Source organism: Pseudomonas sp. LjRoot71 (assembly GCF_964253255.1).
Taxonomy (GTDB): domain Bacteria; phylum Pseudomonadota; class Gammaproteobacteria; order Pseudomonadales; family Pseudomonadaceae; genus Aquipseudomonas.
Map to the genome: position 1 here is coordinate 3,794,875 of NZ_CAXURA020000001.1, position 112,577 is coordinate 3,907,451.

The 112,577-nt window shown below is 59.5% G+C and carries 104 protein-coding genes, 1 tRNA gene and 2 pseudogenes (2 of these 107 only partly in view); 80 read left to right on the plus strand and 27 right to left on the minus strand.

The genetic code is table 11. The annotated features are described in order from the left end of the window. Positions 1 to 5,816 carry the 3' portion of an LPD38 domain-containing protein gene (locus tag ACSQ17_RS17900; RefSeq protein WP_436069938.1) on the plus strand. The gene continues 3,313 nt to the left of window position 1, outside the view, so the window shows 5,816 of its 9,129 coding nt (coding positions 3,314–9,129); its start codon lies beyond the left edge, outside the window; its stop codon occupies positions 5,814 to 5,816. Here the strand turns inward: ACSQ17_RS17900 and ACSQ17_RS17905 are convergent. The 6 genes from ACSQ17_RS17905 to mobA all read right to left on the minus strand — a co-directional run bounded on the left by ACSQ17_RS17905 (position 5,813) and on the right by mobA (position 8,801). Continuing rightward, positions 5,813 to 6,031, minus strand: coding sequence for a hypothetical protein (locus tag ACSQ17_RS17905; RefSeq protein WP_436069939.1), 219 nt, complete (start codon positions 6,029 to 6,031; stop codon positions 5,813 to 5,815). The two genes, ACSQ17_RS17900 and ACSQ17_RS17905, sit on opposite strands and share 4 nt — an antisense overlap. 3 nt (positions 6,032 to 6,034) lie before the next feature. Continuing rightward, positions 6,035 to 6,235 carry a hypothetical protein gene (locus ACSQ17_RS17910; protein ID WP_436069940.1) on the minus strand — a complete coding sequence of 67 codons (201 nt, stop codon included), beginning with the start codon at positions 6,233 to 6,235 and terminating at the stop codon, positions 6,035 to 6,037. A 62-nt stretch (positions 6,236 to 6,297) separates the two neighbouring features. Beyond that, on the minus strand, positions 6,298 to 7,536 hold the full coding sequence (locus ACSQ17_RS17915) for a tyrosine-type recombinase/integrase (RefSeq protein WP_436069941.1): 1,239 nt from the start codon (positions 7,534 to 7,536) through the stop codon (positions 6,298 to 6,300). Between the two features lie 169 nt (positions 7,537 to 7,705). Then, a tRNA-Pro gene (locus ACSQ17_RS17920) sits at positions 7,706 to 7,782 on the minus strand. A 141-nt stretch (positions 7,783 to 7,923) separates the two neighbouring features. Further along, the gene (locus ACSQ17_RS17925; protein ID WP_233684285.1) at positions 7,924 to 8,145 is read right to left on the minus strand and encodes a YgdI/YgdR family lipoprotein; all 222 of its coding nucleotides are present in this window, start codon (positions 8,143 to 8,145) and stop codon (positions 7,924 to 7,926) included. A 26-nt stretch (positions 8,146 to 8,171) separates the two neighbouring features. After that, positions 8,172 to 8,801, minus strand: coding sequence for a molybdenum cofactor guanylyltransferase MobA (mobA, locus tag ACSQ17_RS17930; protein ID WP_436069942.1), 630 nt, complete (start codon positions 8,799 to 8,801; stop codon positions 8,172 to 8,174). A 68-nt stretch (positions 8,802 to 8,869) separates the two neighbouring features. Here mobA and moaB point away from each other — a divergent pair, with 68 nt between their 5' ends. Beyond that, positions 8,870 to 9,409: a molybdenum cofactor biosynthesis protein B gene (gene moaB / locus ACSQ17_RS17935; protein ID WP_436069943.1), complete on the plus strand. Its 540-nt coding sequence runs from the start codon at positions 8,870 to 8,872 to the stop codon at positions 9,407 to 9,409. Next, positions 9,406 to 10,620: a molybdopterin molybdotransferase MoeA gene (locus ACSQ17_RS17940; protein WP_436069944.1), complete on the plus strand. Its 1,215-nt coding sequence runs from the start codon at positions 9,406 to 9,408 to the stop codon at positions 10,618 to 10,620. Before moaB ends, ACSQ17_RS17940 begins: the two co-directional genes overlap by 4 nt. Positions 10,621 to 10,671: 51 nt before the next feature. Here the strand turns inward: ACSQ17_RS17940 and gliR are convergent, their stop codons facing one another. Next, entirely contained in the window at positions 10,672 to 11,694 is a 1,023-nt protein-coding gene (gene gliR / locus ACSQ17_RS17945; protein WP_436069945.1) for an AraC family transcriptional regulator GliR, read from the minus strand. Positions 11,695 to 11,975: 281 nt separating this feature from the next. Between gliR and ACSQ17_RS17950 the strand changes: the two genes are divergently transcribed. From ACSQ17_RS17950 to ACSQ17_RS17960, 3 genes are all read left to right on the plus strand, one after another. Continuing rightward, positions 11,976 to 13,571, plus strand: coding sequence for an FAD-binding oxidoreductase (locus ACSQ17_RS17950; RefSeq protein WP_436069946.1), 1,596 nt, complete (start codon positions 11,976 to 11,978; stop codon positions 13,569 to 13,571). Continuing rightward, positions 13,571 to 15,154, plus strand: a complete 1,584-nt coding sequence (locus ACSQ17_RS17955) for an FAD-dependent oxidoreductase (RefSeq protein WP_436069947.1) — start codon at positions 13,571 to 13,573, stop codon at positions 15,152 to 15,154. Before ACSQ17_RS17950 ends, ACSQ17_RS17955 begins: the two co-directional genes overlap by 1 nt. Before the next feature lie 78 nt (positions 15,155 to 15,232). Next, complete coding sequence (locus ACSQ17_RS17960) at positions 15,233 to 16,792, plus strand: FGGY-family carbohydrate kinase (protein ID WP_436069948.1); 1,560 nt, start codon at positions 15,233 to 15,235, stop codon at positions 16,790 to 16,792. Between the two features lie 89 nt (positions 16,793 to 16,881). On the opposite strand, the gene ACSQ17_RS17965 is transcribed toward ACSQ17_RS17960, so the two are convergent. Next, positions 16,882 to 17,580 carry a pirin family protein gene (locus tag ACSQ17_RS17965; RefSeq protein ID WP_436069949.1) on the minus strand — a complete coding sequence of 233 codons (699 nt, stop codon included), beginning with the start codon at positions 17,578 to 17,580 and terminating at the stop codon, positions 16,882 to 16,884. A 182-nt stretch (positions 17,581 to 17,762) separates the two neighbouring features. Here ACSQ17_RS17965 and yegS point away from each other — a divergent pair, with 182 nt between their 5' ends. Together yegS and ACSQ17_RS17975 are read left to right on the plus strand one after the other, a co-directional pair. Then, complete coding sequence (gene yegS / locus ACSQ17_RS17970; RefSeq protein ID WP_436069950.1) at positions 17,763 to 18,659, plus strand: lipid kinase YegS; 897 nt, start codon at positions 17,763 to 17,765, stop codon at positions 18,657 to 18,659. A 151-nt stretch (positions 18,660 to 18,810) separates the two neighbouring features. Further along, on the plus strand, positions 18,811 to 19,746 hold the full coding sequence (locus tag ACSQ17_RS17975; RefSeq protein WP_233684294.1) for a chemotaxis protein CheV: 936 nt from the start codon (positions 18,811 to 18,813) through the stop codon (positions 19,744 to 19,746). 30 nt (positions 19,747 to 19,776) lie between these two features. Here the strand turns inward: ACSQ17_RS17975 and ACSQ17_RS17980 are convergent, their stop codons facing one another. Further along, positions 19,777 to 20,256 (minus strand): DUF1499 domain-containing protein, encoded by a 480-nt coding sequence (locus ACSQ17_RS17980; protein WP_436069951.1) that lies wholly within the window; start codon positions 20,254 to 20,256, stop codon positions 19,777 to 19,779. On the opposite strand from ACSQ17_RS17980, the gene ACSQ17_RS17985 reads away from it, so the two are divergent. Next, entirely contained in the window at positions 20,255 to 21,061 is an 807-nt protein-coding gene (locus ACSQ17_RS17985; RefSeq protein ID WP_436069952.1) for an MOSC domain-containing protein, read from the plus strand. The genes ACSQ17_RS17980 and ACSQ17_RS17985 overlap by 2 nt on opposite strands. Positions 21,062 to 21,099: 38 nt before the next feature. Here ACSQ17_RS17985 and ACSQ17_RS17990 read toward each other — a convergent pair whose 3' ends face one another. Continuing rightward, complete coding sequence (locus ACSQ17_RS17990) at positions 21,100 to 23,025, minus strand: transglycosylase SLT domain-containing protein (protein WP_436069953.1); 1,926 nt, start codon at positions 23,023 to 23,025, stop codon at positions 21,100 to 21,102. Positions 23,026 to 23,377: 352 nt separating this feature from the next. Between ACSQ17_RS17990 and ACSQ17_RS17995 the strand changes: the two genes are divergently transcribed. After that, positions 23,378 to 25,294, plus strand: a complete 1,917-nt coding sequence (locus ACSQ17_RS17995; RefSeq protein ID WP_436069954.1) for an ATP-binding cassette domain-containing protein — start codon at positions 23,378 to 23,380, stop codon at positions 25,292 to 25,294. A gap of 51 nt (positions 25,295 to 25,345) precedes the next feature. Beyond that, the gene (locus ACSQ17_RS18000; protein ID WP_257778152.1) at positions 25,346 to 26,032 is read left to right on the plus strand and encodes a DUF6901 family protein; all 687 of its coding nucleotides are present in this window, start codon (positions 25,346 to 25,348) and stop codon (positions 26,030 to 26,032) included. A 27-nt stretch (positions 26,033 to 26,059) separates the two neighbouring features. Here the strand turns inward: ACSQ17_RS18000 and ACSQ17_RS18005 are convergent, their stop codons facing one another. Next, positions 26,060 to 26,500: a universal stress protein gene (locus tag ACSQ17_RS18005; RefSeq protein ID WP_436069955.1), complete on the minus strand. Its 441-nt coding sequence runs from the start codon at positions 26,498 to 26,500 to the stop codon at positions 26,060 to 26,062. An 87-nt stretch (positions 26,501 to 26,587) separates the two neighbouring features. On the opposite strand from ACSQ17_RS18005, the gene ACSQ17_RS18010 reads away from it, so the two are divergent. Continuing rightward, positions 26,588 to 27,025 (plus strand): hypothetical protein, encoded by a 438-nt coding sequence (locus ACSQ17_RS18010; RefSeq protein WP_436069956.1) that lies wholly within the window; start codon positions 26,588 to 26,590, stop codon positions 27,023 to 27,025. Between the two features lie 110 nt (positions 27,026 to 27,135). On the opposite strand, the gene ACSQ17_RS18015 is transcribed toward ACSQ17_RS18010, so the two are convergent. Continuing rightward, a complete protein-coding gene (locus ACSQ17_RS18015; RefSeq protein ID WP_436069957.1) occupies positions 27,136 to 27,954 on the minus strand; it encodes a hypothetical protein in 819 nt (272 codons plus the stop codon). 483 nt (positions 27,955 to 28,437) lie between these two features. On the opposite strand from ACSQ17_RS18015, the gene fadB reads away from it, so the two are divergent. The 6 genes from fadB to ACSQ17_RS18045 all read left to right on the plus strand — a co-directional run bounded on the left by fadB (position 28,438) and on the right by ACSQ17_RS18045 (position 35,812). Further along, on the plus strand, positions 28,438 to 30,585 hold the full coding sequence (gene fadB, locus ACSQ17_RS18020; protein ID WP_436069958.1) for a fatty acid oxidation complex subunit alpha FadB: 2,148 nt from the start codon (positions 28,438 to 28,440) through the stop codon (positions 30,583 to 30,585). Positions 30,586 to 30,615: 30 nt separating this feature from the next. Beyond that, a complete protein-coding gene (fadA, locus tag ACSQ17_RS18025) occupies positions 30,616 to 31,791 on the plus strand; it encodes an acetyl-CoA C-acyltransferase FadA (RefSeq protein ID WP_233684304.1) in 1,176 nt (391 codons plus the stop codon). A 147-nt stretch (positions 31,792 to 31,938) separates the two neighbouring features. Then, the gene (locus tag ACSQ17_RS18030; RefSeq protein WP_436069959.1) at positions 31,939 to 32,175 is read left to right on the plus strand and encodes a DUF1653 domain-containing protein; all 237 of its coding nucleotides are present in this window, start codon (positions 31,939 to 31,941) and stop codon (positions 32,173 to 32,175) included. Between the two features lie 125 nt (positions 32,176 to 32,300). Next, positions 32,301 to 34,910 carry a type I DNA topoisomerase gene (gene topA, locus ACSQ17_RS18035; protein ID WP_436069960.1) on the plus strand — a complete coding sequence of 870 codons (2,610 nt, stop codon included), beginning with the start codon at positions 32,301 to 32,303 and terminating at the stop codon, positions 34,908 to 34,910. Positions 34,911 to 34,981: 71 nt separating this feature from the next. Beyond that, positions 34,982 to 35,500 (plus strand): DUF6586 family protein, encoded by a 519-nt coding sequence (locus ACSQ17_RS18040; RefSeq protein ID WP_436070510.1) that lies wholly within the window; start codon positions 34,982 to 34,984, stop codon positions 35,498 to 35,500. Between the two features lie 78 nt (positions 35,501 to 35,578). Beyond that, a complete protein-coding gene (locus tag ACSQ17_RS18045; protein WP_090248059.1) occupies positions 35,579 to 35,812 on the plus strand; it encodes a hypothetical protein in 234 nt (77 codons plus the stop codon). A 105-nt stretch (positions 35,813 to 35,917) separates the two neighbouring features. Here the strand turns inward: ACSQ17_RS18045 and sulA are convergent, their stop codons facing one another. Both sulA and lexA read right to left on the minus strand, forming a co-directional pair. After that, positions 35,918 to 36,394, minus strand: coding sequence for an SOS-induced cell division inhibitor SulA (sulA, locus tag ACSQ17_RS18050; protein WP_436069961.1), 477 nt, complete (start codon positions 36,392 to 36,394; stop codon positions 35,918 to 35,920). A 255-nt stretch (positions 36,395 to 36,649) separates the two neighbouring features. Then, a complete protein-coding gene (gene lexA, locus ACSQ17_RS18055; RefSeq protein WP_436069962.1) occupies positions 36,650 to 37,261 on the minus strand; it encodes a transcriptional repressor LexA in 612 nt (203 codons plus the stop codon). Between the two features lie 272 nt (positions 37,262 to 37,533). On the opposite strand from lexA, the gene ACSQ17_RS18060 reads away from it, so the two are divergent. From ACSQ17_RS18060 to ACSQ17_RS18075, 4 genes are read left to right on the plus strand one after another with little or no spacing between them, the layout of a single operon-like run. Then, positions 37,534 to 38,241, plus strand: a complete 708-nt coding sequence (locus ACSQ17_RS18060; protein ID WP_257778162.1) for a TetR/AcrR family transcriptional regulator — start codon at positions 37,534 to 37,536, stop codon at positions 38,239 to 38,241. 47 nt (positions 38,242 to 38,288) lie between these two features. Then, complete coding sequence (locus tag ACSQ17_RS18065; RefSeq protein WP_436069963.1) at positions 38,289 to 38,813, plus strand: L,D-transpeptidase family protein; 525 nt, start codon at positions 38,289 to 38,291, stop codon at positions 38,811 to 38,813. 21 nt (positions 38,814 to 38,834) lie between these two features. Then, on the plus strand, positions 38,835 to 39,833 hold the full coding sequence (nagZ, locus tag ACSQ17_RS18070) for a beta-N-acetylhexosaminidase (protein WP_436070511.1): 999 nt from the start codon (positions 38,835 to 38,837) through the stop codon (positions 39,831 to 39,833). A gap of 10 nt (positions 39,834 to 39,843) precedes the next feature. After that, entirely contained in the window at positions 39,844 to 40,581 is a 738-nt protein-coding gene (locus tag ACSQ17_RS18075) for an S-methyl-5'-thioinosine phosphorylase (RefSeq protein ID WP_436069964.1), read from the plus strand. A gap of 497 nt (positions 40,582 to 41,078) precedes the next feature. Here the strand turns inward: ACSQ17_RS18075 and ACSQ17_RS18080 are convergent, their stop codons facing one another. Further along, positions 41,079 to 41,960, minus strand: coding sequence for a LysR substrate-binding domain-containing protein (locus tag ACSQ17_RS18080; RefSeq protein WP_436069965.1), 882 nt, complete (start codon positions 41,958 to 41,960; stop codon positions 41,079 to 41,081). Positions 41,961 to 42,061: 101 nt separating this feature from the next. On the opposite strand from ACSQ17_RS18080, the gene ACSQ17_RS18085 reads away from it, so the two are divergent. The 4 genes from ACSQ17_RS18085 (at position 42,062) to ACSQ17_RS18100 (ending at position 45,913) form a co-directional block, all read left to right on the plus strand. After that, the gene (locus ACSQ17_RS18085; RefSeq protein WP_436069966.1) at positions 42,062 to 43,132 is read left to right on the plus strand and encodes an alkene reductase; all 1,071 of its coding nucleotides are present in this window, start codon (positions 42,062 to 42,064) and stop codon (positions 43,130 to 43,132) included. Positions 43,133 to 43,143: 11 nt separating this feature from the next. Then, positions 43,144 to 43,980 (plus strand): pirin family protein, encoded by an 837-nt coding sequence (locus ACSQ17_RS18090; protein ID WP_436069967.1) that lies wholly within the window; start codon positions 43,144 to 43,146, stop codon positions 43,978 to 43,980. 63 nt (positions 43,981 to 44,043) lie between these two features. Further along, positions 44,044 to 44,628, plus strand: a complete 585-nt coding sequence (locus tag ACSQ17_RS18095) for an isochorismatase family protein (RefSeq protein ID WP_436069968.1) — start codon at positions 44,044 to 44,046, stop codon at positions 44,626 to 44,628. 235 nt (positions 44,629 to 44,863) lie between these two features. Beyond that, the gene (locus tag ACSQ17_RS18100) at positions 44,864 to 45,913 is read left to right on the plus strand and encodes an IS1595 family transposase (protein WP_436069969.1); all 1,050 of its coding nucleotides are present in this window, start codon (positions 44,864 to 44,866) and stop codon (positions 45,911 to 45,913) included. On the opposite strand, the gene ACSQ17_RS18105 is transcribed toward ACSQ17_RS18100, so the two are convergent. The 3 genes from ACSQ17_RS18105 to mfd form a co-directional block, all read right to left on the minus strand. Continuing rightward, positions 45,873 to 46,373 (minus strand): hypothetical protein, encoded by a 501-nt coding sequence (locus tag ACSQ17_RS18105; protein ID WP_436069970.1) that lies wholly within the window; start codon positions 46,371 to 46,373, stop codon positions 45,873 to 45,875. The genes ACSQ17_RS18100 and ACSQ17_RS18105 overlap by 41 nt on opposite strands. A gap of 68 nt (positions 46,374 to 46,441) precedes the next feature. Beyond that, positions 46,442 to 46,981, minus strand: a complete 540-nt coding sequence (locus tag ACSQ17_RS18110; RefSeq protein WP_436069971.1) for a CsiV family protein — start codon at positions 46,979 to 46,981, stop codon at positions 46,442 to 46,444. Between the two features lie 3 nt (positions 46,982 to 46,984). Further along, the gene (mfd, locus tag ACSQ17_RS18115; protein ID WP_436070512.1) at positions 46,985 to 50,440 is read right to left on the minus strand and encodes a transcription-repair coupling factor; all 3,456 of its coding nucleotides are present in this window, start codon (positions 50,438 to 50,440) and stop codon (positions 46,985 to 46,987) included. A gap of 137 nt (positions 50,441 to 50,577) precedes the next feature. Between mfd and ACSQ17_RS18120 the strand changes: the two genes are divergently transcribed. Continuing rightward, positions 50,578 to 52,044, plus strand: a complete 1,467-nt coding sequence (locus ACSQ17_RS18120; RefSeq protein WP_436069972.1) for a glyceraldehyde-3-phosphate dehydrogenase — start codon at positions 50,578 to 50,580, stop codon at positions 52,042 to 52,044. A gap of 63 nt (positions 52,045 to 52,107) precedes the next feature. Here the strand turns inward: ACSQ17_RS18120 and ACSQ17_RS18125 are convergent, their stop codons facing one another. Continuing rightward, on the minus strand, positions 52,108 to 52,668 hold the full coding sequence (locus tag ACSQ17_RS18125; RefSeq protein ID WP_436069973.1) for a chalcone isomerase family protein: 561 nt from the start codon (positions 52,666 to 52,668) through the stop codon (positions 52,108 to 52,110). Between the two features lie 270 nt (positions 52,669 to 52,938). On the opposite strand from ACSQ17_RS18125, the gene ACSQ17_RS18130 reads away from it, so the two are divergent. The 9 genes from ACSQ17_RS18130 to sthA all read left to right on the plus strand — a co-directional run bounded on the left by ACSQ17_RS18130 (position 52,939) and on the right by sthA (position 61,547). Next, a complete protein-coding gene (locus ACSQ17_RS18130) occupies positions 52,939 to 54,276 on the plus strand; it encodes a Na(+)-translocating NADH-quinone reductase subunit A (protein ID WP_436069974.1) in 1,338 nt (445 codons plus the stop codon). Between the two features lie 3 nt (positions 54,277 to 54,279). Beyond that, on the plus strand, positions 54,280 to 55,488 hold the full coding sequence (locus ACSQ17_RS18135) for an NADH:ubiquinone reductase (Na(+)-transporting) subunit B (RefSeq protein ID WP_436069975.1): 1,209 nt from the start codon (positions 54,280 to 54,282) through the stop codon (positions 55,486 to 55,488). Next, on the plus strand, positions 55,481 to 56,266 hold the full coding sequence (locus ACSQ17_RS18140) for a Na(+)-translocating NADH-quinone reductase subunit C (protein ID WP_436069976.1): 786 nt from the start codon (positions 55,481 to 55,483) through the stop codon (positions 56,264 to 56,266). The genes ACSQ17_RS18135 and ACSQ17_RS18140 overlap by 8 nt, the downstream gene beginning before the upstream one ends. Next, positions 56,263 to 56,937, plus strand: a complete 675-nt coding sequence (locus tag ACSQ17_RS18145; protein WP_436070513.1) for an NADH:ubiquinone reductase (Na(+)-transporting) subunit D — start codon at positions 56,263 to 56,265, stop codon at positions 56,935 to 56,937. Before ACSQ17_RS18140 ends, ACSQ17_RS18145 begins: the two co-directional genes overlap by 4 nt. Next, positions 56,937 to 57,545 (plus strand): NADH:ubiquinone reductase (Na(+)-transporting) subunit E, encoded by a 609-nt coding sequence (gene nqrE, locus ACSQ17_RS18150; RefSeq protein WP_436069977.1) that lies wholly within the window; start codon positions 56,937 to 56,939, stop codon positions 57,543 to 57,545. The genes ACSQ17_RS18145 and nqrE overlap by 1 nt, the downstream gene beginning before the upstream one ends. 10 nt (positions 57,546 to 57,555) lie before the next feature. Next, complete coding sequence (nqrF, locus tag ACSQ17_RS18155; RefSeq protein WP_436069978.1) at positions 57,556 to 58,779, plus strand: NADH:ubiquinone reductase (Na(+)-transporting) subunit F; 1,224 nt, start codon at positions 57,556 to 57,558, stop codon at positions 58,777 to 58,779. 2 nt (positions 58,780 to 58,781) lie between these two features. Further along, complete coding sequence (locus ACSQ17_RS18160; protein WP_436069979.1) at positions 58,782 to 59,807, plus strand: FAD:protein FMN transferase; 1,026 nt, start codon at positions 58,782 to 58,784, stop codon at positions 59,805 to 59,807. After that, entirely contained in the window at positions 59,804 to 60,031 is a 228-nt protein-coding gene (gene nqrM / locus ACSQ17_RS18165; RefSeq protein WP_436069980.1) for a (Na+)-NQR maturation NqrM, read from the plus strand. Before ACSQ17_RS18160 ends, nqrM begins: the two co-directional genes overlap by 4 nt. A 121-nt stretch (positions 60,032 to 60,152) precedes the next feature. Further along, complete coding sequence (gene sthA / locus ACSQ17_RS18170) at positions 60,153 to 61,547, plus strand: Si-specific NAD(P)(+) transhydrogenase (RefSeq protein ID WP_436069981.1); 1,395 nt, start codon at positions 60,153 to 60,155, stop codon at positions 61,545 to 61,547. Between the two features lie 335 nt (positions 61,548 to 61,882). Here sthA and ACSQ17_RS18175 read toward each other — a convergent pair whose 3' ends face one another. The 3 genes from ACSQ17_RS18175 to ACSQ17_RS18185 are packed head-to-tail and all read right to left on the minus strand — an operon-like array spanning position 61,883 to position 63,501. Beyond that, complete coding sequence (locus ACSQ17_RS18175) at positions 61,883 to 62,602, minus strand: glycerophosphodiester phosphodiesterase (RefSeq protein ID WP_436069982.1); 720 nt, start codon at positions 62,600 to 62,602, stop codon at positions 61,883 to 61,885. Then, positions 62,599 to 62,901, minus strand: a complete 303-nt coding sequence (locus ACSQ17_RS18180; RefSeq protein WP_436069983.1) for a phosphodiesterase — start codon at positions 62,899 to 62,901, stop codon at positions 62,599 to 62,601. The genes ACSQ17_RS18175 and ACSQ17_RS18180 overlap by 4 nt, the downstream gene beginning before the upstream one ends. 18 nt (positions 62,902 to 62,919) lie before the next feature. After that, a complete protein-coding gene (locus ACSQ17_RS18185) occupies positions 62,920 to 63,501 on the minus strand; it encodes a PilZ domain-containing protein (RefSeq protein ID WP_436069984.1) in 582 nt (193 codons plus the stop codon). A 92-nt stretch (positions 63,502 to 63,593) separates the two neighbouring features. Here ACSQ17_RS18185 and ACSQ17_RS18190 point away from each other — a divergent pair, with 92 nt between their 5' ends. From ACSQ17_RS18190 to murB, 11 genes are all read left to right on the plus strand, one after another. Then, positions 63,594 to 64,844, plus strand: coding sequence for a lipoprotein-releasing ABC transporter permease subunit (locus ACSQ17_RS18190; protein ID WP_436069985.1), 1,251 nt, complete (start codon positions 63,594 to 63,596; stop codon positions 64,842 to 64,844). A gap of 22 nt (positions 64,845 to 64,866) precedes the next feature. Continuing rightward, positions 64,867 to 65,550 carry a lipoprotein-releasing ABC transporter ATP-binding protein LolD gene (lolD, locus tag ACSQ17_RS18195; RefSeq protein WP_436070514.1) on the plus strand — a complete coding sequence of 228 codons (684 nt, stop codon included), beginning with the start codon at positions 64,867 to 64,869 and terminating at the stop codon, positions 65,548 to 65,550. Next, a complete protein-coding gene (locus ACSQ17_RS18200) occupies positions 65,550 to 66,794 on the plus strand; it encodes a lipoprotein-releasing ABC transporter permease subunit (RefSeq protein WP_436069986.1) in 1,245 nt (414 codons plus the stop codon). Before lolD ends, ACSQ17_RS18200 begins: the two co-directional genes overlap by 1 nt. A gap of 121 nt (positions 66,795 to 66,915) precedes the next feature. After that, a complete protein-coding gene (locus ACSQ17_RS18205) occupies positions 66,916 to 69,141 on the plus strand; it encodes a DNA internalization-related competence protein ComEC/Rec2 (protein ID WP_436069987.1) in 2,226 nt (741 codons plus the stop codon). A gap of 72 nt (positions 69,142 to 69,213) precedes the next feature. Next, on the plus strand, positions 69,214 to 69,846 hold the full coding sequence (locus tag ACSQ17_RS18210) for a MotA/TolQ/ExbB proton channel family protein (protein WP_436069988.1): 633 nt from the start codon (positions 69,214 to 69,216) through the stop codon (positions 69,844 to 69,846). Continuing rightward, positions 69,843 to 70,271 (plus strand): ExbD/TolR family protein, encoded by a 429-nt coding sequence (locus ACSQ17_RS18215; RefSeq protein ID WP_436069989.1) that lies wholly within the window; start codon positions 69,843 to 69,845, stop codon positions 70,269 to 70,271. The genes ACSQ17_RS18210 and ACSQ17_RS18215 overlap by 4 nt, the downstream gene beginning before the upstream one ends. Positions 70,272 to 70,284: 13 nt before the next feature. Next, positions 70,285 to 71,286 carry a tetraacyldisaccharide 4'-kinase gene (lpxK, locus tag ACSQ17_RS18220; protein ID WP_436069990.1) on the plus strand — a complete coding sequence of 334 codons (1,002 nt, stop codon included), beginning with the start codon at positions 70,285 to 70,287 and terminating at the stop codon, positions 71,284 to 71,286. Between the two features lie 61 nt (positions 71,287 to 71,347). Further along, positions 71,348 to 71,533, plus strand: coding sequence for a Trm112 family protein (locus tag ACSQ17_RS18225; RefSeq protein ID WP_436069991.1), 186 nt, complete (start codon positions 71,348 to 71,350; stop codon positions 71,531 to 71,533). After that, positions 71,534 to 72,298, plus strand: coding sequence for a 3-deoxy-manno-octulosonate cytidylyltransferase (gene kdsB / locus ACSQ17_RS18230; protein ID WP_436069992.1), 765 nt, complete (start codon positions 71,534 to 71,536; stop codon positions 72,296 to 72,298). Further along, on the plus strand, positions 72,298 to 72,762 hold the full coding sequence (locus ACSQ17_RS18235; protein ID WP_436069993.1) for a low molecular weight protein-tyrosine-phosphatase: 465 nt from the start codon (positions 72,298 to 72,300) through the stop codon (positions 72,760 to 72,762). The genes kdsB and ACSQ17_RS18235 overlap by 1 nt, the downstream gene beginning before the upstream one ends. Beyond that, positions 72,759 to 73,793, plus strand: a complete 1,035-nt coding sequence (murB, locus tag ACSQ17_RS18240; RefSeq protein WP_436069994.1) for a UDP-N-acetylmuramate dehydrogenase — start codon at positions 72,759 to 72,761, stop codon at positions 73,791 to 73,793. Before ACSQ17_RS18235 ends, murB begins: the two co-directional genes overlap by 4 nt. Before the next feature lie 105 nt (positions 73,794 to 73,898). Here murB and rne read toward each other — a convergent pair whose 3' ends face one another. Next, entirely contained in the window at positions 73,899 to 76,943 is a 3,045-nt protein-coding gene (gene rne, locus ACSQ17_RS18245) for a ribonuclease E (protein WP_436069995.1), read from the minus strand. A 580-nt stretch (positions 76,944 to 77,523) separates the two neighbouring features. On the opposite strand from rne, the gene rluC reads away from it, so the two are divergent. Genes rluC through sppA form a run of 3 tightly spaced genes read left to right on the plus strand, consistent with a single transcriptional unit; the run spans position 77,524 to position 80,162 of the window. Beyond that, positions 77,524 to 78,477, plus strand: a complete 954-nt coding sequence (gene rluC / locus ACSQ17_RS18250) for a 23S rRNA pseudouridine(955/2504/2580) synthase RluC (protein ID WP_436069996.1) — start codon at positions 77,524 to 77,526, stop codon at positions 78,475 to 78,477. Between the two features lie 7 nt (positions 78,478 to 78,484). Continuing rightward, positions 78,485 to 79,195 (plus strand): HAD-IA family hydrolase, encoded by a 711-nt coding sequence (locus ACSQ17_RS18255; protein ID WP_436070515.1) that lies wholly within the window; start codon positions 78,485 to 78,487, stop codon positions 79,193 to 79,195. Further along, positions 79,185 to 80,162 carry a signal peptide peptidase SppA gene (gene sppA, locus ACSQ17_RS18260; RefSeq protein ID WP_436069997.1) on the plus strand — a complete coding sequence of 326 codons (978 nt, stop codon included), beginning with the start codon at positions 79,185 to 79,187 and terminating at the stop codon, positions 80,160 to 80,162. The genes ACSQ17_RS18255 and sppA overlap by 11 nt, the downstream gene beginning before the upstream one ends. A gap of 49 nt (positions 80,163 to 80,211) precedes the next feature. Here the strand turns inward: sppA and ACSQ17_RS18265 are convergent, their stop codons facing one another. Continuing rightward, positions 80,212 to 80,790, minus strand: a complete 579-nt coding sequence (locus ACSQ17_RS18265) for a Maf family protein (RefSeq protein ID WP_436069998.1) — start codon at positions 80,788 to 80,790, stop codon at positions 80,212 to 80,214. Between the two features lie 121 nt (positions 80,791 to 80,911). Between ACSQ17_RS18265 and ACSQ17_RS18270 the strand changes: the two genes are divergently transcribed. From ACSQ17_RS18270 to ACSQ17_RS18330, 13 genes are all read left to right on the plus strand, one after another. Further along, positions 80,912 to 81,439 carry a YceD family protein gene (locus ACSQ17_RS18270; protein WP_108486330.1) on the plus strand — a complete coding sequence of 176 codons (528 nt, stop codon included), beginning with the start codon at positions 80,912 to 80,914 and terminating at the stop codon, positions 81,437 to 81,439. A 13-nt stretch (positions 81,440 to 81,452) separates the two neighbouring features. After that, positions 81,453 to 81,635, plus strand: coding sequence for a 50S ribosomal protein L32 (gene rpmF, locus ACSQ17_RS18275; protein ID WP_003245185.1), 183 nt, complete (start codon positions 81,453 to 81,455; stop codon positions 81,633 to 81,635). Between the two features lie 3 nt (positions 81,636 to 81,638). Continuing rightward, on the plus strand, positions 81,639 to 82,649 hold the full coding sequence (gene plsX, locus ACSQ17_RS18280) for a phosphate acyltransferase PlsX (protein ID WP_436069999.1): 1,011 nt from the start codon (positions 81,639 to 81,641) through the stop codon (positions 82,647 to 82,649). Between the two features lie 104 nt (positions 82,650 to 82,753). Beyond that, positions 82,754 to 83,692, plus strand: a complete 939-nt coding sequence (fabD, locus tag ACSQ17_RS18285; RefSeq protein ID WP_436070000.1) for an ACP S-malonyltransferase — start codon at positions 82,754 to 82,756, stop codon at positions 83,690 to 83,692. A gap of 15 nt (positions 83,693 to 83,707) precedes the next feature. Beyond that, the gene (gene fabG / locus ACSQ17_RS18290) at positions 83,708 to 84,451 is read left to right on the plus strand and encodes a 3-oxoacyl-ACP reductase FabG (RefSeq protein ID WP_257778192.1); all 744 of its coding nucleotides are present in this window, start codon (positions 83,708 to 83,710) and stop codon (positions 84,449 to 84,451) included. Positions 84,452 to 84,645: 194 nt separating this feature from the next. Further along, positions 84,646 to 84,879: an acyl carrier protein gene (acpP, locus tag ACSQ17_RS18295; RefSeq protein WP_058066290.1), complete on the plus strand. Its 234-nt coding sequence runs from the start codon at positions 84,646 to 84,648 to the stop codon at positions 84,877 to 84,879. Between the two features lie 106 nt (positions 84,880 to 84,985). Then, positions 84,986 to 86,230 (plus strand): beta-ketoacyl-ACP synthase II, encoded by a 1,245-nt coding sequence (gene fabF / locus ACSQ17_RS18300; RefSeq protein ID WP_436070001.1) that lies wholly within the window; start codon positions 84,986 to 84,988, stop codon positions 86,228 to 86,230. After that, entirely contained in the window at positions 86,230 to 87,045 is an 816-nt protein-coding gene (pabC, locus tag ACSQ17_RS18305) for an aminodeoxychorismate lyase (RefSeq protein WP_436070002.1), read from the plus strand. The genes fabF and pabC overlap by 1 nt, the downstream gene beginning before the upstream one ends. A 3-nt stretch (positions 87,046 to 87,048) precedes the next feature. Next, complete coding sequence (gene mltG, locus ACSQ17_RS18310; protein WP_436070003.1) at positions 87,049 to 88,101, plus strand: endolytic transglycosylase MltG; 1,053 nt, start codon at positions 87,049 to 87,051, stop codon at positions 88,099 to 88,101. Between the two features lie 9 nt (positions 88,102 to 88,110). Further along, positions 88,111 to 88,752 carry a dTMP kinase gene (tmk, locus tag ACSQ17_RS18315; protein ID WP_436070004.1) on the plus strand — a complete coding sequence of 214 codons (642 nt, stop codon included), beginning with the start codon at positions 88,111 to 88,113 and terminating at the stop codon, positions 88,750 to 88,752. Beyond that, positions 88,745 to 89,731, plus strand: a complete 987-nt coding sequence (locus tag ACSQ17_RS18320; protein WP_436070005.1) for a DNA polymerase III subunit delta' — start codon at positions 88,745 to 88,747, stop codon at positions 89,729 to 89,731. Before tmk ends, ACSQ17_RS18320 begins: the two co-directional genes overlap by 8 nt. Positions 89,732 to 89,767: 36 nt before the next feature. Continuing rightward, positions 89,768 to 90,124, plus strand: coding sequence for a PilZ domain-containing protein (locus ACSQ17_RS18325; RefSeq protein ID WP_090238100.1), 357 nt, complete (start codon positions 89,768 to 89,770; stop codon positions 90,122 to 90,124). 63 nt (positions 90,125 to 90,187) lie between these two features. Then, complete coding sequence (locus ACSQ17_RS18330) at positions 90,188 to 90,970, plus strand: TatD family hydrolase (RefSeq protein ID WP_436070006.1); 783 nt, start codon at positions 90,188 to 90,190, stop codon at positions 90,968 to 90,970. 235 nt (positions 90,971 to 91,205) lie between these two features. Here ACSQ17_RS18330 and ACSQ17_RS18335 read toward each other — a convergent pair whose 3' ends face one another. Continuing rightward, entirely contained in the window at positions 91,206 to 92,339 is a 1,134-nt protein-coding gene (locus tag ACSQ17_RS18335; protein WP_436070007.1) for an aminotransferase class V-fold PLP-dependent enzyme, read from the minus strand. 76 nt (positions 92,340 to 92,415) lie between these two features. Here ACSQ17_RS18335 and ACSQ17_RS18340 point away from each other — a divergent pair, with 76 nt between their 5' ends. The 11 genes and pseudogenes from ACSQ17_RS18340 to ACSQ17_RS18390 all read left to right on the plus strand — a co-directional run bounded on the left by ACSQ17_RS18340 (position 92,416) and on the right by ACSQ17_RS18390 (position 104,217). Continuing rightward, positions 92,416 to 93,054: a TetR/AcrR family transcriptional regulator gene (locus tag ACSQ17_RS18340; RefSeq protein WP_436070008.1), complete on the plus strand. Its 639-nt coding sequence runs from the start codon at positions 92,416 to 92,418 to the stop codon at positions 93,052 to 93,054. A gap of 79 nt (positions 93,055 to 93,133) precedes the next feature. Next, a complete protein-coding gene (locus tag ACSQ17_RS18345) occupies positions 93,134 to 94,102 on the plus strand; it encodes a GTP 3',8-cyclase MoaA (RefSeq protein WP_436070009.1) in 969 nt (322 codons plus the stop codon). A 26-nt stretch (positions 94,103 to 94,128) separates the two neighbouring features. After that, positions 94,129 to 94,245 (plus strand): annotated as a pseudogene (locus ACSQ17_RS18350) (radical SAM protein); the annotation flags it as partial. A 156-nt stretch (positions 94,246 to 94,401) separates the two neighbouring features. Then, a complete protein-coding gene (gene gmtY / locus ACSQ17_RS18355) occupies positions 94,402 to 95,778 on the plus strand; it encodes a gamma-mobile-trio recombinase GmtY (protein WP_436070010.1) in 1,377 nt (458 codons plus the stop codon). 5 nt (positions 95,779 to 95,783) lie between these two features. Next, positions 95,784 to 98,591, plus strand: coding sequence for a gamma-mobile-trio integrase GmtZ (gene gmtZ, locus ACSQ17_RS18360; protein ID WP_436070011.1), 2,808 nt, complete (start codon positions 95,784 to 95,786; stop codon positions 98,589 to 98,591). Next, positions 98,584 to 99,219, plus strand: coding sequence for a gamma-mobile-trio protein GmtX (gmtX, locus tag ACSQ17_RS18365; protein WP_436070012.1), 636 nt, complete (start codon positions 98,584 to 98,586; stop codon positions 99,217 to 99,219). The genes gmtZ and gmtX overlap by 8 nt, the downstream gene beginning before the upstream one ends. 2 nt (positions 99,220 to 99,221) lie before the next feature. After that, entirely contained in the window at positions 99,222 to 99,659 is a 438-nt protein-coding gene (locus ACSQ17_RS18370) for a VPA1267 family protein (protein WP_436070013.1), read from the plus strand. After that, positions 99,656 to 101,929 (plus strand): ATP-dependent DNA helicase, encoded by a 2,274-nt coding sequence (locus tag ACSQ17_RS18375; RefSeq protein WP_436070014.1) that lies wholly within the window; start codon positions 99,656 to 99,658, stop codon positions 101,927 to 101,929. Before ACSQ17_RS18370 ends, ACSQ17_RS18375 begins: the two co-directional genes overlap by 4 nt. 259 nt (positions 101,930 to 102,188) lie before the next feature. Further along, a pseudogene (locus ACSQ17_RS18380) lies at positions 102,189 to 102,965 on the plus strand (radical SAM protein); the annotation flags it as partial. Positions 102,966 to 103,041: 76 nt separating this feature from the next. Then, positions 103,042 to 103,644: a DUF4823 domain-containing protein gene (locus ACSQ17_RS18385; protein ID WP_257778202.1), complete on the plus strand. Its 603-nt coding sequence runs from the start codon at positions 103,042 to 103,044 to the stop codon at positions 103,642 to 103,644. 3 nt (positions 103,645 to 103,647) lie between these two features. Then, entirely contained in the window at positions 103,648 to 104,217 is a 570-nt protein-coding gene (locus ACSQ17_RS18390) for a DUF1285 domain-containing protein (protein WP_436070015.1), read from the plus strand. Positions 104,218 to 104,412: 195 nt separating this feature from the next. Here ACSQ17_RS18390 and ACSQ17_RS18395 read toward each other — a convergent pair whose 3' ends face one another. Beyond that, positions 104,413 to 106,077, minus strand: coding sequence for an electron transfer flavoprotein-ubiquinone oxidoreductase (locus ACSQ17_RS18395; RefSeq protein ID WP_436070016.1), 1,665 nt, complete (start codon positions 106,075 to 106,077; stop codon positions 104,413 to 104,415). Between the two features lie 320 nt (positions 106,078 to 106,397). On the opposite strand from ACSQ17_RS18395, the gene ACSQ17_RS18400 reads away from it, so the two are divergent. Together ACSQ17_RS18400 and ACSQ17_RS18405 are read left to right on the plus strand one after the other, a co-directional pair. Beyond that, complete coding sequence (locus ACSQ17_RS18400) at positions 106,398 to 107,147, plus strand: electron transfer flavoprotein subunit beta/FixA family protein (protein WP_108486317.1); 750 nt, start codon at positions 106,398 to 106,400, stop codon at positions 107,145 to 107,147. Next, positions 107,148 to 108,077: an electron transfer flavoprotein subunit alpha/FixB family protein gene (locus ACSQ17_RS18405; RefSeq protein WP_090384611.1), complete on the plus strand. Its 930-nt coding sequence runs from the start codon at positions 107,148 to 107,150 to the stop codon at positions 108,075 to 108,077. 47 nt (positions 108,078 to 108,124) lie between these two features. Here ACSQ17_RS18405 and ACSQ17_RS18410 read toward each other — a convergent pair whose 3' ends face one another. Further along, positions 108,125 to 109,060, minus strand: coding sequence for an alpha/beta fold hydrolase (locus ACSQ17_RS18410; RefSeq protein ID WP_436070017.1), 936 nt, complete (start codon positions 109,058 to 109,060; stop codon positions 108,125 to 108,127). A 112-nt stretch (positions 109,061 to 109,172) separates the two neighbouring features. Here ACSQ17_RS18410 and ACSQ17_RS18415 point away from each other — a divergent pair, with 112 nt between their 5' ends. The 4 genes from ACSQ17_RS18415 to ACSQ17_RS18430 form a co-directional block, all read left to right on the plus strand. Continuing rightward, complete coding sequence (locus ACSQ17_RS18415) at positions 109,173 to 109,988, plus strand: substrate-binding periplasmic protein (protein WP_436070018.1); 816 nt, start codon at positions 109,173 to 109,175, stop codon at positions 109,986 to 109,988. Positions 109,989 to 109,997: 9 nt separating this feature from the next. Continuing rightward, a complete protein-coding gene (locus ACSQ17_RS18420; RefSeq protein ID WP_233684363.1) occupies positions 109,998 to 110,354 on the plus strand; it encodes a DUF4398 domain-containing protein in 357 nt (118 codons plus the stop codon). Continuing rightward, positions 110,351 to 111,163, plus strand: coding sequence for an OmpA family protein (locus ACSQ17_RS18425; RefSeq protein ID WP_436070019.1), 813 nt, complete (start codon positions 110,351 to 110,353; stop codon positions 111,161 to 111,163). Before ACSQ17_RS18420 ends, ACSQ17_RS18425 begins: the two co-directional genes overlap by 4 nt. A gap of 210 nt (positions 111,164 to 111,373) precedes the next feature. Then, on the plus strand, positions 111,374 to 112,577 hold the 5' portion of the coding sequence (locus tag ACSQ17_RS18430; RefSeq protein WP_436070020.1) for a PLP-dependent aminotransferase family protein. 236 nt of this gene lie beyond the right edge of the window; 1,204 of the gene's 1,440 nt are visible here — the first part of the coding sequence; the start codon lies at positions 111,374 to 111,376; the stop codon falls past the right edge of the window.

The following is a 112,577-nucleotide window of genomic DNA, read 5'->3' on the forward strand; positions in this document are numbered from 1 at the left end:
TGGATAAGGACGGCACACGGTCGCTGAAGATTGCGAGCAACTTCGAGAACGATGCAGCCAGTTCCGGCTTCTTGCGCAACAACTCTGGTGTGCGCGAGGAGCTGCGCGATGCGTACACCGACCTGATGAAAACCATGTTCAGCAAGGGCGAAACCTATGTTGAGGACACGGCTCGCGTTGACGAGTTCGTGGGTCGCTCACGTAAGGAAGTGACCGACCGTCTTGATGAAATTCGCCGTGACCTGGCCGAACAGAAAGACCCAAGGTATTGGAAGCGGAACAACAAACCGGCCAGCGCTGAGCAGCTTGCTGAGTTCGACACTGTTGCCCAGCTTGTGCGGGATGGCACTGCGCTAAGTACCGAGCTGCGCCCAACCCCAGGCAAATCACGCTCTGTTCTGACCAGCATGCGTTGGACCAATGACGCCCTGGAGAAGATGAGCGAAATCTACAAGGCGGTGCGTGGCCGAACCGGGTTTAACGCAGAAAATAACGGCGTATTCGATCGACTGCGCCAAACCATGGGTGCCTATTCCTCTCGCCTCAAGATGCTTGCTGATGCGCAGAACGGCCAGGAAAAGGTCAAGAAGGTGCCTACCCAGTTTGCCATGGACGCCAAAGAGCTGGATCAGGGGCGAGGCACCGACTACTGGACCACGCCGCATGAAATGGCAGCGCGGGCTTTCCAGGGGTATGTCGAAGACAAGATCGCTGAGCGTGGTGGTCAGAGCCCATTCCTGAACTTCGGCCCTGAGAATGTGGGCATCCTTACTCCGTGGGGTTGGAAACGCCCATTCCCGGCAGGTGAAGAGCGTCAGTCGATCAATCGCGCCTTCGACAAACTGATAGGTGTGATCCAGACCCGTGAGACTGAGGGCGGCAATATCGCTATGTACCGGCTTAGCCCGGAGCAGGCATCTGGTATCCCGCTGTTCAGTGCTCGCGCCATTGCCGCCAAGGTCAGCAAGGCTACCGGTCTGCAGATTGAGACGGTAGCCAATGAGGCAGGGTTGCCGGCGGCGGTGCAGGCGCAGATCAAGCGCGACGGTGTGAGTGGTCGTGTGGCTGGGGTTTACCACAATGGCACCTCCTACCTGATCGCCAGCAATCTGCGCGACACGAAGCACGCCGTCAGTACCGTGCTGCATGAGGCCGTTGGCCATGGTGGCGTGAAGGCCGTGCTGGGCAATCGGATTAACCCGGTGATGCGCGGGATCTACCGCGATATGCCAGCGGCGATGAAGCGCGAACTTGAGCGCCGGTACGCTGGGCAGACTGCAAACCTGAGCGCTGCCGATGCTCAGGTGCTGATCGCTGAAGAGTATGTTGCGCACCTGGCCGAGACTGACCCGAAGAACGGGATCATCGAGCGGCTGGTGGCCATGTTGCGCCAGTTCATCCGCGCGACCTTCGGTGATTCGGCCGCAATGAAGTGGACCCGCAACGACCTGGTGCAACTTTTGGCCGAGGCGCGGCAGGCCGCTGGTGCTGGTGGTACAGATGCACGGTACCGCCAATCTGCTGCTGCAGAAGCTCTGGCTGCATTGCCTGATGTATCAGAGGTCAGCGAGGCCGAGTTTGTTGAAAGCCTGAGTGATCAGCAAGCCAACTCCTTTGCGCGGGCGATCTACAAGGCTCGCGGCACTGATTCGCCATTCTTCCAGCGCTGGTTTGGTAAGAGTCGAATGGTCGACAAGCAGGGTCAGCCGATTGCCTTTGTGCACCGCAGCTACGGAGAGCGCGATACTTTCGACGATGCAGACCTTGGCAAAAATACCGGCACGCCGACTGCCGCGCTCGGGCACTTCCTGGCACGCAAGGATGTGGGCAATGTCGATCGCTATGGTCCGGTGGTGGAGCAGTTCTATATCCGCATGGCCAAGCCGAAGGTCGTTACCCAGGACCAGTTCGAGGCGATGGGCGATTGGTCGCTGGTAAAGGTGAAAGCCTACCGCAAGACCCTGATGGGGCAGGGCTATGACGGGCTGTATATCCAGGGCCTGGCCTGGCCGGTGGTGTTCGAAGGTAAGAACATCAAGGCAAAACGTAATGCCGGCACCTTCAATGAAAGCGCCAGTGCTCGATACAACGTCAACGATCAGACCAAAACGCCAGCCTTTGTGCGTTGGTTTGGTGACTGGCAGGCCGCCCGTGCCGAAGCCAGGCTGGATGCTATGCAGCCAATCACCATCCGCACGCCTGCAGAGTGGCGCGGATTGTCTGTGGTGGATCTGCGCAGCCGGGTTGCAGCTTCTCTGGAAGCACTGGGCGACTCCGGTAAGCCGCTGCAGCACCCTGAGATTGGTGACGTCAAAATTGTGAAGCGCGGTATCGGGAAAGCACTTTCTGCCAGTGCTGACCCGGCAAAGCTGCTGGTGCTGGGCGATCTGCGTAAGGCTTTCGAGGGCAGTATCTACGCATCGTCAAAACCGGCAGAGGGCAAGCCCAACGTGATGGGCTACGACAAGCTGCTGGCGCGGGTGAATATCGATGGCCAGGATCTGGTGGCAGTGCTGACCGTTGAGACGCTGCGCAACGGACAACAGTTCTATAACGCAGTGACCCTGAATGACGGGCAAAAAAAAGCCCCAGTAGCATCTCCGCGGGATACCCCCATTGCTGGGGAACGCGCCACATCGGCCAATACTGGGACCTCAGGCTTTGTACGCCGAGAGCTTGACCGAGTCAATCCCGATACCGTCTCCAAGGTGGTAGATGCCGATGGGCGGCCACTGATCGTGTACCGAGGGAGTAGTAAAGAGTTCACCGGTATTGACGGCGGTGAGGCGTTTTTCACTGACTCGCAGGCTGCTGCGCGGACTTATGGTCGAAAGGTGAAAGCCGTATATCTGAACTTCAAAAACCCGATGGTGATCGATTACTACGGCCGGGAAGATAGCGACATTGTTTTTGATATCGAGGATGCACGCGAGGCTGGGCACGACGGGCTGATCGTTAAGAATGCGTTCGATGGTCGCAGTAAGTTTGACCAGTACGTGGCTTTCGAGTCCGGGCAAATCAAATCTGCTACTGATAATAACGGCGACTTCGACCCAGCCAGCCCCGATATCCGCTACAGCCTGAACGATGAAGCGGCCACCACTGATGCGCTGCGTAAGCTGGGCTTGGGCGGCAAGGATGCTGACGGCGTAGTCGAGCAGATCCGCAACATGACGCTGGGAGGCCTCAAAGCGAAGCTGTCCGAGTGGACTACCCGCTCAGAGGAAGGGCTATTCGATGGGCTGGTCGGCATTCGCCGGGCGGAAGAGGCTGTTGGCGTTACTGATGCCGAGAAGCAGGGCTATGTATCGGCGCGGATGGCCAGTGGCATCGCTGACGTGATGCACGGCGTGCTGCACTACGCGGCGCCAGAGTGGCGCGATGGCGTGATTGCCGGCAAAGCCGACACCCGTGGCGTGCTGGAAATCCTGGGCGACCTGGGCCAAGACAACCTAACCCCGTGGCTTGCCTGGCTGGGTGGTAAGCGCGCGCAGATGCTCAAGGCGCAGGGTCGCGAGAACAACCTGACCGATACCGAAATCGCCGAGCTGATCGCGATGGGCAAGGGCAAGGAAGCGCTGTTCGAGAAGGTGTACCAGGACTATGCCAAGGTCAACGAGGCGGTGCTGGACCTGGCTGAGCAGGCAGGGCTGATTGATCAAAGCGCCCGGGCGAAGTGGGCGACCGAGTACTACGTGCCGTTTTACCGCGTCGACGAGAGCGAAGGCCTGTTCAGTGGCCCGCGCTCGAAGAAAGGACTTTCCCACCAGTCGGCCGCGATCAAAGCGCTGAAGGGCGGCACCCTGCCAACCAATGATCTGTTGACCAACATGCTGGCGGGCTGGACCAAGCGCATCGATGCCTCGATGAAGAATAAGGCACTGCTGGAAGTGGTGGACAACCTGCAGGGCAGCCAGTACCTGACGGACGAAAGCCCGCGCTACCAGCAGGTGCTGATTTCCCGCAGCCAGATCGCCGACCAGATCCGCAAGGACCGTAAAGCGCTGGCCATGGCGGCAGAAATGCTGGGGCTGCCGGCCGAGAGCAAGTTCCTCAAGGTGGCAAACCAGCTGATGAAGCCAGAAAACGAGGGCTTTGAGCAGCTGTGGACGCGGGTTGCACCGACTGATCCGGACATTATCCGGGTGCAGCGCGACGGGAAGAATGAGTACTACCGCGTCAACGACGAGAGCCTGCTGCGCGGCCTGAAGTTTATGGAAGGCAGCGTGTTCAATGACCCGATCACCCGTATCGGCCGGACGTTCAAGCGCCTGCTGACCACGGGCGTTACGGCCTCGCCTGATTTCATCCTGCGCAACTTCATCCGCGACGCGGCGCATGCCTGGATGATCAACAAGGATGGCTTTGTGCTGGGTAAGGACTCGATCAAGGGCATGCGTGACGCGCTTCGAGAGGATCAGGACTATCGCGACCTGATGTTTGCCGGCGGCAGCTTCCAGGGCGGTTATGTGCACGGTACCGACCCCGAGGCCTCGGCGCAGATCATCCGCCGTGCGTTGGAGAAGAAAGGCTTCACCAGCGAGCAGCAGAGCGCCTACCTGGGTAGTTTGGTGAATACCCCGGCCAAGGTGGCGGGCATGCTGGGTAAAGGCTGGCAGGCCTACCGCACGCTGGGTGACAAGGTGGAAAACGCCAACCGGTTGAGCACTTACAAGGCAGCACTGGCCGCCGGCAAGTCGCCGCGCCAGGCCGCCTATGAGGCGAAGGATCTGATGGACTACAGCCTGCGCGGTAACTTCGCCGCAGCGCAGTGGTTTACCGATGTGGTGCCGTTCCTCAATGCGCGCATGCAGGGCCTGTACAAACTGGGCCGGGCGGTCAAAGGCGACAAAACCCTGATTGCCAAAGAAGTGGCCATGAAGGGCGGCTATATCGCGCTGTTCTCCCTGCTGTTGGCCGGGCTGAACGATGACGACGAGCGCTACCGGGGCCTGAAGGACTGGGACAAGGATATGAACTGGCACATCTTCCTAGGCGACCAGCACTTCCGCATTCCCAAGCCATTCGAGTTGGGGCTGGTGTTTGGCACCGTGCCTGAACGCCTGCTGCACGCGCTGACCGGTACGCAGGATGGCGGCGACCTGGCCAAGGCTGTGTCGCATGGCGTGTTCCAGACCCTGGCATTCAACCCGGTACCGCAGTTCTATCAGCCGATCCGCGAGCTGCAGGCCAACCGCAACTTCTTCCATGACTCGCCGATCGAGGACATGAGCGACGAGGGCAAATTGCCTGAGGCACGCTTTGATGAGCGCACCAGTGCAATCGGTCGGGTACTTGGCCAAGTCACCGGGCCGACCCTTGGGCTTTCGCCCAAGCAGCTGGATCACCTGGTGCAGGGCTACACCGGTACCCTCGGCGGGTATGTGCTGGGTATGTCGAGCCTGATCGCCAGCGCGTTTGATGGCGTAGACAGCCCGACAACCCGCGCCAGTGATCTGCCAGTGCTGAAGGTGCTGTACCAGGGCGACGCGGTGCGTTCGACTCAGTACCAGTCCGAGTTCTACGACATGATGCAGGAAGCTGATCAGCTGCACCGCACGGTCAAGGCTTACCGGGACGAAGGGAAGGTAGAGGCTGCTGCGAAACTGCTGGAAGGCAACAGCGACAAGCTCAAGCACCGCCCGGCGCTGGGCCTGGCACGGCAGCAACTGGGCGCCGTTCGCCGGCAGATGGATGCTGTGTATCGCGATACCGCCATGGATGGGGACGCAAAACGTCGGCGGCTGGAAGAGTTGCAGACTCGCTCAAATCAGATTGCCGAGCGAGTGGTGCGGCTGGCTGGGAAGGACTTCTAGAAGATCATGCCAAGGATGGCAATGACCGTAACGATGGCACCGCACAGCAGGGCAAGGCCCCAGAAGGTAGATTCGGCCGCAGCACGGGTGGACTTTTTGGTGGTGGCGAATAGGCCGTAACCCACCGCAAGGATGATGCCGCCCAGTACGGGGTTAGCCAGCAGCGAGAACATGCCGAGCACCATAAGGATGCCGCCTATCCAGACTTGCAGCATGGGTTATGCCCCTTTTCTTTGACGTAACCAATAAAACGTAATAACCGGCCAGGCAAGCACCGCTATTTCGTAGCCTCCAGGCACAGGGCAACTTTTGCACCAGTTGAATAGGCTCTTGTTCTCATCGTCAATGAAGGCAAGCACGGCACAGCCGACGATAAACCAGGCAGCGAAAATTATGATGCCGATCAAGAATTGAAACATGAGGTATCTCCTAAAATTCATGTCCAGTTTCAGGGCGCTGCGACTACAGGGCAAGGGCCTGTTCAGGCCCTCTTGCTGAAATCACCTACCACCACGTTGCCTTTTTCCAGGGCATCGAGGTGATCGGCATACCACTGCATCATGGTGCGGCGGTGCTCCAGGTACTTGGCTTTGTTGTAAACGCCGGCCGTGCCTTTTTTCTTGTGGGATAGCTGGGCCTCGATGTGGTTTTCGTCGAAGCCCTTTTCGTTCAACAGGGTGCTGGCAATGTGGCGGAAGCCGTGGCCGGTTTGCTCGCCCTGGTAGCCCATGCGTCGCAGCGCCATGTTGAACACCATATTGCTGAGCGGCTTGGTGCGATCGTTGCGGCCGGGGAAGAGCAGGCCGTAGCCGCCAGACAGCTGTTTAAGCTCCTGCAGGATGGCCAGCGATTGGGTGGACAGCGGCACCAGGTGCTCGCGGCCTTTCTTCATACGCTCGGCTGGTACCGTCCACATGGCGCCTTCCAGATCAAACTCGCTCCAGTGAGCCTCGCGCACTTCGCTTGGGCGCATGCCATTGATGATCAGCAGGCGCAGGCCGAGCTTCACCGCACGCGCGCCACTGTATGCCGTCACGGCGCGCAGCAGCTCGGGCAGACGTTCCTCGCTGACGTGGGCATAGTTCTCGGATTGCTTGGTCTGTAGGAACTTATCCAGCCCGTCGACCGGGTTGTTTACGGCGCGGCCGGTGACCCTGGCTAGGTCGTAAATCTCTTTGCAATACCGGCGCACATTGCCCAGCTGATCGAGGATGCCTTTCTTCTCCATGCCGCGGAACAGATCCATCCACTCCATGGAAGTGATATCGAGATAGGAGCGTTTGCCCAGCTTCGGGAATACATGCAGATCCAGGGCGCCGATCACCCGCTTGGAATACCCATCGCCCCAGCCAGTTTTGCGCGTGGCATACCACTCGCGTGCCAGTAGCTCGAAGGTGTTTTCGATTTTGGCCTTTTCCGAGGCTTCGTCTGCCTTGCGCTGGGTTGATGGATCAACGCCTTGGGCAATGAGCGTCCTGGCCGCTTGCGCTTTCTCGCGTGCGGCGGCAGCACTGACGCTGGGGTAGGGGCCTAAGCCAAGCCAGGATCGGGCTTTCGAGCCTGGTTTCGAGTAGCGAAGTTCCCACAGCTTCTGGCCGGACGGTTTGACCCGAAAGTACAGGCCCTGGCCGTCGTGTTCTCGGTAGGTTTTATCCTCAGGCTCAAGGCCGGCGAGGGTGCTATCGGCCATCGGCCGGCGCTTAATATCCGCTCTTTTCATGGCTAATTGGTATGCCGAGTTCTAATGAATCGGCAGCATACCAATCGGCATACCAAATTGGGAGGGATAAGCTGAAACAAGGTGGTATGAGCTGAAACAACAAAGCCGGCTACAGGGGCCGGCTTTGCTGGGGTTTCGACACATGCTGGTACATGGTGAAACAAGGAAGTGGTCGGAGAGACAGGATTCGAACCTGCGACCTTCTCGTCCCGAACGAGACGCGCTACCAAGCTGCGCTACACTCCGAATGGGTCGAGATTGTACTGAAAAAGTTTTACTGCACAAGGGGTTAGCTTTTAATTTTTTCTATTGGCCAAGCGTTGTAGATGCTATGGCTGAACCCCGGCGGCGTGGCAAAAGCTGTCATGCGCCGCCAGGGCGATCGACTTACAACTCCTTGAGAGTACGCACCTGATCCTTGTTGACCTTGGCGCGTTTGCCATCAAGTTGTTCGAATTCGTAGAAGCCCGAATCCTCATCGAAATGTGGCTCGTCGATGGTCTGGATTTCGCGGCCATCATTGAGGGTGATCACCGTTGGCGATGCGCAACCTGTCAGCGCGACCAGGCCCAAGGTAAGCAGCAATGCCGGAATAATCCGCTGAGTCATGGGGTTCTCCTTGATTGATAGAGTATTTACCCTGCGTGTGACGAATTTTTGCCAGCCAAGTTCCCTGATGGCAGCTGCTGCGCTGCTGCGAGCAGCTCTGGGGTGTTCAGATTGGCCAGGCGCGGATCACCGGGTGGGCAGTTGATTGTCAGCGGTGCCAGGCCGCGCAACCAGCGTTGCGGGCTGCGTTCTCCGGCCTGCCAGGCGCCCTCTAGATCAGTCTGCAGCGCGCAGGGGATGATGCTGAACAGCGGCTCGAGAAATTCTCCCTGGCGGAGTACCACCGCGCGTTCGCCAGCCTGGTTCAGCAGGGCTTGCAGCAGTGCGTTGTCCAGCTGTGGCGCATCGCACGGCAGGATCAGCAGGTTGGCATGCCGGGCCACACGCAAGCCGGCGCGAATGCCTGCCAGCGGGCCTTGATAATCCGCCGCCTCATCACTGACCAGGCGATCAGCAAAGGGCGCATAGCGCTCGGCGTTGCGGTTGCAGGAGATGATCAGGTCATCGGTCAAGGGGCGTACCCGCTCATGCAGCCAGGCAATCAGCGGGCGGCCCTGCCAGTCGAGCAGGCCTTTATCGGCGCCGCCCATACGTCGGCCACGACCACCCGCCAATAGCAACACGGAACAGCCGGGCAGGGTAACGGGAGCGGGCATGGCGAAGCCTCCAGCGGCGGGCCTGTGATATAACGGCGGGCATTATCGCCCATAACTGGAAGCCTGCCATGAACCACAAGGCCGAGGCACATTTTGTGCCCTTGAATATCGCGGTGTTGACCGTCAGTGACACCCGCAGCCTGGAGACTGACACCTCCGGCCAGCTGTTTGTTGATCGCCTGCAGGCCGCCGGCCATCAGCTCGCCGACCGGGTATTGCTCAAGGACGATCTGTACAAGATTCGCGCCCAGGTCGCCACCTGGATTGCCGAGGATCAGGTGCAAGTGGTGCTGATTACCGGCGGAACCGGTTTTACCGGCCGCGACAGTACGCCGGAGGCGGTGCGTTGTTTGCTGGATAAGCAGGTCGATGGTTTTGGTGAGCTGTTCCGGCAGATTTCTGTGCCTGATATCGGCACCTCGACTATTCAGTCCCGCGCCCTGGCCGGCCTGGCCAATGGCACCCTGGTGTGCTGCCTGCCGGGCTCGACCAACGCCTGCCGCACCGCCTGGGACGGCATTCTTGGTGAGCAGCTGGATAACCGTCACCGTCCGTGCAATTTCGTTCCGCACCTCAAGTCGGTGGCCGCCTGCGAGAGCCGTGGATGAGCTGCTGCGACAAACCTGGATTGATGCCCGTCGAGGCGGCGCTGGCGCGTTTGCTGGCGCAGGCCGAGGCTTCGGCAATTGTTGAGACCGAGCAGGTCAGCCTGAATGACGCGGCTGGCCGTGTGCTGGCTGAACCGCTGATTGCCACGTTGGATCTGCCGCCCTGGGACAATAGTGCGATGGATGGCTATGCCTTGCGCCTGGCTGACTGGACGGGCGAGCCGTTGGTTGTCAGCCAACGCATCCAGGCCGGCAGTGCGCCACAGCCGTTACAGCCCGGCACCTGTGCGCGGATCTTTACCGGCGCACCATTGCCCGCCGGTGCTGATAGCGTGGAAATGCAGGAAAACGCCATGCTCGGTGACGACGGCTGCGTTGCCTTTAGTGAGCCGCTTAAGCTCGGGCAAAACGTGCGCGCTCAGGGTCAGGAAACCCGTGTTGGCGATAGCGTTCTACCCGCTGGTACGCGTCTGGGTCCTATCGAACTGGGGCTGGCGGCATCACTGGGTTGCGCCGAATTGACTGTGCGTCGGCGGCCTCGGGTAGCCGTGTTGTCCACCGGCGATGAACTGGTCGAACCAGGTCAGCCGCTTGGGCCAGGACAGATCTACAACAGCAATCGCCGCGTGCTGATCGCCTGGTTGCAGCGCCTGGGCTGCGAGGTGGTGGACGGCGGTATCTTGGTCGATGACCTGGAAAAGACGCGTTCGGCGCTGGCTGCGCTGAGCGATGTTGACCTGATTCTCTCCACTGGCGGGGTGTCGGTGGGCGAAGCGGATTTCCTCGGCATGGCCCTGCGCGAAGAGGGCGAGCTGGCGCTGTGGAAGCTGGCGATCAAACCGGGCAAGCCGCTGACCTGCGGGCAGTTTCGCGGCGTGCCGGTGATCGGCCTGCCGGGTAATCCGGCTTCGACCCTGGTGACCTTTGGCCTGTTGGCACGGCCTTATCTGTTGCGCCGCTTGGGCGTACAGCGAGTCGAGCCGTTGGGCTTTCCGATGCCAGCGGGTTTCACTTGGAGTAAGCCGGGCAATCGCCGTGAATATCTGCGTGCGCGCCTAGAGAATGGCCGGGTGGTGCCTTACCCGAACCAGAGTTCCGGGGTGCTGCGCAGCGCGGCTTGGGCCGAGGGTTTTGCCGAAGTGTTGGAAAACACCACGTTGGCCGAGGGCGATAGCCTGCGGTTTATCCCGCTTAGCGAAATCCTCGGTTAGCGCCGCGTAGGATGGGTTGAGCGCAGCGATACCCATGCGGCCCCACCCATCCTACGAATTGCGCCGGCTCTCGCGGAATTCGCCTGGCGTTTGCCCCGTCCAGGTCTTGAAGCTGCGGTGAAATGAGCGTGATTCGGTAAAACCTAGGTAGCTGGCGATATCCTGAATCGCCAGGTCGCTGCGCAGCAGGTAGTGCTCGGCCAGTTCCTGGCGCAGTTCATCGAGTATCTGCTGGTAGCTGGTGTCCGCCAGTTGCAGGTGACGTTGCAGGGTGCGCACCGTCATGTTGAATTTCTCCGCCACCCGTTCCTTGCGCGGCAAACCGTCCTTGAGCAACAGACGCAGGGCGTTTTTTACCCGTTGCGGCAGTGGCTCGTTATCGTCCAGCCCAGCCATCAGGGTCAGGGCGTGTTCTTCCAGGGTGCGCAGCAGGTTGGCGTCGGCCTGACGCAGCGGCACCGCGAGGTATTCCAGCGGCACGATCAGCGCATTGCAGTTTTGTTCGAAGCGGATCGGGCAGCCGAAAATCGTCTGGTATTCGGCAATTTCGGCGCCCTCAGGCAGGGCGTGTTCGAACCACACCTCCCGCGGCGAACTGTCGGAGTCGGAGATCCAGCGCGCATACAGCAGCCAGGAGGCCAGTACGTTTTCCACCATGTGCCGGCGGATCGGCTCAGCCTGATGGCGGCAGGTCCAGATCAGGCGAACGTGATCGCTGCCGGCCTCGACCCGGCTGACACCCATATCCCCCACCAGCTTCTCGTAAGGCACGATGCGGCTCATGGCCTCACCGAGGGTGGCGCAGTTCATGGTGATATAGCCCAGCACGCTCCACGAACCCGGCTGCACAAAGCGCGCGCAGTGCAGGCCAAACAGCGGGTCATCGGAGACCGCCAGTAAGTGGCCGAGCAGGCGTTCATGGGTTTCACTGGGCATACGCTTGCTGTTGTCGGTCAGCTCCTCGGCGTTGATGCCGGCTGCCGCCAAGGCCTGATCGATATCCAGACCCAGCTGTTCGGCATGGCGCAGGTACTTGAGCAGGGCAGGGACGGAGGTGTAGCCGAGGTTTTCCATGATTTTTTCTTATTCTGAGTTCGTAGAGCCTGTTTCGGATCGCGCGAGCTAGGGCGAGACAAGGCAGAAATGGCCGAGGGCGCGGAGTTTACTGGCTGTAAATGAGCAGCCCGAGGCCATTTCTAACGCAGTATCGCCGACGCGCAGCAGATCCGAGGCAGGTTCTTATTTTGAATGTCTTGATTGGCGATAAGACCTGGCTCGATTCGACAGTGACGCCTGGACGCGGCTCGCTAGTATAGGCAGCCATCGAGGGTGACTGAAATATCCGGGAGAAGCAGATGCGACGTTGGAACGGCTGGGGTGATGACGCAACAGTGGTGGAACTGCCAGCCCATGGCGAGGCTTTTCTGGCGGAATTGGTCGGCCCTGGCCAGGTGCTTGCCGATGCCAGCCTGGAGCAGGTGCTGGCGCAGGTGCCGGCTTCGCGCCTGCAGGCCCATCCGCTGATCTGCCTGAATGCCGAAGACCGAGTGCGTCACGCCCGTGGTCAGAGCCTGCCGGACTGGCTGGCAATGCGCTCCGGTGATTTTGGCGTATTTCCTGATGGCGTGGCTTACCCGGAAAGTGCCGCGCAGATTCGCGAACTGCTGGCCTGGGCCAGCCAGCAGGATCTGATCGTGATTCCCTACGGTGGCGGCACCTCGGTGGCTGGGCATATCAACCCACAGTCCAGCAGCAAGCCGGTGCTGACCCTTTCGCTGGCACGCATGAGCAAGCTGATCGAGATCGACCACGACAGCCTGATCGCTACCTTCGGCCCGGGTGCCAATGGTCCACAAGTGGAAAGCCAGCTGCGCGCGCAGGGTTACACACTCGGCCATTTCCCGCAGTCCTGGGAACTGTCGACCCTCGGTGGTTGGGTCGCCAGCCGTTCCAGTGGCCAGCAGTCGCTGCGCTACGGGCGCATCGAGCAGCTGTTCGCCGGCGGCAAGGTCGAAACCTTTGCCGGCACCCTGGATATTCCGACTTTCCCGGCTTCCGCCGCAGGCCCGGACCTGCGCGAAGTGCTGATGGGTTCCGAAGGGCGCTTCGGCATTATTTCCGAGGTCAAGGTGCGCATCACTCGCCTGGCCGAGCAGGAAAATTTCTACGCGGTGTTCCTGCCTAACTGGCCGCAGGCGTTGAACGCCATTCGCAGCCTGGCGCAGGCCCGGGTGCCGCTGTCGATGCTGCGTCTGTCCAACGCCATCGAAACCAAAACTCAGCTGGCCCTGGCCGGCCATCCGCAGCAGATTGCCTGGCTGGAGAAATACCTGGCCCTGCGTGGCGCGCGCGACGGCAAGTGCATGCTGACTTTCGGCGTGACCGGCAGCCGCACGCAGAACGCCGCCTCGCTAAAGCAGGCGAAGAAGCTGCTGAAAAGCTTTGGCGGGGTGTTTACCGGCACCTTGCTGGGCAAGAAGTGGGCAGAGAACCGCTTCCGTTTCCCCTACCTGCGCCACGGCTTGTGGGCCGCGGGCTACGCGGTGGACACCCTGGAAACCGCCACCGACTGGAGCAATGTCGACAACCTGCTGAACAAGGTCGAAACCAGCCTGCGCAATGGTCTGAGCGAGGAAGGCGAGCAGGTGCATGTGTTTACTCACCTGTCGCACGTCTACAACGAAGGCTCGAGCATTTACACCACCTATGTATTCCGCCCCGGCAACAGCTACGCCGAGGCCATGGCGCGCTGGCAGAAACTCAAGCATGCGGCCAGCCTGACCATCGCCGAAAACCGCGGCACCATCAGCCATCAACATGGCGTTGGTCGTGACCACGCACCCTACCTGCCGGTGGAGAAGGGCGAGCTGGGCATGGCTACGCTCAAGGCATTGGCCGGGCATTTCGACCCTGAGCAGCGCCTGGCACCGGGCGTACTGATTCAGGATTGATGATGAGCAACTGGAACGCCGCCTGGCGTCAACAGGCCTTGCCCGAGCTGGCCGCGCGCGATTGGGACCTGATCGTCGTCGGTGGCGGCATCAGCGGTGCCGGGATTCTGCGTGAAGCAGCGCGGCGTGGCTGGAAATGCCTGCTGCTGGAGCAGCGCGACTTTGCCTGGGGCACGTCCAGTCGCTCGTCGAAGATGGTGCATGGAGGCCTGCGGTATATCGCCAAGGGCCAGTTCGGCCTGACCCGCGATTCGGTGCGCGAGCGCGAGCGTCTGCTGCAGGAAGCACCGGGATTGGTTGATCCCTTGAGTTTTATCATGGCGCATTACCAGGGCGGCTTTCCCGGCCCTCGGGTTTTCGGCGGGCTGTTGGCGGTGTACGACGCCCTGGCCGGCAAGCGCAATCACCTGTTCTACCCGTTGCAGCAATTGCGTTATCTGGCCCCAGGTCTGAAGGAAGACGGCCTGCTTGGCGGCACTCGCTTCTTTGATGCGGTCACCGATGATGCGCGCCTGGTACAGCGCGTGCTGGGTGAGGCCCGTGCCGAGGGCGGCGAAGCGCTCAACGGCATGCGCGTGGTCGAGTTGCTGCGTGAAAACGGGCAGGTCACCGGCCTGCTTGCCGAAGACCGTGAAAGCGGCTTGCGCTATGGCTTCAAGACCCATGCGGTGGCGCAGGCCACCGGTGCTTGGGCCGATCAGCTGCGGCAGAAAACCGGGCTGGAGCATATCCGCCCGCTACGCGGCAGCCATCTGCTGGTGCCGGCTTGGCGCCTTCCCGTGGCGCATGCGTTCAGCTTTATGCATGCGGCGGACAAACGCCCGGTGTTTGTCTTCCCCTGGGAGGGCGCGACGGTCATCGGCACCACCGATCTGGATCACCCGGCGCCATTGGCCGAAGAAGCGCGAATAAGCACGGATGAAGTGGACTACCTGCTGGCCGCCTGTGCCCAACAGTTTCCTGCTGCCGCGATCAAGGCAGCGGATGTGCTGTCGACCTGGGCCGGGGTACGCCCGGTGGTCACAGATGGCAGTGAAGGGCGCAAGCCTTCGGATGAAAAACGCGAGCATGCACTGTGGGTTGAGCCCGGTTGCGTGACCCTGGCCGGCGGCAAGCTGACCACCTTTCGCCTGCTGGCGCTGGAAGTGCTGCAGGCTTGCGCGCCGATGGTTGGCCGCACGCTGGATGATCACGGCGCGGCGACCTTTGCCACCGTAGCGCAGCAGCCGATGCCGCAGTTAAGCCCGGCCCAGCAGAAGCGCCTGATTGGTCGTTATGGCCGGGCGCTGCCGCAGGTAGTGGCGTTGGTCGAGGAACTGGGGGTCGAGCAGGTGGCCGGCACGGACACACTGTGGGCCGAACTGGCCTGGGCGGCCGAGCAGGAGCTGGTGCTGCACCTGGATGATCTGCTGCTGCGCCGTACCCGTTTGGGTTTGCTGCTGGCCAATGGAGCAACTGCCGAGCTACCGCGTATCCGCGCGTTGTGTCAGGTCCGTCTGGGTTGGGATGACGCGCGCTGGCAGCAGGAAGAAGACAGCTATCTGACGTTGTGGCAGCAGTGCTACAGCCTACCCAAACAGTAGGGTGCGCCGTGCGTACCAGAACAAAGGCGGTGCGCACGGCGCACCCTACAGCGTTTGCACAGCGCTAAGGATTGCGTCTTGAGCGAGAAAAGTTACCTGCTGGCCATCGATAACGGCACCCAGAGCATCCGTGCGCTGCTGTTTGACCTTGAAGGCAACCTGCTCGGTAAGGGCAAGGTAGAGTTGGAGGCCTATTACTCCAAGCAACCCGGCTGGGCCGAGCAGGACCCGGAGTATTACTGGACCAGCCTCGGTGAGGCTTGCGCGCAGCTCTGGCAACAGGTGGACATCGACCGTAGTCGGATCAAGGGCGTATCGCTGACCACCCAGCGCGGCAGCCTGATTAATGTCGATCAGCGGGGCCAACCGCTGCGCCCGGCCATGCTCTGGCTTGATCAGCGTCAGGCCGAGGTGCGTGGGCCGATCAAGGGCCCCTGGGGCTGGCTGTTCAAGATCGCCGGGGTACAGGCCACGGTGGATCACTTTCGCGCCCAGGCCGAGGTCAACTGGATCGCCCAGAACCAGCCGGACATCTGGGCCAATACCCACAAGGTGCTGTTGCTCTCGGGGTTTCTCACCCATCGACTGTGCGGCCAGTTTGTCGACTCGCTGACCAGTTGCGTGGCTTATCTGCCATTCGACTACAAGCGCCTACAGTGGGCCAAGCCCGGCGACTGGAAATGGCAGGCCATGCCGGTGCGCCGCGAGCAGTTGTCGGAATTACGCAAGCCGGGTGAGTTGCTTGGCCATATCACGGCGGCGGCCAGCCGGCATACCGGGATTCCCGAAAGCTTGCCGCTGATTGCCGCAGGCGCTGACAAGGCCTGTGAGGTGCTTGGCGCGGGCGGCGTGGAGCCGACCACGGCGTGCTTGTCCTACGGCACCACGGCGACCATCAACACCACGCGTAGCAAATACCTGGAAACCATCCCGCTGATCCCGCCATACCCGTCGGCGATTCCTGATCACTTCAACACCGAGGTGATGATTTATCGCGGTTTCTGGATGGTCAGTTGGTTCAAGCAGGAATTTGGCCTGCGCGAAATGCAGCGGGCCAAGGAACTGGGGGTCGAGCCTGAGGCGCTGTTCGATGAGCTGGTCAACAGCGTGCCGGCTGGCTCCATGGGGCTGATGCTGCAGCCGTACTGGTCGCCGGGGATTCGCGAGCCAGGCCTGGAGGCCAAGGGCTCGATCATCGGCTTTGGCGACGTGCACACCCGCGCGCACATCTACCGGGCGATTCTGGAAGGGCTGGCCTATGCCCTGCGCCAGGGCAAGGAAAAGATCGAGAAGCGCTCGGGCACGCGCATCACTCGCCTGCGCGTTTCCGGCGGCGGCTCGCAGAGCGATGCAGCGATGCAGCTGACGGCCGATATTTTCGGCCTGCCAGCTGAGCGCCCGCATTTGTATGAAACCAGCGGCCTGGGCGCGGCGATCAACTGTGCGGTGGGGCTGGGGCTGTACCCGGACTACCCAACAGCCATTGCTGCGATGACCCGGGTGGGTCAGGTATTTACCCCCAATCCGGAAGCGCAGCGCACCTATCAGCAGCTGTACACGCAGGTTTATCAGCGCATGTACAAGCAGCTTAAACCGCTGTACCAAACTATCCGTAAAATCACCGGCTACCCGGCGTAAAAGGTTCTGCTTTGTAGGATGGGTTGAGCGCAGCGATACCCATCGACATATCGACGGGTATCGCCTTTGCCCAGGTAAGGCAGTGGCGTTTAGGCCACATCAACCAGGATGATTTCGCTGTCCTCGATGGCAGTCACCCGAATCACCTCGACATCGCTGACCGCCACACCATCACGGGCCTGGGCGCTGACGCCGTTGACCTCGATGCTGCCGCTGGCTGCCACCAGATATGCCCGGCGCGCTGCGCCAACCGGGTATTCGGTGCTCTGGCCGGCTTGCAGGGTGGCTGCAGCCATCCGCGCATTGGTGCGGATCGACAGGGCGTCCTGGTCTTCGGCAAAGCCGCTGGCCAGGGTAACGAAGGTGCCGGCACGTTCCCCTTTGGGGAACGGCTTGGCGCCCCAGGACGGTGGCAGGCCCGACTGGTTGGGCTGAATCCATATCTGGAAAATCTTGGTGGTGGTGTCTTCCAGGTTGTATTCGCTGTGGGCAATCCCGGTGCCGGCGCTCATCACTTGCACATCACCGGCTTCGGTGCGGCCATGGTTACCCAGGTTGTCCTTGTGGGTGATGGCCCCTTGGCGTACATAGGTGATGATTTCCATGTCGCGATGCGGATGAGTCGGAAAGCCCGTGTGCGGGGCAATTTCATCATCGTTCCAGACCCGCAGCGGCCCCCAGCTCATGCGCGCCGGGTCATAGTATTCGGCAAAGGAAAAGTGATGACGGGCATTCAGCCAGCCATGATTGGCACCGCCGAGCTCGGCGAAGGGGCGTACTTCGATCATCTGCATATCCTCATTGATAAACACCGGCTTTTGGCTGCAGTGTTTGTTGGCGATGGAGAGATCATCCAATAAATCAATGCGATAAAAAATGCGTAATTTTTGACTTTAATTATCGTTTATATCGATATTTAAGGCCGGGTACTGCACTGTATGTCGACGAGAGCGTGATGAGGATGTCGGGAATGCAAGAACGTAAAGCGCTGCTGATCCTGCACGGCAAGCAGGCCCTCAATACGGAGGTGCGCACTGCCGTAGAAGCGCGTCGCGCACAGGGTTGGCAGTTGGATGTACGAGTCACCTGGGAGGCTGGCGATGCCCAGCGCCTGGTCAACGAAGCCCTGGCTGCTGGCTATCCAACGCTGATAGCCGGTGGCGGCGATGGCACCCTGCGTGATGTGGCCGAAGCCATGGCACTGGCTAAGACCTCTGCCAGCCTGGCGCTGCTGCCGCTGGGCACCGCCAATGATTTTGCCCGTGCCGCCGGTGTTGCGCTTGAACCGCAGGCGGCGTTGGCCTTGCTGGATGAGCCGGCACAACCGATTGATCTGGGCGAAGTCGACGGCCAGGTGTTCCTCAATATGGCCACCGGCGGTTTTGGCTCGAATGTCACTGCCAATACCTCGGAAGAGCTCAAGCGCGTGCTCGGCGGTGCGGCGTACTTCCTCACGGGGCTGACCCGCTTTGCCGAGGTGCGCTCATCCTTTGGCCGCTTTGCGGGGCCGGATTTCCAATGGGAAGGTGAGTTTCTTGCCCTCGGCATCGGCAACGGGCGTCAGGCCGGTGGCGGACACCTGCTTTGTCCGCAGGCGCAGGTCAATGATGGCTTGCTGGATGTCTGCATCGTGCCGGCGGCCACCGATGTGGTGGGCACTCTGGGCACACTATTATCCGGCGGTATCAATGGGCTGCAGAGTGTCGCGGTGAGTGCGCGTGTGCCCTGGCTGGAGGTGGAAGCCCCGGAAGGTTTGGACCTCAACCTCGATGGTGAGCCCATGGAAAGCCGCCAGCTGCGCTTTGTGGCCTTACCGGCTGCCTTGCGTGTGCATTTGCCGGCTCAGTCGCCGTTATTGCAGGAATAACCCGGTGAATACGCCATCTGGCTGGTCTACGTCGCGCGCTTATCGCATGATGGCGCTGCGCCATCTGCCTTCAGATGCGCGGCATATGGCCGATACATCAGGTCATGGCTATTTGAGCTAGGCTAGATCGATAAGTAAACAGGAGCGCATGATGGCCGGCATTCTCGACTCAGTGAACCAACGCACCCAGCTGGTGGGCGAGAACCGCCTGGAAATTCTGATGTTCCGCCTGACCGGTCGGCAGTTGTTTGCGATCAACGTGTTCAAGGTGCAGGAAGTCCTGCAGATGCCCAAGCTGACCCTGATGCCGCAGCGCCATCGCTTTGTCTGTGGGGTGGTCAATCTGCGTGGGCAGACCCTGCCGGTGATCGATCTGTCTCAGGCCATCGGCATGCGTCCGATTGTGCCCGATGAGCGCAGTACCATCATCGTCACCGAATACAACCGCTCGGTGCAGGCCTTTCTGGTCGGTGGGGTTGAGCGCATTCTCAACCTCAACTGGGAGTCCATCCTGCCACCGCCGGGCGGAGCAGGGCGGCAGCATTACCTGACGGCGATCACCAAGGTCGAGGATCAGATCGTCGAAGTCATTGATGTGGAGAAGGTGCTGGCAGAAATCAGCCCGATGAGCACCAAGGTATCCCCGGAAAAACTCGCTGATCCACTGCTTGAGTACGCGCGCGGGCGTGAAGTGCTGCTGGTGGACGACTCCAACGTGGCCATGAGCCAACTCAAGGGCACCATGGCGCAACTGGATGTGCGTTGCCATTCGGCTAGCGACGGCCTGCGGGCGCTTAACTTGCTGAAGAGCTGGGCCGATTCCGGCGTGGATGTGCACGAAAAACTGCTGATGGTGATTACCGATGCGGAAATGCCGGAGATGGACGGCTACCGCCTGACCACGGAAATCCGCAATGACTCGCGTCTCAAGGATTTGTACGTGGTTCTGCACACCTCGCTGTCCGGCAGTTTCAACGAGGCCATGGTGAAGAAGGTGGGTTGCGACAGTTTCCTGTCCAAGTTTCAGCCGGACAAACTGGTGGATGTGGTGCGCGAGCGTCTGGCCCTGCTGCACCCTGACGAATAAGCGCAGATACGAGCGTCAGCGCCCCTGCAGCTATTCGCTCAGGCGCTGGCGCAGGTGTTCGATGCGTTCACGGTTGACCTCGAAATCCTTGTAACCCAGGCGTGACGCCGAGCGTACGTCGACGGCGGTTGCGCCGATCTTGAACTCCACATCGTCGACAAAACGCATCAGCCGGCTGCTGAACTCCGCACGCAGATAACCCGGTGCTTCCTCCACCAGACGCACGCGTGGCTCGTTGCTAAGCACTGTCTTGAGCTGCGCCTGAGTTTGCTCGGGCGAGCCCTTCAACGGCAATGGTGCAATGGCATGGCGTGGGTCACTGGCCTGGCTGTTGACGCAGTTCGGTGAGTCCGGGCAGGCAGTCAGACGGCCATCGTGCAGCCCCAGGTTATCCGGTGGCGTGCCGCTACAGGCGCTCAGTACGACCAACAGCGGCACGCTTAGCACAGGCTTGTGAGCGCGGCGGGTTGCTCGTATAAGTGCTTTTTGCCAAAGGGAAACTGGGCTCATGTTGCATCTCTCCGGGTTGTACCGTTATCCACTGAAATCTGCGGCGGGTGAGGCCCTGCATGAAACGACGCTGGACGCCTTGGGCGTGCAGGGTGACCGTCGCTGGATGGTAGTCGATGCAGAAACAGGACGCTTCCTTACTCAGCGCCTGCTGGCACAGATGACTCAGTTGCAGGCGCGTTGGCTTGATAGTACCCATCTGCAGTTGAGTGCGCCCGGCATGGCCGATTTACCAGTGGCCGTGCCGGACACTGAGGCACCACTGCGTGGAGTGACTATCTGGCGTGACAGCCTGCAGGTGCCTGATGCCGGCGATCAGGCAGCGCAGTGGCTGAGTCAGTTCCTCGGCCGCGCCTGCCGCCTCGTGCAGGTTTCGGAGCCGCGCGCGCGGCAGGTCGACACGGCCTATGCCGAAGTAGGCGACAAGGTGGCGTTCGCCGATGGTTTCCCTCTGCTGCTGATTGGCCAGGCCTCACTGGATGACCTGTCGGCGCGAGTAGGGCGACCTTTGCCGATGCTGCGTTTCCGTCCGAACCTGGTGGTCAGTGGTAGCGAACCCTATGCCGAAGACAGCTGGAAGCGCATCCGTATTGGTGAGTTGGAGTTTCGCGTGGTCAAGGGGTGTTCGCGCTGCATCATGACCACCCTCGACCCTTCGAGTGGCGAGCGCAGCGCCGATCGTGAACCGCTGACCACCCTGAAAACCTACCGTGAGCGTGAAGGCGAGGTGTATTTCGGGCAGAACCTGATCGCCTGTGGCGAGGGCTCGCTGACGCTGGGTATGCCGGTAGAAGTACTGGCGTAGAAAGGGCGGCTCAACCTCAGTGGTTGAGCCGGCTGGGCTTACTGGTCGAAGTAACGTTCGTGCCAGGCCACCAGAGGCTGCGGCGCGTTGAGCTTCTCGCCGTAGATCACGGAGTACGACAGCACGTTCTGTACGTACTGGCGGGTCTCGTCAAACGGAATGTTCTCAATCCACACGTCATACGACAGATGATCCGCGCCCCGTAGCCACTGGCGTACACGGCCTGGCCCGGCATTGTAGGCGGCGGAGGCGAGCACGCGGTTGCCGTTGAACTGGCCATAGATCTGGCTCAGGTAAGCGGCGCCCAGTTGGATATTGATTTCCGGGCGGTACGCCAGTTGCGGCGATGACAGTGGAATGCCGAAACGCTTGGCAGTTTCCTTGGCGGTGGCCGGCATCAGCTGCATCAGGCCCATGGCGCCGACATGGGATTTGGCGTCGGCCATAAAGGCGCTTTCCTGGCGGGTAATGGCGAAGACCCAGCTGGAGTGAATGTCTCGATTGCGCGCCTCACGCACCAGCTGATCGCGGTGGGCCATGGGGAAACGCACATCCAGATCGTCCCAGTACTGCGCCTGGCTGATGGTGCGGATAGCCGGGAAGTACCAGCCCATCTCATAGGCCAGGCGTGCCTGAGCGACCATCTCGTCACGGCTGAACAGGCGGCTGACGTTGTACCACTCGCGACGGCCATCGGCGACTTGGCCGCGGGCGTGGAATTCCAGTGCTCGGCGAATGGCGGCCGAGTTGCGCACCTTCTGAACGGTTTGTGGGCTTAGGGCCAGCGGTTTGTTGTTCAGTTGATAAGGCGCCTGCACCTGGTCGGCTGCCATAAAGCCGTAGAAGTCACGTTCCTTGGCCAACGCCTGATACAGGGTTTTGGATTCCTGGCTGTTGGGTTGTGCCAGTTGCAGGCTGCGTGCCTGCCAGTAGCGCCAGCGGTTGGTGTTGCCCAGTTCGGCCGGCATCTTGCGGGTCAGTTGATTGGCTTCTTCCCAGCGCCCCAGGCGCAGCAGCAGGCGCGCGCGCCATTCGCTGACGGTGTTGTCACGCAGCTCGGGGTCGTACTTGGCCATGACCTGCAAGGCGCGGGCATCGAAACGCTTGGCCAGGGTCAGGCCGATTTCGCGGGCAATCGCAACCTGTTCCTCGCTGGAAAACTTCATGCGCTGGGCGTAGCCATCCAGCAGCTTCAACGCGCTTTCCGGATCCTGGCGAGCCAGGCGACGCAAACCGAGGCCTACGACGTCGGCCATGGCCGGGTCGGTCTGGGTAAAGCGTGCGGTCTGTTTCAGCAGCTCAGGCTTTTGCGCCACTTCCAGCAGGCTTTTGCCGTGGTTGCCCAGGGTGGGCATGGTCTTGATCAGGTGGGTGACCAGGCCATAGTTGCGGGCTTCGGCCGCCAGCTTGGCGCGTTGCCAGCGCTTCTGCTCGGTGAGCTGACCGGCTGCAGCCCAGCGTTCGAATAGCGGGTCGCAGGCATTGGGCTGGGATTTGCCCACCAGCCAGAGTTTCTCTGCGGTCGCGCTGCCTTCTTTATGCATACCGTGGGTGAGCTGGTATTGGCCATACAGGCAATCAAGCTCGGTGAAATTCAGGGCAGGGTCGTAGTAGTTGATAAAGGTCTGCCATTCGCCACGCTCGGCCAGCCAGCGTAACCAGCGCAACTTCATCCAGCTGATCTGCGGCAGGTCGCCGTGTTCAGCGAGGAACTTCTCGATTTCGTCATTGCTCGCCCACTTCAGACGGGCGGTCAGCTCGTCATAGGCCAGGTAGGGCTCTAACGGGTAGTCACGCAGGGCGCTGGCATAGCGCTGATAAGGCCCTTTGTCACCTTTGGCCAGTGCGGCTTTGGCTTGATCGTAATATTGACGTTGTTGCGCCAGGGTTGCGGCATGTGCCGCAGAGAAGCTCAGGGAGGAAACCAGCAGGCAGGACAACAGGCTGAACAAAGGACCGCGCATGACACTTCCAGGCAAATAGTGCGTATGGCCCTAGCTTAGTCGTTTGCCTGTAGGCGGTGAAGGCTCAATACGTCTTGCGCGTTAGTGGCTAATGGCCATATTGTGCGCGGGGTTGTTCGCTGGGCTAACGCGTCGTGCCCCGTAACGTGGCAGAAACAAGCGAATTTATTGGCCTCGAGGCCGAAATTGCCTGCGATGATGCTGTGCTTCTCGGTTAGAATGCGCGCCCTGTTTTGCCGGTGCCATGGCATCTGCAAATGATTTTCGGGGTGTTTCAGCTGTTGCCGGCCTGATATGACGCACCACTGCCCGGCTGTAGCTGCTGACCCTGTTGTTTTAGTTGAGGCGCATCATGACCCTGCTCAAATTCACCGAAATTTCCCTGGCCTATGGCGCGATGCCGCTGCTGGACAAGGTGTCGTGGCAGATTGCCCGGGGCGAGCGGGTATGCATCATCGGCCGCAACGGCACGGGCAAGTCGAGCATGATGAAGCTGGTCAAGGGTGACCAGAAGGCCGACGACGGCACTGTGTGGCGCGCTCCTGGGTTGAAGATTGGCGAGTTGCCGCAGGAACTGCCAGTGGCCGACGATCGCACCGTATTTGATGTGGTCGCCCAAGGCCTGGACGGTGTTGGTGAATTGCTCGCGCAGTACCACCACTTGGCGCAGAACTGTGTCACCGACGCTGACCTGGAAAAATTGATGCATGTGCAGCAAGACCTCGAAGCCCGTGATGGCTGGCGCTTGCAGCAACTGGTCGACAGCACCCTGAGCCGTCTGCAATTGCCGGCCGACAAAACCCTGGCCGAATTGTCGGGTGGCTGGCGCCGTCGCGTGCTATTGGCCCAGGCGCTGGTCTCCGAGCCGGATCTGTTGCTGCTCGACGAGCCCACCAACCACCTGGACATCGGCGCCATTGCCTGGCTGGAAGAGGCGCTGGCGGAGTTTCAGGGCGCTGTACTGTTTATTACCCACGACCGTTCCTTTTTACAGAATCTGGCCACACGCATCCTCGAACTGGATCGCGGCGGCCTGATTGACTGGAACGGCGACTACGCCAGCTTCCTGGTACACAAGGAAGCCATGCTGGCGGCGGAAGAAACCGCCAACGCCCTGTTTGACAAGAAGCTGGCTCAGGAAGAAGTGTGGATTCGCCAAGGCATCAAGGCCCGCCGGACCCGCAACGAAGGCCGTGTACGCGCCCTGAAAGCCCTGCGTGTGGAGCGCAGCGAGCGCCGTGAGCGTACCGGCAAGGCCAATATTCAGCTGGATACTGTAGAGAAATCCGGCAAGCAGGTCATGGTGCTGGAGAACGTCAGTTTTGCCCATCCCGGCGGGCCGTTCCTGGTCAAGGACTTCTCCATGGTGTTACAGCGCGGTGACCGCATTGGTCTGTTGGGCGCCAACGGCACCGGCAAGACCACCTTGCTCAAGCTGATGCTAGGCGGCCTGCAGCCCAGCAGTGGCTCGGTAACCGAAGGCACGCGTATTGAAGTGGCTTATTTTGACCAATTACGTCACCAGCTCGATCTGGAAAAAACCGTGATCGACAACGTTGCCGAAGGCCGTGATTTCATCGAGATTGATGGGCAGAACCGCCATGTGCTGAGCTACCTGGGCGACTTCCTGTTCAGCCCGCAGCGTGCGCGTACGCCGGTCAAGGCGCTGTCCGGTGGTGAGCGGGCACGCCTCTTGCTGGCCAAGCTGTTCAGCAAACCGGCCAACCTGCTGGTGCTGGATGAGCCGACCAACGACCTCGATGTAGAAACGCTGGAGCTGCTGGAAGAAGTGCTGCTGACTTTCCCAGGTACCGTGCTGATGGTCAGCCACGACCGGGCGTTCCTCGACAACGTGGTGACCAGCACCCTGGTGTTCGAGGGCGAAGGGCGTGTGCGTGAATACGTGGGTGGTTATCAGGACTGGCTGCGCCAGGGTGGTTCGCCGCGCTTGCTCGGTGTGGGTGAGAGTAAAGCTGGCAAACCTGAACTGGCTTCGGCTGTGGTCCCGGCACCGGTTGTTGCCGAGCCCGTGGTAGCCACTACCGCAAACAAGAAAAAACTCAGCTACAAACTACAGCGCGAACTGGAAGCCATTCCAGGGCAGATCGATGCTCTGGAACTACGGGTCGCTGAGCTGCAGGAACAAACTGCTGCACCAACTTTTTATCAGCAATCTGCGGAGAAAACGGCTGAGGTGCTGGCCACCTTGCAGTCGGCTCAGCAAGAGCTGGATCAGTTGGTTGAACGCTGGGCGGAGCTGGAAGGCTAAGCCTGAGCAATACCCTCAAACAGGATTTTGAGATTTCTGCCGGAGACCGTTATGGCCATCGAGTACCGCATCACTCTCGACGACAATCATCAGTTCAGCTACAGGATCGAGCTGGACCGCGTCTATGAAGCCGAGGTGGCGCAAAGCGCGCCGGCCTGGACCCGGCTGGAGTATCAGCAGTGCAGTAATTGCCCGTTGAGCAAGGACAACTTCAGCCATTGTCCGGCGGCGGTCGACCTGCACCGGGTGATCGAGGACTTCCAGGGCTTGCCGGCGTTCAAGAAGGTCTCCGTGTGGGTGCGTACGCCGGAGCGCGAGTACACCAAGTTGCTGGGTTTGGAGGAGGGCTTGCGTGCACTGCTCGGGGTGATTATGGCCACCAGTGCCTGTCCGGTACTGGGCAAGCTCAAACCGATGGCGCAGCATCACTTGCCGTTTGCCAATAGCCAGGAGTTCACTCTGCGCACGGTGTCGCTGTACCTGACGCAGCAGTATTTCAATCTGCGCGAAGGACGTCCGGCAGATTGGGAACTCAAAGGTCTGGTGCGCATGTTCCAGCAGTTGCAGTTGGTCAACCAGGCGTTCTGGCAGCGCATTCACGCCACCTGTGAAGGTGACTCTAACCTCAAGGCGTTTCTGACCTTCTTCTCGATGGCCTCGAGCATGACCTATTCGCTGGAAACCCAGCTGCAAAAGATTCGTCCACTGGTCATGAGCGCAGGTGACGCCGGCGATTGAGCCTTGGGCTGTTCGCCGGCAGTGGCTTTAATCCGCTTTTTTCAGGCGTACTGCAAGCACGTCGCAGGGTGCGCCGTGCAGTACGTCGTTGGCGGTAGAGCCCAGCAATAACGCCAGCCCATGGCGGCCATGGCTGCCGACGATGATCAGGTCGCACTGTTGTTCAGTGGCCAGGCGATGGATTTCCTGGCGGGGTTGACCGTAGGCCAGATGGCGTTGGCCGCTGCCCAGGGTTGGATACTTGCCGGCGAACTTGTCCAGACGCTCGCGGGCCTGATCAAACTGTTGCTGTTGCAGCATCGACAGGTCCATCGGCACGTCGCCGCCAAAGGCCATAGCCATCGGTTCGACAATATGCACCACAGATAATCTGGCGCCACTGCTGGCGGCCAGTTTCTGTGCGCGGTGCATAACCGGGTCGCATTCTTCGGTAAGGTCGACGGCGACCAGAATGTGCTGGTAGGGCATGGGGTAACTCTCCGTGCAAGTGGATCAATGGCTTTAGTATGGCCGTCTTGAGCGCTGATGACAGGCTTTTGCCTGCGAGATAACGATATGAGTCCCTGGTTTCTGCTGTTGCTCCTGGCCTTTTTGCTCAGCCCGCTGGCCTGGCTGGTGCCGTCGCGTCATCAGCGTGGGCAGATGAATGTGCGTCTGCAGGCGCGACAAATGGGAGTGGCAATGCAGTTGTCGCGCCAGGAATGGCCGCATTGGTTGCTGCGTCAACCGCCAGGTTCGTGCCCGCAGTACCATCGGGCGCGCCGGCGTGGGCAGGTCGATAGCTGGTGTTATTGGCAGCTGCAGCCGGGGCAGTGGGTCAACAAGTGGCGAGAACCCTGCCCAGATCAGGCCTTGCTGGAGCAGTTGCAGGGTTTGCCCGCGGATGCCTACAAGGCCGAAGCGACTGCGCAGATGCTCTCGGTGTGCTGGGGCGAGCGTGGGGCGCGGGAGGCGCTGGAGAAGGTTGTTGGTTTTCTCAAGGCTAACGCCTGAGCTCAGGGCTGATGCCGCAGCCATGAGGTTTGCGTCCTTATAAAAGAAAGCCCAGTGCGAGCACTGGGCCGGAGTACGGCCAGGCAGGCCGGTCAAGCGGGGTGGGTTGCTCAGAGGTTGGCGGCGGCGTATTGGCCGGCAATCTGTTCAATACCCTGAATAATGGTGTTGGAATACTTGTTGACCAGAAACGGCACGCTGTTCTCGTTGTAGTTGATCAGCGACTTCTCAATATACCGCCACTTGGTGCTCACCCCCTCCCAGGCCTGTTTGAGCTGTGGGGTATTCTTCGGGTCTTTTTCCAAGGCAGCCATCTTGCTGGCGAACTCGCTGACCAGCTCTTCCATCGGCCGTGCATCACCGCCGCCCATAAATGTGGCACCGACCGATGCGCTACGCGAAGCGTAATCCACTGCAATGCCTTGCATCAGCAGGCTCTGCTCGCGGCTCAGTTGAGTCAGTGTCGGCACATTGTAGCTGCTCTCCTGCTGAATCTTGATGTACAGCTCCTGGCTCAGGCTCATCAGCTGCTGATTGCGTGTGGCCAGGTCGGCTACCGGTTGCAGGTCTGTGTAGCCTTGGTTCTTCAGGGCATTGGTCAGGTTGTTCAGATCAATCTGGTAACCCTTCCATTGTTGGTCCAGCTGCGAGCGCAGGGCCTTTGAGCCTTCCCCCGGCATGTCGGTCAGGGCGCTCAGATGGTTGTTGGCCTCGGTCAGCGACTCATTGATCATGCGTGCGTAACGCTGGTCGCCCTCCATGCCGTTGAACATATAGAAGTCGCCCAGGGTTTTTTGTGCAGCCAGGCGTAGCTGGTGCAATTTCAGTAGGCTGGTGGCGGAGTCTGCGGCCTGAGTAGCGGCGCTGAACAGTGGGAGAGTAGCGGCGAGCAGGGTGCTCAATGCAATGGCAAGCATGCGGCTCGACATGGGGAAACTCCGTGCGCCCTTGATTGGGCTCTAATTGTTTTTGTTTTTGGTTACGGCCGGTCTAAAACGGCCGTATTGAGACGACTGTACCTGTAGCCAACTCATTTTGCTAGGTAGGTAAAGTGTCACATTTTATGGGGTTGACTGCGATAAAGACGCGTATATCGCTGTGGATGCGCCCCTGTTCGCGGCAGACTTATTTGGCGGCTGGCTGTCAGCCAGAACGTAATTTTTTGTACGGCAACAGAGTCACTACAGGCCAATTGACAAGTTGTGGCTTTTCCTTGAAGGTGTGCACACCCAAATCAAACGGGCGTATGAATTGAGCGTTTGCCTCTTAAGACAGCGCCTTTACAGTCCGATTATCGCGTCGGTGGGTGTGCCAGGCTGATTGGGGCTACTCTAGACGGCTGTGCCGTGGAGTAGCTTGCTGGTTGGCTCCGATGTGTACTAGTTCAGCTTCCATACCGTGGAGATCAGTTGATGATTTACGAAGGTAAAGCCATCACGGTTAAGGCTCTTGAGAGCGGCATCGTCGAATTGAAATTCGACCTCAAGGGTGAATCCGTCAACAAATTCAACCGTCTTACCCTCAATGAACTGCGTCAATCCGTTGATGCAATCAAGGCTGATGGTTCGATCAAGGGCGTGATTGTCACCAGTGGCAAAGACGTGTTTATCGTCGGCGCCGACATCACCGAGTTCGTCGACAACTTCAAGTTGCCGGACGAAGAGCTGGTGGCTGGCAACCTCGAAGCCAACAAGATCTTCAGTGATTTTGAAGACCTCAATGTTCCGACTGTTGTCGCGATCAATGGCATCGCCCTGGGCGGTGGTTTTGAAATGTGCCTGGCGGCGGATTACCGCGTCATGGCCGATAGCGCCAAAGTAGGCCTGCCGGAAGTCAAACTGGGCATCTACCCAGGCTTCGGCGGCACCGTGCGTCTGCCACGTGTTATCGGTACCGATAACGCTGTTGAGTGGATTGCTGGTGGTAAGGAAAACAAAGCAGCCGACGCTCTGAAAGTAGGTGCTGTTGATGCTGTTGTGGCTCCGGCCAAGCTGCAAGAGGCTGCTCTGGACCTGATCAAGCGCGCCATCTCCGGCGAACTGGACTACAAGGCCAAGCGTCAGCCGAAGCTGGAAAAACTCAAGCTCAACGCTATTGAGCAGATGATGTGCTTCGAAACCGCCAAAGGTTTTGTTGCAGGTCAAGCCGGCCCGAACTATCCGGCTCCGGTTGAAGCGATTAAGACTATCCAGAAAGCCGCCAACATGGCGCGCGACAAGGCTCTGGAAGTTGAAGCGGCTGGCTTCGTCAAACTGGCTAAAACCCCGGTTGCTGCCAGCCTGATCGGCCTGTTCCTGAATGATCAGGATCTGAAGAAGAAAGCCAAGCAGCACGACGAAATTGCCAAAGACGTGAAACTGGCTGCTGTTCTAGGTGCCGGCATCATGGGTGGCGGTATCGCCTATCAGTCCGCGTCCAAGGGCACCCCGATCCTGATGAAGGATATCCGTGAAGAGGGTATCCAGATGGGTCTGAACGAGGCTTCCAAGCTGCTAGGCGGCCGCGTTGCCAAGGGTCGCATGACTCCGGCGAAGATGGCTGAAGCGCTGACTGCCATTCGTCCAACCATGTCCTACGGCGACTTCGGCGCAGTCGACATCGTTGTCGAAGCCGTAGTCGAGAACCCGAAGGTCAAGCAGATCGTGCTGGCTGAAGTGGAAGGCGTAGTTAAAGAAGACGCCATCCTCGCGTCGAACACTTCGACCATTTCCATCAACTTGCTGGCCAAGGCCCTCAAGCGTCCGGAAAACTTCGTCGGCATGCACTTCTTCAACCCTGTGCACATGATGCCGCTGGTTGAGGTTATTCGTGGCGAGAAGTCCAGCGATGTCGCTGTGGCGACCACCGTTGCCTACGCCAAGAAAATGGGCAAGACCCCGGTTGTGGTCAACGACTGCCCGGGCTTCCTGGTCAACCGTGTGCTGTTCCCGTACTTCGGTGGCTTCTCCAAGCTGCTGGGCTTCGGTGTGGACTTCGTGCGTATCGACAAGGTCATGGAGAAGTTCGGCTGGCCGATGGGCCCGGCGTACCTGTCTGACGTGGTTGGTATCGACACCGGTCACCACGGCCGTGACGTAATGGCTGAAGGCTTCCCGGATCGCATGGCGGTTGAAGGCCGTACTGCGGTTGACGTGATGTACGAAGCTGATCGCCTGGGTCAGAAGAACGGCAAGGGTTTCTACGCCTACGAGACCGACAAGCGCGGCAAGCCGAAGAAAGTCTCCGATCCAGTGGCTTACGAGTTGCTGAAGTCCATCGTGACCGAGCAGCGTGAAGTGACTGATGAAGACATCATCAACTTCATGATGATCCCGCTGTGCATGGAAACCGTGCGTTGTCTGGAAGACGGCATCGTTGAGACCGCTGCTGAGGCCGATATGGGCCTGATCTACGGCATCGGCTTCCCGCCCTTCCGCGGTGGTGCGCTGCGTTACATCGATACCGTCGGTGTAGCCGAGTTCGTTGCCCTGGCCGACAAATACGCCGAGCTGGGCGCGCTGTACACCCCGACTGCCAAGCTTCGCGAAATGGCCGCTAAGGGCCAGAAGTTTTTCGGTTAATCGCGGACAGACTAGAGCGAGAGTGAATTTATGAGCCTGAATCCTAGAGATGCAGTCATCGTCGACTTCGGTCGTACCCCGATGGGTCGTTCCAAGGGCGGCATGCATCGCAACACCCGTGCCGAAACCATGTCGGCCAACCTGATCAGCGGCGTGCTGGCACGTAACACCAAGCTGGATCCAGCTGAAGTGGAAGACGTGATCTGGGGCTGCGTTAACCAGACCCTGGAGCAGGGCTGGAACATCGCGCGCATGGCGTCGCTGATGACCCAGATCCCGCACACCAGTGCTGGCCAGACCGTGAGCCGCCTGTGCGGTTCGTCCATGAGCGCCCTGCACACTGCCGTGCAGGCGATCCAGACCGGCAACGGTGACGTGTTCGTCATCGGTGGTGTGGAGCACATGGGCCACGTTGGCATGATGCACGGCGTCGATCCAAACCCGCACCTGTCGCTGTACGCAGCCAAGGCTTCGGGCATGATGGGTCTGACCGCTGAAATGCTGGGCAAGATGCACGGCATCAGCCGTGAGCAGCAGGACGCCTTTGGTGAGCGTTCGCACCGTCTGGCGCACAAAGCCACCGTCGAAGGCAAGTTCAAGGATGAAATCATCCCGATGCAAGGCTACGACGAGAACGGTTTCCTGAAAGTCTTCGACTACGACGAAACCATTCGTCCGGAGACTACTCTGGAAAGCCTGGCTGCCCTGAAGCCTGCGTTCAACCCGAAAGGCGGCACTGTGACTGCGGGTACGTCCTCGCAGATTACCGACGGTGCTTCCTGCATGATCGTCATGAGCGCCCAGCGTGCTCAGGATCTCGGCATTCAGCCAATGGCCGTGGTTCGTGCCATGGCGGTGGCCGGTGTTGATCCAGCGATCATGGGTTACGGTCCGGTACCGTCGACTCAGAAGGCACTGAAGCGTGCTGGCCTGACCATCAACGACATCGACTTCTTCGAGCTCAACGAAGCCTTCGCTGCCCAGGCCCTGCCTGTGCTGAAGGACCTGAAAGTGCTCGACAAGATGGAAGAGAAGGTCAACCTGCACGGTGGCGCGATCGCTCTGGGTCACCCGTTCGGTTGTTCCGGTGCGCGTATCTCCGGTACTCTGCTGAACGTGATGAAGCAGAATGGCGGCACCTTCGGCGTGTCGACCATGTGCGTCGGTCTCGGCCAAGGCATCACCACCGTCTTCGAACGCCTGTAAGCTTCACGCAGCGTTAGAGATGGAAAAACCGGGGCCTAGCCCCGGTTTTTGTTTTTGGTCTGTTTGTTGTAGCGATCACCTTTTGGCTTTTTGCCAGGGGAACGCACTCCCAGTTTTTCTCGGCAGAAAATCTTCAAGGAATTATCCATGCAGTTACAGCCTGGCCTCTATCGTCATTACAAAGGTCCTGAGTACCGCGTGTTTGGCGTGGCTCAGCACTCCGAGACAGAGCAGTCGATGGTGGTCTACCAGGCGCTGTACGGCGAATTCGGCCTGTGGGTCAGGCCGTTGGAGATGTTCTGCGAAAGTGTCGAAGTGGACGGCGAGATGGTTCCACGCTTTGCTTTGATTCAGGCTGAAAGCGCACTTATCAGTCGGCCTTGAGCTGATACCGGGCCATTGCTGCGCTTGACCTCGGCCGGACCACCACTATATATAGCGGTGCCGCGCTAGTAGGCAGTACAGCGCCTCCCGCATTTATTTACCGAATTTCAGGAATTTTCCAATCCATGGGCAAATCGCTGGTCATCGTGGAATCCCCGGCCAAGGCCAAGACCATCAACAAGTACTTGGGCAACGAGTACGTGGTGAAGTCGAGCATCGGCCATATCCGTGACCTACCCACCAGTGGCTCGGCGAGCACCGCCAAGGAGCCCGCCAAGCGTGGTAAAGCCGCTGCAGGTGAAGCACCGGCGCTGTCGCCCAAGGAAAAAGCCAAGCGTCAGCTGTTCGCGCGCATGGGGGTTGATCCCGAGCACGGTTGGAAAGCCAAGTACGAGATCCTCCCCGGCAAGGAGAAGGTGGTTGAGGAATTGCGCCGCTTGGCCAAGGATGCCGACACCATCTACCTCGCAACCGACTTGGACCGCGAGGGGGAAGCCATTGCCTGGCACCTGCGCGAATCCATTGGCGGCGACGACAGCCGCTACAAGCGCGTGGTGTTTAACGAAATCACCAAAAAAGCCATTCAGGAAGCGTTCGCCAAGCCGGGTGAGCTGGATATCAACCGAGTCAATGCTCAGCAAGCGCGGCGCTTTCTCGATCGCGTGGTGGGCTATATGGTCTCGCCGCTGCTGTGGGCCAAGATTGCCCGTGGTCTTTCCGCTGGCCGCGTGCAATCGGTAGCCGTGAAGCTGGTGGTCGAGCGTGAGAAAGAAATCCGCGCCTTTGTGCCTGAAGAGTACTGGGAAGTGCATGCCGACCTCGGCACCGCCAAGGGCGCTAACGTGCGCTTTGAAGTGGCGCGGGAAAACGGCAATGCCTTCAAGCCGCTGAATGAGGCGCAGGCCATGGCCGCCTTGGCCACGCTGAAAGCCTCCAGCTACAGCGTCAGCAAACGTGAGGACAAACCGACCAGCAGCAAGCCGTCGGCGCCGTTCATTACCTCCACCCTGCAGCAGGCCGCCAGTAACCGCCTGGGCTTTGGGGTGAAGAAGACCATGATGATGGCCCAGCGTCTGTATGAGGCGGGCTACATCACTTACATGCGTACTGACTCGACCAACCTCTCGGTCGATGCTGTGAGCATGGTGCGCGGCTTTATTGAAAGCGAGTACGGCAAGAAGTACCTGCCGGCCAACCCGATTGCCTACAGCAGCAAAGAAGGTGCGCAAGAAGCGCACGAAGCGATTCGACCTTCCGACGTCAATCTCAAACCGACTCAACTGTCGGGTATGGAACGTGATGCCGAGCGCCTGTATGAGCTGATCTGGCGTCAATTCGTGGCTTGCCAGATGCCGCCGGCCGAATACCTGTCGACCACCGTTACCGTCACTGCCGCACAGTTCGAGCTGCGCGCCAAAGGTCGTATCCTCAAGTTTGATGGCTATACCCGCGTGCTGCCGCAACTGAGCAAGCCGGGTGATGATGACGTGCTGCCAGAAATGGCTCAGGGCGAAGCGCTCAAGCTGGTCAAACTCGACCCCAGCCAGCACTTCACCAAACCGCCAGCACGTTACTCGGAAGCCAGTCTGGTCAAGGAAATGGAGAAGCGCGGTATCGGTCGCCCGTCGACCTATGCGGCGATCATCGGCACCATTCAGGATCGTGGCTACGTGGCGCTGCACAATCGCCGGTTCTACTCGGAGAAAATGGGCGACATCGTCACCGAGCGTCTGGCTGAAAGCTTCTCCAACCTGATGGACTATGGCTTTACCGCGGGCATGGAAGAGCACCTGGATGATGTGGCTCAGGGCGAGCGTGAGTGGAAGCACGTGCTGGATGAGTTCTACGGCGACTTCAAGAAAAAACTTGAAGTGGCTGAAGCGGGCGAGGGCGGCATGCGAGCCAACCAGCCTACGCTGACCGATATCGCCTGCCGTGACTGCGGCCGGCCGATGACTATTCGTACCGCCTCCACAGGCGTATTCCTCGGTTGTTCCGGCTATGCCCTGCCACCGAAAGAGCGTTGCAAAGCCACCGTTAACTTGGTGCCAGGCGATGAAATCGCCGCCGATGACGAAGGTGAGTCGGAGTCTCGCGTATTGCTTGGCAAACACCGCTGCCCGATCTGCTCAACTGCGATGGATGCCTACTTGCTCGATGAAACCCGCAAGTTGCATATCTGCGGCAATAATCCGGATTGCAGCGGTTACGAAGTGGAGCAGGGTCAGTACCGCATCAAGGGTTATGAAGGCCCAAGCCTGGATTGCGACAAGTGCGGCAGCCAGATGCAATTGAAGACCGGTCGCTTTGGCAAGTTCTTCGGTTGCACCAACAGCGAGTGCAAAAACACCCGCAAACTGCTGAAGAGCGGTGAAGCGGCTCCGCCGAAAATGGACCCGGTGAAGATGCCGGAGCTCAAGTGCGAGAAGGTCAACGATACCTACATCCTGCGTGATGGTGCTTCGGGGCTGTTCCTGGCTGCCAGCCAGTTCCCGAAAAACCGCGAAACCCGCGCGCCGCTGGTGCTTGAGCTGATCCCGCACCGTGATGAGATTGACCCCAAGTACCACTTCCTGCTTGATGCGCCGAAGAAAGACCCGCAAGGTCGGGCTGCGGTGATCCGTTACAGCCGCAAGACCAAGGAGCAATACGTGCAGACCGAAGTTGACGGCAAACCGACCGGCTGGCGCGCGTTCTTTGATGGCAGCAAGTGGAAAGTCGAAGACAAGAGCTGATCTGATTAGGTGCGCGCCTGCCGCTTGCAGGCGCGCGTATGCTTATCCGATCCGCGCTGGAGGGTGCCGCGATGGCCCATGAACTCTATACCCGTACCAACCAGAAAATTTTCTACGCTGGCCTGGCGCTGGAGTCCTGGCGCAAGGCCGAGCAGGCGCAGAGTCTGAATTCGCTGGCATTGATCCAGGCTGAGCGTGAGGCTGCGCTGTTTCACCTGTATGGCGCCTTGCTCGGCTTGTGCCATGAGATTGCCGGCTATTACCGGCTGGCCGATAGCACGGCTCCACGGGCTGAGAGCTTTCTGACCCAGGCCGTGCTGGAGGTTGCGCCGAGCCAAGAGCTGGGCGAGCTGGTTGAGTTGGCGCAAACCCCTGATAGCTGGCTGTCCCAACTGCTCAAGGCTTATACCGAGCTGTTTCAGCCGCCCCAGGCATCCAGAAAAGCCAAGTTGGATCCGGCTACTCCGTTGATTACTGCGGTGAGTCTGGATGAAGAAAGTGAGCCGCTGGCCCATCAGGCCCTGGAAGCCTGGCGCCAGCAGCTGAAGGCGCTGGCACAGCGCTTTCGCGAAACCCTGAGCGAGTGGTAACTCGCCGATTGGATCGGCGGACTAGGGTGCGCCTTGGTGGGCTGTTACACTAGACTCCTTTCGTGGAGAACCAAGCCAATGCCTACATCCTTCCTGGAAATTGTCGAACTGCCTGATGGGCGCATAGCCCTGCGCCGTGCCGAGGATGAAGAGTCGTTGGTGGTGCTGGATTTCTCTGCCGACGCCAAGGCATTCCTGCAGGGTCAGCATGTTGAAGTCGCCAAGGCCATGCTTAATGTCGGCGTGCAGATGGCTGGACGTCTGGCTGAGAACAATTTCCAGCAGGAAGAAGGGCCGCGGGTTCTGCACTGATGGCTGATTGGCTAGGCCCTACCGGGCAGGTGATAAGTGTGGCTGCTGTTTGCATGTATGGCTTCAGGCTGACTCGCACAGTCCTTGTGTGCTGCTTTTTGCCAATTATCCCAGACTGATATTCAGGCTTTGCGCCTTGCCCTGTCGAGCTGCCTGTTCAAGCTGCTGCCGTACCTGACGTTCCAGCGGGTGCAGCCAACTGACTACGGTATGACTGCGCCCCAGCGTCAGGGCTTGTTGCGCCAGTTCCAACGCGCTTTGGGCGCCGCGAGGGTGCAACAGCAGAATGCGTTCGCGGTTCAGGCCAGCCTCACGTAACCAGGTCTGGGTTAGGCTTGAAGGCGGGGCAATCAAGGTTAGCCAGCGCTCATCATGGTTATCGCTAAGCTCACGCAGAATTGGCGCTAGAAGGTTCAGGCAGTGCCCGGCTGCGCCGCGTAGCGACAGCTCACTGAACGCCTCTGTCTCATCATCCTGCCAAGGCAGCTCAGTGCTATCGGCAAGTAATGGTGTCACCGTCGATGCCAGAAATGCATCGAACAAAGGCAGCTGTGTACGGTTCAGTGAATGTGGGAACTGCATAGATCCTCCACTAGCAGGTGGTTGAAAACTACCTGCGTTGTCGATACTGCGTTAAAAATGCCCTCGGCAAACCGGTTGAGGTTAACGCGCTTCAGCGCAGCTCGAAGGGCGAGCGAAGCGAGTAATGCTCATTTACAGCCGTAAACTCTGCTTCCCCGGCTATTTTTTCCTTGTCTCGCCTGCCTCGGCTCGAGCTTCCTACTTCGCTCTACCTCCTGCATCCATGCAGGTGTCGCCTACGTTTTCAGCGGCCTGCTAGCGGCGGATAACGCCGACGCTCAGACCTTCAATAATCAGATCCTGTTCTTCCAAATTTACTTCGATCGGTTCGAATTCCGGGTTTTCCGCAATCAGCCAGACCTTGTTGCCCTCGCGTTTGAAGCGTTTGACGGTGACTTCGTCGTCGATGCGCGCTACCACGACTTGGCCATTGCGGGCTTCACGAGTGGTATGTACGGCCAGCAGATCACCGTCGAAGATACCGATGTCCTTCATGCTCATGCCGCGTACACGCAGCAGGTAGTCGGCTCTGGGATGGAAGAACTCCGGGTTGATCTGGCATGATTCCTCAACATGTTGCTGCGCCAGAATTGGCGCGCCGGCGGCGACTCGGCCGATGACCGGCAAGCCTTCCTCTTCTTCGGCGTTGGGTTCGAAACCGGGGATGCGAATACCACGCGAAGCGCCAGGGGTCATTTCGATTGCGCCCTTGCGGGCGAGGGCCTTGAGATGTTCCTCGGCCGCGTTGGGCGACTTGAAACCTAGAGCCAGAGCGATTTCCGCCCGGGTAGGCGGATAGCCATTGTCTTCAAGGCATTGCTTGATGAAGGCGAGAATTTCAGCTTGGCGCGGCGTCAGTTTTAGCATGGTCGGCTCTGTTTTTTTGTACAGTGACTGGGATTATATACAGTGATCGGCGATTGGCAATCCTTGTGTTCTGATCTCTACTCAATGCACTTCCCACCAGTCTGAGGTGCTGCACTGTTACTCGGGCCGCATGCGGGTCGTCTAGCTTGAGTTGATGCGGCTGTTTGCAGGATGCGTGTGACCACCCGGCCACAAGATGGTTTGCCCGGCTTGACAAGGCGGGCGGCTGAAACGTATGTTTCAAACAAGTGTTTGTTCAGATGAAAAGAGTCATGGCCCAGTCGGAAACCGTTGAACGCATTCTCGATGCGGCAGAGCAGCTTTTTGCGGAGAAGGGTTTCGCAGAAACCTCTCTGCGTTTGATCACCAGCAAGGCCGGCGTCAATCTGGCTGCGGTGAACTATCACTTCGGTTCGAAGAAAGCCCTGATTCAGGCAGTGTTCTCGCGATTTCTCGGACCATTCTGCGTCAGCCTGGAACGCGAGCTGGATCGGCGTCAGGCCAAGCCTGAGGTCAAGGTCAGCCTGGAGGAATTGCTCGAGTTGCTGGTCGAGCAGGCGCTAGCGGTGAAGCCGCGCAGTGGTAACGATCTCTCCATCTTCATGCGTCTGCTCGGTCTGGCCTTCAGCCAGAGTCAGGGCCACCTGCGTAAATATCTGGAAGAAGTCTACGGCAAGGTGTTCCGCCGCTACATGCAGCTTGTTCATGAGGCTGCTCCGCGTATTCCGCCGTTGGAGCTGTTCTGGCGTGTGCACTTCATGCTCGGTGCGGCAGCGTTCAGCATGTCCGGGATCAAGGCTCTGCGTGCGATGTCGGAAACCGATTTCGGTGTGAATACCTCGATTGAACAGGTGATGCGCTTGATGGTGCCGTTCCTGGCTGCCGGCATGCGTTCGGAAACTGGCCTGACTGATGAAGCCCTGGCCAGTGCGCAGCTCAAGCCGCGTACCAAGACCAGCGTCACACCTAGCAAAGTTTGACTGCCGCAGGTGGGCTTGGCGGATGCGATCCGCTAAGCTAGCCGCCCATGGTTACCCTCGATTTTTTGCATATCTCCCTCGCTGATCAGCGTCTGTATGGCTTTGCCAACGGTCAGCTGCAGTTGCGTCTGGATGTCTCCACGGCCCTCAAGGGTGCGGGTGAGCAAAATGGCTCCGGCTGTACGCCGCGTGGCTTGCACGTGGTGCGGGCGAAGATCGGTGATGGTTTGCCGAGCGGGGCCGTATTGCGTGGCCGACGCTGGACGGGCGAGGTCTGGACGCCCGAATTACATGCGCAGTTTCCCGGGCGTGACTGGATTCTCACGCGCATTCTCTGGTTGAGCGGTTGTGAACCTGGGCGTAATCGTTTGGGCGCTGTCGACACCTTTCGTCGTTATATCTATCTGCACGGTACGCCGGACAGCGAGCCTATGGGCGTTGCGCTGTCGCATGGTTGCGTGCGTCTGCGCAACAGCGACCTGCTGGAACTATTTGCGCGTGTCCCGGTTCAATGTTCGGTACAGATTGCTGAGGCGGCCTGCCCCGAGTGGGCTGGCGCGCCTCTATTTTAAGGATGTCTTGTGAGTGCACCCATGCAAGGTTCGTTGATGCTGGATATCGCCGGTACCTGGCTGACGGCCGAGGATCGGCAGATCCTGCGCCAGCCGCAGGTGGCCGGGTTGATTCTGTTTGCCCGCAATATCGAAGACCCGCGCCAGGTGCGCGAATTGTCGGCGGCAATCCGTGCGGTGCGTCCGGATCTGTTGCTGGCGGTGGATCAGGAAGGTGGGCGCGTGCAGCGTTTGCGTCAGGGCTTCGTGCGGTTACCGGCGATGCGTGCGCTGGCCGATAATGCCAATGCCGCGCAGTTGGCTGAAGATTGTGGCTGGGTGATGGCCAGCGAAGTGCTGGCTGCCGGCCTGGACTTGAGTTTTGCCCCGGTGCTGGACCTCGATCACCAGCGCAGTGCGGTGGTGGGCAGTCGCAGCTTTGAGGGCAACGCCGAGCTGGCGACCTGCCTGGCCGGTGCGTTTATCCGCGGGATGAATGCCGCCGGCATGGCCGCGACTGGCAAGCATTTCCCCGGTCATGGTTGGGCTGAGGCGGATTCCCACGTGGCGATTCCAGTGGATGAGCGCAGCCTGGAGCAGATTCGCGCGGTCGACCTGCAACCCTTTGCCCGGTTGAGCCGGCAACTGGCAGCGGTGATGCCGGCGCATGTGATTTACCCGCAAGTGGACAGCCAGCCGGCCGGTTTTTCCCGGCGTTGGTTGCAGGACATTCTGCGTGGTGAGCTGGGCTTTACCGGAGTGATTTTCAGTGATGACCTGAGCATGGCCGGCGCTCACGTGGTGGGTGATGCGGCGTGCCGTATCGAGGCCGCATTAGTCGCCGGCTGTGACATGGGCCTAGTGTGCAATGATCGGGCGGCAGCCGAGCTTGCCCTGAGTGCTCTGCAGCGGCTCAAGGTGCAGGCGCCCCAAGGACTGGCCCGTATGCGTCGGCAGGCGTTCCCCGGTATTGAATACCGTCAAAATCCGCGTTGGCTGGCAGCGCTGAGCAACCTGCGCGCAGCCCAACTGATCGACTGAGGATGGCCCAATGACGGTTCACGCAATTATCGGTGGGACAGGCCTGACCAAACTCGATGGTCTGACCATCAAGGCGGCGTTGCATATCGATACGCCGTATGGCGCGCCGTCTGCTGCCGTGCTCAAGGGCGATTACGCAGGGCGGGAAGTGCTGTTTCTTGCCCGGCATGGCCATCCACACCGCATTCCACCGCACCAGGTCAATTACCGCGCCAACCTGTGGGCGCTGCGTGAGGCAGGGGCTAAGGCGATCATCGCGGTAAACGCTGTCGGCGGTATCCACGCGGCCATGGGCACTGGGCATTTCTGTGTGCCGCATCAGATTATCGATTACACCTATGGCCGTGAGCACAGCTTCTTCGAGGGCGAACTGGAGCACGTGACCCATGTGGATTTCAGCCATCCCTATGATGCCGTGCTGCGCGCTAAGCTGGCCCAGGCATTGACGGCCGAGCATGGTGCATTCAGCAGTCATGGTGTTTATGGTTGTACCCAGGGGCCACGGCTTGAGACCGTGGCTGAGATTGCCCGCATGGAGCGCGACGGTTGTGACATCGTCGGGATGACGGGGATGCCGGAGGCCGCCCTGGCCCGCGAGCTGGCCTTGCCTTATGCCTGCCTGGCGCTGGTGGTGAACCCAGCAGCGGGCAAGTCACGCGCGCTGATCAGCATGGCAGAGATCGAGCGCGCGCTGGATGAGGGCATGGGTACGGTCAAGGCTGTATTGGCGCGGGTGTTGGCCAGCTGAGAAAAGTACGCCGCAATAAAAAGGGCCGCATGATGCGGCCCTTTTTATTAGTTGCGCGCTATTATGCACCAGGAGCACAACTGCTTTTTATTCAATGAGTTATGGATGCTGTCAGCGCTGAATCAGGTCATTCAGAACAGCTTGGCAGCATTGCATACCACTCGCTCGCGCAGCTTAGTGCAGGCATCGCTGCAATGTCTGTCTTTCCAGTCATTATTAGAGATTTTTCAGCTTAATGACTGGAATTGTAGTCACTACAAACTCATCCCAGTTTTGCCGATTTAGACATGAGCTCATAGCCCTCTTGTGGAGCGCCAGTGCTAGTACATACAAAACTTCGGTCAGGGAGTCCTTCTCGTCTCCCTCGTTGACAGCTCATTCGGACAGACCTTCTTGAAGCTGCTTCTGCGTTCGCGCCTGGTGTGCCCCCGGAGCTGACGACGCGTGTTCATGAGTGTTGGCGCAATGTCAGCTTATTTCTGGCTCAAAAAGAGACGTTAAATGTTTGCCAGTCTCTCGCGCAGAAACTCGATAAAGCGCTGTGTTTTAGCCGGTAGCAGCCGGGTCTCGGTAAGGGCATACACAGACACTGGGGCTGCTTGCCACTGCGGCAACACTTGGCGCAACTCGCCCTTGGCCAGGGCCTGAGCGGCGATCCCTTCGGGTAGCAGGGCGATACCTAGATCCAGCGTCGCCATACGCCGAATCATCCCCACGCTGTTGAGTTCAAATCGCCCGCCGACCTCAACTTCCTCTCGCCCTTGCTCGCTCGACAGTGTCCAGCGGTTGCTTTGCGAGCCACGCATACGCAGGCACTCATGGTGCACCAAATCCGAGGGGTGAGCGGGCTCACCGGACAATTCGAGATAGCGCGGCGAGGCGTAAAGGCAACGGCGCAAACTCGTCAGCTTGCGGGCGATCAGGTTCGAGTTCGCCGGCTCGCCCATTCGGATGACAACGTCGACAGGTTCGCTCACCAGATCAACCTGACGTGGCGTCAGGTCGAGCTCGAAGCTGATACCGGGGTAGAGCCGAGCAAACTCGGCAATCAGCGGTGCCAGGTAGATATTGGCGAAATCCACCGGCAGTGATACCCGCAGCAAGCCGCTGGGTCTGGCGAGCATTTCTCCAAGCTGCTCATGGGCCAGACGTGCTTCATCAACAATACGTTTGCAGCGATCAAAGTACAGCTGGCCAGCCTCGGTCAGCTCAATCCTGCGCGTGGTGCGGTGCAGCAGCCGCAAGCCGATTTCCTTCTCCAGGCCACTGATTCGGCGCGACAAGGTCGAGTTCGGCATGCCCAGTGCCTCCGCTGCTTTGCGGAAGCTGCGCACCTTTACGACTTCAACAAACAGCGCCATGTCATTGAGAAACTCCATGCGCATTGCTCCACCAGTGGATCAGTTATTTCAATTTAGCCGGATTTATCCCGCTTTTGCATTAGTGAATCATAGCGACATCACCACTGAGGAACACCCAGATGAATTCGCTTTTTTCGCAAGTCCAGATCGGTCGCTACACCCTTCGTAACCGCATGGTCATGGCACCCATGACCCGTTCGCGCGCCGACGATGCCGGCGTACCGAGCGATCTGGTGCAGACCTACTACGCACAGCGCTCCAGTGCCGGCCTGATCATTTCCGAAGGCGTCTTCCCCAATGCGTTGGGCAAGGGTTATGTCCGTACCCCCGGTATCGAAACCCCCGAGCAAGTGGCGGCCTGGAAACAGGTTACCGACGCGGTTCACGCTCGCGGTGGCCGTATCTTTATGCAGCTGATGCACTGCGGTCGCGTTTCTCATCCGTCGTTGCTGCCCGAAGGTGCACAACCGCAAGCGCCCTCGGCAATTAAGGCTGCCGGTCAGACTTGGACAGCCACCGGCTTGCAGGACTTCGTTACACCTCATGCCATGAGCGTGGCCGAAATCACCTCGGTCATCGGCAGTTACCGGAGTGCTGCACGTCGTGCCATTGAGGCTGGGTTTGATGGTGTGGAGCTGCATACCGCGTCCGGCTACTTGCCCGAGCAGTTCCTCTCGTCTGGCAGTAACCAGCGCGATGACCAATACGGCGGCTCGGTGGCGAATCGTGCGCGCTTCGTACTCGAAGTGCTGCACGCCATGGTGCTGGAAATTGGCGGTGATCGCGTCGGGATCAAGATTTCTCCCGAGATGAACTTCAACGACATCGTCGATGCTAACCCGCAGGAAACCTACACCTACCTGGTCGAGCAACTGCGTGAATTCAATCTCGCCTACCTGCACGTTGCCTTGTTCGGTGCCAGTGTCGATTACCACGCTCTGCTGCGTCCGTTGTTCGCTGGCGCTTATCTGGTCGGTGGCGGGCTGAGTAAAGAGTCTGCCCAAGGCTTGCTCGCCGAAGGCCGCGCCGATGCCGCTGTCTTCGGCAGCACCTTCCTGGCCAACCCGGATCTGCCGGAGCGTTTCCGTACCGATGCGCCACTCAATGTGCCTAACAAGGACAGCTTCTACGCACCGGGCGCTGAGGGCTACATCGATTACCCGTCCATCAGCCCTGTGCAGAGCGCCTGAGGAACTTAGTCATGACCGCCGTCGCACGTTTGCAGCGCATGCACCACGGTAGCCACTTTCGCGCCTTCACCCTGCGCGGCGGGCAGTCCGACCAGAGCATCGACCCGTTTCTCGCGGTCGATCATGCCTGGATCGGTGGGCCTACTTTTCCACCACACCCACACGCTGGCTTTTCAGCGGTTTCCTATCTGTTCCTGGATTCGGAGACCGGCATCGATAACCGCGATGCACTGGGCAACCGCAACCTGATCCAGCCAGGCGGACTACATTGGACAGCCGCAGGGAGTGGCGTGGTGCATGAGGAGGTGCCTGCCGAGCCGGGCAAGACCGTGCACATGCTGCAAATCTTCATCAACCTGCCGCTGGATCGGCAAGCGCAGGCACCGTTTGCCTTCAGCCTGGAAGCACAGGACGTGCCCGTGGTGCAGTTGCCGGGAGCCAAAGTCAGAGTGCCGCTCGGCAGCTTTGCCGGGGTCGCTTCCCCTTTGTCTCCGCCCACCGAGGTGAGCCTGTTGGACATCTCCCTGGCCGAGGGCGCGGAAGTGCAGATCCCGGTGCCGGAGGGTTATGTCGCCTTCGTGATGCCGATTGATGGTGAGGTATTGGTCGATGGCCAGGCCTTCAATCTCGCAGAGCAGGCGCTGCCAGTAAAACTGCCGCAACGTGATGACCGCGTTGTCACGCTGCATGCCAATCAAGGGAACGCCAAGGCTGTCGTGTTTTCTGGCCGTCCCCTGCATCAGCCAGTGTTTTGGCAAGGGCCATTGGCGCTTGCCTCCCAAGAGGCGCTGGACGATGCCATTGAGGCTTACCAGCGTGGTGACTTTGGAATCCTGGATCCCCGCTGAGTGAAACAAGCTGTCCCACACATGGGGCGATAGAGCCCCTCTTATCATGCTAGGAGAATCATCATGGTTTACGAAAAATTCAGTGCTGACAATGCTGCCTTGCTGCTGATCGACCATCAGGTGGGAACCATGGGCTGGGTGAAATCCATCCCTTTTGAAGAGCTGAAGCGCAACGCGCTGATGCTGGCCAAGACCGCCGCCATTCTCAAACTGCCGGTCGTGCTGACCTCCAGTATGGAAGAGCACGCCCAAGGCCCACTGCTTAGCGAGCTGGAACAGATCCTGCCTGCCGAATTCGCTGCCCGCGTTCAGCGCCTAGGCATAGTCAATGCCATGGACGATGAAAACTTTGCCGCCGCCGTCAAAGCCACCGGGCGCAAGAAACTGATCATTGCCGGGGTCACCAATGACGTCTGCACCGTATACCCGGCACTGAGCCTGGTACGCGATGGTTATGAGGTTCAGGTTGTGGCCGATGGCGGCGGTTCCCCGAGCGCCATGGCCGATGACATTGCATTGCGCCGGATGGACAAAGGTGGCGTGACACTGACCACGACCAACCAGTTGATCGCGGAACTGGCTGGTAGCTGGGCTACCCCGGAAGGCGGGCAACTCGTCCAAGTGCTGATGGAAGCACTGCAAAGCTAAGTCTTCAGTGAGCGATTGGCGGAGCCACACAGAGTGGTTCCGCCTGCTTCACCCATTCGACAGCACACGCCTCTAATTTTTGTAGCACAAAAATACCCTGCAAGGCCCGTGATAGAGCGCTTTCAGCAGGCTTGCGCATTTTGCTTTTAGCGGTAGACTCACCACTGTATACATAGACAGTGGTGTTCTGGTGGCAGCATATTTTTGGCTCAAGAAGGAGGCCCTGACGACCTCGATGAGCGACCTAGATGGTCTCTCGGAGGTGCAGGCGCATGCCTTCCTGGCAGGAATGCGCTGGCAATCAGAAGAGCATCAGGTATGTCCGGACTGCGGCGTTCGCGACAAGCATTATTTCCGTTGTTCGCGGCTGCAATGGAGCTGCAAGCACTGCTTCAGCACGTTCTCGGTGACCAGTGGAACCGCCTTCCACGGGCATAAACTCAAGTACCGCGTCCTGCTCAAGGCTCTGTTTTACTTCGCCATCAACCAGAAAGGGCTTTCGGCGCTTGCGCTCAGACGCTACCTGGGGGTTCAGTACCGCACGGCCTATCTGCTGATGCATAAAATCCGTGAAGCCATCATGTTGAGCACTGAGGTCAAACCCCTATCAGGGCATGTGGAGATCGATGGTGGTCACTTTTCAGGCAAAAAGCGCAAACCTAGAAAGGTCGCGGAAAAGGAGCTACCGAAGCTGGCCAAAAAGTACCAGCATCGGGATAAGGTGGGCCCTGCGGAAAACCCTTTCCACGAGAACAGGCGCATCATCATCGTCTTTCGGGAGTGCGATACCCGCCCCCTCGAACAAGGCGGTCGTCCAGGGGCTATCCGTACGATCACGGCTATCTGCAAGGCCGAGGATAGCCAGGTTGTCCCACTCATTGAGAAATACGTGAAGAAGGGCAGCAAAATCTACACAGACGAACTGCCCGCGTACCGGAAGCTTCAGTACATCGGTTTCAGTCACGAAACCGTCAATCACTCACGCGAATTCTCAACCGATGCGGGCGTGAACCAGAACCAGGCCGAGAGCTATTTCTCGCGATTGCGGCGGGCGTTCATTGGCGTTTTCCACCGGATTACGCCGCGCTACATGCTGGACTACAGCTGCGAGATGAACTGGCGAGAGGACATGCGCCGAACAGACTTGCTCGGTCAGGTTACCGACCTCTTTTACAAGGTGACCAACACCCCGCATTCAACGGACTGGCGCAACTATGTCCGGGGTAACAAGCGAGAGGGCGAGCTCAGGACGATTCCCAGTCTTCACCAATCCAAAGCCATGTAGCAGGCTGCCCTGCAACTCCGGAGTCATGTCGAATCACCACCCCATATGAGCTCATTGTGCTGATGTCACGCGTGATTTTATGAAGCGCATCCCGTCTTGATTCAGGCAGGCTTATCCGCGAATCATTTAACGCTCGCAACACGTCCAGCATCTTGGCGGTCGTGATCGGGCCACCGGCCCCCTTCAGGATTTTGACCAGCGTGCCACGGAATGCGCCATGTGCACTGCCTTCTTTTCTTGGCATAGCCCGAATACTTCGAACATCATCAGGATCAAGCCTGAATGCTTCGATCAAAGCGGATAGCTGCTGGATACCTTGCTCTGCATCACCTTTCTTACGTCGCACTTCTTCAAGGGCATGAAGAAGCTCATCCTCGCGTTTTTCCAGCGATTCGAGATCACCTTTTCGGTATGCAAGAGCTTTGGCTAAAGAGGCGAGTTTTGGGTGATGGTTGGCCATCTAGAGAGGAGAGCACATGACAGGCAAGCCGTCATGTGCTTGTGGTGCATAATAGCGTTAGTTGCGCGTTACAGCGGGCTGACGCGAATCAGCAGACCCAGGCTGCCGTTGTCGACAAAGGTCAATTCGCCGCTTTTCAGGCGGGTGCTTTGCTTGATGCGTTCGCTGTCGCTGAGGATGCCGCTGGCGTCGAACTGGTTGACCCAGATGTCGCTCTCCAATTCGAGCAGGCGGCCTTCCTTGAGGCTGATGCGGCCTTCTACAGGGTAGTGGCCGAACTGTTCATTGCCGGTGCTGATGGCCACGCTGCTGCTTGCACTGCCAAGGCTCTGCGACCAGGCCTGGTGCAGGAGCACTTGATAGCCGCTGGACGGGGTGAGTTTGCCGGCTTCGGCATTCAGCGCCGGGCTGCGGCTGTTGCTGCCATCGACGGGCAAGGCATTCTGCGCCCAGTTGTCCGGTGGCAGCTGGCCGGCAGAAATCGGCGTGGCGGCCTGGCGGAAGACGATGACTTCAACTTGGTACAGGCTGTCAGCCAGGGCGGCAGTACTGCTGAGCAGGCCCAGCAGGAGAAGCGGCAGCAGGGTCAGGGTGTGAAGTGCGCGCATGGGTCAGTCCTTTACAGATTGCGAAAGTAAACGCTCGAGCAGGGCCTCGAGGGTGTTGAAGCGTTCTTCTGGGCGCTCCATGGGCACCAGGAAGCGGAACAGCGTAGCGCCTTCGAACTTGTAGCGGGTCGGTTGGCTCTGGATCAGCTTGATCAGGGTGAGCGGGTCGACACAGGTGTCGGCGGCAAACTCCAGACGTCCGCCCTGTGGCCCGGCGTCGATCTTCTTGATTCCGAGTTTTTCGGCCTGCAGCTTGAGCAGGGTGATGCGCACCAGGTTCTTGGTCGGCTCGGGCAGCAGGCCGAAGCGGTCAATCATTTCCACCTGCAGCTCTTTCAGGCCGTCTTCGTCGATGGCGTTGGCGATGCGCTTGTAGAGGATCAGACGGGCGTGCACATCCGGCAGGTAGTCTTCGGGGATCAGCGCCGGTACGCGCAGGTTTATCTCCGGGCCGCCACCCAGTGGCTGGTCGAGGTTGGGCTGCTCGCCCTTGCGGATCGACTTCACTGCGCGCTCGAGCATTTCCATGTAAAGGGTGAAGCCGACGGCCTGAATCTGCCCGCTCTGGCCGTCACCGAGTAACTCGCCAGCACCGCGGATTTCCAGGTCATGGGTGGCCAGCACAAAGCCAGCGCCGAGGTCTTGGGCGTTGCTGATGGCTTCCAGGCGCTTCTGCGCGTCCTCGGTCATCTGTTTGCGTGGCGGGGTGAGCAGGTAGGCGTAGGCCTGGTGGTGGCTACGGCCGACACGGCCGCGTAACTGGTGCAGCTGGGCCAGGCCGAACTTGTCGGCGCGCTCGATGATGATGGTGTTGGCGCTCGGTACGTCGATGCCGGTTTCGATGATGGTCGAGGCGATCAGCACGTTAAAGCGCTTGTGGTAGAAGTCGCTCATCACCTGTTCCAGCTCGCGCTCGCGCATCTGCCCGTGGCCGATACCGATACGCGCTTCGGGCACCAGTTCGGCCAGGTCGGCGGCGCATTTTTCGATGGTCTTCACATCGTTGTGCAGGTAGTACACCTGACCGCCGCGCAGCAGCTCACGCAGCAGGGCTTCCTTGATCGTCGGGTTGTTCTGCTCCATGACGAAGGTGCGCACCGACAGACGGCGCGCCGGCGGGGTGGCGATGATCGACAGGTCGCGCATGCCGGCCACGGCCATGTTCAGCGTGCGTGGAATCGGCGTGGCGGTTAGGGTGAGAATGTCCACTTCGCTGCGCAGCGCCTTGAGCTGCTCCTTCTGGCGCACGCCGAAACGGTGCTCTTCGTCGATGATGCACAGGCCCAGGTCCTTGAAGCGCACATCGTCCTGCAGCAGCTTGTGGGTGCCGATAACAATGTCGATCTTGCCCTCGGCCAGTTTGACCACTGCTTCGTTGACTTCCTTGGCGGATTTGAAACGGCTCATCACCTCAACTGTTACCGGCCAGTCGGCAAAGCGGTCGCGGAAGCTGTTGTAGTGCTGTTGGGCGAGCAGGGTGGTCGGTACCAGCACCGCTACCTGGCGGCCGCTGTGTACGGCGATAAAGGCGGCGCGCATAGCCACTTCGGTCTTGCCGAAACCCACGTCGCCGCAGACCAGGCGATCCATTGGCTTGGGCGCGAGCATGTCGGCCAGCACCGCTTCGATGGCAGTCTGCTGGTCCGGGGTTTCCTCGAAGGGGAAGCCGGCGCTGAAGGTGGCGTAGTCTGCCAGTGGGTCCTTGAACGCATAGCCTTCGCGGGCCGCGCGGCGGGCGTAGATGTCCAGCAACTCGGCGGCGACATCGCGCACCTGTTCGGCGGCCTTGCGCTTGGCTTTCTGCCAGGTCTCCGAGCCTAAACGGTGCAGCGGCGCGAGGGCGTCATCGCTGCCGGTGTAGCGTGCAATCAGGTGCAGGCTGGCCACCGGCACGTAGAGCTTGGCTTCTTCGGCGTACATCAGGGCGAGGAATTCGGCAGCCTGGCCGTCGAACTCCATGGTCACCAGACCCAGGTAGCGGCCCACGCCGTGGTCGATATGCACCACCGGCGCGCCTTCGCGCAGCTCGGTGAGGTTCTTGATCACGTTGTCGCCGCCATCACGCGACTTTTCGCGGCGACGGCGCTGCATCACGCGCTGGCCAAACAGTGGGCTTTCGGCCACCAGTGCCAGCTCATCAAGCAGCAGGCCTTCATCCAGCGGCGCGATGCAGATCCCCAGGCGCTCGCCGCTGGCAACGAAAGCGGGCCAGCCCTCGGCTTCCTTGGGCTTGAGTTTGAGTCGCGCGAGCAGCTCCAGCAGCACTTCACGACGGCCCGCCGATTCGGCGCAGAACAATACCCGTCCTGGGTATTCCTCGATAAACCGACGCAGGGCGGCCAGTGGCTCACCGGCCTTGGCCTGGATGGCTAGGTCGGGCAAGGCGCGTGCGTTGAAGCGGGTGCGGCCGACGCCTTCTTCGATGTCATCCTGGCTGACCACCACACGTGGCCAGTTTTTCAGGCGGGCGAAGCAGTCTTCCACCGGCAGGAAGATATCCGCCGGCGGCAATAGCGGCCGTTCAGGGTCGACGCGGCGGTCTTCATAGCGGCTGCGCGCATCTACCCAGAACTGTTCGGCGGCCTTCTCGATACCCGGCAGGGAGAACACCTGTGTGTCAGCGGGCAGGTAATCGAAGAGGGTGGCAGTTTCTTCGAAGAACAGCGGTAGGTAGTACTCGATGCCGGCCGGCGTGATGCCGGTGCTGAGGTCCTGGTAGATTGGGCAGCGACGGAAGTCCACATCGAAGCGCTCGCGAAAGCGCCCACGGAAATCGGTGACGGCCTTTTTCTCCAGCGGGAACTCGCGCGCCGGGAGCAGCTTGATCGAGTCGACCTTGTCGATGGAACGCTGGGTTTCCGGGTCGAAGGTGCGCAGGGTTTCGATTTCGTCATCGAACAGGTCGATGCGGTACGGCTGGCTGCTTCCCATGGGGAACAGGTCGATCAGCGCGCCCCGTACGGCAAACTCGCCATGTTCATACACCGTATCGACGCAGCGATAACCGGCGGCTTCCAGATTGCCGCGCATCTGGTTGACGTCCAGCTGCTGGCCGACCTGCAGCACCAGGCTGCTACCGAGTAGAAAACGCTTGGGTGCCAGGCGGTGTAGGGCGGTGGTGATCGGCACTACCAGCACGCCGTGTTTCAGCTCGGGCAGGCGATAGAGGGCGGAAATACGCTGGGAAATGATGTCCTGATGCGGCGAGAACAGGTCGTAGGGCAGTGTTTCCCAGTCTGGGAAATGCAGCACGGGCAAATCTGGAGTGAAAAAGCTCAGCTCTTCCTGCAGGCGCTCGGCGCTCTGGCTGTCGGCGGTCAGCAGCAGGGTAAAACGCTTGGCATGGCTGGCGGCTTCGGCAATTGCCAGGCTCAGCGCAGCGCCAGGGAGGTTGCCCCAGTGTTGTTTCCCGGCGGTTGCGGGCAGGGACGGTAGACGCAGTACGGATGCGGTCGGCACAGACACAGGCGGCTCACGGTCAAGGCACAAGGTCGGCGATTGTAACGGGCGAATATATGCGGTGTCAGTTACGACAGTCGTGCATTGCTCATGCTTGCGCGCGCCGTCATAATGTAGCCCCTTTTTTCAGCCCCTACATGTGGAAGGTACTGCCCGTGACTCAGAAGCCCGACCAGTGTCTCGGTGAGTGGATCGATCGAGAAGCCCTTGCGGAAGCGATGATTCCGATGATTGGCCAACTCTACCGTAACAACAACGTGGTCACCTCGATCTACGGCCGCGGTCTGATCAACCGTTCGGTGATCGATATTCTCAAGGCCCACCGCTTCGCCCGTCACCGTCTGGTTGGTGACAGCGAATTGTCGGTACACGATACCTTCCCGGTCCTCAAAGCGATGACCGAACTCAAGCTGGGCGCCGCTTCTGTGGACCTCGGCAAGATGGTCAGCAAGTTCAAGACCGATGGCCAGAACCGCAGCATCGAACAGTTCGTCAAGGATGAACTGGTTGACGTGGTGGGCAAGCAGAACGGCGAAGCCCGCGAAGGCACCGATGTGGTGCTGTACGGCTTCGGTCGTATCGGCCGCCTGCTGGCGCGCATCCTGATCGAGAAAACCGGTGGCGGCGACGGCCTGCGTCTGCGCGCCATTGTCGTGCGTAAAGGCGCGAGCAATGACTTGGTCAAGCGCGCCAGCCTGCTGCGCCGCGACTCGGTACACGGCAAGTTCGATGGCACCATCACCATCGACGAGGAAAACAACACCCTGACCGCCAACGGCAACCTGATCCAGGTGATCTACGCCAAGGATCCGAAGGAAGTCGACTACACCCAGTACGGCATCAAGAATGCGCTGCTGGTCGACAACACCGGTGTATGGCGTGATGCCGATGGCCTGGGTCAACACCTGGCTTGCCCGGGCGTTGGCCGCGTGGTGCTGACCGCGCCTGGCAAGGGTGCGCTGAAGAACATCGTGCACGGCATCAACCACAGCGAAATCACCGCTGATGACAAGATCATCTCGGCGGCTTCCTGCACCACCAACGCCATCGTGCCGGTGCTGAAGGCAGTAAATGACCAGTACGGCATCGTCAACGGTCACGTTGAAACCGTTCACTCGTACACCAACGACCAGAACCTGATCGACAACTTCCACAAGGGCGATCGCCGTGGTCGTAGCGCGCCGCTGAACATGGTAATCACCGAGACCGGTGCTGCCACTGCTGCTGCCAAGGCCCTGCCGGTGCTCAAAGGCAAGCTGACCGGCAACGCCATTCGCGTACCTACGCCGAACGTGTCGATGGCCATTCTCAACCTCAACCTTGAGAAAGCCACCACCCGTGAAGAGATCAACGAGTACCTGCGCCAGATGGCCATGCACTCGGATCTGCAGAAACAGATCGATTTCGTCCAGTCGCAGGAAGTGGTTTCCACTGACTTCGTGGGTTCGCGTCACGCCGGTGTGGTCGATGCCGAAGCTACTATCTGCAATGACAACCGCGTTGTGCTGTACGTCTGGTACGACAACGAGTTCGGTTACAGCTGTCAGGTCGTGCGTGTGATGGAAGATATGGCTGGGGTTAACCCGCCTGCTTTCCCTCGCTAAGCGCGGGTCGCATAAAAAACGGGAGCCACGGCTCCCGTTTTTTTATGCGTGATATTTGCCGGGTTAGTCGGCCAGCAGGCTGGTGCGCAAGCTGTCGGACAGGCCGTTGGGCGACAGCCATATACCCAGGTAGGCCTTGGCCAGTTCCTGGTCCGGGCTGGTGAAGACGGGCTTGCCGTTTACTTCCAGAGTAAGGCCGCTGTCGGTGTTGAAGTTCAGGGCGTAACGGTCACCTGGACGAATGTCGCGGAAGGTGGCGTGCAGGGCATCGAGGCCTGGGCGCAGGCGTTCGAGTGTCTTGGCGTCGTGTTGGCGCTCGAGCGTGACCCAGGCAGCTTTGATCACGTCTTGGCTGTCTATATTGCGAAAGTAGTACAGCTCCAGGCGCTGGTTCAGTGGTTGGGTGAACGCCTGCCGGGCGCTGGCCTGGGCGGGTGCGTAGAAGGCTGCCGCATAGACATCGGCCCACAGGTAGGTGAGCACGCTCTGGTTCTTGCGTTCTAGGCTGTTCTGCGCGAGTTCGCGGGTGGTGGCGAAGTTGGCTTCCTGCAGGCGTTCGCGGGTGTTGGCGAGCAGGTCGCCGCTGAGTAGCAGTAGGGCGGTGAGCACCAGTAATGCGCGCATGGTAGAGCTCCAGTGGGCTAGAAGGGTTTTTTCGCCCGTTATTCAGTTTCCGTCAATTTGCGATCTGTTGCCTTCTGTTACGTAAAAAAGGCCAAAAGCAAGCGCTTGGGTGGCCAGTGGCGGAAGCTGGACTTTATAATCGGGCAAATTTTCCCACGACAGACATCTTGCCCAGTACCTGATCAAGCATCGGTGCTGCGTTTCGGCTTTGCTGTAGTGATGTCTTCCGTGGTTTCAAAAAAGCTTATAAATCAGTGATTAGGCAAACCTATGATCAAAATTAAACATGGGCTTGATTTGCCCATATCCGGCGCGCCGGTGCAGCGTATAGAGGCCGCAAGGCCCGTGCGCAGCGTCGCCGTCATAGGCTTCGATTATCACGGCATGAAACCGACTATGGAGATCCAGGTCGGTGATCGCGTCAAACTTGGTCAAGTGTTGTTCTCCGACAAGAAAACGCCTGGTATCCATTACACCTCTCCGGCGGCCGGTGTAGTCAGCGCTATTCATCGTGGTGAAAAGCGCGTGCTGCAATCGGTGGTGATTGATGTTGAGGGTGATGAGCAAATCACCTTTGAGGCCTTTGCTGCCGCGCAGTTGGCGAGCCTCGGTGCCGCGAAAGTGCGTGATCTTCTGCAACAGTCCGGCCTGTGGACCGCATTGCGCACACGCCCGTTCAGCAAGGTGCCGGCCGCTGATGCTCAGCCTCGCTCGATTTTTGTCACCGCCATGGATACGCATCCGCTGTCTGCTGATCCGGCGGTGGTGATTGCCGATTACGCCGCTGACTTTGAACAGGGGCTGCAGGTGCTGGGTAATCTGGCCAAGCTGTTTCTGTGCAAGGCCGCTGGCAGCACGCTGCCCGGCGAACAACTGAGCCAGGTACAGACACAAGCCTTTGCCGGTCCGCATCCGGCTGGTCTGCCAGGTACTCACATTCATTTCCTCGACCCTGTCAGCGTGAGCAAGAGTGTCTGGCACATCGGCTATCAGGACGTAATCGCCATCGGCAAGCTGTTCACCACTGGGCAACTGTGGGTCGAGCGCGTTGTGGCACTGGCCGGCCCGGTGGTCGAGCAGCCGCGTCTGCTGCGCACCCGCCTGGGGGCAAGTTTGAGTGAGCTGACCGCGGGTCAGTTACAGCCCGGCGCCCATCGGGTCATTTCCGGTTCGGTATTCGGCGGTCGTACCGCGCGTGGGCCGTTCGCCTTCCTGGGGCGTTATCACAACCAGGTGTCCTGCTTGAGCGAAGGACATGATCGCGAAATGCTGCATTACTTGCGTGCCGGGGTGAACAAGCACTCGGTGCTCAATATCTTCGTGTCGAAGATGATGAGCGGCAAACTGTTCGACTTCACCACCACCACCAACGGCAGCCCGCGTGCCATGGTGCCGGTGGGCAACTACGAGGCGGTGATGCCGCTGGATATCCTGCCCACCCAGTTGCTGCGCTACCTGATCGTTGGCGACACCGAGATGGCGCAGAAGCTCGGCTGCCTGGAGCTGGATGAGGAAGACCTTGCGCTGTGCAGCTACGTCTGCGCCGGCAAATACGAATACGGTCCGATCCTGCGGGACAACCTGACCCGCATTGAGAAGGAGGGCTGAGCCATGTCTTTACGTAAGTTCCTCGACAAGATCGAGCACAACTTCGAACAGGGTGGCCGCTTCGAGAAGTGGTATGCACTGTATGAAGCCGTCGACACCTTCTTCTATCGCCCGGGCAGCGTGACCAAGACCACCGCTCACGTGCGTGACGGCATCGACCTTAAACGCATGATGATGACGGTGTGGTTTTGCACCCTGCCGGCGATGTTCTTCGGCATGTGGAACATCGGTTTCCAGGCCAACAGCCTCATGGCCGCCAACCCCGAGCTGCTGGCCGCGCAGGATGGCTGGCGTTTCGGCCTGATCGGCCTGCTCGCCGGCTTTGACCCGAACAGCCTGTGGGATTGCTTTATCCAAGGCGCGGCGTATTTCCTGCCGGTGTACTTGGTCACCTTTATCGTTGGCGGTTTCTGGGAAGTGTTGTTTGCCTCCATCCGCCGTCACGAGGTTAACGAAGGTTTCTTCGTTACTTCCGTACTGTTCGCCCTGACCCTGCCTCCGGATATCCCGCTGTGGCAGGTGGCCCTGGGTATCAGCTTCGGTGTGGTGATCGGCAAGGAAGTGTTCGGCGGCACCGGTAAGAACTTCCTCAACCCGGCCCTGGTCGGCCGCGCTTTCCTGTTCTTTGCCTACCCGGCGGATATCTCCGGTGATGCGGTGTGGACTGCAGTGGACGGCTATGCCGGCGCCACTGCGCTGTCCGTAGCCGCGTCTGGCGGCATCGAGCAGGTGACGGCTAATGGCCTGAACTGGTGGAACGCGTTCGTCGGTCTGGAGCATGGCTCTATGGGCGAAACCAGTGTGCTGGCGATCTTTATTGGCGGTGCTTTCCTGCTGCTAAGCAAGATTGCCTCCTGGCGCATCGTCAGTGGCGTGATGCTGGGCATGATCGCCATGAGCTACCTGTTCAACCTCATCGGCTCGGACAGCAATCCGATGTTCTCGATGCCCTGGCATTGGCACCTGGTGGTCGGCGGTTTCGCCTTTGGCATGATTTTCATGGCCACCGACCCGGTGTCGGCGTCCATGACTAACACCGGCAAGTGGCTGTTCGGCGCGCTGATCGGGGTGATGGTGGTGCTGATCCGTGTGGTCAACCCAGCCTTCCCGGAAGGCATGATGCTGGCGATTCTGTTCGCCAACCTCTGTGCACCGCTGATCGACCACTTCGTCGTGCAGGCCAATATCAAGCGGAGGCTCGCCCGTGGCTAAGCAAGAATCGACCGTCCGCACCCTGGCTGTGGCGGTACTGGTGTGCCTGGTCTGCTCGGTGTTCGTCGCCGGCGCAGCTGTGGCGCTGAAACCGACCCAGGTGGAAAACCGCCAACTGGACAAGCAACGCAGCATTCTGGCGATTGCCGGTTTGGGCGAGGGGGATATGTCGGCCGCAGCGATCAAGGCGCTGTATGCCGAACGCATCAAGGCCCGCGTGGTTGACCTGCAAACCGGCACATTCAGTGAAACCGAGGACGCCGCCAGCTTCGACCCGCTTAAGGCGGCCAAGGATCCAGCGCTGTCCGATGCCCTCGCCGGGCCGCAGGACATCGCTTCGATCAAGCGCCGCGAGCGGCTTTCCACCGTGTATATGGTGGAAACCGACGGCCAGCTCGACACCCTGATCCTGCCTGTGCGCGGCTACGGTCTGTGGTCGACCCTGTACGGCTTTATTGCCATCAAGGGCGACCTCAATACCGTAGTCGGCTTCGGTTTCTACCAGCACGGTGAGACCCCGGGGCTGGGGGGCGAGGTGGACAATCCGAAGTGGAAGGCGCTGTGGGCTGGCAAGACCCTGTTCGACGAGCAGGGGCAGCTGGCCGTGGAAATCATCAAGGGCAGTGTCGATCCGCAGTCGGCCAAGGCCACGCACGAGGTCGATGGCTTGGCTGGTGCCACGCTGACCAGCAAGGGCGTGAACAACCTGCTGCATTTCTGGCTGGGCGAGAGCGGCTTCGGCCCGTTGCTGGCCAACATTAAGAAAGGGGAGGCATAAGCATGTCGCAACCCACTATCAAGAGCGTGTTGCTCGACCCGATCGTCCACAACAACCCCATTGGTTTGCAGATTCTTGGTATCTGCTCGGCGCTGGCGGTGACCTCCAACCTGAAAACCGCCTTGGTGATGTCGATCGCCCTGACGCTGGTGACCGGTTTCTCCAACCTGTTTATCTCGATGATTCGCAGCCAGATCCCCAGTTCGATCCGCATGATCGTGCAGATGGTGATCATCGCCTCGCTGGTGATCGTGGTGGACCAGATCCTCAAGGCGTTCGCCTTCAGCCTGGCCAAGCAGCTGTCGGTGTTTGTCGGCCTGATCATCACCAACTGCATCGTTATGGGCCGCGCCGAAGCCTTCGCCATGGCCAATCCGCCCGTGCTGTCGTTCTTCGATGGCATCGGTAACGGCCTGGGCTACAGCGCCATGCTGATCGTCCTCGGCGTGTTCCGCGAGCTGTTCGGGGCCGGCAAGCTGCTCGGTTACAGCATTCTGCCAACGGTCACCGACGGCGGCTGGTATCAGCCCAACGGCATGCTGCTGTTGCCGCCATCGGCGTTCTTCCTGATTGGCCTGATCATCTGGGCGCTGCGCAGCTGGAAACCGGCGCAGAAGGAAGCCCCGGCTTTCCGCATGGCCCCGCAAGTTTCGGATAAGGAGGCCTACTGATGGAGCACTACCTCAGCCTGTTCGTGAAGGCGGTGTTTATCGAGAACATGGCCTTGGCCTTCTTCCTCGGCATGTGCACCTTTATCGCCATCTCCAAGAAGGTGGAAACTGCGATTGGCTTGGGCATCGCCGTGGTCGTGGTGCAAGCCATAACCGTGCCGGCCAACAACCTGCTGTACACCTACCTGCTCAAGGAAGGTGCCCTGGCCTGGGCCGGCCTGCCAGAGGTTGACCTGTCGTTTCTCGGCCTGCTCAGCTACATCGGCGTGATTGCCGCGATTGTGCAGATCCTCGAGATGCTGCTGGATAAGTACGTGCCGTCGCTCTACAACGCCCTCGGTGTGTTCCTGCCGTTGATCACCGTGAACTGCGCGATCATGGCTGGTTCACTGTTTATGGTCGAACGCGACTACAACCTGGCCGAGAGCGTGACCTACGGTATCGGCTCCGGTTTCTCCTGGGCCCTGGCCATCGCGCTGCTGGCTGGCATCCGCGAGAAGCTCAAGTACAGCGATGTGCCAGAAGGCTTGCAGGGTCTGGGCATCACCTTTATCACCATCGGTCTGATGTCGTTGGGCTTTATGTCCTTCGGCGGCATTCAGCTGTAAGGAGAGCCAGATGGGCTTTGAGATTTCCCTAGCCATCGGCATGTTCACCGCTATCGTCCTGGCGTTGGTGGTGATCATCCTGGCTGCGCGCGCCAAGCTGGTTTCCAGCGGCGACGTGAATATCGTCATCAACGGCGAGCGCACCCTCACCGTGCCGGCCGGCGGCAAGCTGCTGCAGACCCTGGCGGCGAATAACGTGTTCCTCTCTTCGGCTTGCGGCGGCGGTGGTACCTGCGCCCAGTGCAAGTGCGTGGTCGAGTCGGGCGGTGGCGAGATGCTGCCCACCGAGGAGTCGCATTTCACCAAACGCGAGGCCAAGGCTGGCTGGCGCCTGTCCTGCCAGACTCCGGTCAAGCAGGACATGAAGATCGAGGTTCCGGAAGAAGTCTTCGGTGTGAAGAAGTGGGAATGCACCGTCGAGTCCAACCCGAACGTGGCGACTTTCATCAAGGAGCTGACGCTCAAGCTGCCGGAAGGCGAGAACGTCGACTTCCGCGCCGGTGGTTACGTGCAGCTGGAGTGTCCGCCGCACGAGGTGCACTACAAAGACTTCGACATTCAGCCGGAATACCGTGGCGACTGGGACAAGTTCAACCAGTGGAAGTGCGTATCCAAGGTCGATGAGACGGTGATCCGTGCCTACTCCATGGCCAACTATCCGGAAGAAGTCGGCCTGGTGAAGTTCAATATCCGTATCGCCTCGCCGCCGCCGGGCAAGGATCATTTGCCGCCGGGCAAGATGTCGTCCTGGGTGTTCAGCCTCAAGCCGGGTGACAAGGTCACCGTGTACGGGCCGTTCGGTGAGTTTTTCGCCAAGGACACCGATGCCGAAATGGTTTTCATCGGCGGTGGTGCCGGTATGGCGCCGATGCGTTCGCACATCTTCGACCAACTCAAACGCCTCAAATCCACGCGCAAGATCAGCTTCTGGTACGGCGCGCGCTCCATGCGTGAGGCGTTCTATGTCGAAGAGTACGACCAGTTGCAGGCGGAGAACGAAAACTTCCAGTGGCACCTGGCGTTGTCCGATCCGCAACCGGAAGACAACTGGAGCGGTCTCAAGGGCTTCATTCACAACGTGCTGTACGAGAACTACCTCAAGGATCACCCGGCCCCCGAGGATTGCGAGTTCTACATGTGTGGCCCACCCATGATGAACGCCGCTGTGATCAAGATGCTGGTGGATCTGGGCGTGGAGGAGGAAAATATCCTGCTCGACGACTTCGGCGGCTGATCATGAATCGAGTGGTACTACGGCCCGTTATTGCTGTCAGCTTGCTGGCAGCCCTGACGGGTTGCTGGTTTTCAGAGCAAATAGAAGAGTTCGGTGGCCCGACCATGGGCAGCACCTACTCGATCAAGTACGTACGCAGTGAAGGCTCTGCCAGCCTTGACCAGCTCAAGCATGAAACCGATGCGATTCTGGCCGAGGTCGATCAACAGATGTCGACCTACCGCGATGACTCACTGATCGAGCAGTTCAACCAGACGCCAGCGGGCACTTGCCAGACCATGCCGGACCCCGTGTTGGAGTTGGTTGAGGTGGGGCGCCTGCTCAATGAGCAGAGTCAGGGCGCGTTTGACCTGACCCTGGAGCCCTTGCTCAACCTTTGGGGGTTTGGTCCCAAGGGGCGTGCAGAAAAGGTCCCGACGGCCGAGCAGCTGGCCGTCGCGCGTGCCGGCACCGGCATGCAGTATCTGCGGCGCGAGGGGCAGCAGCTGTGCAAGGAGGTCGATTTGCAGATCGACTTCAACAGCATTGCTGCCGGCTACACCGTGGATCGTATCGCGCAGCGCCTGACCGAGCTGGGGGTCAACAGCTACCTGGTCGAGGTGACCGGTGAACTCAAGGCCGCCGGGCTCAAACCCGATGGCCAACCCTGGCGCATTGGCCTGGAGGCACCGCAGGACGGTGAGCGGGTGGCTCAACGGATTCTGGCGCTGGATGGCTACGGCATTTCTACGTCAGGTGATTACCGCAACTACTTCGAGGAGAATGGTCGGCGCTATTCGCACACCCTCGATCCGTTGACGGCGGCGCCGATCACCCACACCCTGGCAGCCGTCACGGTGGCTGATAAATCGACCCTGCGTGCCGATGGCTTCTCTACATTACTCATGGTGATGGGCAGCGAGCGTGGCCTGGCATTTGCAGAGCGTATGGGTATCGCCGCGTTTTTCGTGACCCGCGAAGGTGACACCTTCGTCACACAGGGCACTCAGGCTTTCGAGCAGCTGTTTGCCGCAGGAGAAGAGCAATGACATTCGTGGTGGTTTTTCTGGTCATGGTCACGGTCGTCGGCCTGATGGCGGTAGGCGTGATCATGGGGCGCAAACCGATTGCCGGTTCCTGCGGCGGTATCGCGAACCTGGGCATTGAGAAGGAATGCTCAATCTGTGGCGGCAACCGCGAGAAGTGCGAAGAAATCAACAACGATCTGCAGACCGGGGACGAGTCCCTGGCGTACGACGCGACCAAACGCTAATCGCCCTGCGGCCGCCGAAGGGCTAGGCTTGCAGCAGCGCATTGATTGTCAGGCTGCACGTGCAGCCTGACCCTGCCGAGAGCACGGCATAAGTGCTCCGGTGTGATCTGAAGGAGTAAACATGGCGGTCTACAACTACGACGTGGTGGTGCTGGGTTCCGGCCCTGCGGGTGAAGGCGCGGCGATGAACGCAGCCAAGGCCGGGCGCAAGGTAGCCGTGGTCGACAGCCGCCGCGAAGTCGGCGGCAACTGCACCCACCTGGGTACCATCCCGTCCAAGGCGCTGCGCCACTCGGTGCGGCAGATCATGCAGTTCAACACCAACCCGATGTTCCGCCAGATCGGTGAGCCGCGCTGGTTCTCCTTTCCCGATGTGCTGAAAAGCGCCGAGCGGGTGATTGCCAAGCAGGTGAGTTCACGCACCGGCTATTACGCGCGTAACCGTATCGATGTGTTTTTCGGCACTGGCAGTTTCGCCGACGAGCGTACTGTTGAAGTGGTGTGCGCCAATGGTGTGGTGGAAAAACTGGTGGCCAAACAGATCGTCATCGCCACCGGTTCGCGCCCGTATCGCCCGGCCGATGTGGATTTTCGCCATCCGCGCGTCTATGACAGCGACACCATCCTCAGCCTGACCCACACACCGCGCCGCATCATCATCTACGGTGCCGGGGTCATCGGCTCCGAGTACGCCTCGATCTTCAGCGGTCTGGGTGTGCTGGTCGACCTGATTGACAACCGTGATCAGTTGCTGAGCTTCCTGGATGCGGAAATCTCCGATGCGCTGAGCTACCACCTGCGCAACAACAACGTGCTGATTCGTCATAACGAAGAGTATGAAAGCGTTGAAGGGGTGGAGAATGGGGTGATCCTGCACCTCAAATCCGGCAAGAAGATCAAGGCTGATGCCTTCCTCTGGTGCAACGGCCGTACCGGTAATACCGACCAGTTGGGACTGGAGAACATCGGCATCAAGGTCAACAGCCGTGGCCAGATCGAAGTCGACCAGAACTACCGCACCCCGGTGTCGAACATCTATGCCGCCGGCGATGTGATCGGTTGGCCGAGTCTGGCCAGTGCGGCCGCCGACCAGGGCCGTTCGGCGGCGGGTAGCATTGTTGACAATGGCAGCTGGCGTTTCGTTGATGACGTACCGACCGGCATCTACACCATTCCCGAGATCAGTTCGATCGGCAAAACCGAGCGCGAGCTGACCCAGGCCAAGATTCCCTACGAAGTGGGCAAGGCGTTCTTCAAGGGCATGGCCCGTGCGCAGATTTCCCATGAGCCGGTGGGTATGCTCAAGCTGCTCTTCCATCGCGAAACGCTGGAAGTGCTGGGTGTGCACTGCTTTGGTTACCAGGCCTCGGAGATCGTGCATATCGGCCAGGCGATCATGAACCAAAAGGGCGAAGCCAACAGCATCAAGTACTTCGTCAACACCACCTTCAACTACCCGACTATGGCCGAAGCCTATCGGGTAGCGGCGTTCGACGGCCTCAACCGGCTTTTTTGAGCGGCTCCGGCCGGCGGCCTGAGCCGGTCGGGGAGACGGGCTGGGTAGTGGCTTCCGAGTGGCGCTGGCCGAATCGGGAGAGCTTCTAGCGTCTCAGGCGGCAGCAATAAAAAACCGGCTCTTGAGCCGGTTTTTTCGTTCTTGTGGACGGGTATTCCGGATGCAATCCGGGAGCGAAGGTGCGGGCATTGCCTCATGCTGATCGGATAAGGCCTGATGCCTGGCGCGGATGGCCTTGGTAGGGGGTCGCGGGGCCGCCCAGGCCGTGCGCACCGATGACGTTCGCGCCGAGTTTCGGTGCGCATGGCGCACCCTACCCGAACATGCCTCGGCTTTCACCCGCGCAGCGTTTGCACGGCCAGGCCGGGAAAGTCGGTGATGATGCTGTCCACGCCGAAGTCCGCCAGACGGCGCATCAGTGCCGGCTCATTGACCGTCCACACCGAGACATGCAAACCGGCTTTCTGCGCTTTGAGCAGGCGTTCGGGAGTGCATAACGTCCAGTTCAGCGCCAGCAGGTGGCAGCCGTAGTGTTTAGCCACCTTGAGCGGGTCGAGCCAGGCGTATTCGGCGACCAGCCCACGTTGCAGATGCGGTGTCAGGCGCTGCAGCGCGCTAAGCACTTCACGGGAGCTGGAGGTGACGGTGACCTTGTCGGTCAGGTTATAGCGATCGGCCAGTTCGGCGATGGCTTTGACCATCCGCGCCGAGCGCACCTTCGAGGCACTTTTGACCTCCAACTGCCAGTGCTCGAAGTCGCAGTGTTGAAACAGTTCTTCCAGGCGCGGAATCGGGCAGGGCATCACGGCGCCAGGGCCGCCTTTGCGTGCGTCATAGGTGATCAGTTCGGCGGCGTCGTGTTCGACGACCTTGCCACGGTGGCCGGTGGTGCGCTTGAGCGTAGGGTCGTGAATCACCATCAACTCGCCATCGCGCGACAAGTGCAGGTCCAGCTCGCAGCGCCGCACGCCATGTTGCAGGCACTGCTGAAAGCTGGCCAGGGTGTTTTCCGGTGCTTCGCCTTTGGCACCGCGGTGTCCATAGATGACCGTCACTGTTGCTCCTTGTCTGGTAGGGCGGCGCCGGGCTGATGGTGGCGCACGCTGTTGATCACGTGTTTGTGCTCGAAATAGACGCTGAACTCGCGGTAGTCCCAGCGGGTGATCGGTGGGTTACCAACGCTGGGGTGCTCCTCGTCGGCCAGGCCGAAGCGTTCCAGCACGGCGCGCTGAGATTCACCAAGCTGAGGCAGTTGCAGGCCGCCAGCACCTTGCTGGCCGATGGGGATTTGCAGGGTATCGGCATAGACGCTGACGGGCAGGAGCAGGGCAAGGAGCAGAAGCAGGCGTGGCATGGGGGGGGGGGCTCGCTATCAGGGTTGCAGAGGTTGCTCACGGGCCTGGCGACGCTCCAGGGCTTGGCGCTGCAGGATATGCCGGGCGAGCAGCTGGCGTTGGGCATCGGTCAGGGCTTCGAATTCCGCACCGATTTCAAATTGCTGCGACGGCAGCGGGCGGCAGTGCACCACCTTGGCCCGCAGCAGCAGGCCAAGTGCTTGCGGCATCAGCACCATCTTTACCGCCAGGTGCGCGCCGGCGGCCACCGGCTGGTTGTTGTTGAAACTGACGCCGCCCTCGGACAGGCTGACCTTGCGCGGCGCGCCGATGTCGCGCAGCAGGCTCTGTGCCACCGCCTGGCCGAGTAGGTCGATGCGTTTATTGATGACTTTGAGGTAGTTGGCCAGGGTGCGGTCGCGTTCACTGATGTGCCGCAGCAGATGCTGCGACTCGAAGTCCATCAGGTGCAGGTCGCTGAGCAGGTTGAACAGCGGCGAGCTGTCGTGAAGCGCGTCACTGGCCAGGGCTTCAGCCCCGGAGAGCTGGGTGAATTCCAGTGCGATCGTGTCGTCGATACGATAGTATTCGCGGCGGTCATCTTCATCTTGAGTCGGCATGGCGAACCCATGGCAGCAGTAGTGGTCAGAGTGTAAGGCTGCTCGCCAGGCCCCCACAAGGACGTTTCTTTTTCCCTCGAATCAGCCCCGACATGTTCAGACCTCTGTTCGTATTTATCGGCACGCGCTACACGCGAGCCAAGCGTCGCAACCACTTCGTATCCTTTATCTCCCTGACCTCAATGATCGGGCTGGCACTTGGCGTGCTGGTGATGATCCTGGTGTTGTCGGTGATGAATGGTTTCGACCACGAGATGCGCACCCGTGTGCTCGGCATGGTGCCGCACGCCACGGTGGAAAGCGCCACGCCGATCAAGGATTGGCGCAGCCTGGCCGATCAGGCGCAGCGCAATCCGCAAGTGCTGGCGGTTGCGCCGTTTAGCCAGATGCAGGGCCTGCTGACCAATGATGGCAAGGTACAGAAGGTGCTGATCAATGCGGTCGATCCGCTGGAAGAAGCCAAGGTTTCGATCATCGGCAATTTCTTTAAGCAAGGTCGCCTGGAGGATCTGCAATCCGGCGAGTTCGGCATGGTGCTGGGCGACAAGGCCGCAGCCAAGCTCGGGGTTGGCCTGGGTGACAAGGTCACTTTCGTCGCCCCGGAAGTCACGGTGACGCCGGCCGGTATGTTTCCACGCCTCAAGCGTTTTACCGTGGTCGGGATCTTCCATGTCGGTGCGGGTGAGATCGACGGCCATCTGGCTCTGACCCATGTGCAGGATCTGGCGCGGCTGCAGCGCTGGCAGGCCGATCAGGTGCAGGGCATTCGCCTGAAATTCGCTGACCTGTTCGAGGCCCCGCGCACCGCCTGGGCGTTGGCGCAAACGTTGGGAGAGGGTGACTACTACGCCCGCGACTGGACCCGCACCCACGGCAACCTATACCAGGCGATCCGCATGGAAAAGGCGATGATCGGCCTGCTGCTGCTGCTGATCGTCGCGGTGGCCGCGTTCAACATCATTTCCACCCTGGTCATGGTGGTCACCGACAAGAAGGGTGATATCGCCATTCTGCGCACCCTGGGTGCGACGCCGCGGCAGATCATGGCGATCTTTATGGTGCAGGGTACGGTGATCGGCGTGTTCGGTACGGCGATTGGTGCCGTGCTGGGTTGCCTGGCGGCATTGAATATCAGCAGTGCGATTGCCGCGCTGGAAGGGCTGCTGGGGATCAAATTCCTCAATGCCGATGTGTATTTCATCGATTACCTGCCCTCGCAGCTGATGCTAGCAGACGTGCTGCTGGTCTGCGGCGCGGCGTTGATTCTGAGTTTCTTCGCCACCCTGTATCCGGCCTGGCGCGCAGCGCGTACCCAGCCCGCGGAGGCTCTGCGTTATGAATGATCAGGTTATGAGTGATTCGGTTATGCAAGATCGTGCAGTGTTGAGTTGTCGCAACCTCGGTAAAAGCTACGACGAGGGCCCGCAATCGGTGGTGGTGCTGCAGGACTTGCAGCTGGAGCTGCATCCCGGCGAACGCGTGGCGATTGTTGGCAGTTCCGGCTCAGGCAAGAGCACCTTGTTGAACATGCTCGGCGGCCTGGATACGCCGAGCACCGGCAGCGTCTGGCTGGCCGGCGAGGAATTGTCGGCGCTGAATGAAAAGCAGCGCGGTCTGCTGCGTAACCGCGCGCTGGGTTTCGTTTACCAGTTCCACCACCTGCTGCCGGAGTTCACCGCCCTGGAGAACGTGTGCATGCCGCTGCTGATTGGCCGCACACCGATCAATGAAGCGCGCCAGCGTGCCACCGCGCTGTTGGAGCGGGTTGGCCTTGGCCATCGCCTGGCGCACAAGCCGGCCGAATTGTCCGGTGGCGAGCGTCAGCGGGTGGCGATTGCCCGCGCGCTGGTCAATCAGCCGGGTCTGGTGCTGCTCGATGAGCCCACCGGCAACCTCGATCATCACACCGCGCAGGGTATTCAGGACTTGATGAAGGAGCTGAGCAGCTCGTCGCAGACCGCCTTTCTGGTGGTCACCCACGACATGGCGCTGGCGCAGCAGATGGACCGTATTCTGCGTCTGGAAGACGGCAAGCTGGTGGCTGCCTGATGTTTCGCCCGCTGAGTATCTTTATCGGTATCCGCTATACCGGGGCCAAGCGGCGCAACCACTTCATCTCGTTTATCTCGATGACCTCGATGATTGGTCTGGCCCTCGGTGTGCTGGCGATGATCGTGGTGCTGTCGGTGATGAATGGCTTCCAGAAGGAAATGAGCACGCGCATTCTCGGCATGGTGCCGCACGCCAGCATTGCCGGGGCCAAGCCGCTGGATGACTGGCAGCAGGTCGCGGCGGCTGCGAAGCGTAATCCGCAGGTGCTCGCAGCCGTACCGTTTGCCGAACTGGAAGGCATGCTGTCGATGCGTGGGGCGATGCAGCCGGTGCAGCTTCACGGCATCGACCCGGCGCTGGAACCGCAGGTATCGATCATTGACAAGCATATGCAGCAAGGTCGTCTGAGCGACCTGCGTGAAGGCGAGTTTGGTGTGGTGCTTGGTGAAATTACCGCACGGCGCTTCCAGCTGCGGGTGGGCGACAAGCTGGCGCTGATCGTGCCGGAACTGAGCAGCGTGCCGGGCGGTATCAGCCCGCGTATGCAGCGTCTTAACGTGGTGGGCATCTTCAAGGTTGGCGCCGAGCTGGACAGTTCGCTGGCGCTGATTCACGTCGCCGATGCTGCGCATATCCAGCGCATGCAGCCGGGCCAGGTGCAAAGCGTGCGCCTGAAGCTGAAAGACCTTTATCAGGCTCCGCAGGTGGCTGCGCAGATCGTCAGTGGGTTGGGCGATGGTTACAGCGCCAGTGACTGGACCCTGACCCAGGGCAGCCTGTTCAGCGCGATGAAAATGGAAAAGACCATGATCGGGCTGCTGCTGCTGCTGATCGTGGCGGTGGCTGCCTTCAATATCATCGCCACGCTGATCATGGTGGTAGCGGACAAGGGCGCAGATATCGCCATCCTGCGTACCTTGGGTGCGACGCCGGGGCAGATCATGGGCATCTTTATGGTGCAGGGCACGGTGATCGGCGCCATTGGCACGCTGATTGGTGCGGTACTGGGCATTCTTGCGGCGCTCAATGTCAGCCAGTTGGTGGGCTGGATCGAGCGCCTGAGCGGCCAGCAGGTGATGAGTTCGGACGTCTACTTCATCAGCAACCTGCCGTCGGAGCTGCTGTTGTCCGATGTGCTGCTGATCTGTGGCGCGGCCTTTACCCTGAGCTTCCTGGCCACGGTATACCCGTCCTGGCGTGCGGCCCGCATTCAGCCAGCGGATGCCTTGCGTTACGAATAGGCTACGCTGGCAGCAAGCCAAAGCCGTTACGTCTGTAACGGCTTTTTTGTTTCAGGGTTAGCCGCAGGCTGTATGGTTTTGCCTGTCGGCTGCCCTGGCACACGACTCATGGAGCGAGTCTATGCGCGTAGGACTTCTAGCGTTGCTGGCGGGGTTGCTGGCGTTGCGCTTTCTTCCACAGCTACCGCCGACTTGGTTGCTGACCCTGTTGCTGGTCGTCGGCCTGATGCTGCTGCCGTTTCGCAGTTATCCACTTGCCCTGTTTCTGTTCGGCTTTACCTGGGCCTGCGTAAGCGCGCAGGGCGCGCTGGATGATCGCCTGGCGCGGCAACTGGATGGGCGCACCCTGTGGCTGCAAGGGCAGGTGGTGGGTTTGCCCGAGGTCGCCGATGGCGTGGTGCGTTTTCAGTTGCACCAGCCCAGCTCGCGTCGCGCCGAGTTACCCGCGCGCCTGCGGCTGGCTTGGTATGGCGGCCCCGAGATCCGTGCCGGTGAAACCTGGCGGCTGGCGGTACGGCTCAAACGTCCGCATGGGTTGGTCAACCCGCAAGCCTTTGACTACGAAGCCTGGCTGCTTACGCAGCGTATCGGTGCCACGGGTACGGTGAAGAGTGGGGAGCGCTTATCGCCTGCCCGTGGCACCGACGCATGGCGTGATCAGCTGCGTCAGCATCTATTAGCCACACCGGCAGAAGGCCGTGAAGGCGCGTTGGCGGCACTGGTGCTGGGTGATGATTCGGGCCTGTCGAGCGCCGATTGGCAGGTGTTGCAGAACACCGGCACGGTGCATCTGATGGTTATTTCCGGCCAGCATATTGGTTTGCTGGCGACGCTGCTCTATGGCCTGGTAGCGGGGCTGGCGCGCCTGGGGTGGTGGCCGCGACGCTGGCCCTGGCTACCCTGCGCATGCGCTCTGGCGTTTGCTGGTGCACTGGCCTACGGCGTGCTGGCCGGGTTTGCTGTACCGGTGCAGCGCGCCTGTGTGATGGTCGGGTTGGTGCTGCTCTGGCGTTGGCGCTTTCGCCACCTGGGTGTGTGGTTACCGGTGTTGCTGGCCCTGTTGGCGGTACTTGTGTGGGAGCCTCTGGCCAGTCTGCAGGCGGGTTTCTGGTTGTCATTTGGCGCGGTGATGTTGCTGATCCTGATCTTCAGCGCACGCCTGGGAGCCTGGCCCTGGTGGCAGACGTTGTGGCGCGCGCAGTGGGCGATGGCCATCGGTCTGCTGCCATTGCTGCTGGCCCTTGGTCTGCCGGTGAGCGCCAGCGGCCCGTTGGCCAATCTGCTGGCTGTGCCTGTGGTTGGGCTGTTGGTGGTGCCGCTGGCATTGCTCGGCACCCTGTTGCTGGTTGTGCCTGCGGTTGGCACGACGCTGCTCTGGCTTTCCGGCTGGTTGCTGGACCTGTTGTTTACGGGACTTATTTATCTGGCCCAGTGGCTGCCTGCCTGGTTGCCCAGTGATCTGCCATTCTGGGCCTGGCTGCTGGTGGCGCTGGGCGCGCTGTTGTTACTGATGCCCGCAGCGCTACCGCTGCGCAGCTTGGGAGGGTTGCTGTTGTTGCCGCTGCTGTTCAGTCCGCAGCAACGACCTGCGGAGGGGATGGCCGATGTGTGGATGCTGGATGTCGGTCAAGGCTTGGCGGTGCTGGTTCGCACCCAGGGACACGAGCTGTTGTATGACGCCGGACCGCGCTTTGGCGAATTCGATACCGGTGAGCGGGTGGTGTTGCCATCCTTGCGAGCGCTGGATGTGCGCGGGCTTGATCTGCTGCTGATCAGCCATGCTGACAATGATCACGCCGGTGGTGCCGTGGCCATTCAGCGCGGCTTGCCGGTCAGCCAGGTGCTCAGTGGCGAGCCCGATAAACTGGCGGCTGTGCTGCAAGCCCAGGCCTGCGTCAGTGGGCAGCGCTGGCAGTGGGATGGGGTGCAGTTCAGTACCTGGCGCTGGGATGGTGCGAGCGATGGCAATCAAGCGTCCTGTGTACTGCGCATTGAGGCCAATGGCGAGCGCCTGTGGCTGACCGGTGACATCGATAGCCAGGCCGAACGAGCCCTGCTCAACAGTGGTCTGGTTATGCCGGCAGAGTGGTTGCTGGCACCGCACCATGGCAGTCGCAGTTCATCCTCGGCGGCGTTCCTGGCAAAGGTCGGTCCCACAGCTGCGTTGGTTTCCCGTGGTGCGCACAATGCTTTTGGCCATCCGCATGTCGAGGTTGTCGAACGTTACCGGGCGCTGGACGCGCAGCTGTATGACAGCGTTGTGCATGGTGCGGTGCGGATTCGTCTGGGCGCTTTCGAGCCGGCGCAGGGTTTGCGTGATCACGCACGTTTTTGGCGGGAAAAATGAGAACGGCGACGGTCGGCGAGGCCGCGACCCTATGCTAGAGTGGCGCCACTTTTGTGAAGGGGATCTGCCACCGTGTGGGAACTGGTCAAAGCTGGCGGCTGGATGATGCTGCCAATCATTCTGTGTTCTATCGCGGCTGCCGGCATTATTGCCGAGCGCCTGTGGACGTTGCGGCCGAGCCGTATCACCCCACCCAACCTGCTGGGGCAGGTGTGGAAGTGGATCAAAGAGAAAAAACTCAATAACCAGAAGCTCAAGGAGCTGCGCGCAGGCTCGCCGTTGGGGCAGATCCTCGCCGCCGGCCTGGCCAACTCCAAGCATGGTCGCGAGATCATGAAAGAGTGCATCCAGGAAGCGGCTGCGCGGGTCATCCATGACCTGGAACGCTACCTCAATGCCTTGGGCACCATTGCCGGTATCGCGCCACTTCTGGGGCTGCTCGGCACCGTGCTGGGCATGATCGAAATTTTCAGCTCGTTCATGGGCACCGGTATGGCCAATGCGTCCTCGCTGGCCGGTGGTATTTCCAAGGCGCTGATCACCACAGCGGCGGGCCTGATGGTGGCGATTCCGGCACTGTTTTTCCACCGTTACCTGCAGCGCCGTGTCGATGAGCTGGTGGTGGGCATGGAGCAGGAGGCGATTCGCCTGGTGGAAGTGGTGCAGGGTGACCGTGACGTCGATCTGGGTGAGGACAAGGCGTGAAGTTCCGGCGTAAACCGCGGGAAAACGTCGAGATCAACCTGGCCTCGTTGATCGACGTGGTGTTTATCCTGCTGCTGTTCTTCGTGGTTACCACCACCTTTACCCGCGAAACCCAGCTCAAGGTCGATCTGCCGGAGGCCGCCACTGGTACGCCGCCCGAGCAGACCGAACTTAAGCAGCTGGAAATCCTGATTGCCGCTGACGGCAGCTACTCGCTGAATGCCCAGCAGTTGCTGAAAAGCGATCTGGAAAGCCTGATGGCGGCGCTGCAGAAAGAATCGGAAGGCGATAACAGCCTGCCGCTGATCATCAGCGCCGATGCCAAGGCCCAGCATCAGGCGGTGATCACCGCCATGGATGCGGCCGGCAAGCTGGGTTTTGCCCATCTGCGCATGACCACCATCGAGGCGCAGGCCGCGCCTTGAGGCTTGTGCACTGATGAGCCTGGCGGAGCGCATCACTGCTGCCTGGTACACCGGGCATCCGGCATTGAGCCTGCTGCGCCCTCTGGAGTGGCTCTATCGTGCCGTGGTGCAGCGTAAACGCGCGCGGTTCCTGGCGGGTGAGGGCGCGATCTACCGTGCGCCGGTACCGGTGGTGGTGGTCGGCAATATCACCGTCGGTGGCACCGGCAAGACCCCGATGATTCTCTGGTTGATCGAGCACTGCCGCCGCCAAGGGCTGCGTGTCGGTGTGGTCAGTCGCGGCTATGGCGCGCAGCCGCCGCAGCTGCCCTGGCGTGTGCAGGCCGATCAGGCGGCCAGCGTGGCCGGCGATGAACCGCTGCTGATTGTGCAGCGCAGCGGCGTGCCGCTGATGATCGATCCTGATCGCGGTCGTGCTGTCGCTGCTTTATTGGCGAGCGAGCCGCTGGACCTGATCCTCAGTGACGATGGCCTGCAGCACTACCGCCTGGCCCGGGATTTGGAACTGGTGCTGATTGATGCCGCGCGCGGCCTGGGTAATCGCCATTGCCTGCCGGCCGGCCCTTTGCGTGAGCCCGTCGAGCGTCTGCACAGTGTGGATGCGCTGCTGTATAACGGCGCATCCAGCGATCCGCAGGATGGCTACGGCTTTACCCTGCGGCCACGCACCCTGGTCAATCTGCGCAGTGGCGAGCAGCGTCCGCTCAGTCATTTCCCGGCCGGTCAGGCCCTGCATGCGGTCGCTGGTATTGGCAATCCGCAGCGTTTCTTCAATACCCTCGAAGGGCTACACTGGCGGCCTGTCGCGCATGCCTTTGCCGACCACGCGCCTTATAGCGCCGAGCTGCTGAATTTCAGCCCGGCGCTGCCGGTGCTGATGACGGAAAAGGATGCGGTCAAGTGCCGTGCCTTTGCGGCTGACGATTGGTGGTACCTGGCGGTGGATGCCGAGCCTTCGGCCGCGTTTGTCGCCTGGTTTGATCAGCAATTGCAGCGCCTTGTGCCGCGCGCCTGACTGTTCTGCTTATTCGGCGGCCTTGTCCGCCCCGGTTGCTGCTTCCTATCAAGGACCTCCCATGGACCCGAAACTGCTCGATATTCTCGCCTGCCCACTGTGCAAGGGCCCGCTGAAGCTTGCCGCTGACAAGAGCGAGCTGATCTGCAAGGCCGACGCATTGGCTTTCCCGGTGCGCGATGGCATCCCGGTGATGCTGGAAAGCGAAGCCCGCACCCTCACCGTCGACGAGCGTCTGGACAAGTAAATGAGCACTGTCTTTACCGTTGTGATTCCGGCGCGCTTTGCCTCCAGCCGTCTGCCGGGCAAGCCGCTGCAGGATATTGCCGGCAAGCCGATGATTCAGCATGTCTGGGAGCAGGCATGCAAAAGCAGCGCACAGCAGGTGGTCGTCGCCACTGATGATGCGCGCATCGTTGAGGCGTGTCAGGGCTTTGGTGCGCAGGTGGTGTTGACCCGCGTTGACCATAACTCTGGCACCGACCGCCTGGCTGAAGTGGCCACGGCTCTGGGCCTGGCGGCTGACGCCATTGTGGTCAACGTGCAGGGTGACGAGCCGCTGATTCCGCCATCAATCATTGATCAGGTGGCGGCCAATTTGGCGGCCAACCCGCAGGCGGCCATCGCCACCCTGGCCGAGCCGATTGAGGATGTGCAGGCGCTATTCAACCCCAACGTGGTCAAGGTGGTCAGCGATAAAACCGGCCTGGCCCTGACTTTCAGCCGCGCGCCGCTGGCCTGGGCGCGTGATGCGTTCGCCAAGAGTCGTGACGAGCTGCCAGCAGGCGTGCCATATCGTCGCCACATCGGCATTTACGCCTACCGTGCGCAGTTTCTGCATGACTTCGTCGCCTGGGGCCCATGTTGGCTGGAAGACACCGAATGCCTGGAGCAGCTGCGTGCGCTCTGGCATGGCGTGCGTATCCATGTCGCCGATGCCCTGGAGGCGCCACCTGCGGGCGTCGACACGCCGGAAGACCTGGAGCGGGTTCGTCGCCTGCTGGGGGCCTGATGCGCGTTCTGTTCGTCTGTCTGGGCAATATCTGCCGCTCGCCCACCGCTGAAGGCGTGTTACGCCACAAGTTATGTGAAGCTGGTCTGGACGGGCGTATTGAGGTCGATTCGGCCGGCACCGGTGATTGGCATGTGGGCAAGGCAGCAGATCTGCGTACTCGCCAGTCGGCGCAGCAGCGCGGCTATGACCTCTCTGCGTTGCGCGGTCGGCAGGTCAAGGCGGCGGACTTTCACGCCTTTGACCTGATCCTGGCCATGGACAACAGCAACCTGCGCGATTTGCAGCAACTGCGCCCGGCTAATGCCGCAGCCGAGTTGGATCTGTTTCTGCGGCGCTATCAGCTGGAGCTGGATGAAGTGCCTGATCCCTACTACGGCGGAGCGGCCGGCTTCGAACAGGTGCTGGACCTGATCGAGCAGGCCTGTGATGACCTGGTGCGTGAACTCAAGGGGCGTCTATGAGCCTGCAGGTGCGTACTCAGGTCTCGCTGAAACCGTACAACAGCTTTGCCGTTGCAGCGCAGGCCAGCCATTTTGCCGAGGCCGAGAGCGACCAACAGGTGCGCGAGGCCCTGGCTTATGCCGAGGCCCAGCACCTGCCGCTACTGGTGCTGGGCGGTGGCAGCAACCTGCTGCTCACTGCCGATGTGCCGGCGCTGGTGCTGCGCATGGCCAGTCGTGGTATTCGCGTGTTGAGCGATGACGGCGAGCAGGTGTTGGTCGAAGCGGAGGCGGGCGAGCCCTGGCATCCGTTTGTTCAATGGACCCTGGCGCAAGGCTTTGCCGGTCTGGAAAACCTCAGCCTGATTCCCGGCACGGTGGGCGCGGCCCCAGTGCAGAACATCGGTGCGTATGGTGTTGAGCTCAAGGATCTGTTTGTGGGCTTGACCGCCTTGAATCGGCATACGGGTGAACTGCGTGAGTTTGCTCTGGATGAATGTGGCTTTGCTTATCGCGACAGCCTGTTCAAGCGTGAGAGCGGCCGCTGGCTGATTTTGCGTGTGCGCTTTGCCTTGAATCGTTCTGCTGCGCTGCATCTGGATTATGGCCCGGTGCGTCAGCGCCTGGCAGAGCAGGGCATCAGTACCCCAACCGCACTGGACGTCAGTCAGGCCATTTGTGCCATTCGCAGCGAAAAACTGCCGGACCCTGCGGTACTGGGCAACGCTGGGAGCTTCTTCAAGAATCCCGTGGTATCTGCTGAGCTGGCGCAACGTTTGCGTGCTGAGCATGCCGATCTGGTTGCTTATCCGCAGATGGTGAATGGACAGGCGGATGGGCAGGTCAAGCTGGCGGCTGGCTGGTTGATCGAGCGGGCGGGCTGGAAGGGCTTTCGGGATGGCGATGCCGGAGTGCACCGTTTGCAGGCGTTGGTACTGGTCAATTACGGCGCTGCTACTGGTGCGCAGTTGTTGGCGCTGGCTCGGCGGATTCAGGCGGACATAGCCCGGCGTTTTGCGGTTGAACTGGAAATAGAGCCGAACGTGTTATAGGGCGTATCAGCGGAAGTTAGCGAACAGCGTGTTGATCGCGCTGTAATAAAAGCTAGAACGAAAAAGGGGATGCCGAAGCATCCCCTTTTTTATTGCCTTTGCGGATCAGACTTGCGGTTTGACCGCTTCTTTATCCTGCTCGTCAGCTTCTACGTCAGTAAACAGCGAGCTTTGCGGCTCCTGGCTTACTTCTGCTTCAGCTTTTGGCTCGGCGGCTTCGATGCCGGCAGGGGCTTCGGCTGCAGTTTCAACTACGGCTTCGGCAACCACTTCTGCAGCGGGCTCTTCAGCGACCGGTACAGCCGCTTCAACTTGTATGGCGGCAGTTGGCGCTTCAGCTGCTTCACGCGCCAGGCGCTCGGCTTCACGCTGGCGACGACGCACTTCACGCGGGTCATTCGGTGCGCGACCTGTGCTGCTGGCGATAACGGCGGGTGCTGCTTCGACAGCTACCGCTTCGACCACAGGCTCAGCAGCTGCAACCACTGGTGGCGCTTCTACAACCGGAGCTTCAACGACAGCGGCAACAGGTGCTGGGGTTTCCAGTGCTGCTGGTGCGGTTTCGCTGGTTTCAGTCACGGCCGGTGCTTCGCTGTCTACAGGTGCTGGGCTGTCGGCAGTTTCTACAACGGCAGCTTCGGCAACAACGTGTGGCTCGGTAACAGCGGCTGGCTGCTCACTGGCCACTTCAACGGCCACTTCGGCTGTTGGCGCGGTTTGCTCTGCGCTGCTGACTGCTACAGCAGCTACAGCGGCAGTGGCGATGACATTGCTCTCGTCGCTTGCTGCTTCTGTGCCTTCGTCGCTGTTTTCGCTGCCTTCAATCGGGTTGCCGTTGGCATCGTTCTGACGCTCACGACGGTTGCTGCGGCGGCGCTGACCGCGGGAGCGACGACGTGGGCGTTCACCGCCTTCGCTGCCTTCCTGGGCTTCGTCTTGCTGTGCGTCTTCGCCGTTCAGCAGTTCTTCTTCACTCGCCGCTGCGGCTTGTTCAGTGCGCGGTTGGCGCTCTTCACGCGGTTGGCGCGGCTGGCGCGGTTCGCGTTGCGGGCGTTCGCCACGGGCTTCATCGCCAGCGACGTCACCGGAGACGGCGTCTAGCGGCTCGCGCAGTTCACGCGGTTGACGCTCTTCGCGAGGTTTGCGATCGCGTGGTTGACGCTCTTCACGCGGTGGGCGCGATTGACGCACTTCCTGCGGCTCACGCACTTCTACGGCATCACGTGGGCTGCGCTCTTCGCGCGGTGCGCGTTCCTCGCGTGGTGCACGCGGTTGACGCTCTTCACGAGGTGCGCGCTCTTCACGCGGGCCACGGTCTTCGCGAGGTTTGCGTTCTTCGTTGTTGCGGCCACCGCGGCTGCGGTTCTGCTGGCGACCATTACGGCGCTCGTCGCTGCGCTGCGGGCGTTCGCTGGTTTTCTTCTCGACAACGGCAGGTTTTTCTTCTTCCTTGCCGGCGAACAGGCTGACCAGCGACTTGACCAGGCCCTTGAACAGGCTTGGCTCGGTAGCGGCTACAGGTTGTGCAGCAACGGCTTCAGCCGGTGTCGGTGCCGTGCGTTGTGGGGCGGTCTTGATTGCAGCTTCCTGGCGAACCAGAGTGCGGGTGGCCGACGCCTGCTTTTCTTCTTCAACTTCAGTCACGGCCATTTCATAGCTGGACTGGCCGGATTGGGCTTCTGGGCTGTCGTCACGGATGCGCTGCACTTCGAAGTGCGGTGTTTCCAGGTGATCGTTTGGAATGATGACGATGCGAGCGCGGGTGCGCAGCTCGGTTTTGGTGATCGAGTTGCGTTTTTCGTTGAGCAGGAAGGCCGCAACCGGAATTGGCACTTGTGCGCGGACTTCGGCGGTGCGGTCTTTCAGGGCTTCTTCTTCGATCAAGCGCAGGATCGCCAGCGACAGCGATTCGACGTCACGGATGATGCCTTGACCGTTGCAGCGTGGGCAGACGATGCCGCTGGTTTCACCCAGGGACGGACGCAGGCGCTGACGCGACATTTCCAGCAGGCCGAAACGCGAGATGCGACCCACTTGCACGCGGGCGCGGTCGGCTTCCAAGCTTTCACGGACTTTTTCTTCCACGGCGCGTTGGTTCTTCGCCGGGGTCATGTCGATAAAGTCGATGACGATCAGGCCGCCGATATCACGCAGACGCAGCTGGCGGGCGATTTCTTCAGCCGCTTCCAGGTTGGTCTGCAGGGCAGTTTCTTCGATGTCGCTGCCTTTGGTGGCGCGCGCCGAGTTGATGTCGATGGACACCAGGGCTTCGGTCGGGTCGATCACGATGGAACCGCCGGACGGCAGCTTCACTTCGCGCTGGAAGGCGGTTTCGATCTGGCTTTCGATCTGGAAGCGGTTGAACAGCGGAACGCTGTCTTCATACAGCTTGATCTTGCTGGCGTACTGCGGCATCACCTGGTTGATAAAGCTCAGGGCTTCCTGCTGCGCCTCGATGCTGTCGACCAGCACTTCGCCGATGTCCTGGCGCAGGTAGTCGCGGATGGCGCGGATGATCACGTTGCTTTCCTGGTAGATCAGGAATGGCGCGGCGCGATCTTGCGAAGCTTCTTTGATGGCGGTCCAGAGTTGCAGCAGGTAGTCGAGGTCCCACTGCATTTCTTCGCTGGAGCGGCCAAGGCCTGCGGTGCGCACGATCAGGCCCATGTCGCTTGGCGCAACCAGACCATTCAGTGCTTCACGCAGTTCGTTGCGCTCTTCGCCTTCGATACGGCGCGAAATGCCGCCGGCACGCGGGTTGTTTGGCATCAGCACCAAGTAACGGCCGGCCAGGCTGATAAAGGTGGTGAGGGCAGCGCCCTTGTTGCCACGCTCTTCTTTCTCGACCTGAACGATGACTTCCTGGCCTTCCTTGAGCACGTCTTTGATATTGACGCGGCCTTCGGGAGCCTTGCTGAAGTATTCGCGGGAGATTTCTTTGAGCGGGAGGAAGCCGTGACGCTCAGAACCGAAGTCGACGAAAGCGGCTTCGAGGCTAGGCTCTACGCGGGTGATTTTGCCCTTGTAGATGTTGGATTTTTTCTGTTCACGGGCACCGGACTCGATGTCCAGGTCGTAGAGTTTTTGGCCATCTACTAGGGCGACACGCAGCTCTTCGGGCTGAGTTGCGTTAATCAGCATTCTTTTCATGTAGTACCGTCGGTTTCCGGTGCTGACGGAAGCGGCGTTCGGCACACACGACTCTCAGGGTCGGTGTCAGGTGCGTCAGGAACGGTCGTAAAGCGTTCCAGTGTCTAGCGGCGGTCAGCCAATTGTGCTGGGCCGCGACGGACGTCTCCTGCTCGCTGTGATAACAGAAAGCACTAAGTCAGGAGGAGGAATCAGCTGTTGGTAGCGGACGAGATGAGGCGTCTTGGTAAAGCGAGCTGCTACGCGGACCAACAGTTGTACATCTCCACCCTACACGTATCGCTGAAACTCGGGTGCCGCTCGCGAAAATCCGCAGCGGGTTAACTATTACCGCAACCGTCCAAAGGGGCAGGTTGCGCATCATGGCTTAAAGGCTTTATTTCCGAGTTATTCACAGCCTTGGAGGCTTTTCTTTCGTTGAATAACCCGTCGGACGGCCTCACGTCCCGAATGGGTTGCGTTGGTTGGGGATGGCAGTTTTGGCGATCATCCGCAAACCAGGCCGCTTTTGGCGGCGTTCCCGACTATAGCAGCAATGATTAAGTGCTTCAATTCCATAAAAAATTGTTATGATTGCGCGATGACAAATCCTTCCCCTCCAACCTCCGGCGTTCAGCTGCTCGAGGTTGCGCCGGAACTTGCCGGCCAACGCATTGATAACTTCCTCCGCACCCAGCTCAAAGGCGTGCCCAAGACCTTGATTTACCGGATTTTGCGCAAAGGCGAAGTGCGGGTGAACAAGGGTCGGATCAAGCCTGAGTACAAGCTGCAGGCCGGTGATATCGTGCGGGTGCCGCCGTTGCGTCTGGCTGAGCGTGATGAGCCTGAACCGTTGGCGCAAGGTCTGTTGCAGCGTCTTGAGGCGGCGATTGTCTATGAAGACAAGGCGTTGATCGTGCTGAACAAGCCGGCCGGTATCGCAGTGCACGGCGGCAGTGGGTTGAATTACGGGGTGATTGAAGCCTTCCGTCAGTTGCGTCCGGATGCCAAGGATCTGGAACTGGTGCATCGCCTTGACCGCGATACGTCGGGTCTGCTGATGATTGCCAAAAAGCGCAGCATGCTTCGCCACTTGCATGAAGCCTTGCGTGGCGATGGTGTGGACAAGCGCTATATGGCGCTGGTGCGTGGGCATTGGGCGACGGCCAAGAAGCAGGTCAATGCGCCATTGCTGAAAAGTAATCTGCGCTCCGGTGAACGTATGGTTGAGGTCAATCCTGAAGGCAAAGAGGCTTTGACCGTCTTCCGTGTCCTGCGCCGCTTTGGTGAATTCGCCACCTTGGTTGAGGCTAAACCGGTGACAGGGCGTACCCATCAGATCCGCGTGCACACGCAGTATGCCGGTCACTCGATTGCGGGTGACAGCAAGTACGGCGATGATGATTTCACCAAGGAAATTCGCGAGTTGGGCGGTAAGCGCCTGTTTCTACATGCCTATGAATTAATCGTGCCGTTACCCGAAGGTGGGCAGCTCAAGCTGGAGGCGCCGGTCGATGAGATGTGGGTGCGAACCCTGGAGCGTCTCGGTGCCTGATTTTCAGATGAGTGGCTGTCAGGAGCGCGGCTACCAGCTGCTGATCTTTGATTGGGATGGCACGCTGGTCGATTCCATTGGTCGGATTGTCACGGCTATGCACCTGGCTGCAGATTCCAGCGAGCTGCCGCGCTGCACCGATGAGCAAGTGCGCGGCATTATCGGTCTGGGTTTGCCGGAGGCTATTCGCAGCCTGTATCCCTGGTTGGGCGATGCGGCCCGTGCTCAGCGTTTGCGGCAGAGCTACGGCGAGCATTATCTGGCTTTGGAGGCTGAGCCGTCTGCCTTGTTTCATGGCGTGGCCGAGGGGCTGGAGGCGTTTCGTGCGCAGGGCTATCGTTTGGCGGTGGCGACGGGCAAGGGGCGGCATGGTTTGCAGCGTGTACTGGCTGATCGTGGCTGGCTGGACTATTTCGATTACACCCGTTGTGCAGATGAAACTGCCAGCAAGCCGGATCCCCTGATGCTGCATGAGATACTGGAGCAGAGTGGTGTGGCGGCTAGCCAGGCCTTGATGGTTGGCGACTCATCCTTTGATCTGTTGATGGCGCAGCGCGCCGGCATGGATTGTGTAGCGGTCGGCTATGGCGCGCAGCCCTTGCAGGCGTTGCGCGAGTGTCAGCCTACGTTGGCGATAGAGTGTTTTACCGAGTTGCATGCCTGGCTGAGCCAGCGTGTGTCTGATCAGTCAGTTGAGGTGGTTGCGCATGGCAGATGAATGGAACGCGTCGGCAGCGGCTGATGGCGAGGGTAAAAGCTGGAAATTGTTAGAGAAGACTCTGCTTGCAGGCGTGCAGGAGCAGCGTCGAGCGCGACGCTGGGGAATTTTCTTCAAACTGCTGACCTTTATTTACATCTTTGGCGCACTGGCGCTGTTCTCGCCGTTGATGGCAGTGAAGAAGGGGGCAACCACTGGCAGTCATACCGCGGTGATCGAGGTGCGCGGTATGATTGCTGATCAGGAGTCAGCCAGTGCCGACAATATTATCAGCAGCCTGCGCGCGGCCTTTGAGGATGCCAATACCAAAGGGGTTGTCCTGCGTATCAACAGTCCGGGTGGTAGCCCAGTGCAATCGGGCTATATCTATGACGAGATTCGTCGCCTGCGTGCCGAATATCCAGCGATCAAGCTGTATGCGGTGATCACTGATCTGGGGGCGTCGGGGGCTTACTACATTGCCAGTGCGGCCGATGAGATTTATGCCGACAAGGCCAGTCTGGTCGGCTCCATTGGTGTGACGGCGGCTACTTTCGGCTTTGTCGGGGTGATGGAGAAGCTGGGTGTGGATCGCCGGGTGTACACCTCGGGTGAGCACAAGGCGTTTCTCGATCCATTCCAGCCGCAAAAAGCTGAGGAAACCAAGTTCTGGCAGGGGGTGCTGGAAACCACTCATCGTCAGTTCATCGCCAGCGTCAAGCAGGGGCGCGGCGAGCGCTTGAAGGATGCTGAGCATCCCGAGTTGTTTTCAGGGTTGGTCTGGTCGGGGGAGCAGGCGCTGCAGCTGGGGCTGATTGATGCGTTGGGTAATACCAGCTACGTAGCGCGGGAAGTGATTGGCGAGAAGGAAGTGGTCGATTTCACGGTCAAGGAATCGCCTTTTGATCGTTTCGCCAAAACCCTGGGTGCCAGCATGGCTGAGCGCATTGCCCTGTGGATGGGGTTTCAGGGCCCAGCACTGCGCTGAATTTGATTATTTGCATAAACAGGCCCGGTCAATGATCGGGCCTGCTGCGTTATGGGATGCTGATTCCGCTGGCTTGCAGCATGTCCACCAGGCGAATCAGTGGTAAACCGATCAGGCTGTTGCTGTCGCTGCCTTCGGTGCTGCGGAACAGGCTGATGCCCAGGCCTTCGGCCTTGAAGCTGCCGGCGCAGTCGAAGGGTTGCTCGGCTGTCAGGTAGCGCATGATCTGCGCTTCACTGAGTGTGCGGAAATGCACGGTGAATGGCACGCAGTCGGTTTGTTGTTGGCCGGTGGCGCTGTCGAGCAAGGTCAGCCCGGTAAGGAAAGTCACGCTGTTGCCGCTAGCAGTCAGCAGTTGTTCACGGGCGCGCTCCAGAGTGTGGGGTTTGCCGAGGATCTGTGTGCCCAGTACTGCGACTTGGTCGGAGCCAATGATTAGGTGTTGTGGATGGCTGGCGCTCAGTGCCTGTGCCTTTTCCAGGGACAGGCGCCGCACCAGGGCTTCGGCCTCTTCGCCGGCGTGTCGCGATTCGTCGATTTGCGGCGCGCTCCAGGTAAACGGCAAGCGCAGGCGGCTGAGCAGTTCGCGGCGATAGGGGGAGCTGGACGCTAGCACCAGAGGCAGCACGGCGTTTTCCTTCTTTATATAGAGGTTATGGATGGCTGGTGATTCTAGCCGTCGCTCCAGATGCCGGACAGGCCGAATTTCCTTTGACAGCGGCGGGTTGCATCCCTAAAATGCGCCGCCTATGTCAAATGGCCCGATTCCACCTCACGTTGATCCGCGCAAATTAGCTGATCGCAGCGCCACCCTTGAGGGTGACCTGCAGCTTGCAGATTTGCAGCGTCTCTGCGGCCCGCTTGCCGATAACCAAGGCATGGTGCGCACGAAGTTTTCCTTCGAGCGCGACGAGCGTAACGCTGTGGTTTTTCACAGCGAGCTTGAGGTTGAAGTCAAGATGGTTTGCCAGCGTTGTCTGGAGCTGGTCACTTTGCCGATCTACAGCGCGTGTGATTATGCTGTGGTGAAAGAGGGTGCGAATACCCAGTCAGTGCCGCAAGGCTATGACGTGATTGAGTTGGGTGAAGACCCATTGGATCTGCTGGCGCTGGTTGAGGAAGAGCTTTTGCTTGCCTTGCCCATTGTCCCGGCTCATGACCCTAAAGATTGCCAGCAGCCGGCCGGCCTCGAAGAGCCCGAGTCGAGCGAGGACGAGGTAACGCGGTCCAACCCGTTCAGTGTATTGGCGCAGTTAAAGCGTGACCCAAACGTTTAGGAGTTAATTAGTTATGGCTGTTCAGCAGAACAAAAAATCCCGTTCCGCCCGTGACATGCGCCGTTCGCACGACGCGCTTGAGGCAAGCACTCTGTCGGTCGAGAAAAGCACCGGTGAAGTTCACCTGCGTCACCACGTATCGCCAGAAGGCGTTTACCGTGGTCGTAAAGTGATCGACAAGGGCGCTGACGAGTAATCCTTGTCCGCTCCGATCATCGCGATTGATGCAATGGGTGGGGACTTCGGTCCCCACTGCATTGTTCCGGCCAGCATCGCCTGTCTGGCTGAATACCCTTCGTTGTACCTGGTCCTCGTTGGCCAATCTTCCCTTCTTGAATCCTTGATTGCTCGCCATCCTGGTGTCGATCGTTCACGCCTGCGTGTTGCCCATGCCGGTGAAGTCGTGGGCATGGACGAGCGTCCGGCCCAGGCCTTGCGTGGCAAACCGGATTCCTCAATGCGTATCAGCCTTGAATTGCTGCGCAGTGGTGCGGCGCAAGCCTGTGTCAGCGCCGGGAACACCGGGGCGCTGATGGCGCTGTCGCGCTATGTGCTGAAAACCCTGCCGGGAATTGACCGTCCAGCCATGGTCACGGCGATTCCGACACAGACGGGTTTCTGCCATCTGCTGGACCTGGGTGCGAATGTTGATTGCAGTGCCGAGCATCTGCACCAGTTCGCCGTGATGGGTTCTGTGACTGCCGAGGTCCTGGGGATGCAACGTCCGCGTGTGGCGCTGCTGAACGTCGGTACGGAGGACATCAAGGGCAATCAGCAGGTCAAGCTGGCAGCCAGTCTGTTGCAGCAGGCCGAAGGGCTGAACTACATCGGTTTTATCGAGGGCGATGGGCTCTATCGCGGTGAGGCTGATGTGGTGGTGTGCGATGGTTTTGTCGGCAATATCCTGCTCAAGTCCAGCGAAGGCCTGGCGGCGATGATTGCCGGGCGTATTGATGCCCTGTTCAAATCCAGTCTTGCTGCGCGTGCGGTTGGTGCGTTGGCCTTGCCGCTATTGCGGCGCTTGCAGGGTGAGTTGGCGCCCGCTCAGCACAACGGCGCCAGTTTCGTAGGCTTACAGGGGATTGTGGTGAAAAGCCATGGTGCTGCTGGGCCTGAGGGCTTCAAAAGTGCAATTCGCCGAGCTTTGCGGGAGATTGAAGAAAATCTGCCACAACGTTTGCATGGTCGTCTCGGCGAACACCTGCTTTAGAATGTGACTGCGGCGGGTAGCCCGTCATCCAACTGTCAGTTTCTTGCGCCTGGCTGAGCCTTGCGCGTATCACCGACGATCCCGACCATTAGGAACAGGTTTCCATGTCTGCATCTCTCGCATTCGTCTTTCCGGGCCAGGGCTCCCAGTCTCTGGCGATGCTCGCCGAGCATGGTGCACAACGGCCACTGATTATTGACACTTTTGCCGAGGCTTCCGAAGCACTCGGTTATGACCTCTGGGCGTTGACCCAGCAGGGCCCTGAAGAACAACTGAACCAGACCGACAAGACGCAGCCAGCAATTCTCACTGCCTCTGTCGCGCTGTGGCGTGCCTGGTTGGCCGAGAGCACCGCGCGTCCGGCTTTTGTTGCCGGCCATAGCCTGGGTGAATACTCGGCGCTGGTTGCTGCTGGCAGTCTGTCGCTGGCTGCCGCGGTCAAACTGGTGGAGCATCGCGGTCAGCTGATGCAACAGGCGGTTCCGGCAGGGCAGGGCGGCATGGCAGCGATTCTCGGTCTGGAAGATGCTGATGTACTGGCGGCTTGCGCTGAAGCGGCGCAGGGTGAAGTGGTCAGTGCAGTGAATTTCAATGCTCCGGGCCAGGTGGTGATCGCTGGCGGCGCCGCTGCTGTCGAACGCGCCATTGAGGCGTGCAAGGCGCGCGGTGCCAAGCGTGCCATGCCGCTGCCGGTCAGCGTGCCGTCGCATTGTGCGCTGATGCGCCCGGCGGCTGAGCGCTTTGCCGAGGCAGTGGCGGCGATTGACTGGCAAGCACCGCAGATTGCTCTGGTGCAGAACGTCAGTGCAGCATCGGTAACGGATCTAGATGGCCTCAAGCGAGACCTGTTGGCGCAGCTCTACAGCCCGGTGCGCTGGGTTGAGTCAATCGTTTGCCTGTCGGCGCAGGGTGTGACCGATCTGGTCGAGTGTGGTCCGGGCAGAGTGCTGTCGGGTCTGAACAAGCGCTGCGTCAAAGGCATCAATACCCATAACCTGGACACCCCGGACGCCTTCGCTGCTGCGAATGCGGCCCTGGTCTGATTAAGGAGAAATGCTATGAGCCTGCAAGGTAAGGTTGCACTGGTCACTGGCGCGAGCCGCGGTATTGGCCAGGCTATCGCTTTGGAGTTGGGTCGCCAGGGAGCTGTGGTCATCGGTACAGCCACTTCGGCCTCGGGTGCTGAGCGTATTGCGGAAACCCTGAAGGCCAACGGCATCGAAGGCGCCGGTCTGGTGCTCGACGTCAGCAATGACGAGTCGGTTGCCAGCACTCTTGAACACATCCAGCAACACCTTGGTCAGCCGTTGATCCTGGTCAATAACGCCGGTATCACCCGCGATAACCTGATGCTGCGGATGAAAGATGACGAGTGGTTTGATGTCATCAACACCAACCTGAGCAGCCTGTATCGCCTGACCAAGGCCGTATTGCGTGGCATGACCAAGGCGCGTTACGGGCGCATCATCAATATCGGTTCGGTGGTGGGGGCCATGGGTAACGGCGGGCAGGTCAACTATGCCGCTGCCAAGGCCGGGCTTGAAGGTTTTGGTCGCGCGTTGGCGCGTGAAGTGGGCTCGCGGGCGATTACTGTGAACGCCGTGGCACCGGGCTTTATCGACACCGATATGACTCGCGAATTGCCGGATGCACAGCGTGACGCGCTGCTGACACAGATTCCGTTGGGTCGTCTAGGGCAGGCCGAAGAGATCGCGAAAGTGGTCGCTTTCCTCGCTTCTGATGGCGCAGCTTACGTCACAGGCGCTACTATCCCTGTGAACGGCGGGATGTACATGAGCTGAATGTGACGTGGGCTTTCAGAAAACTGTCATAGATGCTGTCTAAAATCCGTTATAAAGCTGCAACAGGTTTATAGACAGATCGTTGAAGTGTTTTGGGGCACCCCGGCATTCAGCTTGAAATGCTAAAAACCCTTTCTATACACTTGGCCGCAGACCAGCTGCCTGGATTTGTCCAATAGGAGTGAAAACAAGGTATGAGCACCATCGAAGAACGCGTCAAGAAAATCGTTGCTGAGCAACTTGGCGTCAAAGAAGAGGAAGTAACCAACAGCGCTTCCTTCGTCGAAGACCTGGGTGCCGACTCTCTTGACACCGTTGAGCTGGTGATGGCTCTCGAGGAAGAATTCGAGACCGAAATCCCGGACGAACAAGCTGAGAAGATCACCACCGTTCAGGAAGCGATCGACTACGTTACCGCTCACGCGTAAGACGTATTCGTCGGTTCCCGACTCGGAAAAGCCGCACTCCCTAATCAGGCGTGCGGCTTTTCTTTAAGCGCATTCCAAGCGTTGAAAACTAGAAAAGGAGATTGCTGTGTCGCGTAGACGCGTCGTGGTTACCGGTATGGGCATGCTGTCGCCACTGGGTAACGATGTGCCGAGTAGCTGGCAGGGCATTTTGGCTGGGCGTAGTGGCATCGGCCTGCTTGAGCACATAGACCTTTCCGCTTTTTCCACACGCTTTGGTGGTGCGGTCAAAGGCTTCAACGTCGAGGAGTACCTGTCGGCCAAAGAGGCCCGCAAGCTCGACCTGTTTATTCAATACGGCCTGGCTGCAAGTTTTCAGGCTGTGCGCAGTTCCGGTCTGGAAGTCACCGATGCCAACCGTGAGCGTATTGGCGTGGCCATGGGTTCCGGTATCGGTGGCCTGACCAATATCGAAAACAACTGCAAGTCGCTGCATGAGCAGGGGCCGCGGCGGATTTCGCCGTTCTTCGTGCCCGGCTCGATCATCAATATGATTTCCGGTTTCCTGTCGATCCACCTCGGTCTGCAGGGCCCCAACTACGCCATCGCCACAGCCTGTACCACGGGTACTCATTGCATTGGCATGGCGGCACGCAACATTGCCTACGGCGAAGCGGACGTGATGGTTGCCGGCGGTGCCGAAATGGCGGCCTGCGGCCTGGGCATGGGTGGCTTTGGTGCCGCGCGGGCGCTGTCGACTCGCAACGACGAACCGACCAAGGCCAGTCGTCCCTGGGATAAGGATCGTGACGGTTTTGTGTTGTCCGATGGTGCCGGTGCCCTGGTACTGGAAGAGTTGGAGCACGCCAAGGCGCGTGGCGCGACCATCCATGCCGAGCTGATCGGCTTTGGCATGAGCGGCGATGCCTATCACATGACCTCGCCACCAGAGGACGGTGCAGGTGCAGCGCGCTGCATGGCCAATGCCCTGCGTGATGCCGGCTTGAATGCTGACCAGGTGCAGTACATCAACGCCCATGGCACCTCGACTTCGGCGGGTGACAAGGCCGAAGTGGCGGCGGTGAAATCGGTGTTCGGTGAGCATGCCTACAAATTGGCGGTGAGCTCGACCAAGTCCATGACCGGTCACCTGCTGGGCGCAGCTGGTGCGGTGGAGGCGATCTTCAGTATTCTCGCTCTACGTGATCAGGTGGCGCCACCGACCATCAACCTGGATAACCCGGACGAAGGCTGCGATCTGGACTTCGTCGCGCATCAGGCCAAGGCCATGGCGCTGGATGTGGTGCTGTCCAACTCCTTTGGCTTTGGTGGCACCAACGGCTCGCTGGTGTTCCGTCGGTTTGCCGGTTGATGCTGAGCTGGGTTGATGGCCAGCCGGCTGAGCTGTTGTCCATAACGGATCGCGGCCTGGCCTATGGCGATGGGCTTTTCGAGACCATCGCCGTGAATGCTGGACAACCCTCGCTGCTGGAGCGTCACCTGGCGCGACTGGCTGAAGGCTGTACTCGCCTGAACATCCCCGTCGACTTGTCGTCAGTGCGTGCTCAGCTGCTGGCATTCAGTCAGCAGCTGGGTGCTGGTGTGGTCAAACTTATGCTCACGCGGGGTGATGGGCAGCGTGGTTATGCGCTGCCAGAGCCGATGCGGCCGCGTCTGATTCTGCAAGCTGCGGTCAAACCGGTTTACCCCTCAGCTCATGCCGAGCAGGGTGTGCGCCTTTTTCCCTGTACCACACGTCTGGCTGAGCAGCCTTTGCTTGCGGGGTTGAAACACCTCAATCGTCTTGAGCAGGTGTTAGCCCGCAGCGAGTGGCAGGACACCGAGCACGCTGAAGGGTTGATGCAGGATGTCAGCGGGCGGGTGATTGAGGGGGTTTACAGCAACCTGATGTTGGTCAGTGCGGGCGTACTGATCACGGCTGATTTGTCGCGCTGTGGCGTGGCCGGCGTGATGCGTGCTGAGTTGCTGACCCAGGCGGCTGTGCTGGGTGTCGAGTGCCAGGTGCGCGATATCAGTTATGCCGAGTTGCTGGCGGCTGATGAGGTGATGCTGTGCAACAGCCTCTATGGCGTGTGGCCAGTTCGCGCTTTGCGTGCCCACGACTGGCCGGTTGGCCCGCTCACCCGTAAACTGCAGGCCATTGCCCGCGATCTACTGGACTGCTGATTCGTGATACGGAAAATCTTGCTGCTGCTGGAAGGTGGTGTGCTGCTGGCTGCGTTGCTGGTTGCCTTTGCTGCCTGGCAGCAGCATTCGGCGTTGCATCAGCCGCTGAATCTGACCGAAGAGTACCTGGTGGATGTGCCCGCAGGCGCAACGCCGGGTGGTGTGCTCAATCGCCTTGAGGCCGATGGCATCCTCGATCAGGCCTTCTGGCTACGCCTTTACTGGCGTTTCAATCTGCGCAATCAACCGCTACATAGTGGCGAGTATCGCCTGACCCCCGGCGCTACAGCGTTGGATATGCTCGGCCAGTGGCGCCGTGGTGACGTCTTGCAATACAGCCTGACCCTGGTTGAGGGCTGGAATTTCCGCCAGGTGCGTGCAGCGTTGGCGCGTGAAACACGCCTTGAGCTGATTCTCAGCGAACTGAGCGATGCCGAGCTGATGAAGCAGCTTGGCCTGCCGGGTTTAAACCCTGAGGGGCGTTTCTTCCCTGATACCTACAGCTTTGTGCGTGGCATGAGTGATCTTGAACTGCTCAAGCAGGCGCACGCACGGCTGGAGCAGGTGCTGGCCGAGGAGTGGGCGCAGCGCGCCAAGGACCTGCCGTACAAAGAACCTTATGAGGCGCTGATCATGGCCTCGATGATCGAGAAGGAAACCGGCATGCCCGAAGAGCGCGGCGAGATTGCCGGGGTATTCGTACGGCGCCTGCGCATCGGCATGCGTCTGCAGACCGATCCGACGGTGATCTACGGCATGGGGGAGCGCTACAACGGCCGTATCACTCGCAATGACCTGCGCGAGCCAACGCCCTATAACACCTACACCATTGATGGCATGCCGCCAACGCCCATTGCTCTGGTCGGCCGCGAGGCGATTCGGGCTGCGCTGAATCCAGTGGCGGGCAGCAGCCTGTATTTCGTTGCCCGTGGTGATGGCAGCCATGTATTTTCCAATACCCTTGAGCAGCACAACCGAGCTGTACGTGAGTATCAGCTCAAACGCCGCGCGGACTATCGTTCGAGCCCGGCCCCAGTCGCGCCCAATAATCAGTAAGGACAGCCTGTGAGCGGTTTGTTTATTACCCTGGAAGGCCCAGAAGGCGCAGGCAAGAGCACCAATCGTGACTACCTGGCTGAGCGCCTGCGTGAACAGGGTATTGATGTGCTGCTGACCCGTGAGCCGGGTGGCACGCCATTGGCTGAGCGGGTGCGCGAGTTGCTGCTGGCCCCCAGCGATGAGCCGATGGCGGCCGACACCGAGCTGCTGCTGGTGTTCGCGGCGCGTGCTCAGCACCTCGCGCAGGTCATCCATCCGGCGCTGGCCCGTGGCAGTGTGGTGCTGTGCGATCGCTTTACCGATGCCACCTATGCCTATCAGGGTGGCGGTCGGGGGCTTTCCGAAGCGCGTATTGCAGAGCTGGAAACCTTCGTTCAAGGCTCGCTACGTCCTGATCTGACCCTGATATTCGACTTGCCGGTGGAAGTGGGCCTGGCCCGTGCGGCAGCGCGCGGTCGCCTGGACCGTTTCGAGCAGGAGGGCCGGCAGTTTTTCGATGCCGTGCGTCAGGCGTATTTGCGTCGCGCGGCTGAGCAGCCGCAGCGCTATCAGATTGTTGATGCCGCGCAATCGTTGAGCCAGGTGCAGCAGGCGCTGGACGCGTTGCTGCCACAGCTGCTGGAGCTGCTGGAGCTGCAGCGTGGCTGAAGCTTACCCCTGGCAGGACGCACTCTGGCAGCAATTGGCGGGGCGCACGCAGCATGCCCATGCCTATTTGCTGCACGGCCCGGCGGGTATCGGCAAGCGCGCGCTGGCCGAACGTTTGATGGCGCGTCTGCTCTGCCAGAAGCCCGATGGCCTGGATGCCTGTGGCCAGTGCAAATCCTGCCATCTGCTGGCGGCGGGCACCCATCCGGATAACTACATCCTTGAGCCGGAAGAGGCCGACAAGGCGATCAAGGTCGATCAGGTGCGTGATCTGGTCAGTTTTGTGGTGCAGACCGCGCAGCTGGCCGGGCGCAAAGTGGTGCTGGTCGAGCCGACTGAATCGATGAACATCAATGCCGCCAACGCCTTGCTGAAAAGCCTGGAAGAGCCCTCTGGCAATACCGTGCTATTGCTCATCAGTCATCAGCCCAGCCGTTTGCTGCCTACGGTGAAGAGTCGCTGCGTGCAACAGGCCTGCCCGTTGCCGAGTGAGGCCATGAGCTTGGCCTGGCTGGCTCAGGCGTTACCGGCATGCAGCGCTGAGGAGCATCGTGAGCTGCTGTTCCTGGCCGCAGGCTCGCCCCTGCTGGCGGTGCAGATGCATGAGCAGGGCGTCAGCGCTCAGCGTGCGCAGGTGGTTGAAGGCGTGAAAAAGCTGCTCAAACAGCAGATTGCCCCCAGCCAGTTGGCCGAAAGCTGGAATGCGGTGTCCCTGCAGTTGCTCTTCGACTGGTTCTGCCAGTGGTCGCAGTTGATGCTGCGCTACCAACTGACCCAGGATGAAAATGGGCTGGGGCATGCCGATATGCGTAAGGTGGTGCAGTACCTGGCGCAGAAAACCCCACAGGCGAAAGTGTTGAACATGCAGGATTGGTTACTGGCGCAGCGTCAGAAAGTCATCGGCAAGGCAAACCTTAACCGTGTCTTGCTTCTCGAAGCCTTGTTGGTGCAGTGGGCAAGCTTGCCCGGACCGGGCTAGAATCGGCCATTAAGTGAATAAAATCAGGAATGCCGCATGAGTCTGCCTCCTAACCTGGGCCCGCGTAACGGAATTTTGTCGCTGACAATCAAAGACAAATCCGTGCTTTATGCCGCTTACATGCCCTTTATCAAGAACGGCGGCCTGTTTATTCCCACCAACAAGAGCTACAAGCTCGGCGATGAAGTGTTCATGCTGCTTAACCTGATGGACGAGCCGGAAAAAATTCCGGTCGCCGGCAAGGTGGTGTGGATCACGCCGAAGGGCGCGCAAGGCAACCGCGCAGCCGGTGTAGGTGTGCAGTTCAATGATGGCGACAACACCGCGCGCAACAAGATTGAAACCTACCTGGCCGGTGCGCTGACTTCGGATCGCCCGACGCACACCATGTAAGTGGTTTTTCCTCCGTATCGCGGTGCCCGCTCTGTGGCACCGCTTCTCAAGTGATTGCTCCCCATGCTGGTTGATTCCCACTGTCACCTTGACCGCCTCGACCTGGCTGCCCACGGCGGTTCGCTCGACGCGGCGCTGGATGCTGCGCGCGCGCGCGGCGTTGGTCATTTTCTGTGCATCGGCGTCAGCGCCGACAATGCCGCTGCGGTCAAAGGCTTGGCTGAACGCTATGCCGATGTCGATTGCTCGGTCGGTGTGCATCCCCTGGACCTAGAACCCGGCACGGCACCCGCGCTGGATTGGCTGCTCGGTGAGTTGAATCACCCGCAGGTGGTGGCCATTGGCGAAACTGGCCTGGATTATCACTACGAGCCTGAGTCTGCGGAACTGCAGCAGGCATCCTTTCGTTTGCACCTGGACGCCGCGCGGATTACCGGCAAACCGGTGATCGTGCACACCCGTGAGGCGCGTGCCGACACCCTGGCGCTGCTGCGTGAAGCGGCGCTGCCGCAAGCCGGTGTGCTGCACTGCTTTACCGAAGATTGGGAAATGGCCAAGGCTGCGTTGGATATCGGCTTCTATATCTCGCTGTCCGGTATCGTCACCTTCCGCAATGCCGACGCGTTGCGTGAAGTGGCCCGCCAGGTGCCGGCAGATCGCTTGCTGGTGGAAACCGACTCGCCTTACCTGGCGCCCATCCCGCACCGCGGCAAGCCGAACCTGCCGGAGTATGTGCGCGATGTGGCCGAATACTTGGCGGTGTTGCGGGGTGTGAGTTTTGAGCAATTGGCGGAACAGACCACCGCCAACTTCAAGCGCTTATTCCCGTTGGCTCGGGTGGTTTGATCGATCTTTTCTGAGAAATCGAAGACAAAAAAAACCCGGGCTCTGGGGGATGAGACCGGGTTAAGACCATTAGGAGTAAATCAAGGTACGCGGTCCACGGTACCTTGCCTGGCGGGGCGCTTGGGGGATACGCCGCACACCAGTACTACTCAGTATTGGTGAAGATTGCCGAACGTCCAGGCCATTTGCCGGCATTCTTAAACGGATTTGGAATACAGATCGCGCTGCTGAGTCCTCAAGCAGTCGCCAGCTGTTGCAGCAGCGCCAATGTCTCTTCAATCACCCTGGGTGCGGTGTAGAAGTGCGGCGACAGGCGGATGCCCGAACCGCGTTGTGCGCAGATCACCTGGTGCTGTTTCAGTTGATCGAACAATGCCGAATTATCCCAACCATCCAGGCTGAAGGTCAGAATTCCGGCGCGGCGGTGGTGTTCCACGGCGCTATGCAGGTGGGCGCGGGGGATACTGCGCAGTCCGTCAATCAGCCATTGCATGCGTTGCTGTAGGGCGCTTTCGACCGCCGTCATGCCCACTTCTTCAAGCAGTGACAGGCTGGCCTCCAGCGCCATGGCGCCGAGCATATTCGGGCTGCCGCATTCAAAGCGCCGGGCGCTGCGGGCGGGTTCCCAGGTGCTGCGCTGGTAATCACCGGCATGTTCGAGCATATGCCAGCCGTATTCATGCAGTTTGAGCTGGTTGCGCAGGTCGCTGCGGCAATAGAACACGCCCAGGCCTTCCGGGCCGAGTAGCCATTTATGCCCATCGGCCATGGCAAACGCGCATTGGCTGGCCTGTACGTCGAAGGGCAGCGCACCGAATTGTTGGATGGCATCGATGCACAGCAGCACACCGCGTGCCTGGCAGCCGTGGCCCAAACGCGGCAGATCCAAACGCAAACCGCTGGCGTACTGCACGGCGCTGATCGCCATAAGCCGCGTACGTGGCCCGCAGGCGGCGAGCAGGGCGGCTTCGGCATCGCCCTGATGCAGATTGACCTGCACCACCTCGACGCCCTGCGGGGCGAGCGCTTCCCAGACGATGCGGTTGGAAGGGAATTCCTCATCGCTGATCACCACCTGATCACCCGGCCGCCAGTCCAGGCCGAAGGCGACGAAAGACAACGCTTCGGAGGTGTTTTTCACCAGCGCAATATCGCTATGCGAGGGCGCGTTGAGCAGGCGCTGCAAACGCTCGCGTAAGCGTCGTTCGACCTGCAGCCAGGTCGAGTAGTCGCGGGCACCGCTGCGGGCATTCTCAATGGCAAAGCGACTGACCGCATCGACGGCTCGTTGTGGCCAGGGCGCGACGGCTGCGTGGTTCAGATAACGCAGGCCGGGAAGCTGTGGAAACTCGTCATGAACTGCGTACATGGTCGGATGATCCGTGCAATTTGCCGGTAGTTAGGCATAATACGCGCCTTCGTTTTTTTGACCCCGTAGTCCTTTTATGCATAAAGAACCCCGCAAGGTCCGTGAGTTTCGCCGCCGCGAACAGGAAATTCTCGACACAGCACTGAAACTCTTCCTCGGCCAGGGTGAGGACAGCGTGACTGTGGAGATGATTGCCGACACGGTTGGTATCGGTAAAGGCACCATCTACAAGCATTTCAAATCCAAGGCGGAGATCTACCTGCGCCTGATGCTGGATTACGAGCGCGATCTCAACGAGTTGCTGCACTCGGCCGACGTCGATCGCGACAAGGAAGCCCTGTCGCGCGCCTACTTCGAATTCCGCATGCGCGACCCACAGCGCTATCGCCTGTTCGATCGCCTCGAAGAGAAAGTGGTCAAGGGCAACCAGGTGCCGGAGATGGTCGAGCAGTTGCACAAGATTCGTGCCTCCAACTTCGAGCGCCTGACGCAGTTGATCAAAGGTCGTATCGCTGAAGGCAAGCTGGAAGACGTACCTCCGTATTTCCATTACTGCGCCGCCTGGGCGTTGGTGCACGGTGCCGTGGCGCTTTACCACTCGCCGTTCTGGAGCAATGTGCTGGAAGATCAGGAAGGCTTCTTCCAGTTCCTTATGGACATTGGTGTGCGCATGGGTAACAAGCGCAAGCGTGAGGGTGATACGCCGAGTAGCTGAGGCATTCAGCGAGTGGATAACGACTCTGCTGGGCCGGCGCTGACCCTATACTCGACCTTCACCTTTGCTGGAGTCGCGCATGATCGTTGATCGCCAGGGCCGGCGTTTTCGCAATCTGCGGGTCAGTCTGACCGCCGCTTGCAACTATGCCTGTACCTACTGTGTGCCGGATGGCAAACGCCTGGTGGCCGCGCAGGACGAGTTATCCGCTGAGGCCATGCTGCGTGGCGTGGCTTATCTGATCGAAGCTGCCGGCATCGAGCGTTTGCGCATCACGGGCGGCGAGCCACTGGTGAGCCCCAAACTGGAGTGCTTTCTGCGTGGCGTTAGCCAGCTCGGTTTGGCGGATATCAGCCTGACCAGCAATGGTCAGCTGTTGGCGCGTAAGCTGCCGTTGCTGCTCGAATGCGGCATTCGCCGCCTGAATATTTCCCTAGATACCCTCGACCCTGCGGCCTTCCGTACGATTGCCCGTGGCGGTGATCTGGCCACGGTGCTGGAGGGCTTGCAGCAAGCACGGGCGGCAGGGATGCAGGTCAAGGTCAATATGGTGCCGCTGCGCGGACAGAACCTCGATCAGGTGCTGCCGCTGCTCGACTACTGCCTGGCCAATGGCTTCGAGCTGCGTTTTATCGAACTGATGCGCATGGGGCATTTGGCCCGTGACGGCAACGGGTTTCAGCGCCAGTTTGTCGGTATGCCCGAGCTGCTGGCGCTGATCGGCAGCCGCTACGACTATGTCCAGGCCCATGCTGCGCTGGACGCCACCGCGCTGCGTTATGCCATCCCCGGCGTCGGCCATTTCGGCGTGATTGCCAATGAAAGCGTGCCGTTCTGCCGCACCTGCTCGCGCCTGAGGCTGTCTTCGACCGGCTGGCTGCATGGCTGCCTGTCATCGAGCAATCGCCATTATGTCGGTGATCTGCTCGACAAGCCGCGCCATCAGGCGTTACCGGCCTTGCAGGGGCTGCTGGTGAAGGCGCTGGGCGACAAGCAGGATGTGGCGTTCTCCGGCGGTGCAACCGTGATGAAGATTATTGGCGGCTGAGATCGCCCCTGTACCGAGTGAAGAGCATGCAAGATTTCCCCGTCAGCTATATCGAGCCAGTGTTCCGGCCGCCCAGCGAAGCCCATTCGCTGATTTTGCCGGTGACCAATGGTTGCTCCTGGAACAAGTGCACGTTCTGTGATTAGTTACCCCGATTTCAAGTCCTAAATACACCTCTAGCTACCCGCTAATTTCGTAAAAAATCCTATTTTTTACCGAATAGTACTTGTCTGTATGTATATACAGTGCTAGAGTTACCCCGTTATAGTACAAGAAAGCCAAAATTTGCCGAGTAACGCATGGCTACGTTCTTTGAAGCATCGCATCGCGAGTACAGAACCTTTGTAGCTGTGACCGGCGATCAGTCAATTTTGCCCGTTATTGTTACCGAGAATGGCGTTCTGGATCAGTTCGCTCGATACATGCACCTGAACCGGCGCATGAGCCGCTCATGGCAAGATTCGGCCACTTTCGCGTTGCAGTTGCTGGTTGAATACATGGAGACCAACCATGACTTCTATGACACGCCGAGAGCGCTGTTCACTGCGTTTTCAGACGCGCTTTATGCCGGCACTGTGTCCGATAACTGCGACCCTTCTGGCCTGTTGTGGCTGCCGAGGCAAACTGACGATGCCGCCAAGCTGATCGGCCATGTCACGCAGTTCTCGGATTGGCTTGCTGTCATCGCGGAAGATTCAAAGCTGCAACTCAATCCCTGGCGGCAAGCGACTAAGCACGAAGAAAGACTGAATTGGGCTGCTTATTCGCACAAAAGGGATAACGCCTTTCTGTCTCACCTCTGGCGTCACAATCCTGAGGCGACCCAGTCCAGGGTCGTGCGCTCAAGGTCGATGCCAATTGAACGTCAAACACCCGCCAAAGCATTTGAAGAGGAGCACTTCGAGCAGCTGGTATCCGAGGGTTTCCGAAGGCGGGCGCGAGACTCGCGCGGGCCGACAGACCTTCGCAATGTCCTAATTACCTACCTTATGCACTTTGGCGGATTGAGGGTGTCGGAAGCGCTGTCGCTCTGGTGCGATGACGTTAGCTTAGAAGCCGGTGAGGTCATCGTTCGTGTATATCACCCTGAATACGGTCTGGCACCTGACCAAAAATCAAATCGCACTGCTTACCTTTCGCTCCAATACGGGCTGAAACCGCGCAATCAGCTGGTGAAAGCTAAAGACCCTCTGTTTCTGGGGTGGAAGAACCCACTGATTACTGACCCGCACCGCCGTTGCTTCGAAGTGCTCTTTTATCCCCATGCGGCTGGGCTGGTTTTTGCCGAACTGTGGCGTGACTATCACCTTAAACAGCGGGTGAAGCCGGAGGCTGGAAAAGCTCACCCCTACGCCTTCACCAATCAAGACGGCCAGCCTTATTCGCACAGGATGTTTCGCAAAAGCCACAAGTTAGCTATTGAGCGAATCGGGTTGTTCTACGAAAAGATGTCAGGCACTACTCCGCACGGTCACCGCCATGCTTATGGCCAGCGTCTGGCTCGCGATGAAGCAAATCCGCTGCTGATCAAAAACGCGATGCACCATGCCTCGCTCAAATCGGGCATGACCTACACAGAGTCGACGACGACACAGATGCGCCAGGAACTCTGCAACCTGGAAGCACGGATGCGTTTGCAGCATGCAGACGATTCCTACGATCTGACCAAGGACTGACGTCTATGCCACGCAAGAAGAAGGATTTTTATACCTACATCGAAGCCAAAGCGGCAGCCCAGGAGCTGGGCATCAAAGATGGGGTTAACTACAAAAACCTTTACCACGCAGACAAGCGGCTGCCTGCCAAGCCTGATATGTTCTATGTCGGTGCCGGCTGGGTGGACTGGTACGACTTCCTGGGCAATGACCGGCCCGACTTCTACCCGACTTACGCCGAGGCAAGGGCGGCAGTCCAAGCGCTGAACATCAAGAGTATGTCAGGCTACAAAAAGCATTACCGCGAAGACCAGCGGTTGCCAGCCGCGCCTCATCAGGTCTACGGCGCCATCGGCTGGGTGGACTGGTACGACTTCTTCGGCAATGAAAAGCCAAACACTGCGGTAGTGGGCTACTCGCGCATGTGGGCCATTTTTGAGCAGTGGGTGAAGACCCAGGCGAACATCGGCGCAAAGAAATCCGCGATTAGGGCTTTTTTGAGCAGTTTCTATCAGGCTCAGGGGTTGCCGGATGAGCCCATATACCTGCTGCTGCGCGCCAATCCATTCCCCACTGAGGCCTATCAGCAGTTCATCGAAGCCCAGGCCGACTCCCTGAGAAAGCCATATCACGCTGCAATCACGGCTTTTTTTGGCTGGCTACTAGATGAACACTGCACGGATGACGACGCGGACGAGCGCATTGTTCTTGCGGAGTACAGGAATCCATTTACAACTGTGCTGGCCGGCTACAGCGATAGCTTGCAGTTTTATCGGCCCAACCAGTCGACGAAGCCGCCGCTCGGTTATGAGTACATCTTGCGGGCGCGCAATTTTCTGGTGCCGAACTGCGAGCAGGTATTGCATACACGACCCAGCTTGAGCGATTTGCCGCACCTGAGAAGCATGTTTTCGACACGCGCCGACTGGATATATGTGGATGAGTCGCGGATCGACCGAAACGACCCGAACTGTATCTGGCGCCAGGTCAAAGCTGACCGCAAGACGCCAGGAAAGCGTGAAGTCGTCGACGCCTATCAGATTTGGTCACCTGTCAGGTTTGTTGCGCTCTACACGCTGCTGCGTTTTCCACTGCGCGGGCAACAGATTCTCTGGCTGGACAGCGGGGAGGCAGATAATGAGATGGCTGTTCTTGATGCGGAGGGCCGAATTCGCTGGGAGAAGAACACTGGCCACCTTGCTGGGAAAGGGAGCAAAAAACGTCGCCCGCAGGCTGCTGTGCAGCGAGGAGATAAAGATGCACCAAAGTTCTATGTGACGACCAACAAGACGGGCAGGAGGGAGGGCGGCTACGAAATTCCGTGGATTCCCGAGGATCTGCTCTATTGGCTTCTGCTGCTCCGCGACTGGCAAGCCAAGTACAACCCCCTACAAGCGCCGACGCATTGGTCTGACATAAACCTGCGCGCAGAAACCAATGAGAAGATTTTGCAAGCGCGTGGCACGCAGTGTTTCCTGTTCCGCACGGGCGACTCGGGTCAGCCGGCGCTCACCACAACGGTTTTCACCCACACATTGCCGGCATTGCTTTACGCGATTCAACGACCCGGCGAAAACCTTGCCAGCGAAAGCGAGCACTACTCAGAGAGCAATCAGCGCTATATCAGCCCGTACACGCCGCACAGCCTGCGCGTCAGCCTGATTACGGCGTTCATCGCAGACGGCGAAGCGCCCATTCACCTGATCTCTAAGCTTGTTGGCCATGCTTCATTGGTCATGACGATCTACTACACAAAGCTGAACAACGATCAGATGCGCCGCACCATGGGCGAGACTGAAAAGCGCGCCGCAGAGCTATCAGCTCAGCGCAATGCCGAAACGGTTAGAACGCTTGGATTGCAGCCGCTTCGCAATCAATTGATTGCTACGGACGGAAATCGCTCGCTGCTTGAATCTGATGTACCGAACTCAGCGTGCGTGGTGTTTGATCACGGCATCTGCCCGATGTCGTGCGCGGCATGCCACTTAGGCGGCGATGCTGTGGCCGAGAGAAAGGCAGAAATTCTTTATGCGCCTGTCGAAGCCGGCTATCTGGGTCAGAGGAATTGCGTGCGCTGCCGGTTCTTTGTCACCGGAGTGCCGTTCCTTGGCAGCCTGGTGGCGCTGGCGAACGAGCTTGCACTGGAGATTCATGCAGAAAGCGCACGCTATCAGAGCTACACGGCGCAGGTCGACCAACTTGAGCAGGACTGGTATGACGCTTGCCAAGCTAATCAGCCGGACACTCAGCAGTCGACGCGAAAGCAGGCGAGCGCAAATCAACAACAGAGCGCCGGGAAGCTCGACGGCCTGCTGACTGACTACGTCGCCGTCAATCACTACGTCCAGGGCTGTTTGAAACTCATCAATGCAGGCGAGCAGAGCGGCGAGGCCGAGTCTGGCGTCAGACTGATCGCCGCTGGCGATCTTGCCGAAGTCGGTGTCTCCTTTGAGGAGTCCAACACGAACTACCATTTGCTCGCCGAAATCTGCCAAAACGCAACGATCTATCGGTCGGCCAACCCCTCACGTGCCGTGCCTCTGATCGCACAGGCCATCGACCGGATGGCTGCGAATAACGGTTTGGCACCGGCCATGTTCACTCTTGACGACGACCAGAAGCTGGTCGTTGCCAACGAGATGAACCGGATTCTCCTTCAGCGCTTGGGGTCATGGAAAAAGATCGACGAGCTGTTCTCGGGCGACTTGATGCTGCTCGACATTGACACTCACGAACTGGAGATGACGCCCATTTCGACCGAGATCAAAGAGCTTTTGTCTAATCCGGATCGCGCTCTCCGCCAGTTGACCCACGAGGCTTTTATCAATGAGTGACCAACTTACTTCGCCGCAGGACACCTACGCGCGGCTGATGAGCGAGGCCGGCGATAGCCGCCGCAAGCGCAGCTTGGAAGCCATCAACGAAGTGTGCCGGCTGTTGCATGAGCGGCATTCCAGCGACTTCTCGTACAAGACAATCATTACGCTCGGCCAAGATCGTGGGCTTCCCATTCCGGGGGAAAAGTCGATAGTCAACTCGACGGGTGAGCATTACCGTGAACTGATCCAAGCCTGGAAACTCGCGTCACTTCCTAAGGCCAGTGAGACAAAAGCTCATCAAAAAAGCTGGATCGAACACATCGAAGACCCCGTGCTGCGCATGAGCGTTAGCCTGCTGGCCAAAGAGCTGCGGGCAATCAAGGCCAAGGAGTCGCGCAAAGCAAAGCACAGTGGCGGACAGATCGTCCTGGGAAGCGTATCGGGGCAAGCCGTTTCGGCACAGTTGCGCTTGAACGATGCCGAGTTGGCTGCGCTGAAAGCGGCAATCGATCCCGCAGAGCTCGGTCTTGTGGGGCTGTCCATTGGAAGCAGGGGTGAAGTCGTTGATTTGAAAGGCAAGAAGATTCACAAGCCCGGATTCCGGGACGCCATTGAAAAAGTCCTGTCTGTTCAGGTGAAGTAAAAATGGCGAGCGGACAACAGGCAGCTGAACAGAACCTAACGGCTTTCATCGCTTGGGCCGCATCGAAGTCGGACGATGACTTTCGAGAGTATGTTCACCGGAGCAAGCTCAAGCGCTCAGAAATCGCCGCTGAATGCGGCTTTGGCAAAAGCGCACTGGTACAGAACCCGGCCATCAAAAACGCACTGGAAAAGCTGGAGGAGCGCTTGAGAGGGGCCGGCGTGCTTCCCCCGTTGACTGCTGAAGCGCACTTAAACAGCGAAGAGCCGCCGATGCGCGACAGGGAAGCCAAGCAGCGCCGCAATGATAGCCAAAGGCTTAACTCGCTAGAGCAAGAGAATGCAGCTTTGCGTGCCGAGTTGGCCGAAGCTAAAGCCATGCTTAAGCAATACAGCCTGCTGTCTACTTTTATGCAAGAAACCGGACGACTGCCCAGATGAACGCTCCAGTGAACACGCCTGAGCTGATAAGTGCGACTGTTCGATTGACCCGTATGCGAGTCAAGAATCGTAAAGGATGCATCGCTTTCGGCCACCGTGTTGACTTGTCGAATGGCCTAAATGATCGAACCAGCGCATTTGTTGTCAGCGTGTCAGCGGCCATCGTTGAGCCGGCGAATATCGAAGTTGGGGGCATCTACGAAATTTATGGCGAAACCCGCACGATTCAGCGAGTCCATGGCTCATATGTAGTGCTAGAAACTCAGATCGAGGCTCAAGATGTCAGACTCGTTCGCCCCTCTGGTAGTCAGTTAATTCAGTGGCTTGCTGACAATGTGCCGGGCATACGGGAGGTAAAAGCAACGAAGCTCTGGGACGCCCTGGGTGAGCAGCTGTATGAAGCGCTCGACAATCAGGATCATGGCGCAATTGCGCAAGTGATAACGACAGAGCATGTGCGGGCCGGGTTGTTCGAGAAGTGGTTAGCAAGTGGTGACAAAAAGACTCTTCGCTTTGTTCAAGACCGCGATATCCCGCTGGATCTAGCGCGGAAAATAATCAAGTTTCACAAAAAAAACACGATCAACGCTCTGATCGAAGATCCGTACCGAATGCTGTCGTTCGAAGGCAGTTGGGAGCGCGTCGACGGCATCGCCAGAGATAAGTTCAGCGTTGCCTTAGATGATCCGCGCCGACTCACTGCTGCGCTGGAAGAAGCTTTGTATCGTGTGTCTGAGCAAGGGCATACATGCGCAACCCTGAGAGACATTCAGGATGCGGTCTTTCGCTTGATAAAGCCGTATTCCGCACCCTTTTCTGCGATGTCAAGTGCATTGATTCAGGGTAATGCTGCTGGTCAGTTCATCAGCCGTGAATCCGAAAACGGCGATTTGATGCTACATGCGCCTGGCACCTACATCATGGAGCGTCAGTGTGCCGAGTTCATCCGCTCGCTGCTGTCTAACCCCACGAAACAACAGCAACTATTTCAGACTGACGTAGACGAGCTGCTTGGAGACTTCGAACGTGAAGAACGCCTGCGCATAGGAATTCCGGCATTTGCACTGAACGAAGCTCAGCGCTCAGCAGTCAAGACTTCGCTAGAAAACCGCTTCAGCATTATCACGGGTGGGGCTGGCGTGGGTAAAACGACAGTTCTCAAAGCGCTCTACAGAGCATTAGACACCCTGGGTAAGCCCCGATTCCAAATGGCCCTGTCAGGCCGTGCAACTGCTCGCATGATCGAAGCTACTGGCGAGGAAGCAACGACTATTGCTGGCTTCTTAAAAAATGTTACCGAGAAAGACATGGGGCCAGAACCCATCGTCGTTATTGATGAAGCCTCAATGCTCGATCTGGTCACCTTCCACCGACTTATCAGCAAGCTGCCATTCGGCACTCACTTGATCCTTGTGGGCGATCCCTTCCAGCTTCCCCCAATCGGTGCGGGACTTATCTTGCATGTGCTGTGCGACCTTTCTGGAATGCCCAGCACACAGCTTACAGAAGTCAAACGACAGGCCGCTGAGTCAGCTATTCCGGTAGCAGCTAAGGCGATTCGCGAGGGTCACTGGCATGACTTTTCAGATGATGCGTTGGAAGAGGTCGTATTCATCCGATGCACCGACAACGAGATACTCTCAACCGTTCTTGAACTTTACGAGCAGGATAGAGGTGGCACACAAATCCTGGGTGCCACCAGCTCCTGTCCCTTTGCCGGTGTGGAGACGCTGAACAGGGTCTGTCATGTCCGCTACGCAGGAAATGGAAAGCCTCTGATGGCTACAAATCCCGAAACGGGAGGTGTCGAAGCGACGGGCTTTTGCGAGGGTGATCTACTGCTCTTTACTACAAACAAGTGGGATCGGAACCTGCAAAACGGGTGCCTCGGCAAGCTAACAGAGGTTTTCGAGCAGCCCAGGCAAGTCAACTTGGGCGATGAGGAACAACCGGATATCCGGATTGCCTTGGGAAAGGCCATTTATGAGGGTGTTGAACACTTCGTTCTCGACAGCGACGTTGATGTAATGCAACACGCTTACGCGATCACCGTGCACAAAAGTCAGGGCAGTCAGTTCAAACGAGTGATCGTGCCGGTGCGCAAGTCACGCGTTTTGGATCGCACATTTGTGTACACCGCTGTTACTAGGGCGCAAGTGCAAGTGATTTTGGTGGGTGATGAAGAAGCAGTGAAGAAAGCCGTTGAGCTTCCGCCGAAGGCGTTTGGTAGGCGCGTTGCGTTACGGTCTATGCTCCGCACATCAGACTGAAGCGTTTGAGCGAAGGTTGCTCTAATGACCCCCAAAAGGCTCATAAAGCTCAATTTTGCTATCTGATGAACCTCTTAAGACACATTATCGCCATGAATATCAGCGCTCAGGGGCCAGCGCAGATTCTCCTGCGCATGGAGAATTTCTTGGAATGCACATAGATCAATCTCCTAAAAAAATCCCAATAAAAAATCCATACAAATCATGGTCATTCACTCACTCACTCGATTTTTTGGATAAAATAGGGATAACTACTAGCGAAATGTATACCCAGGAGCAGAAGAAATTCCGCGCCCGTGATGAGGCGCAGGTGCTCGAAGAGATTCGTCTGACCGGCGAGCGGATGATCGTGCAGCGGGTGTTTCTCGCCGATGGTGATGCTCTGGTGATGCCGACGCGTCGTCTGCTGACCATTCTGCAGGCGATTCGCGAGCACATGCCGGAGGTTGAGCGGGTATCGAGCTACTGCCTGCCACGCAACTTGCGCAAGAAATCGGTGGATGAACTCAAGGAGCTGGCAGACGCCGGCCTGCGTATGGCGTATGTCGGTTGCGAGTCCGGTGATGATGAGGTGCTGGCGCGGGTCAACAAGGGTGAAACCTACGAGTCCAGCCTCAGCGCGCTGGACAAGCTCGGGCAGGCGGGTATCACCCGTTCGGTGATGATCCTTAATGGCCTGGGCGGCACGACCCTGAGTGAGCAGCACGCGGATAACTCGGCGCGCCTGATGAATGCGGCGCAGCCAGAGTTTCTCTCGACTCTGGTGGTGAGTTTTCCTATGGGGGAGACGCGGTTTCGTGAGGGTTTTACCGACTTTCAACCGCTCAATCAGCAGCAGCTGTTTGTCGAGGTGGAGCGTTTGCTCAGCAGCCTTGAACTGCATGATACGGTATTCCGCAGTGATCACGCCTCCAATTACCTGGTGCTTAAAGGCACTCTGGGTGCTGATAAGCCGCGCCTGCTGGCACAAGTGCGACAGGCGATCGAGCAGCCACAGCAGGCACGGCTACGCCAGGAGTGGCAGCGCGGCCTTTGATTGGCAGCGTGTGGCGTGAAATCTGCATCTAGGCGCTATCCGCCGGTTTTCTGTCACCGGTAGCGGGAGAGGCATGATGCGTAGTCTGTTGCTGATAATGAGTGTGTTGCTGCTGGGTGGCTGTATGAAGGCCAGTGATCTGGCGGATGAGGCGATCTATCAATTGCGTGATGTTGGCGTGCTGGATCATAGCCAGACGCGCCGCGCCAGCCCGTGGCGCTTGCAGGCCGATTCCTTCATCTATATCGCCCAGGGGCATTTCGTGCCGCCGGGTGGTGCCTATCCGCGGCCCAATGTGGTGGCTGAAGAGGCCTATAAGGGGTTTATCGAATATTTCCCCATGGTGCGCCGCGCCAAGGCGCCGTTAGGCCTGGAGGAGTCGCTGGCGCAGGCGCGCGAGGCGGGTGCGCATTATCTGCTGTACAGCCGCTTCGCCTATGCCGATGACCGGATTGGCACGGTGGAGGAGTGGGAGGATCAGGAGGCGCTGGACCGCCTGGGCACTGATCGTGGGGTCATTCAGTTGATGCTGATCGAAACCAATACCCGCTATTTGGTCGATACCGCGCGCATTCGTAGCCGCGGAGGCTTCCTGACGCTTTATGATGCCAAGCCGGAGGACCTGATCGGTCCGGCGCTGCAGGATTACGCGCGGCGTTTGTTGGGCTTGGGGCATTGAGTAATGACTGATACAGGCAAGGCCGGCGACCTGCTGGCACAGATACCCAAAGGCGAGGGCAAGGGGTTGCCACCGGTGCACCTGTGGCACCCGGAGTTCTGTGGCGATATCGACATGCGTATCGCCCGTGACGGCACCTGGTATTACATGGGGACGCCGATTGGCCGCAAGCCAATGGTCAAGCTGTTCTCCACCATCATTCGGCGCGACGGCGATAAGTACGTGCTGGTGACGCCGGTGGAGATGGTTGGCATTCAAGTGGATGACGCGCCCTTTGTCGCGGTCAGCCTGCAAGTGGACGGCGAGGGTGAGGCGCAGGTGCTGCGTTTTGTCACCAATGTCGAGGATGAGGTGGTGGCAGGTTTCGAGCATCCGCTGCGTGTTGAGCTGGATGCTGTGACCGAAGAGCCGGCGCCCTATGTGCATGTGCGCAGCAATCTTGAGGCGTTGATCCACCGCAATGTGTTTTATCAGCTGGTCGAGCTGGCGGTGTCACGCGAGATCGATGGCAAGACCTGGTTGGGTGTTTGGAGCGGTGGTGAATTCTTTCCTATCGGGCCTGAGCCTGTGTAGTGAGTGGTTTACAGCTAAAGAAAAAGGCTCCCGAGGGAGCCTTTTTCTTTGCGTCTTAGAGCCTGTTCACGATCTCGCGAGCTAGAGCTATGCAAGGCGAAAACAGGTGAGGAAGCGGAGTGTACTTTTGTACATGAGCATTCCGAACCTGTTTTCAACGCAGCAGAGCCGACGCGCAGCAGATCGTAGGCAGCTTTACATATTGGGGTAGTTAGGCCCGCCCGTACCTTCAGGGGCCACCCAGTTGATGTTCTGGGCGGGGTCCTTGATGTCACAGGTTTTGCAGTGCACGCAGTTCTGCGCGTTGATCTGGAACTTCTGCTCGCCATCTTCCTTGGTGACGATTTCGTAAACGCCGGCCGGGCAGTAGCGCTGCGCCGGTTCGTCGTACAGCGGCAGGTTCTTGCTCAGCGGAATGCTCGGGTCGGTGAGCTTCAGGTGGCAGGGTTGTTCCTCTTCATGGTTGGTGTTGGAGAGGAATACCGAGCTGAGCTTGTCGAAGCTGAGTTTGCCGTCTGGTTTCGGGTAGCTGATCTTCTGCGTCTCTGCAGCCGGCTTCAGGCAGGCGTAATCCGGTTTGGTGTCGTGCAGGGTGAAGGGGATCTTGCCGCCGAAGATGTTCTGATCCAGCCAGTTGAAACCACCACCCACCAGCGGGCCGAACTTGTGCAGCGCCGGGCCGAAGTTACGGCTGCGGAACAGCTCGTCGTACAGCCAGCTGGCCTTGAATGCATCGACGTAACCAGTCAGCTGGTCACCGCCTTCTTTGCCTGCAAACAGCGCGTCAGCCACAGCGTCAGCAGCCAGCATGCCGGATTTCATGGCGGTGTGGCTGCCCTTGATCTTGGCGAAGTTCAGGGTGCCGAGGTCGCAACCGATCAGCGCACCGCCGTTGAAGACCATTTTCGGCAGCGAGTTGAGGCCGCCTTTGCAGATGGCGCGAGCGCCGTAAGCGACGCGTTTGCCGCCTTCCAGGTACTGGGCAACTACCGGGTGATGCTTGTAGCGCTGGAACTCATCGAACGGCGACAGGTGCGGGTTGCTGTAAGACAGGTCAACGATAAGACCAACGACTACCTGGTTGTTTTCCAGGTGATAGAGGAACGAGCCGCCGGTGTTTTCATTTTTGACCACGTCCAGCGGCCAGCCGGCGGTGTGCACCACCAGGCCTTGTTCGTGCTTGGCTGGGTCGATATCCCAGATTTCCTTGATACCGATGCCGTAGTGCTGAGCATCGGCTTCGGAGTCGAGGTTGAATTTCTTGATCAGCTGCTTGCCGATATGGCCACGGCAGCCTTCGGCGAACAGGGTGTACTTGGCGCGCAGTTCCATGCCTGGGGTGTAGTAACCCTCTTTCGGATGGCCTTCACGGTCAACGCCCAGATCACCGGTGAGAATGCCGTAGACCGCACCTTCTTCATTGATCAGCGCTTCCTGAGCAGCGAAGCCTGGGTAGATTTCTACGCCGAGGTTTTCCGCCTGCTGTGCCAGCCAGCGGCACAGGTTGCCCAGGGAAATGATGTAGTTGCCATGGTTGTGCATGGTCTTGGGCACGAAGAGGTCCGGAACCTTGCTGGCCTTCTCGGCGTTGGTCAGGACATAGATGTCATCGCGCTTGACCGGCGTGTTCAGCGGGGCGCCGAGCTCTTTCCAGTCAGGGAACAGTTCATTCAGAGCGCGAGGCTCGAACACTGCGCCGGAAAGAATATGCGCGCCGACTTCGGAGCCTTTTTCGACCACGCAGACGCTGATTTCTTTACCCGCTTCGGCGGCTTTCTGCTTCAGTCGGCAGGCGGCGGACAGGCCGGAAGGGCCAGCGCCGACGATGACGACGTCGAATTCCATAAATTCGCGTTCCACAGGCTATCTCCTACTCAAGGCTCTCTAATTTTATTTGGCGATCAAGCTCGTTCCATGAGCGATGCTGGCGCATTATATCCAGACCCTTCGAACGGGCCAATACAAACGTTTGTTTGAATTTTCTGTAGGGCTGTTAGAATCTTACTACATCGCTGACGATTGGCCGCTTCGTTGTATTGACCAGTCTAGGTCGTGCGGTCAAGATACGGGCGGTTTTGTGTCTGCCGTTATTGGTCGACTCCCGGTTCCGGCCGGTCTGCAGTTCCCGCCATGTTCGCTTCTGGCGACATTCTTATTCACCGGAGAGTAACGAGGAATCCATGAAGGTTCTTGTAGCTGTCAAACGAGTGGTCGACTACAACGTCAAGGTTCGCGTCAAAGCGGACAACAGCGGCGTTGATCTTGCCAACGTCAAGATGTCGATGAACCCTTTCTGCGAAATCGCCGTGGAAGAAGCTGTACGCCTGAAAGAGAAAGGCGTGGCGAGCGAGATCGTTGTCGTAACCATCGGCCCAGCCACTGCTCAAGAGCAGCTGCGCACCGCGCTGGCCCTGGGTGCTGACCGTGCCATTCTGGTTGAGTCGGCCGACGAGCTGAACTCGCTGGCTGTGGCCAAACTGCTTAAGGCAGTGGTCGACAAAGAGCAGCCTCAGCTGGTCATCATGGGCAAGCAAGCCATCGACAGCGACAACAACCAGACTGGCCAGATGCTGGGCGCGCTGACTGGTTTCGGCCAGGGCACCTTCGCTTCCAAAGTGGAAGTTGCCGGTGACAAGGTCAACGTAACCCGCGAAATCGACGGCGGTCTGCAGACCGTTGCGTTGAGCCTGCCGGCTATCGTGACCACCGACCTGCGTCTGAACGAGCCGCGTTACGCGTCGCTGCCGAACATCATGAAAGCCAAGAAGAAGCCGCTGGAAACCGTAACCCCGGCCGACCTGGGCGTTTCCACCGCTTCCACCGTCAAGACTCTGAAAGTTGAAGCGCCTGCGACCCGCAGCGCTGGCATCAAGGTCAAGTCCGTGGCTGAACTGGTCGAGAAACTGAAGAACGAGGCGAAGGTAATCTAAATGACTATCCTGGTTATCGCTGAACACACCAACGCTGCCCTGGCTGCAGCCACGCTGAACACTGTTGCTGCTGCTGCGAAAATCGGTGGTGACATCCACGTTCTGGTTGCAGGCTCCGCTTGCGGCGCTGCTGCCGAAGCTGCTGGCAAAATTGCTGGCGTGGCTAAGGTACTGGTTGCTGACAACGCTGCTTTCGCTCATCAACTGCCAGAAAACGTTGCGCCACTGGTTGCCGAGCTGGGCAAGGGCTACAGCCACATCCTGGCTGCCGCTACCAGCAACGGTAAGAACATCCTGCCGCGCGTTGCTGCTGCGCTGGACGTTGATCAGATCTCGGAGATCATCGCGGTTGAAAGCGCTGACACCTTCAAGCGTCCGATCTACGCCGGTAACGCCATTGCTACCGTGCAGTCTTCCGCTGCCATCAAGGTCATCACTGTACGTGCCACCGGTTTCGACCCGGTTGCAGCCGAAGGCGGCAGCGCTGCCGTTGAAGCTGTAGCTGTTGGCGGCGACGCTGGCAAATCGGCTTTCGTCGGCGAAGAGCTGGCCAAGTCCGATCGTCCGGAACTGACCGCTGCCAAGATCGTCGTTTCCGGCGGCCGTGGTATGCAGAACGGTGACAACTTCAAACACCTGTATGCGCTGGCCGACAAGCTGGGCGCTGCAGTGGGTGCTTCGCGCGCCGCCGTTGACGCCGGTTTCGTACCGAACGACATGCAGGTCGGTCAGACCGGCAAGATCGTTGCTCCACAGCTGTACATCGCCGTCGGTATCTCCGGCGCGATCCAGCACCTGGCCGGCATGAAAGACTCCAAAGTGATCGTTGCGATCAACAAGGACGAAGAAGCGCCGATCTTCCAGGTGGCTGATTACGGCCTGGTCGCTGACCTGTTCGAAGCTGTACCTGAGCTGGAGAAACTGGTGTAAGCCAGTTTTCACCGCGCAGAAAAAACCCGCTCACTGAGCGGGTTTTTTTATGCTCCAGGTTTTTGGGCCTGGAGAAAGGCGCGGTAATGTTCGGCAGTTTGCTGGGGTCGCTCGATCATTGGAGCATGGCCGGTCTGCGGCATGATGACCACGCTGGGTTTGCGCAGCAGCGGCCGCATGACATCGACGCTGGAGACGTGCAGCGCGCGATCTTCAGCGCCCCAAAGGATCAGCGTAGGTGCCTGGATCCTGGGCAACTCCGGTTCCAGTGGGATGTAGCGTTCAACCAGATGCTGAAACACCTGATCATGGTGCGCGCTGTTTGCGCTGGCTTGCTCGGCGAGATAGCCCTTGAGCGACTCCGGCAGATAGGGCGGTTCTACAAAGATGAAGGCCAGCAGGCGCTGAAAATCTTCGACGTTTCTCACCACCAGCGGGTTGGCCTCGCCGCGTTGCAGGCGTTGCAGTAATTCGCTGGGTTGTGGGGCGGTGATGCCGGCATTGTCGAGCAGCGCGAGGGATAACACCTTGTCGGGGTAGCGTGCGGCATAGAGCGCGCTGATATGCCCGCCCATGGAGTTGCCGATCAGGTGCAGTGGCTTGATATCCAACGCGTCGATCACGCTGGCCAGGCGCTCTGTCTGGGTGCCGACATCATAGCTGCCCGCAGGTCTGCTGCTGGCGCCGAAACCCGGCAGGTCGAGGGCAATCACCCGGTAATCCTGGCTGAGGTAGCGGGCGAAACGCAGCCAGTTGTCTTTGTTGGCGGCAAAGCCGTGCACCATCAGAATGGTTTGTGCGCTGCTCGGGCCGCCTTCGTAGTAATGAATGTTAAGATCGCCCACGCTGATCTGCTTGAGGCTGAGCCCGGCACGTTGCCGTTCGATCAGTTGCAGGCTTGCCAGTTGTGCGGCAGGCGACAGGTAGAGCAGGGCTGCGCTACCGATAAGCGCGAAGATCAGGCCTGCGATCAGTTTTTTCATGATGGGTCTTTATCGCGAATTAATATGAATGCGTATTAAGCTAGCATGAAGACGATGTGTTCCGATCTGCTCTGCGCAGACGCCCATCCAAGGTTAAATCGAGAAGTCGCCAATGCTTGAGCGTGGTCTCTATAAATCGGTTCTGCTGCTGTTCGGCCTGTTGCTGATGCCGATGGTTGCAGGGGCTGCTGGTAAATGTGAGCGTCTGGTGGCCACCGGTAACCCGGAGTACCCGCCTTATCTATGGCGCGATCCGCAGAACCCGCAGCAGCTGATCGGTGCCAATGCCGACCTGCTGCAGCACCTGGCCAAGGAGCTGGGGGTGGTGGTCGATATCATCTACACCGGGCCCTGGTCGCGAGCGCAGGATGAAGTGCGTACCGGCCGTGTCGACCTGATCGCCGGGGCGTTCCTTACTCTGCCGCGTCTGGATGTGATGGATTATGTGCATCCGGCGTTCTATTCCACGCCTAATGTGGTGTGGGTGCATCGCGGTGCCGAGTTTCCTTATGCCGGCTGGGATGATTTGCGCGGACGCACGGGCGATACCCTGCTCAACAACAGTTTTGGTCAGCAGTTCGATGCCTTCGCCAAGGAAAATCTGACACTGGAAGGTGTTTCCAGCCTGACCCAGGCCTTCCAGAAGCTCCTGCTGGGGCGTACCGACTATGTGCTGTACGAGCGTTATCCGGGGCAGGCGCTGGCCGATAGCCTGGGCATGCAGGATGACCTGCTGGTGCTCGATCCGCCGATTTCCAGCGAGGGGTTGTACCTGACCCTGTCGCACAACTCGTCCTGCAACGACCCCTGGCTGCGCGGCATGTTGGCGAAGAAAATGACCGAGGCTGTTGCCAGTGGTCTGCCCGAGACCTTGCTGCAACACAACCTGCAGCGTTGGAAAGAACAACAGCTTGAAGCCCAACAGTAGGGAATTTCTGTGATTTATCGACGTATCTGTGTGGCCTTGCTGCCGCTCGTACTGAGCGCCTGCGCAACCGACCCTGCGCCGCATGAACAACTGCGCCTGACCGAACAAGCACTCAGCCAGGCCAAAGCGCTGGGCTTGTCCGCTGAACAGTCGGCGTCGCTGCGCCAGGCCGAGGAAAAACTTGCCCTGGCACAAGCGGCCATGCAGGACGAAGATTTCAAGCAGGCGCGGCTGTATGCCGAGCAGGCTGAGCTGGATGCACGCCTGGCCGAAGCCGAGCACCTGACCGAGAAGAGTCAGCAGCAACTGGCGGAGTTGACGAACGCCATCAACCGTTTGCGCAAGCAACTGGGAGGTTTGCAATGAAGCACTCCCGAATCATGCTGCTTGTCACTCTCGGCAGCCTGTTGCTGAGCGGTTGCGCCAGCTCGCACAGCTCCAGTGAGCAGGCCTTGGAGGCAGCCCACAGTGCCTTCCAGAAGGTCAAGGAAGATGCTGATGTATTGCGCAGCGCACCCAAAGAACTGATCCGCGCGGGTGAATCGTTGGCTCGAGCTGATCGCTTGTCGAGCTACTGGGGCAGCAGCGAGGATGTGGCGCATTACGCCTACCTCAGCCAGCAGCACAGCGCGATTGCCGGGCAAATGAGCGCCCTTAATCTGAACCAGGAGCGCGCGGCCAAGCTGGAGTTGGAGCGGCAACGCCTGCAGTTGGCTTTGCGTGAGGCCAAACTGCTTAGCGTGCAGGAACAGAGCAACTGGCTTGAAGAGCAGATGGTCAGCCTGGCCACTACGCAGAGTGAGCGCGGTTTGGTGATGACCCTGGGCGATGTATTGTTCGATGCCGGTCACAGCGATCTGAAGGCCTCGGCCAACCGCACCGTGCTCAAACTGGTGCAGTTTCTCCAGCTCAACCCGCGGCGCATTGTGCGGATCGAGGGTTACACCGACAGCCGTGGCGATGCCCAGGAAAACCTCGAATTGTCTCGCGCTCGCGCCCAGGCAGTGGCCGATGTGCTGGTCGATCTGGGCATTGATACCAAGCGCATCGAAGTCCAGGGGCATGGCGAGGCGTTCCCGGTGACCGAGAATGCTTCGGCCAAAGGGCGCGCGCAGAATCGCCGGGTAGAGATCGTCTTCTCAGACGAGCAGGGCCGTCTCGGCTCATCCCGCTAAGCCTGATGTCGCTCAGAAGCCCCGGTTTACCGGGGCTTTTTCGTTGCAGCTGCCAGCCGCACATGCAGACCATCAGCCAGAGCAATGCTTGATTGCACCGTTACAGTCCTGGCGAGTGCGCACTGTATCGCCCACAATTCAGTGAGCTGTACCGGTGCAATTGTAAAAAGCCGGTTTACTGTTACGGTTCAGTCAAGCAGGAACGCGGTCATGACCAATCTGTTGCTTTATCAGCGCATTGCCCAGCAACTGGCGGAAGATATCCGTCGCGGCGTTTACCAGCCCGGTGAGCGGGTGCCTTCGGTGCGCAAGATGAGTGCGCAGCTCAGCGTCAGCCACGCCACGGTGTTGCAGGCCTATGCCAACCTGGAAGACCAGGGCCTGATCCGCGCCCGCCCGCAGTCTGGCTTTTACGTGCACCAGACCCCAGCCCTGACCGCGCCCACTCCGGATATCGCCCGTGTAGAACGCCCTGGTCTGGTCACGCGCAGCAGCATCATCAATCAGGTGCTCACCGAATCGCGCCGCGAAGGGGTGTTTCCCCTCGGTGCTGCGGTGCCGCATGTGGATTATCTGCCGGTGCGCGCCTTGCACCAGCAACTTGCCAAGGTCACCCGTTTCCACAGCGCACGGGCCTTCAGCTATATGTTCAGCCCCGGCTTTGAGCCGTTGCGCCGTCAGGTGGCGATCCGCATGCGCGATGCTGGCGTGGTGGTCGACCCGACCGAGGTGGTGATCACCCACGGTTGTGTGGATGCCCTGCAGATGAGCCTGCGCGTGCTGACCAAACCGGGCGACCTGATCGCGGCCGAGTCGCCGACTTATTACGGTCTGCTGCAACTGGCTGATCTGCTCGGTCTGAAAGTCATCGAAATTCCCAGCGACCCGACCACGGGCATCAGCCTGGAAGCGCTGCAGCTGGCCGCCAACCAGTGGCCCATCAAGGCGCTGGTGCTGACTGCGCGGCTGAGCAATCCGCTGGGCGGCACCATCCCGGAAGAGCGCCAGCGTCAGTTGCTGCGCCTGGCCGGTGATTACGATATCCAGATCATCGAAGACGATATCTACGGCGAACTGATGTTCGAACAGGGCCCGACCAAGGCACTCAAGTCCCATGACCGTGAAGGGCGGGTGATCTACTGTTCGAGCTTTTCCAAGACCTTGTCGCCAGGGGTGCGTATCGGCTGGATCATCGCCGGCAAGTATCAGGATGAAATCCAGCGCCTACAGACGTTCAGCACTCACTCGGCGTGCAGCGTCACGCAGATGGCGGTGGCCGCCTATCTGGAGAACGGCGGCTACGACCGCCACCTGCGCTTTATCCGTCAGGAGTACCGCAAGAACCTCAGCGCCTTCCAGCTGGCTGTGCAGCAGTACTTCCCCGAAGGTACGCAGATGAGTCGGCCCAAGGGCG

Excerpts from the sequence above, each read along its gene's own strand:
- ACSQ17_RS17905 (WP_436069939.1), bottom strand. The coding sequence starts at position 6,031 with ATGCTGCAAGTCTGGATAGGCGGCATCCTTATGGTGCTCGGCATGTTC.
- ACSQ17_RS17910 (WP_436069940.1), bottom strand. The coding sequence starts at position 6,235 with ATGTTTCAATTCTTGATCGGCATCATAATTTTCGCTGCCTGGTTTATC.
- ACSQ17_RS17915 (WP_436069941.1), bottom strand. The coding sequence starts at position 7,536 with ATGAAAAGAGCGGATATTAAGCGCCGGCCGATGGCCGATAGCACCCTC.
- ACSQ17_RS17925 (WP_233684285.1), bottom strand. The coding sequence starts at position 8,145 with ATGACTCAGCGGATTATTCCGGCATTGCTGCTTACCTTGGGCCTGGTC.
- mobA (WP_436069942.1), bottom strand. The coding sequence starts at position 8,801 with ATGCCCGCTCCCGTTACCCTGCCCGGCTGTTCCGTGTTGCTATTGGCG.
- moaB (WP_436069943.1), top strand. The coding sequence starts at position 8,870 with ATGAACCACAAGGCCGAGGCACATTTTGTGCCCTTGAATATCGCGGTG.
- ACSQ17_RS17940 (WP_436069944.1), top strand. The coding sequence starts at position 9,406 with ATGAGCTGCTGCGACAAACCTGGATTGATGCCCGTCGAGGCGGCGCTG.
- gliR (WP_436069945.1), bottom strand. The coding sequence starts at position 11,694 with ATGGAAAACCTCGGCTACACCTCCGTCCCTGCCCTGCTCAAGTACCTG.
- ACSQ17_RS17950 (WP_436069946.1), top strand. The coding sequence starts at position 11,976 with ATGCGACGTTGGAACGGCTGGGGTGATGACGCAACAGTGGTGGAACTG.
- ACSQ17_RS17955 (WP_436069947.1), top strand. The coding sequence starts at position 13,571 with ATGATGAGCAACTGGAACGCCGCCTGGCGTCAACAGGCCTTGCCCGAG.
- ACSQ17_RS17965 (WP_436069949.1), bottom strand. The coding sequence starts at position 17,580 with ATGATCGAAGTACGCCCCTTCGCCGAGCTCGGCGGTGCCAATCATGGC.
- yegS (WP_436069950.1), top strand. The coding sequence starts at position 17,763 with ATGCAAGAACGTAAAGCGCTGCTGATCCTGCACGGCAAGCAGGCCCTC.
- ACSQ17_RS17975 (WP_233684294.1), top strand. The coding sequence starts at position 18,811 with ATGGCCGGCATTCTCGACTCAGTGAACCAACGCACCCAGCTGGTGGGC.
- ACSQ17_RS17985 (WP_436069952.1), top strand. The coding sequence starts at position 20,255 with ATGTTGCATCTCTCCGGGTTGTACCGTTATCCACTGAAATCTGCGGCG.
- ACSQ17_RS17980 (WP_436069951.1), bottom strand. The coding sequence starts at position 20,256 with ATGAGCCCAGTTTCCCTTTGGCAAAAAGCACTTATACGAGCAACCCGC.
- ACSQ17_RS17990 (WP_436069953.1), bottom strand. The coding sequence starts at position 23,025 with ATGCGCGGTCCTTTGTTCAGCCTGTTGTCCTGCCTGCTGGTTTCCTCC.
- ACSQ17_RS17995 (WP_436069954.1), top strand. The coding sequence starts at position 23,378 with ATGACCCTGCTCAAATTCACCGAAATTTCCCTGGCCTATGGCGCGATG.
- ACSQ17_RS18000 (WP_257778152.1), top strand. The coding sequence starts at position 25,346 with ATGGCCATCGAGTACCGCATCACTCTCGACGACAATCATCAGTTCAGC.
- ACSQ17_RS18005 (WP_436069955.1), bottom strand. The coding sequence starts at position 26,500 with ATGCCCTACCAGCACATTCTGGTCGCCGTCGACCTTACCGAAGAATGC.
- ACSQ17_RS18010 (WP_436069956.1), top strand. The coding sequence starts at position 26,588 with ATGAGTCCCTGGTTTCTGCTGTTGCTCCTGGCCTTTTTGCTCAGCCCG.
- ACSQ17_RS18015 (WP_436069957.1), bottom strand. The coding sequence starts at position 27,954 with ATGTCGAGCCGCATGCTTGCCATTGCATTGAGCACCCTGCTCGCCGCT.
- fadB (WP_436069958.1), top strand. The coding sequence starts at position 28,438 with ATGATTTACGAAGGTAAAGCCATCACGGTTAAGGCTCTTGAGAGCGGC.
- fadA (WP_233684304.1), top strand. The coding sequence starts at position 30,616 with ATGAGCCTGAATCCTAGAGATGCAGTCATCGTCGACTTCGGTCGTACC.
- ACSQ17_RS18030 (WP_436069959.1), top strand. The coding sequence starts at position 31,939 with ATGCAGTTACAGCCTGGCCTCTATCGTCATTACAAAGGTCCTGAGTAC.
- topA (WP_436069960.1), top strand. The coding sequence starts at position 32,301 with ATGGGCAAATCGCTGGTCATCGTGGAATCCCCGGCCAAGGCCAAGACC.
- ACSQ17_RS18040 (WP_436070510.1), top strand. The coding sequence starts at position 34,982 with ATGGCCCATGAACTCTATACCCGTACCAACCAGAAAATTTTCTACGCT.
- ACSQ17_RS18045 (WP_090248059.1), top strand. The coding sequence starts at position 35,579 with ATGCCTACATCCTTCCTGGAAATTGTCGAACTGCCTGATGGGCGCATA.
- sulA (WP_436069961.1), bottom strand. The coding sequence starts at position 36,394 with ATGCAGTTCCCACATTCACTGAACCGTACACAGCTGCCTTTGTTCGAT.
- lexA (WP_436069962.1), bottom strand. The coding sequence starts at position 37,261 with ATGCTAAAACTGACGCCGCGCCAAGCTGAAATTCTCGCCTTCATCAAG.
- ACSQ17_RS18060 (WP_257778162.1), top strand. The coding sequence starts at position 37,534 with ATGGCCCAGTCGGAAACCGTTGAACGCATTCTCGATGCGGCAGAGCAG.
- ACSQ17_RS18065 (WP_436069963.1), top strand. The coding sequence starts at position 38,289 with ATGGTTACCCTCGATTTTTTGCATATCTCCCTCGCTGATCAGCGTCTG.
- nagZ (WP_436070511.1), top strand. The coding sequence starts at position 38,835 with ATGCAAGGTTCGTTGATGCTGGATATCGCCGGTACCTGGCTGACGGCC.
- ACSQ17_RS18075 (WP_436069964.1), top strand. The coding sequence starts at position 39,844 with ATGACGGTTCACGCAATTATCGGTGGGACAGGCCTGACCAAACTCGAT.
- ACSQ17_RS18080 (WP_436069965.1), bottom strand. The coding sequence starts at position 41,960 with ATGGAGTTTCTCAATGACATGGCGCTGTTTGTTGAAGTCGTAAAGGTG.
- ACSQ17_RS18085 (WP_436069966.1), top strand. The coding sequence starts at position 42,062 with ATGAATTCGCTTTTTTCGCAAGTCCAGATCGGTCGCTACACCCTTCGT.
- ACSQ17_RS18090 (WP_436069967.1), top strand. The coding sequence starts at position 43,144 with ATGACCGCCGTCGCACGTTTGCAGCGCATGCACCACGGTAGCCACTTT.
- ACSQ17_RS18095 (WP_436069968.1), top strand. The coding sequence starts at position 44,044 with ATGGTTTACGAAAAATTCAGTGCTGACAATGCTGCCTTGCTGCTGATC.
- ACSQ17_RS18100 (WP_436069969.1), top strand. The coding sequence starts at position 44,864 with ATGAGCGACCTAGATGGTCTCTCGGAGGTGCAGGCGCATGCCTTCCTG.
- ACSQ17_RS18105 (WP_436069970.1), bottom strand. The coding sequence starts at position 46,373 with ATGGCCAACCATCACCCAAAACTCGCCTCTTTAGCCAAAGCTCTTGCA.
- ACSQ17_RS18110 (WP_436069971.1), bottom strand. The coding sequence starts at position 46,981 with ATGCGCGCACTTCACACCCTGACCCTGCTGCCGCTTCTCCTGCTGGGC.
- ACSQ17_RS18120 (WP_436069972.1), top strand. The coding sequence starts at position 50,578 with ATGTGGAAGGTACTGCCCGTGACTCAGAAGCCCGACCAGTGTCTCGGT.
- ACSQ17_RS18125 (WP_436069973.1), bottom strand. The coding sequence starts at position 52,668 with ATGCGCGCATTACTGGTGCTCACCGCCCTACTGCTACTCAGCGGCGAC.
- ACSQ17_RS18130 (WP_436069974.1), top strand. The coding sequence starts at position 52,939 with ATGATCAAAATTAAACATGGGCTTGATTTGCCCATATCCGGCGCGCCG.
- ACSQ17_RS18135 (WP_436069975.1), top strand. The coding sequence starts at position 54,280 with ATGTCTTTACGTAAGTTCCTCGACAAGATCGAGCACAACTTCGAACAG.
- nqrE (WP_436069977.1), top strand. The coding sequence starts at position 56,937 with ATGGAGCACTACCTCAGCCTGTTCGTGAAGGCGGTGTTTATCGAGAAC.
- nqrF (WP_436069978.1), top strand. The coding sequence starts at position 57,556 with ATGGGCTTTGAGATTTCCCTAGCCATCGGCATGTTCACCGCTATCGTC.
- ACSQ17_RS18160 (WP_436069979.1), top strand. The coding sequence starts at position 58,782 with ATGAATCGAGTGGTACTACGGCCCGTTATTGCTGTCAGCTTGCTGGCA.
- nqrM (WP_436069980.1), top strand. The coding sequence starts at position 59,804 with ATGACATTCGTGGTGGTTTTTCTGGTCATGGTCACGGTCGTCGGCCTG.
- sthA (WP_436069981.1), top strand. The coding sequence starts at position 60,153 with ATGGCGGTCTACAACTACGACGTGGTGGTGCTGGGTTCCGGCCCTGCG.
- ACSQ17_RS18180 (WP_436069983.1), bottom strand. The coding sequence starts at position 62,901 with ATGCCACGCCTGCTTCTGCTCCTTGCCCTGCTCCTGCCCGTCAGCGTC.
- ACSQ17_RS18185 (WP_436069984.1), bottom strand. The coding sequence starts at position 63,501 with ATGCCGACTCAAGATGAAGATGACCGCCGCGAATACTATCGTATCGAC.
- ACSQ17_RS18190 (WP_436069985.1), top strand. The coding sequence starts at position 63,594 with ATGTTCAGACCTCTGTTCGTATTTATCGGCACGCGCTACACGCGAGCC.
- lolD (WP_436070514.1), top strand. The coding sequence starts at position 64,867 with ATGCAAGATCGTGCAGTGTTGAGTTGTCGCAACCTCGGTAAAAGCTAC.
- ACSQ17_RS18200 (WP_436069986.1), top strand. The coding sequence starts at position 65,550 with ATGTTTCGCCCGCTGAGTATCTTTATCGGTATCCGCTATACCGGGGCC.
- ACSQ17_RS18205 (WP_436069987.1), top strand. The coding sequence starts at position 66,916 with ATGCGCGTAGGACTTCTAGCGTTGCTGGCGGGGTTGCTGGCGTTGCGC.
- lpxK (WP_436069990.1), top strand. The coding sequence starts at position 70,285 with ATGAGCCTGGCGGAGCGCATCACTGCTGCCTGGTACACCGGGCATCCG.
- ACSQ17_RS18225 (WP_436069991.1), top strand. The coding sequence starts at position 71,348 with ATGGACCCGAAACTGCTCGATATTCTCGCCTGCCCACTGTGCAAGGGC.
- kdsB (WP_436069992.1), top strand. The coding sequence starts at position 71,534 with ATGAGCACTGTCTTTACCGTTGTGATTCCGGCGCGCTTTGCCTCCAGC.
- ACSQ17_RS18235 (WP_436069993.1), top strand. The coding sequence starts at position 72,298 with ATGCGCGTTCTGTTCGTCTGTCTGGGCAATATCTGCCGCTCGCCCACC.
- murB (WP_436069994.1), top strand. The coding sequence starts at position 72,759 with ATGAGCCTGCAGGTGCGTACTCAGGTCTCGCTGAAACCGTACAACAGC.
- rne (WP_436069995.1), bottom strand. The coding sequence starts at position 76,943 with ATGAAAAGAATGCTGATTAACGCAACTCAGCCCGAAGAGCTGCGTGTC.
- rluC (WP_436069996.1), top strand. The coding sequence starts at position 77,524 with ATGACAAATCCTTCCCCTCCAACCTCCGGCGTTCAGCTGCTCGAGGTT.
- ACSQ17_RS18255 (WP_436070515.1), top strand. The coding sequence starts at position 78,485 with ATGAGTGGCTGTCAGGAGCGCGGCTACCAGCTGCTGATCTTTGATTGG.
- sppA (WP_436069997.1), top strand. The coding sequence starts at position 79,185 with ATGGCAGATGAATGGAACGCGTCGGCAGCGGCTGATGGCGAGGGTAAA.
- ACSQ17_RS18270 (WP_108486330.1), top strand. The coding sequence starts at position 80,912 with ATGTCAAATGGCCCGATTCCACCTCACGTTGATCCGCGCAAATTAGCT.
- rpmF (WP_003245185.1), top strand. The coding sequence starts at position 81,453 with ATGGCTGTTCAGCAGAACAAAAAATCCCGTTCCGCCCGTGACATGCGC.
- fabD (WP_436070000.1), top strand. The coding sequence starts at position 82,754 with ATGTCTGCATCTCTCGCATTCGTCTTTCCGGGCCAGGGCTCCCAGTCT.
- fabG (WP_257778192.1), top strand. The coding sequence starts at position 83,708 with ATGAGCCTGCAAGGTAAGGTTGCACTGGTCACTGGCGCGAGCCGCGGT.
- acpP (WP_058066290.1), top strand. The coding sequence starts at position 84,646 with ATGAGCACCATCGAAGAACGCGTCAAGAAAATCGTTGCTGAGCAACTT.
- pabC (WP_436070002.1), top strand. The coding sequence starts at position 86,230 with ATGCTGAGCTGGGTTGATGGCCAGCCGGCTGAGCTGTTGTCCATAACG.
- ACSQ17_RS18325 (WP_090238100.1), top strand. The coding sequence starts at position 89,768 with ATGAGTCTGCCTCCTAACCTGGGCCCGCGTAACGGAATTTTGTCGCTG.
- ACSQ17_RS18330 (WP_436070006.1), top strand. The coding sequence starts at position 90,188 with ATGCTGGTTGATTCCCACTGTCACCTTGACCGCCTCGACCTGGCTGCC.
- ACSQ17_RS18335 (WP_436070007.1), bottom strand. The coding sequence starts at position 92,339 with ATGTACGCAGTTCATGACGAGTTTCCACAGCTTCCCGGCCTGCGTTAT.
- ACSQ17_RS18340 (WP_436070008.1), top strand. The coding sequence starts at position 92,416 with ATGCATAAAGAACCCCGCAAGGTCCGTGAGTTTCGCCGCCGCGAACAG.
- ACSQ17_RS18345 (WP_436070009.1), top strand. The coding sequence starts at position 93,134 with ATGATCGTTGATCGCCAGGGCCGGCGTTTTCGCAATCTGCGGGTCAGT.
- gmtY (WP_436070010.1), top strand. The coding sequence starts at position 94,402 with ATGGCTACGTTCTTTGAAGCATCGCATCGCGAGTACAGAACCTTTGTA.
- gmtZ (WP_436070011.1), top strand. The coding sequence starts at position 95,784 with ATGCCACGCAAGAAGAAGGATTTTTATACCTACATCGAAGCCAAAGCG.
- gmtX (WP_436070012.1), top strand. The coding sequence starts at position 98,584 with ATGAGTGACCAACTTACTTCGCCGCAGGACACCTACGCGCGGCTGATG.
- ACSQ17_RS18370 (WP_436070013.1), top strand. The coding sequence starts at position 99,222 with ATGGCGAGCGGACAACAGGCAGCTGAACAGAACCTAACGGCTTTCATC.
- ACSQ17_RS18375 (WP_436070014.1), top strand. The coding sequence starts at position 99,656 with ATGAACGCTCCAGTGAACACGCCTGAGCTGATAAGTGCGACTGTTCGA.
- ACSQ17_RS18385 (WP_257778202.1), top strand. The coding sequence starts at position 103,042 with ATGCGTAGTCTGTTGCTGATAATGAGTGTGTTGCTGCTGGGTGGCTGT.
- ACSQ17_RS18390 (WP_436070015.1), top strand. The coding sequence starts at position 103,648 with ATGACTGATACAGGCAAGGCCGGCGACCTGCTGGCACAGATACCCAAA.
- ACSQ17_RS18400 (WP_108486317.1), top strand. The coding sequence starts at position 106,398 with ATGAAGGTTCTTGTAGCTGTCAAACGAGTGGTCGACTACAACGTCAAG.
- ACSQ17_RS18405 (WP_090384611.1), top strand. The coding sequence starts at position 107,148 with ATGACTATCCTGGTTATCGCTGAACACACCAACGCTGCCCTGGCTGCA.
- ACSQ17_RS18410 (WP_436070017.1), bottom strand. The coding sequence starts at position 109,060 with ATGAAAAAACTGATCGCAGGCCTGATCTTCGCGCTTATCGGTAGCGCA.
- ACSQ17_RS18415 (WP_436070018.1), top strand. The coding sequence starts at position 109,173 with ATGCTTGAGCGTGGTCTCTATAAATCGGTTCTGCTGCTGTTCGGCCTG.
- ACSQ17_RS18425 (WP_436070019.1), top strand. The coding sequence starts at position 110,351 with ATGAAGCACTCCCGAATCATGCTGCTTGTCACTCTCGGCAGCCTGTTG.